This window comes from Rhodohalobacter sulfatireducens (assembly GCF_022012475.1).
Lineage (GTDB): Bacteria > Bacteroidota > Rhodothermia > Balneolales > Balneolaceae > Rhodohalobacter > Rhodohalobacter sulfatireducens.
In genome coordinates this window covers 230686-346028 of record NZ_JAKLWS010000001.1, presented here as the reverse complement: position 1 = coordinate 346028, position 115343 = coordinate 230686, and the positions used below count along the sequence as shown (strand labels likewise).

General features: G+C 42.9%; 101 protein-coding genes, 1 tRNA gene and 2 pseudogenes (2 of these 104 only partly in view). 63 read left to right on the top strand and 41 right to left on the bottom strand.

Going from position 1 to position 115343, the window contains the following annotated elements; genetic code table 11:
• The 5 genes from L6773_RS21645 to L6773_RS01450 form a co-directional block, all read left to right on the top strand.
• Positions 1–46: the 3' portion of an NUDIX hydrolase gene (locus L6773_RS21645; protein WP_237852062.1), read on the top strand. It extends 668 nt beyond the left edge of the window; the window shows 46 of its 714 coding nt (coding positions 669–714); the start codon falls outside the window, past its left edge; its stop codon occupies positions 44–46.
• A 4-nt stretch (positions 47–50) separates the two neighbouring features.
• Positions 51–1721 (top strand): ribulokinase, encoded by a 1671-nt coding sequence (locus L6773_RS01465; RefSeq protein ID WP_237852061.1) that lies wholly within the window; start codon positions 51–53, stop codon positions 1719–1721.
• A 110-nt stretch (positions 1722–1831) separates the two neighbouring features.
• Positions 1832–2530 carry an L-ribulose-5-phosphate 4-epimerase gene (locus L6773_RS01460; RefSeq protein ID WP_237852060.1) on the top strand — a complete coding sequence of 233 codons (699 nt, stop codon included), beginning with the start codon at positions 1832–1834 and terminating at the stop codon, positions 2528–2530.
• Positions 2531–2560: 30 nt separating this feature from the next.
• Entirely contained in the window at positions 2561–3967 is a 1407-nt protein-coding gene (locus tag L6773_RS01455) for an L-fucose/L-arabinose isomerase family protein (RefSeq protein WP_237852059.1), read from the top strand.
• A gap of 138 nt (positions 3968–4105) precedes the next feature.
• Positions 4106–5860, top strand: coding sequence for a sodium:solute symporter (locus L6773_RS01450; RefSeq protein WP_237852058.1), 1755 nt, complete (start codon positions 4106–4108; stop codon positions 5858–5860).
• Here L6773_RS01450 and L6773_RS01445 read toward each other — a convergent pair whose 3' ends face one another.
• Positions 5861–6325, bottom strand: coding sequence for an MBOAT family O-acyltransferase (locus L6773_RS01445; protein ID WP_237852057.1), 465 nt, complete (start codon positions 6323–6325; stop codon positions 5861–5863).
• A 574-nt stretch (positions 6326–6899) separates the two neighbouring features.
• Here L6773_RS01445 and L6773_RS01440 point away from each other — a divergent pair.
• From L6773_RS01440 to L6773_RS01415, 6 genes are all read left to right on the top strand, one after another.
• Positions 6900–7118: a cold-shock protein gene (locus L6773_RS01440; RefSeq protein WP_237852056.1), complete on the top strand. Its 219-nt coding sequence runs from the start codon at positions 6900–6902 to the stop codon at positions 7116–7118.
• A gap of 269 nt (positions 7119–7387) precedes the next feature.
• A complete protein-coding gene (locus L6773_RS01435; protein ID WP_237852055.1) occupies positions 7388–7606 on the top strand; it encodes a cold-shock protein in 219 nt (72 codons plus the stop codon).
• A gap of 160 nt (positions 7607–7766) precedes the next feature.
• A complete protein-coding gene (locus L6773_RS01430) occupies positions 7767–11513 on the top strand; it encodes a BamA/TamA family outer membrane protein (protein ID WP_237852054.1) in 3747 nt (1248 codons plus the stop codon).
• Positions 11514–11674: 161 nt separating this feature from the next.
• The gene (locus L6773_RS01425; RefSeq protein WP_237852053.1) at positions 11675–13636 is read left to right on the top strand and encodes an adenylate/guanylate cyclase domain-containing protein; all 1962 of its coding nucleotides are present in this window, start codon (positions 11675–11677) and stop codon (positions 13634–13636) included.
• 113 nt (positions 13637–13749) lie between these two features.
• Positions 13750–14382, top strand: a complete 633-nt coding sequence (locus tag L6773_RS01420) for a Pycsar system effector family protein (protein ID WP_237852052.1) — start codon at positions 13750–13752, stop codon at positions 14380–14382.
• A 15-nt stretch (positions 14383–14397) separates the two neighbouring features.
• Entirely contained in the window at positions 14398–15006 is a 609-nt protein-coding gene (locus L6773_RS01415; RefSeq protein WP_237852051.1) for an HD domain-containing protein, read from the top strand.
• A 59-nt stretch (positions 15007–15065) separates the two neighbouring features.
• Here the strand turns inward: L6773_RS01415 and L6773_RS01410 are convergent, their stop codons facing one another.
• The 9 genes and pseudogenes from L6773_RS01410 to L6773_RS01370 form a co-directional block, all read right to left on the bottom strand.
• Positions 15066–16076 (bottom strand): serine hydrolase domain-containing protein, encoded by a 1011-nt coding sequence (locus L6773_RS01410; RefSeq protein ID WP_237852050.1) that lies wholly within the window; start codon positions 16074–16076, stop codon positions 15066–15068.
• A gap of 96 nt (positions 16077–16172) precedes the next feature.
• A pseudogene (locus L6773_RS21640) lies at positions 16173–16456 on the bottom strand (HepT-like ribonuclease domain-containing protein).
• A 62-nt stretch (positions 16457–16518) separates the two neighbouring features.
• On the bottom strand, positions 16519–16809 hold the full coding sequence (locus L6773_RS01400; protein WP_237852048.1) for a nucleotidyltransferase family protein: 291 nt from the start codon (positions 16807–16809) through the stop codon (positions 16519–16521).
• A gap of 74 nt (positions 16810–16883) precedes the next feature.
• Positions 16884–19910 (bottom strand): efflux RND transporter permease subunit, encoded by a 3027-nt coding sequence (locus tag L6773_RS01395; protein WP_237852047.1) that lies wholly within the window; start codon positions 19908–19910, stop codon positions 16884–16886.
• A 289-nt stretch (positions 19911–20199) separates the two neighbouring features.
• Positions 20200–23481, bottom strand: a complete 3282-nt coding sequence (locus L6773_RS01390) for an efflux RND transporter permease subunit (RefSeq protein ID WP_237852046.1) — start codon at positions 23479–23481, stop codon at positions 20200–20202.
• Between the two features lie 12 nt (positions 23482–23493).
• On the bottom strand, positions 23494–24549 hold the full coding sequence (locus L6773_RS01385) for an efflux RND transporter periplasmic adaptor subunit (protein ID WP_237852045.1): 1056 nt from the start codon (positions 24547–24549) through the stop codon (positions 23494–23496).
• An 85-nt stretch (positions 24550–24634) separates the two neighbouring features.
• Positions 24635–25009 (bottom strand): hypothetical protein, encoded by a 375-nt coding sequence (locus L6773_RS01380; RefSeq protein ID WP_237852044.1) that lies wholly within the window; start codon positions 25007–25009, stop codon positions 24635–24637.
• Between the two features lie 179 nt (positions 25010–25188).
• Positions 25189–25995, bottom strand: coding sequence for an anti-sigma factor (locus L6773_RS01375; RefSeq protein WP_237852043.1), 807 nt, complete (start codon positions 25993–25995; stop codon positions 25189–25191).
• Positions 25992–26600 carry a sigma-70 family RNA polymerase sigma factor gene (locus L6773_RS01370; protein WP_237852042.1) on the bottom strand — a complete coding sequence of 203 codons (609 nt, stop codon included), beginning with the start codon at positions 26598–26600 and terminating at the stop codon, positions 25992–25994. The genes L6773_RS01375 and L6773_RS01370 overlap by 4 nt, the downstream gene beginning before the upstream one ends.
• A 417-nt stretch (positions 26601–27017) precedes the next feature.
• Between L6773_RS01370 and L6773_RS01365 the strand changes: the two genes are divergently transcribed.
• The 6 genes from L6773_RS01365 to L6773_RS01340 all read left to right on the top strand — a co-directional run bounded on the left by L6773_RS01365 (position 27018) and on the right by L6773_RS01340 (position 32603).
• A complete protein-coding gene (locus L6773_RS01365) occupies positions 27018–27863 on the top strand; it encodes an enoyl-ACP reductase FabI (protein ID WP_237852041.1) in 846 nt (281 codons plus the stop codon).
• Between the two features lie 90 nt (positions 27864–27953).
• Positions 27954–28529 carry a crossover junction endodeoxyribonuclease RuvC gene (ruvC, locus tag L6773_RS01360; protein WP_237852040.1) on the top strand — a complete coding sequence of 192 codons (576 nt, stop codon included), beginning with the start codon at positions 27954–27956 and terminating at the stop codon, positions 28527–28529.
• Between the two features lie 379 nt (positions 28530–28908).
• A complete protein-coding gene (gene ruvA / locus L6773_RS01355; RefSeq protein WP_237852039.1) occupies positions 28909–29499 on the top strand; it encodes a Holliday junction branch migration protein RuvA in 591 nt (196 codons plus the stop codon).
• An 84-nt stretch (positions 29500–29583) separates the two neighbouring features.
• Positions 29584–30261 (top strand): response regulator transcription factor, encoded by a 678-nt coding sequence (locus tag L6773_RS01350; protein ID WP_237852038.1) that lies wholly within the window; start codon positions 29584–29586, stop codon positions 30259–30261.
• Positions 30258–31340, top strand: coding sequence for a sensor histidine kinase (locus L6773_RS01345; protein ID WP_237852037.1), 1083 nt, complete (start codon positions 30258–30260; stop codon positions 31338–31340). Before L6773_RS01350 ends, L6773_RS01345 begins: the two co-directional genes overlap by 4 nt.
• A 156-nt stretch (positions 31341–31496) precedes the next feature.
• Positions 31497–32603: a mannose-1-phosphate guanylyltransferase gene (locus L6773_RS01340; RefSeq protein WP_237852036.1), complete on the top strand. Its 1107-nt coding sequence runs from the start codon at positions 31497–31499 to the stop codon at positions 32601–32603.
• A 203-nt stretch (positions 32604–32806) separates the two neighbouring features.
• Here the strand turns inward: L6773_RS01340 and L6773_RS01335 are convergent, their stop codons facing one another.
• The 3 genes from L6773_RS01335 to L6773_RS01325 are packed head-to-tail and all read right to left on the bottom strand — an operon-like array spanning position 32807 to position 34620.
• Positions 32807–33565 (bottom strand): MBL fold metallo-hydrolase, encoded by a 759-nt coding sequence (locus tag L6773_RS01335; RefSeq protein ID WP_237852035.1) that lies wholly within the window; start codon positions 33563–33565, stop codon positions 32807–32809.
• Positions 33566–33576: 11 nt separating this feature from the next.
• Entirely contained in the window at positions 33577–33864 is a 288-nt protein-coding gene (locus L6773_RS01330; RefSeq protein ID WP_237852034.1) for a hypothetical protein, read from the bottom strand.
• A 3-nt stretch (positions 33865–33867) separates the two neighbouring features.
• Entirely contained in the window at positions 33868–34620 is a 753-nt protein-coding gene (locus L6773_RS01325; RefSeq protein ID WP_237852033.1) for a hypothetical protein, read from the bottom strand.
• 57 nt (positions 34621–34677) lie between these two features.
• Between L6773_RS01325 and L6773_RS01320 the strand changes: the two genes are divergently transcribed.
• The 10 genes from L6773_RS01320 to L6773_RS01280 all read left to right on the top strand — a co-directional run bounded on the left by L6773_RS01320 (position 34678) and on the right by L6773_RS01280 (position 40842).
• Entirely contained in the window at positions 34678–35220 is a 543-nt protein-coding gene (locus L6773_RS01320; RefSeq protein WP_304622104.1) for a glutathione peroxidase, read from the top strand.
• Positions 35221–35471: 251 nt separating this feature from the next.
• A tRNA-Asp gene (locus L6773_RS01315) sits at positions 35472–35545 on the top strand.
• Positions 35546–35560: 15 nt separating this feature from the next.
• Entirely contained in the window at positions 35561–35836 is a 276-nt protein-coding gene (locus L6773_RS21635; protein ID WP_369430981.1) for a GIY-YIG nuclease family protein, read from the top strand.
• Between the two features lie 404 nt (positions 35837–36240).
• A complete protein-coding gene (locus L6773_RS01310; RefSeq protein WP_237852032.1) occupies positions 36241–36498 on the top strand; it encodes a transposase in 258 nt (85 codons plus the stop codon).
• Between the two features lie 986 nt (positions 36499–37484).
• A complete protein-coding gene (tnpA, locus tag L6773_RS01305) occupies positions 37485–37949 on the top strand; it encodes an IS200/IS605 family transposase (RefSeq protein WP_237852031.1) in 465 nt (154 codons plus the stop codon).
• 306 nt (positions 37950–38255) lie between these two features.
• Positions 38256–38453, top strand: a complete 198-nt coding sequence (locus L6773_RS01300) for a hypothetical protein (RefSeq protein WP_237852030.1) — start codon at positions 38256–38258, stop codon at positions 38451–38453.
• 284 nt (positions 38454–38737) lie between these two features.
• Complete coding sequence (locus L6773_RS01295; RefSeq protein WP_237852029.1) at positions 38738–38938, top strand: DUF433 domain-containing protein; 201 nt, start codon at positions 38738–38740, stop codon at positions 38936–38938.
• 44 nt (positions 38939–38982) lie between these two features.
• Positions 38983–39336, top strand: a complete 354-nt coding sequence (locus L6773_RS01290; protein ID WP_237852028.1) for a PIN-like domain-containing protein — start codon at positions 38983–38985, stop codon at positions 39334–39336.
• Between the two features lie 138 nt (positions 39337–39474).
• Positions 39475–40560 (top strand): Fic family protein, encoded by a 1086-nt coding sequence (locus L6773_RS01285; protein ID WP_237852027.1) that lies wholly within the window; start codon positions 39475–39477, stop codon positions 40558–40560.
• A gap of 6 nt (positions 40561–40566) precedes the next feature.
• Entirely contained in the window at positions 40567–40842 is a 276-nt protein-coding gene (locus tag L6773_RS01280; protein ID WP_237852026.1) for a type I restriction-modification enzyme R subunit C-terminal domain-containing protein, read from the top strand.
• 362 nt (positions 40843–41204) lie between these two features.
• On the opposite strand, the gene L6773_RS01275 is transcribed toward L6773_RS01280, so the two are convergent.
• The 4 genes from L6773_RS01275 to L6773_RS01260 form a co-directional block, all read right to left on the bottom strand.
• Positions 41205–42395, bottom strand: a complete 1191-nt coding sequence (locus L6773_RS01275) for an efflux RND transporter periplasmic adaptor subunit (protein ID WP_237852025.1) — start codon at positions 42393–42395, stop codon at positions 41205–41207.
• A 3-nt stretch (positions 42396–42398) separates the two neighbouring features.
• The gene (locus L6773_RS01270; protein ID WP_237852024.1) at positions 42399–44762 is read right to left on the bottom strand and encodes an ABC transporter permease; all 2364 of its coding nucleotides are present in this window, start codon (positions 44760–44762) and stop codon (positions 42399–42401) included.
• A gap of 4 nt (positions 44763–44766) precedes the next feature.
• Positions 44767–45426, bottom strand: coding sequence for an ABC transporter ATP-binding protein (locus L6773_RS01265; RefSeq protein WP_369431058.1), 660 nt, complete (start codon positions 45424–45426; stop codon positions 44767–44769).
• Between the two features lie 468 nt (positions 45427–45894).
• Positions 45895–48315: an Ig-like domain-containing protein gene (locus L6773_RS01260; protein WP_237852022.1), complete on the bottom strand. Its 2421-nt coding sequence runs from the start codon at positions 48313–48315 to the stop codon at positions 45895–45897.
• Positions 48316–48609: 294 nt separating this feature from the next.
• Here L6773_RS01260 and mnmG point away from each other — a divergent pair, with 294 nt between their 5' ends.
• The 4 genes and pseudogenes from mnmG to L6773_RS01245 all read left to right on the top strand — a co-directional run bounded on the left by mnmG (position 48610) and on the right by L6773_RS01245 (position 53025).
• Positions 48610–50499: a tRNA uridine-5-carboxymethylaminomethyl(34) synthesis enzyme MnmG gene (gene mnmG / locus L6773_RS01255; protein ID WP_237852021.1), complete on the top strand. Its 1890-nt coding sequence runs from the start codon at positions 48610–48612 to the stop codon at positions 50497–50499.
• Between the two features lie 6 nt (positions 50500–50505).
• A complete protein-coding gene (locus L6773_RS01250; RefSeq protein WP_237852020.1) occupies positions 50506–51144 on the top strand; it encodes a 16S rRNA (guanine(527)-N(7))-methyltransferase RsmG in 639 nt (212 codons plus the stop codon).
• 316 nt (positions 51145–51460) lie between these two features.
• Positions 51461–51729 (top strand): annotated as a pseudogene (locus tag L6773_RS21630) (endonuclease domain-containing protein); the annotation flags it as partial.
• A gap of 342 nt (positions 51730–52071) precedes the next feature.
• On the top strand, positions 52072–53025 hold the full coding sequence (locus tag L6773_RS01245) for a helix-turn-helix transcriptional regulator (RefSeq protein ID WP_237852019.1): 954 nt from the start codon (positions 52072–52074) through the stop codon (positions 53023–53025).
• A gap of 58 nt (positions 53026–53083) precedes the next feature.
• Here the strand turns inward: L6773_RS01245 and gyrA are convergent, their stop codons facing one another.
• Together gyrA and gyrB are read right to left on the bottom strand one after the other, a co-directional pair.
• Positions 53084–55549, bottom strand: a complete 2466-nt coding sequence (gyrA, locus tag L6773_RS01240; RefSeq protein WP_237852018.1) for a DNA gyrase subunit A — start codon at positions 55547–55549, stop codon at positions 53084–53086.
• A 97-nt stretch (positions 55550–55646) separates the two neighbouring features.
• Positions 55647–57584 carry a DNA topoisomerase (ATP-hydrolyzing) subunit B gene (gene gyrB / locus L6773_RS01235; protein ID WP_237852017.1) on the bottom strand — a complete coding sequence of 646 codons (1938 nt, stop codon included), beginning with the start codon at positions 57582–57584 and terminating at the stop codon, positions 55647–55649.
• 599 nt (positions 57585–58183) lie between these two features.
• Here gyrB and rpmB point away from each other — a divergent pair.
• The 11 genes from rpmB (at position 58184) to queA (ending at position 67903) form a co-directional block, all read left to right on the top strand.
• Entirely contained in the window at positions 58184–58429 is a 246-nt protein-coding gene (rpmB, locus tag L6773_RS01230; RefSeq protein WP_237852016.1) for a 50S ribosomal protein L28, read from the top strand.
• Positions 58430–58432: 3 nt separating this feature from the next.
• Positions 58433–58597: a 50S ribosomal protein L33 gene (rpmG, locus tag L6773_RS01225; RefSeq protein WP_109647408.1), complete on the top strand. Its 165-nt coding sequence runs from the start codon at positions 58433–58435 to the stop codon at positions 58595–58597.
• A 15-nt stretch (positions 58598–58612) separates the two neighbouring features.
• Positions 58613–58783, top strand: coding sequence for a DUF4295 family protein (locus tag L6773_RS01220; RefSeq protein ID WP_237852015.1), 171 nt, complete (start codon positions 58613–58615; stop codon positions 58781–58783).
• A 241-nt stretch (positions 58784–59024) separates the two neighbouring features.
• Positions 59025–59483 carry a GatB/YqeY domain-containing protein gene (locus L6773_RS01215; protein ID WP_237852014.1) on the top strand — a complete coding sequence of 153 codons (459 nt, stop codon included), beginning with the start codon at positions 59025–59027 and terminating at the stop codon, positions 59481–59483.
• Positions 59484–59490: 7 nt separating this feature from the next.
• Complete coding sequence (locus L6773_RS01210; protein WP_237852013.1) at positions 59491–60054, top strand: CvpA family protein; 564 nt, start codon at positions 59491–59493, stop codon at positions 60052–60054.
• A complete protein-coding gene (tyrS, locus tag L6773_RS01205; RefSeq protein ID WP_237852012.1) occupies positions 60051–61265 on the top strand; it encodes a tyrosine--tRNA ligase in 1215 nt (404 codons plus the stop codon). The genes L6773_RS01210 and tyrS overlap by 4 nt, the downstream gene beginning before the upstream one ends.
• Before the next feature lie 71 nt (positions 61266–61336).
• Positions 61337–61786 carry a MarR family winged helix-turn-helix transcriptional regulator gene (locus L6773_RS01200; RefSeq protein WP_237852011.1) on the top strand — a complete coding sequence of 150 codons (450 nt, stop codon included), beginning with the start codon at positions 61337–61339 and terminating at the stop codon, positions 61784–61786.
• 124 nt (positions 61787–61910) lie between these two features.
• A complete protein-coding gene (locus L6773_RS01195) occupies positions 61911–64328 on the top strand; it encodes a DNA internalization-related competence protein ComEC/Rec2 (RefSeq protein ID WP_237852010.1) in 2418 nt (805 codons plus the stop codon).
• Between the two features lie 244 nt (positions 64329–64572).
• The gene (gene xseB / locus L6773_RS01190) at positions 64573–64788 is read left to right on the top strand and encodes an exodeoxyribonuclease VII small subunit (protein ID WP_237852009.1); all 216 of its coding nucleotides are present in this window, start codon (positions 64573–64575) and stop codon (positions 64786–64788) included.
• A gap of 8 nt (positions 64789–64796) precedes the next feature.
• A complete protein-coding gene (gene dxs / locus L6773_RS01185) occupies positions 64797–66722 on the top strand; it encodes a 1-deoxy-D-xylulose-5-phosphate synthase (RefSeq protein ID WP_237852008.1) in 1926 nt (641 codons plus the stop codon).
• Positions 66723–66901: 179 nt separating this feature from the next.
• On the top strand, positions 66902–67903 hold the full coding sequence (gene queA / locus L6773_RS01180) for a tRNA preQ1(34) S-adenosylmethionine ribosyltransferase-isomerase QueA (protein WP_237852007.1): 1002 nt from the start codon (positions 66902–66904) through the stop codon (positions 67901–67903).
• Between the two features lie 112 nt (positions 67904–68015).
• Here queA and L6773_RS01175 read toward each other — a convergent pair whose 3' ends face one another.
• Positions 68016–68222 (bottom strand): hypothetical protein, encoded by a 207-nt coding sequence (locus L6773_RS01175; protein ID WP_237852006.1) that lies wholly within the window; start codon positions 68220–68222, stop codon positions 68016–68018.
• A gap of 236 nt (positions 68223–68458) precedes the next feature.
• Here L6773_RS01175 and L6773_RS01170 point away from each other — a divergent pair, with 236 nt between their 5' ends.
• Both L6773_RS01170 and L6773_RS01165 read left to right on the top strand, forming a co-directional pair.
• The gene (locus L6773_RS01170) at positions 68459–68701 is read left to right on the top strand and encodes a hypothetical protein (RefSeq protein WP_237852005.1); all 243 of its coding nucleotides are present in this window, start codon (positions 68459–68461) and stop codon (positions 68699–68701) included.
• A 77-nt stretch (positions 68702–68778) separates the two neighbouring features.
• Complete coding sequence (locus L6773_RS01165) at positions 68779–70026, top strand: serine hydrolase domain-containing protein (RefSeq protein WP_237852004.1); 1248 nt, start codon at positions 68779–68781, stop codon at positions 70024–70026.
• Positions 70027–70152: 126 nt separating this feature from the next.
• On the opposite strand, the gene L6773_RS01160 is transcribed toward L6773_RS01165, so the two are convergent.
• The 7 genes from L6773_RS01160 to L6773_RS01130 form a co-directional block, all read right to left on the bottom strand.
• Entirely contained in the window at positions 70153–70842 is a 690-nt protein-coding gene (locus tag L6773_RS01160) for a DUF2490 domain-containing protein (protein WP_237852003.1), read from the bottom strand.
• Between the two features lie 199 nt (positions 70843–71041).
• On the bottom strand, positions 71042–71728 hold the full coding sequence (locus L6773_RS01155) for a DUF2490 domain-containing protein (protein WP_237852002.1): 687 nt from the start codon (positions 71726–71728) through the stop codon (positions 71042–71044).
• 3 nt (positions 71729–71731) lie between these two features.
• A complete protein-coding gene (locus tag L6773_RS01150) occupies positions 71732–72334 on the bottom strand; it encodes a hypothetical protein (protein WP_237852001.1) in 603 nt (200 codons plus the stop codon).
• Positions 72335–72419: 85 nt separating this feature from the next.
• A complete protein-coding gene (locus tag L6773_RS01145) occupies positions 72420–72701 on the bottom strand; it encodes a PqqD family protein (RefSeq protein ID WP_237852000.1) in 282 nt (93 codons plus the stop codon).
• A gap of 18 nt (positions 72702–72719) precedes the next feature.
• Complete coding sequence (locus L6773_RS01140; RefSeq protein WP_237851999.1) at positions 72720–73166, bottom strand: lasso peptide biosynthesis B2 protein; 447 nt, start codon at positions 73164–73166, stop codon at positions 72720–72722.
• A 14-nt stretch (positions 73167–73180) separates the two neighbouring features.
• On the bottom strand, positions 73181–73825 hold the full coding sequence (locus L6773_RS01135) for an SDR family oxidoreductase (protein ID WP_237851998.1): 645 nt from the start codon (positions 73823–73825) through the stop codon (positions 73181–73183).
• Between the two features lie 36 nt (positions 73826–73861).
• The gene (locus L6773_RS01130) at positions 73862–74296 is read right to left on the bottom strand and encodes a CHRD domain-containing protein (RefSeq protein WP_237851997.1); all 435 of its coding nucleotides are present in this window, start codon (positions 74294–74296) and stop codon (positions 73862–73864) included.
• Positions 74297–74692: 396 nt separating this feature from the next.
• Between L6773_RS01130 and L6773_RS01125 the strand changes: the two genes are divergently transcribed.
• The 4 genes from L6773_RS01125 to L6773_RS01110 all read left to right on the top strand — a co-directional run bounded on the left by L6773_RS01125 (position 74693) and on the right by L6773_RS01110 (position 79355).
• Positions 74693–75982 carry an NfeD family protein gene (locus tag L6773_RS01125; RefSeq protein ID WP_237851996.1) on the top strand — a complete coding sequence of 430 codons (1290 nt, stop codon included), beginning with the start codon at positions 74693–74695 and terminating at the stop codon, positions 75980–75982.
• A 323-nt stretch (positions 75983–76305) separates the two neighbouring features.
• A complete protein-coding gene (locus L6773_RS01120; protein ID WP_237851995.1) occupies positions 76306–77508 on the top strand; it encodes an alpha/beta hydrolase family protein in 1203 nt (400 codons plus the stop codon).
• Between the two features lie 106 nt (positions 77509–77614).
• Entirely contained in the window at positions 77615–78520 is a 906-nt protein-coding gene (locus tag L6773_RS01115) for a sulfurtransferase (RefSeq protein WP_237851994.1), read from the top strand.
• Between the two features lie 172 nt (positions 78521–78692).
• Positions 78693–79355: an HD domain-containing protein gene (locus tag L6773_RS01110; protein ID WP_237851993.1), complete on the top strand. Its 663-nt coding sequence runs from the start codon at positions 78693–78695 to the stop codon at positions 79353–79355.
• Between the two features lie 106 nt (positions 79356–79461).
• On the opposite strand, the gene L6773_RS01105 is transcribed toward L6773_RS01110, so the two are convergent.
• The 3 genes from L6773_RS01105 to L6773_RS01095 form a co-directional block, all read right to left on the bottom strand.
• The gene (locus L6773_RS01105; RefSeq protein WP_237851992.1) at positions 79462–81594 is read right to left on the bottom strand and encodes a sensor histidine kinase; all 2133 of its coding nucleotides are present in this window, start codon (positions 81592–81594) and stop codon (positions 79462–79464) included.
• Between the two features lie 121 nt (positions 81595–81715).
• Complete coding sequence (mtgA, locus tag L6773_RS01100; protein ID WP_237851991.1) at positions 81716–82540, bottom strand: monofunctional biosynthetic peptidoglycan transglycosylase; 825 nt, start codon at positions 82538–82540, stop codon at positions 81716–81718.
• Positions 82541–82799: 259 nt separating this feature from the next.
• Complete coding sequence (locus L6773_RS01095) at positions 82800–84809, bottom strand: alpha/beta hydrolase family protein (RefSeq protein WP_237851990.1); 2010 nt, start codon at positions 84807–84809, stop codon at positions 82800–82802.
• A 799-nt stretch (positions 84810–85608) separates the two neighbouring features.
• On the opposite strand from L6773_RS01095, the gene L6773_RS01090 reads away from it, so the two are divergent.
• Positions 85609–86664 (top strand): hypothetical protein, encoded by a 1056-nt coding sequence (locus L6773_RS01090; protein ID WP_237851989.1) that lies wholly within the window; start codon positions 85609–85611, stop codon positions 86662–86664.
• 124 nt (positions 86665–86788) lie between these two features.
• Here L6773_RS01090 and L6773_RS01085 read toward each other — a convergent pair whose 3' ends face one another.
• Together L6773_RS01085 and L6773_RS01080 are read right to left on the bottom strand one after the other, a co-directional pair.
• Positions 86789–87271, bottom strand: a complete 483-nt coding sequence (locus tag L6773_RS01085) for a thioredoxin family protein (protein ID WP_237851988.1) — start codon at positions 87269–87271, stop codon at positions 86789–86791.
• A gap of 131 nt (positions 87272–87402) precedes the next feature.
• Entirely contained in the window at positions 87403–88425 is a 1023-nt protein-coding gene (locus L6773_RS01080; RefSeq protein WP_237851987.1) for a metal-dependent hydrolase, read from the bottom strand.
• A 169-nt stretch (positions 88426–88594) separates the two neighbouring features.
• On the opposite strand from L6773_RS01080, the gene L6773_RS01075 reads away from it, so the two are divergent.
• From L6773_RS01075 to L6773_RS01060, 4 genes are all read left to right on the top strand, one after another.
• Entirely contained in the window at positions 88595–89905 is a 1311-nt protein-coding gene (locus L6773_RS01075) for an efflux RND transporter periplasmic adaptor subunit (RefSeq protein ID WP_237851986.1), read from the top strand.
• A gap of 11 nt (positions 89906–89916) precedes the next feature.
• Positions 89917–93039 carry an efflux RND transporter permease subunit gene (locus L6773_RS01070; protein ID WP_237851985.1) on the top strand — a complete coding sequence of 1041 codons (3123 nt, stop codon included), beginning with the start codon at positions 89917–89919 and terminating at the stop codon, positions 93037–93039.
• A 328-nt stretch (positions 93040–93367) separates the two neighbouring features.
• Positions 93368–93778, top strand: a complete 411-nt coding sequence (locus L6773_RS01065; RefSeq protein WP_237851984.1) for a helix-turn-helix domain-containing protein — start codon at positions 93368–93370, stop codon at positions 93776–93778.
• Between the two features lie 285 nt (positions 93779–94063).
• The gene (locus L6773_RS01060; RefSeq protein ID WP_237851983.1) at positions 94064–94354 is read left to right on the top strand and encodes a hypothetical protein; all 291 of its coding nucleotides are present in this window, start codon (positions 94064–94066) and stop codon (positions 94352–94354) included.
• Positions 94355–94649: 295 nt separating this feature from the next.
• Here the strand turns inward: L6773_RS01060 and L6773_RS01055 are convergent, their stop codons facing one another.
• Entirely contained in the window at positions 94650–95252 is a 603-nt protein-coding gene (locus tag L6773_RS01055; RefSeq protein ID WP_237851982.1) for an NUDIX domain-containing protein, read from the bottom strand.
• A gap of 64 nt (positions 95253–95316) precedes the next feature.
• On the opposite strand from L6773_RS01055, the gene L6773_RS01050 reads away from it, so the two are divergent.
• The 5 genes from L6773_RS01050 (at position 95317) to L6773_RS01030 (ending at position 101419) form a co-directional block, all read left to right on the top strand.
• The gene (locus tag L6773_RS01050; protein WP_237851981.1) at positions 95317–95910 is read left to right on the top strand and encodes a CDP-alcohol phosphatidyltransferase family protein; all 594 of its coding nucleotides are present in this window, start codon (positions 95317–95319) and stop codon (positions 95908–95910) included.
• Between the two features lie 299 nt (positions 95911–96209).
• Positions 96210–97163: a signal recognition particle-docking protein FtsY gene (ftsY, locus tag L6773_RS01045; protein ID WP_237851980.1), complete on the top strand. Its 954-nt coding sequence runs from the start codon at positions 96210–96212 to the stop codon at positions 97161–97163.
• A gap of 279 nt (positions 97164–97442) precedes the next feature.
• Positions 97443–99143: a tetratricopeptide repeat protein gene (locus tag L6773_RS01040; protein ID WP_237851979.1), complete on the top strand. Its 1701-nt coding sequence runs from the start codon at positions 97443–97445 to the stop codon at positions 99141–99143.
• Positions 99140–100114, top strand: a complete 975-nt coding sequence (locus tag L6773_RS01035) for a DUF4292 domain-containing protein (RefSeq protein ID WP_237851978.1) — start codon at positions 99140–99142, stop codon at positions 100112–100114. The genes L6773_RS01040 and L6773_RS01035 overlap by 4 nt, the downstream gene beginning before the upstream one ends.
• 12 nt (positions 100115–100126) lie before the next feature.
• Positions 100127–101419, top strand: a complete 1293-nt coding sequence (locus L6773_RS01030; protein WP_237851977.1) for a murein hydrolase activator EnvC family protein — start codon at positions 100127–100129, stop codon at positions 101417–101419.
• 251 nt (positions 101420–101670) lie between these two features.
• On the opposite strand, the gene L6773_RS01025 is transcribed toward L6773_RS01030, so the two are convergent.
• From L6773_RS01025 to L6773_RS01015, 3 genes are all read right to left on the bottom strand, one after another.
• Positions 101671–102828 (bottom strand): lactonase family protein, encoded by a 1158-nt coding sequence (locus L6773_RS01025; protein WP_237851976.1) that lies wholly within the window; start codon positions 102826–102828, stop codon positions 101671–101673.
• A 41-nt stretch (positions 102829–102869) separates the two neighbouring features.
• Entirely contained in the window at positions 102870–104069 is a 1200-nt protein-coding gene (locus tag L6773_RS01020; RefSeq protein ID WP_237851975.1) for a 3-phosphoglycerate dehydrogenase family protein, read from the bottom strand.
• 170 nt (positions 104070–104239) lie between these two features.
• Positions 104240–105505, bottom strand: a complete 1266-nt coding sequence (locus L6773_RS01015; RefSeq protein ID WP_237851974.1) for an MFS transporter — start codon at positions 105503–105505, stop codon at positions 104240–104242.
• Positions 105506–105816: 311 nt separating this feature from the next.
• Here L6773_RS01015 and L6773_RS01010 point away from each other — a divergent pair, with 311 nt between their 5' ends.
• From L6773_RS01010 to L6773_RS01005, 3 genes are all read left to right on the top strand, one after another.
• Positions 105817–105969: a hypothetical protein gene (locus L6773_RS01010; protein WP_237851973.1), complete on the top strand. Its 153-nt coding sequence runs from the start codon at positions 105817–105819 to the stop codon at positions 105967–105969.
• Positions 105966–106097 carry a hypothetical protein gene (locus tag L6773_RS21400; RefSeq protein ID WP_255727672.1) on the top strand — a complete coding sequence of 44 codons (132 nt, stop codon included), beginning with the start codon at positions 105966–105968 and terminating at the stop codon, positions 106095–106097. Before L6773_RS01010 ends, L6773_RS21400 begins: the two co-directional genes overlap by 4 nt.
• Before the next feature lie 172 nt (positions 106098–106269).
• Positions 106270–106863 (top strand): hypothetical protein, encoded by a 594-nt coding sequence (locus L6773_RS01005; RefSeq protein ID WP_237851972.1) that lies wholly within the window; start codon positions 106270–106272, stop codon positions 106861–106863.
• Positions 106864–106972: 109 nt separating this feature from the next.
• Here L6773_RS01005 and hemL read toward each other — a convergent pair whose 3' ends face one another.
• The 5 genes from hemL to L6773_RS00980 all read right to left on the bottom strand — a co-directional run bounded on the left by hemL (position 106973) and on the right by L6773_RS00980 (position 113403).
• Positions 106973–108277, bottom strand: a complete 1305-nt coding sequence (gene hemL / locus L6773_RS01000; protein WP_237851971.1) for a glutamate-1-semialdehyde 2,1-aminomutase — start codon at positions 108275–108277, stop codon at positions 106973–106975.
• 150 nt (positions 108278–108427) lie between these two features.
• Positions 108428–109312: a protease HtpX gene (htpX, locus tag L6773_RS00995; RefSeq protein WP_237851970.1), complete on the bottom strand. Its 885-nt coding sequence runs from the start codon at positions 109310–109312 to the stop codon at positions 108428–108430.
• Positions 109313–109499: 187 nt separating this feature from the next.
• Positions 109500–110483: a porphobilinogen synthase gene (gene hemB / locus L6773_RS00990; RefSeq protein WP_237851969.1), complete on the bottom strand. Its 984-nt coding sequence runs from the start codon at positions 110481–110483 to the stop codon at positions 109500–109502.
• Positions 110484–110663: 180 nt separating this feature from the next.
• Positions 110664–111533 carry a ChaN family lipoprotein gene (locus tag L6773_RS00985; RefSeq protein ID WP_237851968.1) on the bottom strand — a complete coding sequence of 290 codons (870 nt, stop codon included), beginning with the start codon at positions 111531–111533 and terminating at the stop codon, positions 110664–110666.
• A gap of 205 nt (positions 111534–111738) precedes the next feature.
• On the bottom strand, positions 111739–113403 hold the full coding sequence (locus tag L6773_RS00980) for a M28 family peptidase (protein ID WP_237851967.1): 1665 nt from the start codon (positions 113401–113403) through the stop codon (positions 111739–111741).
• 254 nt (positions 113404–113657) lie between these two features.
• Here L6773_RS00980 and L6773_RS00975 point away from each other — a divergent pair, with 254 nt between their 5' ends.
• Together L6773_RS00975 and L6773_RS00970 are read left to right on the top strand one after the other, a co-directional pair.
• The gene (locus L6773_RS00975) at positions 113658–114473 is read left to right on the top strand and encodes an SDR family NAD(P)-dependent oxidoreductase (protein ID WP_237851966.1); all 816 of its coding nucleotides are present in this window, start codon (positions 113658–113660) and stop codon (positions 114471–114473) included.
• Between the two features lie 4 nt (positions 114474–114477).
• Positions 114478–115343: the 5' portion of an aldehyde dehydrogenase family protein gene (locus tag L6773_RS00970; protein ID WP_237851965.1), read on the top strand. The gene runs 502 nt beyond the window's last position; only the first 866 of its 1368 coding nucleotides appear in the window; the start codon lies at positions 114478–114480; its stop codon lies beyond the right edge, outside the window.

Sequence of the window (115343 nt, the reverse complement as noted above, 5' to 3'; positions counted from 1 at the left end):
TGAAGAGAATGGTGCCGGGTTAAGTTTTAAACCACCAAAAGTGTGATACAATGAGTTCATCTAAACCAAAATATGTCATTGGAGTCGATTTCGGGACCGATTCCGTTCGGTCTGTATTGATTAACACCAGCGGGGAATATATCGGGGATGCCGTCCACTACTACTCCCGATGGAAAGAGGGATTATTTTGTGATGCATCAGCGAATCAATTCCGTCAGCACCCCCTCGATTATTTGGAAGGATTGACGGAAACAATCACCCGGGTTTTGGATGAGGCAGGTGATGAGATCAGAAAAAATGTAGTCGCCGTTTCGGCCGATACAACCGGGTCGACCCCGGTAGCTGTCAACAAACAGGGAACGCCTCTGGCACTGACGGAAGGATTTGAGGAGAATCCCAATGCCATGTTTCTTCTTTGGAAAGATCACACCGCTATTAAAGAAGCCACAGAAATTAATGAGTTGGCAGCGAATTGGGAGACCGACTACACCAAATATGTGGGTGGAATATATTCCTCCGAATGGTTCTGGGCGAAGATTTTGCACACACTTCGAGTGGATGAAAAGGTGAGAAAAAATGCCTGGAGTTGGGTGGAGCACTGTGACTGGATTCCCTTTGAGCTGACCGGCGGAGATGATATCGCCAAGATGAAACGAAGCCGGTGTGCAGCCGGACATAAAGCGATGTGGCATGAAGAGTTTGATGGTCTGCCAGGGCAGGATTTTTTAAGTGAATTAGATCCGCTTTTGGATGGTATTCGTGATCGCATGTTTCAGGAAACCTATACATCCGATCAGCCGGCCGGAACTCTTTCAAAAAAGTGGGCAAAGAAACTTCGACTTAGTGAACAAGTTGTGGTGGGTGTGGGCGCATTCGACGCCCACATGGGTGCCGTAGGTGGAGAGATAGAGCCCTATTATCTGAGCAAGGTAATGGGCACCTCCACTTGCGACATGCTCGTCGCTCCTCATGAAGAGATTGAAGGAAAACTGATTAAAGGTATTTGCGGACAGGTGGATGGCTCGGTTGTTCCCGGTATGGTGGGGCTTGAGGCGGGTCAATCCGCTTTTGGGGATGTGTATGCATGGTTCAAGGAAATTCTTCTCTGGCCGGTTCAAAACAGTAAGGTGATTGACGAAGAAACCCGCCAAAGGTTGCTTGTTGAGTTAAATGATTCGTTGATCCAGGAATTGGAAAAAGCTGCTTCAAAAAATCTTTCAATTGATGATGAAAAATACCTAACAGCCCTCGACTGGTTGAACGGCCGACGAACTCCGGATGCCAATCAGAATCTAACTTCAGCGATTGAAGGAATGAATCTTGGAACCACAGCTCCGGATATGTACCGGGCGCTGGTTGAATCGACCTGTTTTGGCGCCAAAGCGATTGTGGATCGATTTATTGATGAGGGGATTCCGATCAAAGGAATTATCGGGATGGGAGGTGTCGCGAAGAAATCTCCTTATGTGATGCAGATGATGAGTGATGTTCTGAACATGCCGATTCGGATTGTGAAATCAAATCAGGCTGTTGCGTTAGGAGCTGCGATGTTTGCTGCCACAGCTACCGGGGTTTTCCCAAAAGTTGAGGAAGCGGTAGAAGCAATGGGAGCAGGATTTGAAAAGAGATATGAACCGGAACCTGAAAGGGTGAATCACTATCGCAAAAAGTATGAGAGTTATAGATCTCTCGCGAATACGGTGGAAAAAAGAATTTCATAATTATACCAGGCCTGTCAGGTTTGGATCTTCATTCTCATAAATAAAGATCCATGGGTAAAGAAACCTGTCAGGCCTCAAAGGACACTTAAAATTGACACCAGAATAGATAAATGGGCAAATACGATTCCATCAAACAGGCCGCCTACGAAGCCAATATGCAGATTGATGCATTTGGATTAGTGCTGTTTACCTTCGGCAATGTCAGTGCCGCCGATCGGAATGAAGAAGTGTTTGCCATCAAACCGAGTGGCGTGCCGTATGCGGACTTAGCGCCGGAAAAAATGGTAATTGTTGATTTTGATGCGAACGTGATTGAAGGAGAACTTCGTCCCTCATCCGATACAAAAACCCACGCCGTTCTCTACAAGCACTGGCCTGAAATCGGCGGGATTGCCCATACGCATTCCACGCATGCCACCGCCTGGGCTCAGTCCTTGAAAGATATCCCGATCCTTGGAACCACCCATGCCGATCACCTGACGGTGGATGTTCCCTGTGCCCCACCGATGGCCGATGAGATGATTGAAGGAAACTACGAGCACCAAACGGGATTCCAGATTCTGAACCTGTTTGAGGAGCGAAACCTATCCTACAAAGAGGTAGAGATGATCTTGGTGGGAAATCACGCGCCGTTTACCTGGGGCGGTTCAGCCGAAAAAGCAGTGTATAACAGTGCCGTTTTGGAGCAGTTAGCGGAAATGGCGTACCTCAGTTTACAGATCGATCCGGATGTTTCGCGCATGAAAGATTCGCTGATCAAAAAACATTATGACCGGAAGCACGGCGATGATGCCTACTACGGTCAGTAATAATTACAAACTTTTGACAAGAATAAGATTATGACGACCACCCAAAAAAGAAAGCCTAAAATTGGATTGCTGGGCATTATGCAAGAGCTGTACGATAAATCACTTCCGGGGATCACCGAGAGGCAGGAAAATTATGCCCGTGACGTTTGTGATCAGTTGTCAGATGTGGTTGATTTTGATTTTCCGAAAGCCGCCCGTAACAGGAATGATATCGAAGAGATCCTGGCTGATTTCAATCACAAAGGATTGGATGGGGTGATGATTGTGATGCTGACATACGGTCCGGCGATGCGAACGGTTCGCGCTCTTCAAAAGAATAACCTGCCCATTTTGCTGGCAAACATTCAGCCTGAACCGGAAGTAACCACCGATTGGGATATGGCTGACCTCACCTATAACCAGGGAATTCACGGTGCGCAGGATATGGCGAATGCGATCATCCGAACACATGGTGACAATTTTGAGGTGATTTCCGCCAACTGGAAAAGTGAAGAGTTCAAAAATTATGTAGGTGATTGGGCAAAAGCTGCTCAAACCGCTGCTGCATTGAAGCGAATGCGAATTGCATCGATCGGGAAGATGCATGGAATGGGCGATACACTTACCGATGAAGCTGCTTTCACGCGGATCATTGGACCGGAAGTAAACCGGGAATATATGGGGGAAGTTTATCGGTCGATGGAAGCAGTAACCGATGAAGAGATCGATGAACGCATTATGGTTGAAAAAAACCGGTTTGATGTGGATGACGACATGCCGGAGAAAAATCTGCGATATGCCGTTCGGATGTATCTGGGCTTCAAAAAGTTTTTAGAAGAGAATAATTACCAGGGATTTTCCGCGCATTTCGACACATTTAAAGGCGACGGCCGGTTTGAACAGATCAATATGCTGGCCGCTTCCAACCTGATGGCTGAAGGGTACGGATATGCCGCGGAAGGCGATACCAACACGGCGAGCATGGTAGCTGCAGGGCACGTGCTTGAAGACGATGCTCATTTCACAGAAATGTATGCGATGGATTTCAAACGCGAATCGATGCTGATGAGCCATATGGGCGAAGGAAACTGGAAAATCGCCCGAAAAGACAAACCGATTCGGCTGGCAAATCGTGTGTTGGGAATTGGTGATCTGGAGAATCCGCCTACAACCGTATTTATGGCTGAGCCGGGTCCGGCTACAATGGTTTCACTGGTCCATTTAGTGGGAGAAGAGTTCCGGCTTGTAGTGTCTTACGGAGAAATCTTGGATACCGAAGAGTATCCCACGATAGAGATGCCGTATTTCCATTTTAAACCCGCCAGCGGGCTTCGTGAATGTAATGACGGATGGTTGAAATCCGGTGGGACGCATCATCAGGTTCTGCATTTGGGCGATCAAAGAAGGAAATGGAAAATGCTCTGCAATATTTTGGGTATCGAGTATAGAGAAGTTTGACAAACCTTCAAGCGTCCGCAGGTCCTTGAAGCGTTTTTGAGAAAATGATTCGTGACGCTTGAAGGATTCCGACAAATTCGTCAACGCTTCTGGGACACTTAAATTCACTAATCACAAAAACATTTAATTCTACTCGCTATGGGTATACTCGCCGCTCTGGACTGGGTCATTATTTTCGCTTATTTCTTGCTGATTTTGGGGATTGCCTGGTGGGTCATCAAACAAAAAACCGATACTGCTTCTGATTTTTTCCTTGCCGGACGCCATTTGGGTTGGTTTGTTGTGGGGACATCCATTTTTGCATCTAACATTGGCTCTGAGCATTTGGTTGGATTGTCTGGGACGGGAGCAACGGATGGAATGGCATTAGCCCATTATGAACTGCAAGCCTGGTGTTTGCTGATTTTGGCGTGGGTGATGATTCCGTTTTACGTTCGATCGAAGGTTTATACGATGCCTGAATTTCTTGAGAGAAGATTTTCACCTCTCGCACGAACACTTCTTTCTACTGTTTCACTTATAGCGTATGTGCTCACAAAGATTGCGGTGGGCATATTTGCCGGTGGCATTGTGCTTAGCGTATTGCTGCCGGAGCTGCAATTCATGGGGATGAATAGCTTTTGGATTGGGTCAATAATTGTCATTGTACTGACGGGAATTTATACGGCTCTTGGCGGTCTTCGGGCAGTCGCCTACACAGAAGCCATTCAGGCGATAGTTCTGATTATTGGCTCGCTCTCTGTTTTGTATTACGGAATTCAGGCCATCGGAGGGTGGGGGCCATTGGTTGATACCGTAGGTTCTGAAATGTTTAATCTCTGGAAACCGATTGTGCCGGAAGGAGTCAATTCAACATGGGCGCCGATTATTACTGATAACCAGATGGCCTGGTATTTTAATGATCAATACCCTTGGGTTGGAATGCTATTTGCGGCTCCTATTGTGGGATTGTGGTACTGGACGACAGATCAATATATCGTGCAACGAGCGTTGGGGGCACCGAATGAGGAACAAGCACGCCAGGGCAGTATTTTTGCCGCTTTCCTGAAACTGTTGCCAGTGTTTCTGTTTATCATCCCCGGAATTATCGCTTTTGCGCTGGCTAAATCAGGAACCATCGCCGAGATGCAGCAACACATGATCGGAGCAAATGGCGAGGTGATTCGTGAAAATGCACAGGCGGCTTTTCCAATGATGGTTGCCTACATCCTACCCGTTGGAATTCGGGGATTGGTTGTTGCCGGTTTGCTTGCAGCGTTGATGAGTTCTCTCGCCGGGGTTTTTCATGCTTCATCTACCCTGTTCACGATGGATCTTTATAACAAGATCAAACCCCAAACCTCAGACCAGGAGTTGGTATGGGTTGGCCGTGTGGCTGTTGGAGTTATGATTGTTGTAGGCCTGCTATGGATACCGGTGATCCAGGGTAGCCGTGGCCTCTATGATTATCTGCAGGGAATTCAATCGTACCTGGCCCCGCCTATTTTTGTGGTTTTCTTCATGGGGATTTTTAACAGTCGATTAAATAAAGAAGGGTGTTTATCAGCGCTGATTGTCGGAATTGTACTTGGCCTCTTTCGTTTGGCGGTTGACACACCTGCATTCCTGATGGATGATTTTGCCTATACCGAAGGATCATTTCTGTGGATCGTAAACAACATCTTTTTCCAATACTACAGCCTGGGAATGTTCTTGATCTGTATTGCCGTGATGGTTGGAGTGAGTTATGCAACCTCTGCACCTGATCAAAGAAAGATATCGGGCCTGACTTATCAAACTCTTACTGAAGAAGACAAGCGAGAATCACGGGCAAGTTGGGGGACAAAAGAAGTCGTGTGGTCCGTTCTTCTGATGGTGATCATTTTTGTGATCTACATCTATTTCCAAGGATAATCATAAATCAGCTATCAAAACGACAACTCCATAGGCAATTAAAAAACATAAAATCAGGTAACTAAGGTTGGAAATTATTCGGGTAGATCTGCTTTTGTCTGCCCAACTGATGTTACCCATTTCAATCAAAATCAGCCCCATTCCCAAAAAGAAAAACCATGTTGTAAACAGGAATCGAGTAGTTCCTCTAACTGCAATTGTTGCCATATCGTGAACTAAGCCGCTGAATAGAAATGTCAGTAGAATAGCTAGAGGTGCCGGCAGAAACTTTTTCAAGGGAGAGTGAATGTATTTTCCTAAAAAGTAGCCAAAGATTGGATTCCAGTATTGCCAGAAAAGTTTTGGAGATTTTGCGCCCAGGGATCGCCTCAACATTTTTCGCAACGATCCAGAAGCACCCATGGGAACCCCTGTTCGGCGAATGATATACTCATCAAGGTTTAAAGTTTTTTTGGGGGATTTCAACAATTTTCAATTTGTGAAAAAATTAAGAAATAAATAGAACATGGAAATAAACCAACTGGCTTTAGATACTATTCATACCTTCGAAGGAATATTTTATCGCTTTAAATAGCACAATCAAAAAATAGGTCATATATATACTCATATTTATAATGCCAATTCGAATGAGTTCAGGTGTCAAATAAAGCCTATTGAGGATTGATCCATTTCAGTTGTTACATAATACATCGATCCTAATGCTATCAGCTGGAAAACACCCAATGTAAAACAAAGCCACATATGAGTTCTTAAATTTTTCATCATCTCTATCTTTAATTAATCAGTATCTATTTTAATAATCACGTTACTTTTTGGTTCAGAACTACTGTTTAAAGGTTACCGGGCAATTTTCTTCCCCAAATCATTTATTGGTATTCCGCTTAAATCCCCTTAATTTATGGACTCAATTTAATTCACACCTACGAGAGGGTGTACAGTAATCTTCTCTGGAAACGATTTGGTAACGCAATTCTTTTTAGTATGGATGAACACAGCACCTGACCGTACGTGTTCATAACAATACACTACTATACTATTTATGTCACAACAAGGAAAAGTAAAATTTTTTGATCCAAAAAAAGGATTTGGATTCATCAAGCCGGAAGACGGCGGAAAAGATATTTTTGTTCATAGAAACAATGTTGATGGTTTAGGTCCTAACCAAGCTCTTGAAGACGACGAAAGCGTTGAATTTGAGGTTGAAGAAACACCTAAAGGTCCAAGCGCAGTAAATGTTGTAAGTTTGGACTACGTATAGGCTCTCAAAGAGAATACGTAAAGAAAACACAAAGCCGTATCTGAGAAGATGCGGCTTTTTTTGTTGTATATATATTAAAAGAAAGTTGTTTTTAGCTATTCAAAATTATTTATAGGTATTCTCCATAAACCCTCGTATTATTATTGTTCAATTTAATTCACACCTGCAAGAGGGTGATAGTAATCTTTTCTGAAACGATTTGGTAATGCAACTCTTTTTAGCCCGGATGAACACCTGATCGTATGTGTACAAAACAATACATTATTATTATGCCACAACAAGGAAAAGTAAAATTCTTTGACAAAACAAAAGGCTTCGGTTTTATCCAGCCTGATGAAGGAGGAAAAGATATTTTTGTTCACAGAAACAATATCCCGGATCTAGGCCCCAATCAGGGTCTTGAAGATGACGAAAGAGTAGAATTTGATGTTGAGGAGACACCAAAAGGACTTAGCGCAGTAGATGTTAGGAGCCTGGATTACGAATAAACATTCGGATTCAAAATCTATTTAATCATTAAAGCCGTGTCTGAAGAGATGCGGCTTTTTTTGTTTGTGTATTGAATAAATAGATTTCAAAAACGTTTTATTAGTCTATAATTACCCTCGCGCAATTTCTTAATCTAATTAAGGGTCTCTATTTTTAAGGATGAAAAAACAATACGTAGTTATTCTCATCTTTTTGTTCCTTGCCTCGTGTTCGCAGTCCCTGCTGTATATCAACCCTGAAGAGAAAAAAACACAGGAACAGATGCCGCCGCCAGAGGAGGATTTAATTTATCAAACATTCTTAATTGGCGATGCGGGAGAGGCCACATTACAGGTACAGGAACCGGTGCTTAAGTTGTTTGAGTTGTTTCTTAAGAATGCCGGTGAGCGCAGCGCGGCTATTTTTTTAGGGGATAACATTTACAGTGCAGGACTTCCCGATTCTACCCATCCGGATCGCAAATTGTATGAAGGACGGATCATCGAATTGATGAAAACTGTAGAGAATTTTGAGGGTAGAGTTGTGATTTTGCCGGGAAATCACGATTGGGATAATGGCGGGCCTGAAGGGCTGGAGAGAGTGCTGAGGCAGGAGGAATTTGTTGAGAAAACCCTGGATCGCGGAAATGTATTTCTGCCTGATCATGGATTTCCCGGACCGGTGTCCATCAAACTTTTGGATGACGATGAGGACCCGAGACTGCGAGAAGATATCCGGTTGATTGTTCTTAATACGCAATGGTGGTTCCACAGGTATGAAAAACCTTTTGGCGATACGGGGGAGTATGAACTTTTCGATGCGGGGGATGTACTTTCACAATTGGATAATCTTTTAAAAAAACAGCGGAACGATTACCTGATGATCGCCGCCCATCATCCGCTTATCACTCACGATAATCACGGCGGATATCTGCCTCCCTCTGCTCATCTAAAGCCACCCGTTTTTGGGAGTTTTTATGTACTCTATCGAAGAGTGTTTGGTCTTAGGCAGGATGTGATTCATCATCATTACAAAAAGATGGCCGATGCAATGCAAGAGTTGTTCAGTGCAACCGAACTGGAAGATATGATCTATGTTGCCGGCCATTCACATGGTTTGCAATATCATCGGCAGGAGGTAAAGCGAGTAAATCATCACTATATAGTGAGTGGGGCGGGTAGTAAGAGAAGCTATATTTCTCATGGAAGGGGTGCAGAATTTACATACGGAAGCAGAGGTTTTATCACCGTTCAATATTACGCCGACGGTTCCGTGTGGATGGAAGCGTGGGCCCCAAAAGGAGACGGCTCAACCGGAACCCTGCTCTATAAAACCCAATTAAAGCCGCCATTTGAAGTTGCTTTTTCTGATGAAGCCATTGCCGAGTCTGTCCCCGACATCAATTATTCAGACAGCACTCGAACCGTTGCAGCAAACCCCCGGTATGATGGCAAAAGCCGACTGTTTGAATGGTTGATTGGAAAGCATAATCGAAAGTACTGGTCCGTTGAAAATGAATTTCCTCTTTTTGACGTAACTGAGCTTGAAGGGGGGTTGACCCCTGTTCGGATGGGTGGAAAGGGCCAGTCAACAACGTTACACCTTGAGAGGGAAGACGGCCGGGATTATGTGCTCCGTTCAGTTGATAAGCGTGCCGGAAGGATTTGGGATGATAATCTTAGAAAAACCTTTGCCCTGGATGTTGCCCAGGATCAGTTTTCAATCATTAATCCCTATGCCGCTTTGGTAATTCCCGATCTCGCTGATGCTGCCGGAGTGTACCATACCAATCCAACAATATACTTTGTTCCCGATGATCCTAAGCTTGGAGATTACACTAACGAGATCAGCGGGGAGCTGGCACTGTTTGAAGAGCGCCCCAACGGTGACATGAGTGATGTTGAAAGCGTAGGAAATTCAGATGAAATTTTGAGCAGTACGGAGCTATTTCGCGAGCTGGACGGGGATATCGACCATCGGGTGGATCAAAAAGAGTTTGCGCGCGCACGGCTGCTGGACATGCTTCTGGCTGATTGGGACCGCCACAGTGATCAATGGAGGTGGGCTTCTTTTGAACCCGAGGATGAAAAAGGCAAAATCTATAAACCGATTCCACGCGATCGGGATGTAGCTATGATGAGAATGACCGGCCTGCTTCCAAGTACCGCCAGAGTTTTGGGCCCATTTTTCCAGTATCAGAACTTTTCAGATAGTTATGGAAATCTCAAAGGGCTAAATTTCAATTCTTTAGCTTTAACCCGCCTGTTTACCAACCAGGTTACAAGAACAGAATGGCTGGAGATTGCTTTGGATATTGAGAAATCGCTGACGGATGCTGTGATTGAAGAAGCTGTCCAGAATTATCCCGATCCTGTATTTGAAAAGTATGGTGATGAGACGATCCGAATCCTGAAAGCTCGTCGGGATCAACTACCGGATGTTGCAGAAAGATATTACGAATTGATTTCGGGAGTTGTCTCCATTCCGGGTAGTAACAAGCGTGAGTTGTTCCGGGTGGACGTTTTGACTGAGGATGAGATTTTGGTGAGAGTTTACAAGCTATCGGGCGGGGGTGAACGAAGGGAGCAATATTTTGAACGAATATTTGCTGCCGGTGAGACTGACGAATTACGTCTTTACGGAATGGGCGGCCGCGACCAGTTCAGGATTACAGGTGTATCATCAAATCCAATAAAAATCAGGATATCCGGTGGTTCGGGTGAAGATGAGTATTTCGATGAAACTCCCAAAAAGGGAATTCGCCGCACGGTGTTTATATATGATACTGAAACCGGAAATCATATCAATCGCGGGCCGAATTCAAAAGTAAAACTGGCGAATCAGGCTGAGAATGTGAGTTATAATTATAAGTCTGATTTTCGATGGAATACCACTCTAGCAGGACTTTATTTCGATTACAACTCTAAAGACGGGCTATTTTTGGGAGGGGGGCCAGAAATTATTCGCCACGGGTTTCGAAAAAACCCGTCTTCCCGTCATTTTCTACGTGCCAATGTGTCTCCCTCAACCGGCGCAGCAAATATTCGCTATGATGGAGCATGGTACCTGCAGAGCAGTGCAACGTCGAACCGAAGAGTTGATTTCGATGCCCAATTTTTCTTTCCCAAAAGCTATAAAAACTTTTTTGGGTTGGGGAATGAAACCACTCTCGAAGACCGGTCGCTGAACTACTATCGCGCCCGTCTTTATCAATATTCTGTGGAGCCGCGGTTTGTTCTCAATAAAAACATCATGGAATTTTACACGGGTATTCATATTCGGGCAACAAATGTGGAACAGGATCCGGACAACATACTCTCCGATCCAAACCTTGAGATTCCGGCAGGCGAATTCAAAGAGCAGTTGTTCAGTGGCATTACGGCCGGTCTGAAATTTTCAGACTTGGACGACGGTCAAAATCCCCGAGAAGGGTTTCGTCTTTTAACTGAGGGGGATGTTAACCTGGGAATAGTGAATACAGATCAGAGTTTTACCCGCTTGAAATCGGAATTGGAGTTGTACTTTTCTCTTCAAACTGATCGGCAGGTTACTATTGCAAACCGATCCGGTGGGAATCATACTTTTGGGGATTTCCCATTTTACGAAGCAAATACTATAGGCGGAACAACAAATTTGAGAGGTTTCAACGGGCGGCGGTTTTCAGGACGATCCTCATTTTTCAACAATACCGAACTGAGACTCGAATTGTTTGATTTCTACAACTATTTTTTGGGCGGAAGAGTAGGCCTAAACGGCTTTTTTGATACAGGTCGAGTTTGGGTTGATAGAGAGTCGTCATCAGTCTGGCACTATGGATATGGAGGAGGGATATGGTTTAATATGTTTGATTCCCTCCTGATCAATACGGCGATTGGCTTTTCAGAGGATGGATCGCTATATACCATTAAAACCGGATTCTTGTTCTGATACAATTTAAATGGTGAACTCTATTTTGAGTTGCAACTACAGGAATTGAATATCGTTTGATAAATCTTCATATATTCAATTTTAGAAAATAATTATCTGGTAGCGTTTAGGCAGGGCATATCTTTTCGGCTTCTCGTTAAGCGCTATTGTAAAAACCTGGGATGAATCAACAAAATAATATACGATTACTTGCCGCCGTGATGTTTGCCGATATCGTCGGCTACTCAAAAATGATGCATGAGGATGAGCAAAATGCCAAATTATTGAGAGACCGGCAGCGAGCTGTAATTAAAGATCTCCTGCTGAAATATCACGGTGAGGTAATGCAGTACTATGGGGATGGCACTCTGATGATGTTTGGCAGTGCGTTGGATGCCGTGAATTGTGCCCGGGATATTCAAAGAGAATTGAATAATCAGCCGTTAGTTCCCCTGCGAATTGGCATCCATATGGGGGATGTGATGTATGATGATGAAGGAATCTATGGCGATGCGGTAAATATTGCTGCACGGGTTCAGGGGCTCGGCCTTCCCGGCTCAGTTATGCTCTCCGAGAAAGTTGTGGACGAGATTAAAAATCAACCCGGCTTCAGGTTTGAATCATTTGGGAAACATGAACTCAAGAATATTTATATGCCGATAGGTATTCATGCCGTGGCTGATGAGGGCTTTAATGTTCCTACTCAATCCTATGTGCAGAAGCTTACGGGTACAAATCACAATAGTATAGCGGTTCTCCCTTTTACCAACTACAGCCGGGAAAAAGACACCGAATATTTTAGCGATGGCATTACGGAAGAGATTATTAATGCGCTTACAACCATTAAAGATTTGAAAGTGGCATCCAGAACTTCTGTGTTTGCATATAAGAAAGAGATTAAAGATGTGCGGGAGATTGGTAAAGAGTTGAATGTAAGTACAGTTTTGGAGGGCAGTGTACGCAAGGTAGGGAATAAAATTCGGGTTACAGCCCAGTTGATCAATGCCGATGATGGCTTTCACATCTGGTCCAATAATTTTGATGGAGATATGCAGGATATTTTTGCTTTCCAGGACGAAATTGCCCGGAAAATTGTGGATAAACTTGAGGATAGTCTCTCCGATCAGGATAAGAAAAAAATCTACGAATCTTCAACGAATAGTGTAGAAGCCTATAACTACTACCTGCAGGGTTTGTACTACTGGAATAAGAGAACGCCCGAAGCTGTGTTTAAAGCGATTGATTATTTTGACCGGGCTATTGAGGAGTGCGATACGTATGTTAATGCAATGGCCTCGCTGGCAAATTGTTACACCTTCCTTGGAACCATTGGCCATATGCAGAGTAAGCTAGCTTTTATGATTGCTGAAAAACATGCTCTCATGGCGATAGAACTAAATAATACCCGGGCTGATTCTTATATAGCCCTGGGATATGTGAACCTGTTATTTAAGTGGGATTTTAACTCAGCCGAAGCCAATTTCCGTAAAGCTATTACTATGGAACCGGATAACAGTGAAGCTCGCCAGGCACTGTCTTTGTACTATCGCATTATTGGTGATTATGATAAAATGCTGGATCAGGCCGATGCGGCCGTTAAGATCGATCCTCTTTCACTCCCGGCATTGTTGGAGTCAGGGCGTGCCCATTGGGTCATGGGCAAATATGAAAAAGCCTTGAATGCTTTTAACGAAGCTTTGGAATTGGATAAAATGTTCAGGGCAGCATACGAAGGAAAGGCCGCGGTATATGCAAGCCAAAAGAAATATGACAAAGCTTTACGTATGATTAAAAAGTACGCAAAACTGATCGACTCAAAATACAGGGGAGCTTCTCAGCTCGCATATATTTACGCTGAAATGGGAGACAAGGTATTGGCTGAGGAAAATATCAACCGGCTGAAAGAAAGAGAAAAGGAGGAGCCAAATCACAATCTGTCGCTTGATTTTGCGATGGTTTACGCGGCTTTGGGAAATAATGACCTGGCTTTTGAGTATCTGCAAAAAGCTGTGGATGCAAAATTAGGAGGAGTATTGTTGATTCATTCACTCCCCTTCATCAAAGACCTGAAGGATGATCCACACTATAAAGAAATTGAAGGACAGTTAGGACTGGCAAATGAAAAAATTGGAATTAATAAGTAAACTTCTTTAAAAAAGATTCTCAAAAAATTTGCTGAGGAGATAACTCAAAATGGTTGATATCCTCCAAAGGCAAAAATTTAAAATGATTTAAACATAAATATCGGCTGATCATTATGTCAGACAAACCAGAAAAAAAAGATCCAAAAGATTCTTCAAATGAATCGGGTCAGCAGGAAGAGAACGATGACAAGAAAAACCTGGGTTCACTTAAAAGAGGAGTTTCGGACATGTTCCGAACTTCTTACAGAACTCATGTGGAGCTTAGTGCCATTGCAGACAACAAGTCTAATATTATGATTAGTATCAATGGTATTATTATTTCCATTATCATCGCTTCTATTTCATCGAAAATTGATACCAATCCCTGGTTGTTAATTCCGACCTCTCTGATGTTGATTACCTGCATGACCGCTTTGATCTATTCCATTCTTGCAGCTCGCCCTCGAGTAAGTAAGGAACCTGTAACTCTCGAAGATGTTCGAGCCAACAAATCAAACATTCTCTATTTTGGAAATTTCTATAAGCTCAGCCGCGAAGATTATGTGACTGGTATTGAAGAGCTGATGGCAGATAGTAAGCGACTTTATAATACAATGGCAAGGGATTTGCACGGACTTGGGACCGTACTTGAAACCAAATTTCGACTTCTTCGAATTGCCTATAATGTATTTATGTGGGGACTTGCTGTTTCCGTAGCCAGCTACCTGGTTGTTTACTTTCTCGTTTCAGGTGGAAGCGGGTTCTAACTTTTTTCATGGCAAATGAACAACAAAGAGATCATTAAAAAAGTGGAAACGCATGTCCGTGAACTCTACGAGGCTCACCTGGATGATATTTTTGTTTACCATGACCTGGAACATGTTGAAAAAGTTGTAGAAGCTGCTGACCAGATTTCCAATCACTATAAACTAAATAAGCTGGAAACCCAGGCAGTACATATTGCCGCATGGTTTCATGATGTGGGATACCTGTTGTATCATAGTAATGGGCATGAAGTTAAAAGTGCAGAACTGGCCGTTGAATTTTTAAAACAGGAGAATGCAAACCAGGAACTGATAAAAAACGTGAAAGAGGCAATTCTGGCAACGAAAGTATTCAGCAAACCAACTACATTGACAGCTAAAATTGTAGCTGATGCAGACCTGTTCAACCTGGGAACTTCAGATTTCAGAAAAACAAATAAGAAGATGTGGGTTGAAATGAAGCGTTACTACGGGAAAAAAATACCTGCACATGTATGGTACAAAAGCGCGCTGGATTTATTGGAAAAACACCAATATCACACAGAATACTGTCGAAACCTTCTTCAGGAAGGAAAGCAGGAGAATATTGATTTGATGAAAAAATGGTTGGAAGAGAATGGGAGCTGATGTAAGAATGGCGAAAAATTGATCCTGGAGTTTGAAATTGGCAGATCAAAAAATGGTATTCAATTCTCATTGTCACACAGGATTCTGACTATGCGATTATATACAATATTAGATACCATTAACGTGTTTTCACCTGTGGTATTTACAAACTGAACAACTACAGTATCCATCTCTTTGTGATAGCGTGCGATGCTATAGTACCCAAGCAGCCAACCTGTATGCTCATATTCATAAACAGACGAATAGATAGCTTGTTCGTCACTATTTAGTAATGAACCATCATGTAAAGCCCGAAGGAATATTCCCACATCCCGGGCTGTAGCAACCATCGATCCGCCGGGAGTTACCCAATCAAGTTCTTTTGTATCGCCTTCGTACGGATGATGATAGCCGCTGACCACATCAGTGGAATTCACCTGGCCGAGCAAATTGTACGTATGGGTGAGCCCAAGTGGATCTAATAATTGTTCTTTTATGTATTGATGGTGGCTATATCCCAAATCATTGTCAAGAATACGGCCAATGAGCAGATAATTTGTATTGGAGTATTGATAGCGAGAGTCAGATTCAAAATTCGCGTGTTTATTAAATACAAGCTGTAGATGTTCACCGATATCTGTATGTGACTTGGACCAGTCGAACTCTTCTTGGTCTACAAAATTGGGTATTCCGCTGCGATGCTGCAATAACATCCTGAGGGTAATCTGGCCTGCATTTTCTATCCTTCCCTCAAGTTCCGGCAAGTGCTCTGAAAGTGTGTCATCTAATGACAAGCTACTGTTGTGAACCAATTTTACCGTTGCAGCTGCAATATACAATTTGCTGATACTGGCAATCTTGAACAATGCCTCCGGATCGGCGGGTACTTGATTTGACCTGTCTTTCCATCCGGCATGATAAAGTGCTGACGGCTTTCCCGGTTCATCTACATACACGATAATGCCATCCAGTCCGTGATCTATCGCATCATCTACTTGTTCCTGAATGGTATCGGGTAATGGAGCCAACCATGCAAAAACTCCGTTCCAGGGTACAAATACCACTGCACTGATTATAGCAACGATTGGCATGATTATTCTAAGGAGCCAAACGATTCGTTTCTTCTTTTTAGGTTTAGTTGAATTTCTCAAGTCTTATTAAATATCTAATAGCGATGACGTCAATTCTCAACTCTCTTGCGATTCTTTAGTGACAATTTTTCTCAAATCCTGAATGTTTTTAGGCAGCTCATCTATGATAATTTTCCAGATGTTTTCAAAGTCAATACCAAAATATTCGAGGACTACGAAATTTCGTAAGCCGTACATTTCTTTCCATGGAATGGCAGGATACTTTTTTCTGGAACGTTTTTGGAAGCTTCTCCGATAATTTCCAGATTTCGAATAACTGCATCTGTGATGAGATTGCTCTCTTGAAATTCATCAAACGTTAATCCATCTGTATACTCCATGATTCGTTCCATAGAATCCAGCATGTCCTCTAAGTAAAACAAATAATCCCGGTCCTTTTTACTCATACAAACTTTGTCTCACTCAAGATAGACTCTTTGAGTTGCTTTTTTAAAGCATTCCGGGTTACCAAATCAACAGATCGATTCAGGTGAGATTCAAGGAAATCTTTAAGCTCAAAAAAAGCCCATCCCAGTGGTTCCTGAAGGTCAACCAGAATGTCTACATCACTTGCATCAGATTGTTCTCCTTTAGCGTAGGAACCAAACACACCAATATTACTCACTTTGAATTTTTCGATGAGTACAGGTTTTAATTCCAATAATTGCTTTTCTATGTCGGATGAAGTTTTCATACTTGTGTAAACTGAATAAGCTTAAGTAAATGAAGTTTACTCAAAAGATGCGGCTCTTACAACCTCTCAAATAATCACTCCCCCGCCGCACGAATCACTCGTCTCGACCAGATGCTTATATCATCCAAAATCACGTAGATCGAGGGAAGAACGATAAGTGTAACGACAGTTGAGAACGTCAGTCCGCCAACAATAGCTCGGGCCATGGGGAAGTAGGGAGGTCCTTCGCCGCCGATTTGGGTGGTTCCGAAACAGAGAGGGATCAAACCGAGAACAGTGGTGGCTGCAGTCATCAATATCGGCCGCATTCGGTCTTTGCCGCCTTGAATAACGGCATCGCGCCGGGAGAGTCCTTCAGTTCGCAGGTGGTTGATGTGGTCAATCAATACAATTCCGTTGTTCACCACAATTCCCATCAGGATGAGGATTCCGATGAAAGCCATCAGATCGAAATTGGTGCCTGTGATAAAGAAGAACCAGAAGATTCCCACCACGCCGAAGAAGATACATGAGATTACACTGGTAGGGTACAAGAGTGATTCAAACAGAGAGGCCATAATCAGGTAGATCAAAAAGAAAGCGATGCCGATGTTGAACAGCATCACGTTCATCGCTTCAATATCGTTTCCAAAGCTGCGGCCGTAACTCCAGGAATAACCGGAGGGATACACAATCTGGTTCATCACTTTCGAGATCTCCGTCCGTGCTTCTTCGGAGGTGATATCATCCAAGTTCACGCCAATCCCAAGAGAGGTTTTACGGTTCTCACGGAAAATTCGTCCGGCTCCCGGGCTCTGCTCAAAATCGGCAAGGGTAGCGAGTTTTACAGTCTGGTTATTTCCGACAGATATCGGCAGATCTCTGAGATCATCGAGCGTTTGTCGGTTTACATCCTGGAATGCAAGCACTACGTCGATTTCACTTTCGGGTCCCCGAATTCGTTGTATTGTCTGCCCGCGCATAGCCCCGGAAACCATATTGGCTACGGCACTGGAGGTCAGCCCAAAATTACGCGCCCTGTTATGATCCACTGTCAGGCGCACTTCATCACTTCCGGTTTCTGCTTCCGATCGAACATCGGCAAACCCTTCAATCTGGCCCAATCTCCACTCTACCTGTTCGGCGAGATCTTCCAAAACATCCATCGACTCACCTTGCACAAATACTCGAACCTGCTCGGAGCTGTTGCGGCTAATATATTCAAATGCAGGCTGACCAGTCGCAATTTTCGGGAGGTCTTTTTCAATCTCCTCTTTGATTTGAGTGACAGACTTTCCAGCTTCATCATCCGGCACAAGATTGATCGTGGAGTTGGCATTTTCGGGCTGGTAATAGGTGTATACCGATTCAATCTCAAACTTCTCCTGGTTATCATAAAGGTACTTCTCGATCCGCTCCACTGATTCTTTCACAGTCTCAAGCGTGTATGAAGCATTCAGGTTGTACTGAAGATTCAGTTGCCGCTCTTCAACCCGGGGGAACATATCTACGCTCATAAACGAAAGTGGAATGGCACCACTGAAAAAGAGCAGAGTAATCAAAAAGACAGAGAGTTTCCTGCGATCCAGAAGCCAGCCAAGGAATGCTGAATATCGAACCGCAAGTTTGTCAATAAAGGTTTTTTTCCTTGATTCTTCCGGTGGTTTGATTTTTGAAGCAAGCAGGGGTATCACCGTCAGGGAGATCAAAAGGGATGCAAGAAGCGAAATGATAATTGCCATCCCGATATAGTACATATGCTGCGAGATAAAACTTTCATTCACCACATTTGGCAGAAATACGATAATTGAAGTAAGCGTACCTGCGGTGACCGCAATGGCTACCTGTTTCGCCCCGAGTACGGATGCATTTTTGGGGTCACTTAATTTTCGTTGGTACCGATGGATATTCTCCGTCACAACTACGGCATTATCCACAAGCATACCGATGGCAAGCATCAATCCCATCATTGATAGAATATTCAGGGTGATATCAAGGAAGAAGAAAAAGCCGAGGGTTACAATCAGTGAGAAGGGAACGGCGGTTGCCACGATCAGCGTGGTGCTTACCTGACGAAGGAAAATGTACAGAACCACAATGGAGAGAAGAGCCCCGATCATTCCGGCGTTGAAAAGCTCCCGAAGCGAGCTCAGGATACCGTCGGCCTGGTTAAACATCTGGTAGATCTCAATCCCGTGCATCTCGGGAAGTTCACCGATTTCGTCGATCTCTGTGAGTACGTCATCCACTACTTGCACCGTATTGGCCGTGGATTCTTTGGTGATATCCAGTCCAACGGCGTATTTCTGATCGAGATGGCGAGCATAGTTTCGTTCGGGGGAGGTATATTTTACAGTGGCGATATCCTTAACGCGAATGTTATTGTCGGCGATGATGAGGTTCTCAATATCTTCCACACCGTGAAGATCGCCTACAGGCCGAACCATATATCGCATCCCCGAGTCGGTAATTTTTCCGGCTGAAATGGAGAAATTCGCTTGACGAAGCCTGTTACTGAGTTCATTTAAGTCGATATTATAGGCGGTGATCCGGTCCGGATTGATCTCAACCCGAATTTCCTTCTTTTCCACTCCATAGAGAGTCACCTGTCCAACGCCCGGAATTCGCTCAATACGCTGCTTGAGGTTTCGATTCAGAAGTTCGTAGGCGTCTGAGAGATCTCGTTCACTGGAGATTCGGAGTTGAAGGGTTGCTTCATCGCCATCCTGGAATTTGAAAATCTCGTAGTGCTCAAAATCATCCGGGAGCTGATTTCGAATGCTTTCAATTTTCTCTTTGATCTCAATTGCCTTCAGGTTGATATCCGTCCCCTGGTTGAAGATCACCACCACTCCCGCATTGTCTTCGCCGGAGTTAGAGTTGATCCGGTCGATTCCACTCAACGTGGCCAATACTTCTTCAATCGGCCGTGCAATATTTTCATTGATCTCTTTTGGAGTGGAGTTAGGATATGGAAGTTGAACAAAAGCACCGGGAAAGGTGATGTTCGGCATAAACTCAAGTGGAACCAGCCGGGTTGCAATAAAACCTACAACAACCAAACTGACGAAAATCATCAGCGTGGAAACCGGACGTCGTATGGAGAGATCGGTTATGTGCATGGCTGAGCCTCCGGTTTAAAAATCCCCCTTCGACTTTTTTCTTCCCCCTTCGAATGGGGATTAAGGGGGATGGCTGTAACCTCTACATACCGTTTCAAAGCAGAGCAGTGAAACGAGATAAGGTCTGTTACGTTTCTGAACAAATTAGTATATGGAGCATTTGCTCTGGGGGGATGTACACCCCTCCCGACTAAAGTCGGACTCCCCTCAAGCGGAGAATTACCAACCGAGGGCCTTCCTTGGGATGGAGGGGAAAATTCGTGGTTCACTGAATGATTAAAATTGGTCATCAAACACCCTCCGTTTCAGCTACATATCTCTTTCGATCCATGATGGAGTACATCACCGGGATGACGACAAGAGTCAAAAATGTGGATACTAAAAGCCCGCCGATGACGGTGATTCCCATCGGGGCACGGAGTTCGGCGCCATCCCCAAAACCGATAGCGAGTGGAAGCAGGCCGAGAGTTGTAGTCAGGGTTGTCATCAAGATAGGGCGCAACCGAGATTTACCGCCTTCCATAATCGCTTCAATTTTTTCAGTCCCTTTTTGCCTCATCTGGTTGATCAAATCAATTAAGACGATGGCATTGTTTACAACGATACCGACCAACAAAATCAACCCTATAAATACAACTACACTGATGGTGGTTCCGGTGAAATAAAGAGCCAGGATCGCCCCGACAAGCGCAAGAGGAATTGTGAATAAAATGATAAACGGGTGAAGGAGTGATTCAAACTGGGAGGCCATCACCAGGTAGACCAAAAAGACCGCAAGTGAAAGTGCAAACAGGAGAGACTGGAAAGAATCCGACATCTCCTCGTTTTGACCGCCAATTTGAGCATAAACTCCTGTAGGCATGGTTACTTCTGACAAGATCTGTTGAACCTCCTCGGCAGCTTCACCAAGGTCGCCATAATTCAGGTTTGCCGAAACGATGGCTACACGCTGTTGGGATACCCGGCGAATTTCACCCGGCCCGTTTTCAATCTGTACAGTGGCAATAGCACTCAACGGAATGGGGCGTTCGCTATCGGGATTGACAACCAACCGTTTGATTTCATCAATAGATGCACGATCAGATTTTTGCGCACGAACCAGAACATCGATCTTGCGATCTCTCCAGGAATACCGGGTGGCTACATCTCCTCGCACATTACTCACAATCCGGTCGGCTACTTCATGTACCTGTAATCCAAGTGCGGCGGCACGATCGCGATCAAACAAGATCTGCACTTCAGGGCTGCCGGTTTCCATCGTGCTTTTTACGTCGGCAAAACGATCATTGGAAGAAATGCGATTTGTAACAGCATCACTGGCTTTTTTCAGGTTCTCAAGATCAAATCCGCTGATCTCAATCTCCACCGGGGTTTTAAAACTGAACAGTTCGGGGCGTGCAAATTTGTATTGGAGGCCGGGCACTTGTTGGAGTGATGTTCTCATTCGGTCCATCGTCTGCTGTTCCTCATACGAAGATGCCCCGGAGGCGAGCGTTACATTCAGTTCACCCCAATTTTCGCCGCCCTCATCGGGATTGGCATCCATCTTGTTCCCGGTTCCGGCTACGGCAAAGGTAGTTCGAACACCTTCGTAATTCTTGGCTGTGTTCTGAACAGACCGCAGTGCCTGATCTGTTTTCTCAATTGGAGTTCCGGGGGGAAGTTTGAACTCAACGGAAAACTCTCCCTGTGATAATTGCGGTATCAGTTCTATTCCAATTCTGGGAACCAATGCGATTGATCCGGCAAAGATTAAAAAAGCAGAAACCAACACTACGGATTTGTGATTCAGTGACCAGTTCAGAAGGGAGGTGTATTTTCTTTCAGCGTATTGGTACCCCTTATCGAAGGCTTTTACGAATGGGGAAAAGACAGCTTTCGTGATTTTGGCAATCCAACTGACGATGAATTTTATACCTTTTGTGATGTATGTAGGAATCGTGTAGAAAAGGAACATTCTGATCTTTCGCAAACCGCGCCCAAATTTTGTTTTGGGTTCCTTCAATTCTAACGGTTCAATGGATTTTTTCTCGCCGCCGATGGATGAAAGCATCGGGATTAAAGTGATTGCTACAACAAGAGAGGCCAATAGTGAAAATGTAACGGTGAGGGCCTGGTCACGAAAAAGCTGACCAGCAATTCCCTGTACAAATACCAGGGGAAAGAATACGGCAATAGTGGTCAGGGTTGATGCGATCACAGCCATTCCAACTTCGCCGGCACCTTCACGGGCGGCTTCCACGATACCTTTACCCTGTTCACGATGACGGGCAATATTTTCGAGCACCACGATGGAGTTATCCACCAGCATACCGATACCAAGAGCAATGCCCCCAAGTGACATAATATTAAGTGAGATATCATTGCCGTACATCAAATTGAATGTGGCGATGACAGAGACCGGGATGGATATCGAAATAATAACGGTGGACCAAAAATTTCGAAGAAAAAAGTAGAGCACCAAGACGGCCAATATCCCCCCAATGATTCCCGCATTCTTCACCTCATTAACCGCCGATGCTATGAACACCGATTGGTCGTATACTTTCTCCAGTTTCATATTTGATGGAAGCGAGGCTCGGATTTCATCCATCCGGGCATTTACAGTTTCGGCAACGGCAACGGTATTGGCATCGCCCTCCTTATAAATGGCAATCTCTACCGCTTCGGCACCATTTAATCGAGTAATAGCTTCACGTTCTTTGTATGATTGAACCACCTCAGCTACATCTCTGAGGTAAACAACATTTCCCGAGTCACTGGCAACAACTACATCCCGAATCTGGTCGATGGTTTGAAATTCATTGAGAGTTCGGACTAAATATTGTTGGGCACCCTCCTCCAACCGGCCTCCGGAGAGATTCACATTCTCAGCACCCAAAATTTGGGTCACTGTTTCTATGGGAATATTCAGGTACGACAACCGCTGCTGATCGATATTTACCTGGATCTCCTCTTCCAGTCCACCGCTGATTTTTACCGAAGCAACTCCAAGGGATGACTCCAGGTTTTTCTTCAACTGTTCATCCGCAAGAATTCGCAGGCCTTTCAATTGCGATATCGCTTCCGGGCTGGAGAGATCCTGGTAGTTGGCAAAATCTACGGAGGCATCATTTTCTGATTCTCCAGGAACTTCATCAGTATAATAGAGGGCGTAACGAAGGATGGGGTCGAGAGTCGGATCAAAGCGAAGAGTGACCGGTTTTTCTGAATCGAGGGGAAGCTGAACGGCATCGAGTTTTGCCATCACATCGAGGTTGGCAATATTCATGTCCGTTCCCCAGGCAAACTCCAGGATTACATCCGACTGGCCGGCTCGCGAAATGGACCGAACCTGTTGGACACCTTTCACAACCCCAACAGATTCTTCAACCGGTTTTGTGATAAGATTTTCGACCTCAACCGGGGCAGCACCTTCAAATTCCGTTCGGATGGTGAGCGTTGGATAGCTGAGTTCAGGCAGCAGGTTTACATTCAGGCGGGAGAGGGAAACCATCCCAAAGAGCAGTACCCCCACCGTAAACATGGCAATTGTTACTTTCCGGCGAATCGAAACATCGATAATTTTCATAGCAGTACCGCCTTAGAGACTTTCAATAACGCTGACCTTCGAGCTGTCTTGCAGGCTTCCCTGGCCGATGGTTACCACCATTTCGCCATCTTCCAATCCATTTATGATCTCCACGTTTGAGCCGTTCGTATACCCGGTTTGAATCTCTTTCTTGAAGGCGAGCGAATCTTTAATCACATAGACACTTTCAGCGAGGTCCTCTGAAATTACGGCCGATTTTGGAATCATACGGGTGTTTTCGCGAGTATCGTACACAATTTTTACACGGCCAAACATCCCGGGACGAAGCATATCGCGAGTCTCATCCACATAGATGGTGACTTTGAATGTCCCGGTTTCGGAATCCACCACAGGACTGATTCGCTCTACATGGCCCACAAACGTTTCATTGGGAAGTGCATCCACACGAAGTTCAGCCCGCTGATCGTTTCGGATTTTTGCCATCTCGTGTTCAGGGATATGAAGAACAGCTTGTAGTGGCGAAAAATCGGTTACTCGATACATCTGTTGATCCGTGCCGATCATGTTCCCGGCCTTCACAAAGCGTTCTGAAATAACGCCGCTGATTGGAGAGCGAACGGATGTGTACTCAAGGTTGAGAGCTGCCAGATCGTAAGTGGCTTTTTGAGATTCATATTCATACTGTGAATTTTGAAATGCTTCAGCAGAAATCAACTCTCGTTCAAAAAGCTCCTTGTTTCGTTGAAAATCATTGTATAAACGGTCGAGAGTAGCTTTTGCCCGGTCAGCCTCAATTTGATACTGTTCATCTTCAATTTTGGCAATCACCTGCCCGGCCTGAACTCGGTCACCCTCCTCTACATAGAGTTCTTCAATTATTCCGCGAACTTTTGAAACAACGGTGGCTTCCTGTTCGGCTTCGAGAGTAGCTGTGTTGGAGTAGTAAGCAGAAATATCCCCCCGGCTCACATTACTCACTTCAACCGGGATGGTAGGAGTATCGTCTTCGGGATTTTCCGTCATCTCTTCGCCGCCATTACAGGCTTGGAGAGTGACCAGGATTAGGGATAGAAAAAATAGATGAAGATGAGGGCTAAAAGATTTCATAAGAGCTTTGACCGTTATTAATTAGCAACGGTTTTCTCTACGAGATGTCTACATCGATTGTTGCGGAAGGTTGTACCCAAAAAATTTATACAGATATATCTTCAATATCTAAAGAAGCCTGTTTATAATCGGTAAGCAAACTGACAACGATCATGAGAACTCCCATTGTGATGTAAAAGATACGGGCCGTTTCATAAAGCCCTACCACAAAAGGCAGTAGAAGAACGAGGGGGCCTGCAACTGTTTCAACCCAACCGTGTGTTTTAATCGGAATGAGTTTGGCAAAGCCGAGAGAGAAATCTGTAAGAAAGGTCATCAACAGGTAAATCGCCGCCAAGAGGTAGGAGATTATGGCGGATAAACCTTCAAGTCCCAATAAAAGAGGGGCTGTGAGAAAAATAACTACAGTCAGATAATCTAAATAACCGTGAAAACGGGGTGTAAGTACTTTTATATCCATAACTAACGGTATAAAACTTATTGAATCTTCTGTTTAATAGTGATCCAGAAGCGACGGCAGTTTGACAGAAGTCCTTTGCCCAAGACATCCCTTATGGGACAAGTGTCACGACTTCGTTAAATAATTTCGGATGATCCGGGGATCATGGAATCCCGGAAAACTTGGGGTTCGTAAAATTATTACTGTTGTTCGCCAAGTAAGAACATATCACCGGTGGGCTGTGGAACACCTCCTTTCGGTTCAAGAGTAACTGCAAATGTGTTTGATTCTTCCGAAGGTTCTTCATTCAGTTGTTCAACCCGGAAAAAGAGATCGGTTGAAGGCCGTTCAAAATTAAATACACCGGCACTGATAGGATTTTGTCCAGCTTTTATCAGCCACAATTGATAATCTTTATCTTGTGGCGGTGCCGGCAGATTGGCCAATTGCAGAACAGCTTCTCCCTGGTCAGGATCCCAAATTATTTTTCCATACCCTTCGGGGCTGGGGTCCAGTCCATTCATGTTTACAAGCGTAACTTCCCGCCCGGAAAGAACGGTTAAAAGCTGTTCCTGCCGATCGAGCTGACTTTGTAATTCTGTTATTTGTGATTGCTGGAAATCAACAGTTTCAGACAGGTCAAATGTCACGTATGCAAAAGTCAGTGATGCAATCAAAAAGATAGCTGCGGCCGCCTGGTATGCCCATATTGGTATAATGTTCGTTGAACCGGCCTTGAGATCAGGTTCATCAGGTTGGGACTTTTCATTTTCACCCGTAATTGCAGCCATGATGTTCTCTTCAACTTCCAGTGAAGGAGAGGTCGGCTCAGATGCGAGGGCGAGCTCATCACGAATTTCCATCATATCCTCAAACAGTTGAATCTGTTCGGGGGTGGCATCACGAAGCATCTCCTCAAACTGGCGGTTTTCTCTGTCCGTCAGTGCATCCAACACATAGCCGGCGCAAAGAGCTTCAAAATCGTTATGTTGTTCTTCATTTGTCATTTTTGATCGTCGGGTACAAGCATGTCTCGGAGTTTTATCATTCCCTGCCTCATTCGGTATTTAACCGTTCCAAGAGGAATCTCCAGTTTGTCTGAAATTTCGGATTGACTCATTCCATTAAAATAGGAGACATAAAGCACCTTTCGTTCTTTTTCACTGAGTTGATTGAGTGCATTACGCACAATTTTTGCCCGTTCGGCAAACTCCATCTCCTCATGTGGATTGTTGAACTCACCTTCAAGCGTTAACGTAAAATCGTTAATGATGTGATCCTCTTTTTCAGAATCTTTGAACGCCCGGGAGCGGGTTCTGTCAATTGCCTTGTTACGGGCCATAGTAACTAAAAAGGTATAAACCTTTCCTCTCGAGGCATCAAACTGGTCGGCATTCTCCCATGTCTGGGTAAAGACCTCCTGCAGGCAGTCTTCGGCCTCCTCCCGGTTTTTTAAAATGGATACAATCAAACCGAAAAGAAGATTTTTATACTTGTTGTATAAGAGCTTCATAGCGGTTGTATCCCCGTTTTGAATTCGCTGCATCCATTCCTCTTCCTCATCGGAATGTTTTGCAAATGCGATAAAAGTTACCAGCCAGTAGAGGATCACTTGCTATTGATATATACGTAAAGTTTAAACCAACCGGATTGGCTGGCCTAAGTTAATATGAGTTCCAAATAATAATTTTGTATAACGTTAGTTTAAGTCGAAAACACATTCAAATTCCCTGAAGGTTCGGGGCAGGATAATTCGAGGGGAATACACACGCGAAATTACGCCTGTCTACCGCAGCTTTAGGACAGGCAGGCTCAATTTGGCGTAAAGATTTAGTTTATTCATTATTATCCCAAACGGACATCAGTTTAATGAATTAAACATACATCAAGTTCTATTCTATCCCAAGCAATACGATTTTCTTTTCATCGATAACCACAAAAGAAGTAACCAAATTTTTCAATTTCGATGTGATAGCCGAAGGTGTTATTTTCAGATTAAATTAGTATTAATCTTTTAACTGCTTGATGAATGTCTGAACAACAAGGATACGGATTACTTAAAGGAAAAAAGGGGATAATTTTTGGTGCTTTGGATAAGCGGAGTATTGCCTGGAGAATAGCATTGGCCTGCAAGCGAGAAGGGGCCGATTTTGTACTCTCCAATGCACCGATTGCACTTCGTTTGGGAGCCCTTGATGAACTTTCCGAAAAAACAGACGCAAAAATATTACCCTGCGATGTGAGTAAAGAGGAGGAAGTTGAAGGTCTGATGAAGGAGACCAAAGAGGAGTTGGGTAGCGTTGATTTTATACTTCATGCAATCGGAATGTCTCCCAATGTTCGAAAGAAAATAGATTATAAAAACCTGAACTATGATTGGTACAACGATACTCTCGATATTTCCGCAATATCACTCCACAAAGTTCTGCATTTTGCTGAAAAAACAGAGCTGTTGAACAATGGTGCGAGTATTGTGGCTCTCTCATATATTGGGGCGCAGCGTATTTTCTCCAAATATTCTGATATGAACGATGCCAAAGCACTTTTAGAGAGTATCGCACGGAATTATGGAAGCCGCCTTGCCGATCGCGGAATTCGGGTCAATACCGTTTCACAAGCACCGACAAAGACCTCTGCGGGAACGGGAATTAAAGGATTTGACGGCATGTATACCTTTGCCGATAAAATTGCACCGCTTGGAAATCCCACTGCGGATGAATGCGCAGACTACTGCGTGACTCTGTTTTCCGACCTGACCCGAAAAGTGACCATGCAAAACCTCTACCATGATGGTGGTTTTGTAACCTCCGGTATCTCTGAAGAGATGATTGACGGACTTGTGAAGCTTTATGCGGAAGAAGACGACAGTGAATAATGAATAAAGAACAAGGAATTCAGAATTTCGAAGGCATTCAGTTCATCATTCGTTATTCCTTGTTCGATATTCGATGTTCAAAAGATCATTATGTCTAAAAAAATCCTCGGTGTCGATCCCGGTTCACGTGCTACAGGTTATGCTGTATTGGTTCAGGAGAATACATCCTATTCGGTAGAGGTTTGTGATGTTCTTCGAATGACAAAGATGGATAGCCACAATGACCGGCTCCAATATATTTTTGAAGAGATCACCAAATTGATCAAAAAGCATCAACCGGATGAATGTGCGGTAGAAACACCTGTTTACGGGGTTGACCCGCTGGCAATGTTAAAACTGGGTCGGGCTCAAGCAGCCGCAATTTTAGCCATAACCAACCAGGGGATTCCGGTAGCAGAGTATTATCCCAAAATGGTGAAAAAGGCAATTACCGGAAACGGAAATGCCAGCAAGCAGCAGGTTGCATTTATGTTGGATAAAATGTTGAATATGCCGGAAGGAAAGTTATCACAGGATGCAACGGATGCCCTGTCGGTGGCGTGGTGCCATTTTACACATGCGGACAGAAATCAGAACCAAACCGGGTCAAAAAAGATGCACCAAAACAACAGCAAGTCCAGCTGGGCACAGTTTGTAGAGGATAATCCGGGGCGGGTGAAAGGATAGAGAAAGACTGATAGCGCGAGCGTCTCGCTCGTTCTTTCTTTACTCGTTGCGAAGGTCCACCTTCGCAACGGTACACCGGAAGCTCTGCTTCCACTTGATGATGCGAACCCAAAAATAAATGGAAGCTGGAGCTTCACCGCAGAGAATACGAAGCAAGAGCTTCGGAATGAGTAAGAATGTAGATGCGCCCCGAAACGTCAGGGTGCCCCTATTGAGAGCACGAGCGAGTCAACTATGCTTAAGCTTCGTTGACCAAGAACGCTCGCGCTATTCTTGGATAAGTCATCGGGTGACTTATATGTTGTTAAATGAATTTTAAATATTAGGGTCGCTGAGTCATCCGATGACTCATGGCTGATTCAAATCAATCAAAAAATTTATGATCGCTTATCTCAACGGAATACTTCAACAGAAAACAGAAGATGAGTGTATCATTGATGTAAATGGTGTTGGGTATCGGGTTGAAATCTCAACCCAAACACTGGAAACGCTGCCCGAAAAAGGAGGGAAATTGAAGCTCCTGATCTATCACCACATCACCGATAATGATCAGCGATTATTTGGTTTTGCATCAAACAAAGAAAAGAATCTTTTTGAACGGTTGATTACAGTAAAAGGGATTGGACCTAAACTTGGATTAACGACTTTATCAGGTATGCCGGCTCCGGCGCTGATGGAAGCAATTGTTACGCAAGATATCAAAACACTTTCTACAATTTCCGGAATTGGAAAGAAAACTGCGGAGAGAATGGTGTTGGAATTGAAAGATAAGTTGTTTGATGAATCTCAACCATCTGTTGTATCCGGTTCAATTGAAACGAGAAGTAAACGTGAGGAAGCTGTCTCGGCCCTTGAAGCGTTAGGGTTCTCGAAGAAGCAGGCCAGTCAGGCTGTAAATCAAATTTCAGGGAAAAAACCAAAGGCTACAGTTTCAGAAATTGTGAAAGAAGCACTGACTACGCTTAAATGATAATATTGTCTTAATCTTTATTCGTTATTTTAGTAGGGTTGAGCCATTAGTTTCCAATGAATCGAAATAAAACATTGACATATTTTGTCTAAACAAACCATTCTTGTAGTTGACGACGAACAGGACCTTTTAGATCTCATAGAATACAATCTTCGTCAAGAGGGTTACAATGTTCTAAAGGCCGAAAATGGTGCAGACGGTATTCAAATGGCTAAAGAGCATATGCCCGATTTGGTATTGCTCGATATCATGATGCCCCAGATGGACGGAATTGAAGTGTGTGACCGAATGCGAGAGGATTCTACGTTGTCGCATATTCCAATCATTTTTCTTACCGCGCGAAGTGATGAAAAAACGGAGATAGAAGGTCTCAACAAGGGCGCTGATGATTTTATCACAAAACCGATTAGTACAACCAAATTGGTATCGAGGATTAAGGCTGTTCTCCGCCGGTTTGAGGAAACCGAGGAAAAAGTTCAGAAATTAAGTGTTCATGATCTCGAAATTGACAAAGACCGCTACATTGTAACACGCGGTGACGAGGAGTTTCAGCTTCCGCGGAAAGAGTTCGAACTTCTTTATTACCTGGCCAGTAAAAGAGGAAAAGTTCGCGACCGGCAAACTCTGCTCAATAAAGTTTGGGGGGATAACATCTATGTGGTAGACCGCACCGTAGATGTGCATGTTAGAAAAATCAGAGAAAAACTGGGAGATCATTATATTGAGACTGTAAAAGGTGTCGGTTACAGGTTTAAAGAATGAGCTCATCTGACTCAAAAAAAAGATTATTTTCCTCCATATCGATCAGAACAGCATTTCCCTCTGCGCTGATTCTGGCCGTGATTATTTCTGCATTTCTGTTTCTTTTTACCTCTCTGCCGGTTTTACAACTCATTGGCTTGGGAGCGGCCGTTTTCATGCTCAGTTTTTTAACGGTTTATACGATATCGGTTCGACTACATAAAAAACGGATTGAGACACTCTACAAGATTGTCAAGAATATCTCACGGAAAAAGTTCAAAGATTACAACAGCAATCCCGAAGTTGTAAAAGATGAGCTGGACCTGTTAATGCAGCGATCTGTCCGCGCGAGCGATACGGTTAGCAAGGAGCTCACCCGGCTCAATAAAATTGAAAACTACCGAAAGGAGTTTATCGGTGATATCTCTCATGAATTGAAAACACCGATTTTTGCGATCCAGGGATTTATTGAAACGCTTTTGAATGGTGCGGTACATGATGATAATGTAAATGAGGTATTTCTGAAGAAGACGATGCGGAATGTGAATCGTCTTATTTATCTAACCAACGACCTGATGGAAATTTCTCGGCTGGAAACGGGTGAGCTCAAGTCGAACATCAAGGATATGTATTTGAGAGATGTGGTTTTGGATGTGGTGGAAAGTCTTCAGTACAAGGCACAGAAAGAGAATATTGAAATCCGGGTGAAGGATTTTGATAAGAATATCCAGGTACGGGCAGATCGAAACCAGGTGAAACAGGTACTTATCAATCTCATTGAAAACGGCATGAAGTACAATAAACCGGGAGGTTTTGTGGAGATTGGAGTTACCGATTACAAAAAGAAGAAAGATAAGTTGTTACTATATGTGAAAGACACCGGCATTGGGATTGAGAAAGAAGATTTGAAGCGTGTAACAGAACGATTTTTCAGGGTTGACAAATCGCGCTCCCGGGAAAAAGGGGGAACAGGACTTGGGCTTGCAATCGTGAAACATATTGTGGAAGCTCATGGAGAGAAGCTATTTATCGAAAGCTCACCGGAAGAGGGCTCAACGTTTAGCATCACACTGACGCAGACGAGTCCCGTTTTGGTTTGATTTTGTTTTGACTACCTTTCTTTACTATGCGTGCTGAATGATTATTGAGCGAAGCACCGAATTTGTAAGGATTAACTATCGATAAGGTTTACAGTTTGCCACAGAGTTGCGGAATAGAAATGTTCTATAAAATCCTCTGTGCCTCCGTGGCAAATTATGGAAGATTTAATTATAAATTATTCAAGAATGGTATATGCAGTGATTATGGCCGGAGGAGTAGGGACGCGCTTTTGGCCGAAAAGCAGAAAATCAAATCCCAAACAATTTCTGAATCTTTTTGGAGAAACTTCCATGATTCAACAAACCGCAGAGAGACTACAGGGTTTTGTTGAAGAGAAACAAGTGGTAGTAGTTACCAATAAAGATTATGTGAGTCTCGTAGAAAAACAGCTTCCTTCCATTGAGCCGATGAATATCATTGGTGAGCCCGTTGCCAGGAATACAGCACCCTGTATTGCTTCGGCGGCGGCATTGTTAAACAAAAAAGATCCCGAGTCGGTGATGATTGTTCTCCCGGCTGATCACAGGATTGGAAGTCCCAATGAGTTCAAACGAGTTTTAGAAACCGCCGTTGAGACTGCAAAAACTCAAGAAAGTTTGGTTACAATCGGTATTAAACCGAACCGTCCGGAAACGGGGTATGGTTATATTCATCGGGAGAGCGATATAGAAATGAAAAATTTAAATCACCCGGTATACAGAGTTCAGGAATTCACTGAGAAACCAGACCAGGAGACGGCACAAGATTTTTTTGAATCAGGTGATTACTTGTGGAACAGCGGAATCTTTATTTGGAAAACAAGTACTATCCTGGACGCTTTTAAAAAGCATCTGCCTAAGATTTTTACTGAATCAGAAAAGCTTAAAAAATCAGATTTCAAAACAGAAGATGTTCGCCGGTTTTATGAAGCATGTCCACCCATCTCCATCGATTACGGAATTATGGAGAAAGCTGAGAAAGTACATGTGATTCCCGGTGATTTTGACTGGAATGATGTTGGAAGCTGGACGGCCGTTCATGAGTTGTCGGATAAAGAATCAGAGGAGAATTCCACAGTTAAGGGAAAGGCTGTATATGTAAATTCATCCGGAAATTATATCTCCACAAATGGAAAAAAACTAGTGGCTTTTGCCGGTGTGGATAATGTAGCCCTGGTAGAAACTGATGATGCCATTTTGGTCGTGAATCTCGACCAGGCACAGGATGTGAAGGAGATAGTTGAAAAGTTGAAGGAGAACGAGGATACGAAGAAGTATCTTTGATGAAAGTACAACGGGCAGCTTGCACGTTACTTCGTCCTTTTGATTCTACTGCTGCTTAGAGTGCATTGCAAAAAATATCGATCTACAACTGGTTCAAGTTTGTAACTTGGACCCATTACGCCCGCACAAGATACAAACTTGCGATAGTCGTGAGAGATAAGGAATTGAGGTTTTGAAGCCTCGGACGGGCTGTCAGGCGTACTTTAGACTTCAATTTCAAGCTGATCGTATGCGAGCCGGATATGATCGGGAAGCTTCTCATTAGTTTCTGCATGGTTCACATACGAATTCATGTGGATCAGGTAAGTTTTAGGAGCTCCAATCTCGTTGGCTATCTCAACCGCTTCGGGAATCGTCATGTGAGTGGGATGTTGCGGCCCCCATCGCAATCCGCTTAAAACAAGAACTTTACTTCCCTTAATTTTATCTTTTGTGGAATCGGGGATCTCTTTCACATCTGTCATGTAAGAAAAATCGTTAACCCGGAAACCGAGAACATCAATGTCTCCGTGATTATAGGGGAGAGGAGTAATTCTTAAATCCTGAAATGTTTCGGGAGTATCGATGACCTCCATACTGAGAGAAGTGGAGCCCGGATATTTTTTTTCACCAAACATATAGTCGAACCGTGTTCGGATGGAGTCGATTGCCCGTTGTGAAGTGAGAAGAGGGATCGGGTTTTGTTGTGCATAGTTATATGAACGGAGGTCGTCAAGACCGGCGATATGATCCATATGCTCATGCGTAATGAGCACGAGATCTATTCTTCGAATGTTTGAGCGGATCGATTGAATTCGAAATTCCGGTCCCACATCAATTACAATAGAAGACTGATCTGTTTCAAGCCAAACGGAACATCGTGTGCGCTGATTTCTTGGATCATTCCCAATCTCTTCGCGGCCAAAACCTCCCGCTACAGGAACGCCCATTGATGTCCCGGTTCCGAGAAACGTACATTTCATCTCATTCAGAGTTACGATTCATCTTCTATTTGATCAAACTTATCGAGCCGTTCCCAGATTTTTTCCAGCTCTTTTCGTACTGCCGGCTTTATATAGAGTGTATCCGGGCCAATATGATCGATCACTTTTGCCAGGATTACAGTCTGTGATTCTACCGGCCGGTTTTTATTGATTACCACCAGTTTTTCACCTTCCATAATGCATTGATCTCCCCGAAATGTTCCCCGCTCTTTGCGAATTGTAAATCCTCCCCGTTCACATAAACTTTCAAGTTCAAGAAGCAGCTTTTCAATCTTCATAAATTAAAACGCATATCCGATGGTTATGGAGTGCGAAGTATAATCATAATCGTAATCATTATTGTTTGAATTCTCATCGATTTTATAGGATCGATAGTCGAAGTGATAACCGATGGAGAGCGCGTTTGAGCCAAAAAGGTCGTCAATAAAGAGAAACCCTTTCCCATCCATCCGAAAAAGGTTTCCACCAAAAAGTTGGCCCTGGGAAAAACTGAACCCGTAATTGGGAGTGGCTTTAAGGTTAAAACTAATTTTTTCTCCCAACTTGAAAATCGTTGATAATCCGGATCCAAGGGAGAGAGAACTCTGCTGAAATTCAGCATTTGAATTATTTCTTTGAACCTGCAATAGATCTGAGCTTATTTGCAGAGGCAGTAGCAGCATGAATGACTCTGACCGCGTAATTCTAAAGTTGTTAAAAAGGCGCCCGCTTACGTTCACATAAGAGGTATTGTTCATACCTGTTATAGATCCTCCAAAACCCAGGCTCAGATCCAGTCCCTGGCTTTCAAATCTAAAACGTAGTATGCTGTCATTAAAATTGAGAAGCTCGCTTTCATCAACAATATTACCGGTATAAGAAAATTCACCAACCTCCCAACTTAAACCGATCATCGTAAACAGTTCAATTCCTCGATCTCGTTCTGGTCGGTCTTCTTCTATTGAAAACATCTGAGCTTGACTGGCAATAGGTAAAAGCATGTAAATGATAGCCAGTAGAGTGGGCAGGGAAATAAATTTTAAATAATATTTCATCTTTGGAATGATATGGTGCCTGAAAGTAGTTAACCTTAAAAATAGTTCGAACGTCTTATGAAAACAATACTTCTACTACTTACTTGGATTTCAGTTTTTATGACTACTAATGAACGTGTAGAAACCGTTTATCAATATGAATTAAATACAATTAATGGTGAAAACATTTCCTTATCTGATTATGAAGGAGAACTTTTGCTTATTGTAAATACCGCTTCAGAATGTGGATTTACACCCCAATATGAAGGACTTCAAGAGTTATACGAAACTTATTCCGACCAGGGATTAGAAATTTTAGGTTTTCCTGCGAATAACTTTGGTGGGCAGGAACCGGGATCGGATGAGGAGATTGCTCAGTTTTGTGAATTAAATTATGGGGTTACATTCCCTATGTTTTCAAAAGTTTCAGTTAAGGGTGAGGACCAACACCCACTGTTTGAGTATCTAACGACTGCAGAGAATCCTGATTTTAAAGGAGAAATTTCGTGGAATTTTGAAAAATTTTTAATTGACAGGAACGGAAATGTTGTAAGAAGATTTAAGAGTAGAGTAGAACCTATGAGTGGTGAGTTGACCAACGCTGTCACAGAATACTTATAAGAAGTTTTCCTTACATACATCCCATCCCGATAAAGGGCTCCGGCTGATCCTGGAGCCCTTATTTTTTTGTATATAAATAAAGAATCTTTGTTGACTTCGTGCGTATAAGGTCTTTATATTTGAGTCTGTCAACATTTTGACATATTGGTCCGGTAGTTTCCCGAAGAATCGGGATTAGAACGCCTGTCCCGAGGCGGCGGGAAGGTCGCGAGTTCGGCGACCGGATAACATTACAAAGAAATTGACATATTGGTCCGGTAGTTCAGCTGGTTAGAACGCCTGCCTGTCACGCAGGAGGTCGCGAGTTCGAATCTCGTCCGGATCGCTTTAAAGGCTGCTCATGCTCATCATGTGCAGCCTTTTTTATTATCTAGGTGTTTCTACTCAAAGAGAGATTATAATGCATTATCGATACATCATATACAGTGAAAAGAGAGACAACTATTATTCAGGTCAAACCAAGAATGTTGACAATAGAGTAGATAAGCATAATAAGGGGCACTCACTTGCCACCAGAGGAGGTGAACCCTGGAAGCTAAAGAAGGTCATTGAGTTTGAAATTAAGTCGGAGGCAATAAAGGCCGAGAACTGGATAAAGAGGATGAAGAGTCATTGAACAAATTATTGCTGATGAAATAAATATAAAGGAAATGATCTCTGATTAGAACGCCTCGGGATCCGGATCGCTTTTCATAAGCCCTGACTCATATAGAGCTAAGGGCTTTTTTATTTGCATTGGTACAGAAATAGGTACAGGAATAAGGCTATAATCAAGCTTGTCTATACTATTTTGGTCTTCCATTGGGAAGAATTATGCTAAATTACAGTATACATTAAATGAATTTAGGTTTCAGCAAATCCAGTTTACAGCTATAGCTCCATTAATTCTTATCGAACAAGAGAGTTGCTAAGCAATTGAATTAAACTAAAAGTTTTGGTCAAAAAATTCGCTTTGACGTAAGTGTAAGCTTATCAGAAAGTTAGCCATTTGAAAGTAGAGAAAAACTTTACTTTTGAACGATGAAAAAATCACGTTTTAGCGAATCCCAGATTATATCCATTCTCAACAAACAGGAACTGAAGGTTCGAGATATTTGTCGAGAACACCGAATCAGTGATTCGATCTTTTACAACTGGAAAGCCAGGTATGGAGGACTTAGTGTAAGTGAGCTGGCCCGGATCAAAGAACTTAAAGCAGAGAATGCCCGGCTCAAAAGCAACTATGCTGATCTAAGTTTGGTTCACCATGCCCTGAAAGATGCAGTAGAAAAAAGCTGAAAGTTCTGAGATCAAAAGAGAGATGGTAACCCTCATGCGGGATGAGCATCAGGTGAACTTTAAAAAGAGAAGTCAAATGATTGAAAGCGAAATAAGAGTAGTAAGAACCAGTCAAAAAAATATCTGGTAATTTGTTCTCATCGTAGGTGCAGGAAGCGTTTGGGTGATATGGTTTATGCCCCCTTTAGCATACTGCGCCTAACGGCGCAGCCCTTCATAAAGCTTACGTTTTTGTACAAAGATACTGCTCCGCTGGAGCAGTTTTACGTCCCTTCAGAGAAGCTATGTTTGTTGACAAAGAAAGATACCCCAAACCCTTTACCGTAGCGGGGCATTATGGTTGTTTAATGAAGAAGAAAGCACACCATCCTGTGCCCCGGAGTGGGCACCATATTTGTAAAAAACAGAGAAGCGTCCCGTCCAGCTTGCCCCGTCTGGGGCAATACAATCATAACAAAAGAGAAATACCCCAAAGTGATGCCAGGGATAAACTCGCCAAAGTGTTGGCCGGAATGAATCCCTTAGGGAGTTCGGCTTATGAGCTACTCACAACGATTGTTGTTCCCCTTCATAAAAAAAAGCGGGAGTATGGCATAGTCTTGTAAACCGTTTAACATGTCGCACCTCCGGCGCGGCGGTTGTTTTGGTTCTATTGGTTTTACAAATCTGCTGCTCCTGACGGAGCAGGTTTATTGCCAGGAACAGTGTTTGTAGTACCGGAAGAGTTTGGCAACCATGCATCCACCCGTCATGGGCGATATGGTTGTAACACAGTAGAGTTGTTTCCCTCGTCGGTGCAGGAGGTGTTTAGGAATGGGGTTGACATAAATTATGCCCCGTATGGGGCATCATGTTTGTAAAAACAGAGAAGCGCCCCGTTCGACTTGCCCCGTGAGGGGCAGTACATAGAAAGGCTCAAAAAATGTTTTGTAAGGAATCCGGTTCTAACCGCTCTTACTACTAAAAGCAACAAAAGAAAGAGCGCTATGGCTAACACTTACACACAACTTTATATCCAATTCGTTTTTGCAGTACAAAACAGAATCAGCCTCATCAGGCCGGAATGGGAAGAAATGCTATACAGATACATGACCGGTATCATCCAAAACAAATCCCACAAAATGATTGCCATTAACGGTATGCCTGATCATATTCACATGTTTATCGGGTTTGAGCCTGTAGATCACATGTCGGAACTCATCAAAGTAGTAAAAGGCGAATCATCGAAATGGATCAGAAAAAAAGGATTTGTGAAAGGACGCTTTAACTGGCAGTCTGGATACGGAGCTTTTTCATACAGCCGAAGCCATATCGACCGGGTATATCATTATATCCACAACCAAGAGGAACATCACAAAAAGAAGACCTTTCGTGAAGAATACATCGAACTGCTTGAAAAGTTTGATGTTGAGTATGATGAGCGATATATCTTTCAGCCTGTTGAGTATTGATTTTTTGCAGCAATCAAAGGCATGCATTCACATATTGCACCTAACGGCGCAATACTTCACAAGCCTCGGCTTTTTTACAAATATATTGCTCCGCTGGAGCAGAGGGAAATCTGAGTGGCAATATCGCATGGCAGCCCGTCCCATCAGGAACGATATGTTTGTAAAAAGCAGAAATCTTTTTTAAAAAGTTTACCCCGTGAGGGGCAATATGTTCAGGGTGCTAAATTTTCTACAGTAGAATAAGCATGTGCAATCCATGTTTATTTATTTCCGTTATATTCAGAAAACGTTTAGTAAAAATTCTATATGTCCACCGACTTCGAAACCATAGAGCCACAATTAGGTAAAGGGATCTATTCCATTCCGGATGCCGCGGCTATTTTAAATATGCCGATGGGTAAAGTGCGCCGGTGGTTAAACAAATATTGGGAGTTGGAATTCTTGCAAGACGTTGGTGAGGGATATACCTGGGGAGAGAAGCGGGAAAAGCTTTTCATTTCCTAACTCTAATAGAAATAATAGCTGTCGACTCTTTCCGGGAGATAGGAGTAAGCTTTCCAAAAATCAAATTGGCTCATGCGAAACTCTCGGAAATGCTGGAAACCCGATATCCATTTGCACATGCCGAATTGATGACGGATGGTAAGCGAATCTTCTATAAATTGTTAGATACCTCGTAATTAGAAGTTGACGAAAAACAGCAATTATCATTTGAAAAGCTTGTAGCTCCCTATTGCAAAAAAATAGATTTTCAGGATAAGACTCATCTTGCTGAACGCTTCTGGCCGTTGGGTAAAGATCATCAAATCTTGGTCGATCCGCATCACAGTTTTGGTCAGCCGGTTATCAAAGGGACAAATACAACAGTTGAAACCATTTACAGTATGCTGAATGCCGGAGAGTCTCCTGAATTTGTAGCTTCTATTTATGATCTGAACCTGAATGCAGTAGAGGATGTCCTATCGTTCATGAAGCGTAATGCTGCATGAAGTTTTATGTGGATGAGAATATAACGCCAAACATAGCTTAGGCTTTGGCCATTCTTCAAAATCCACGAGTTGATGAACAAATTGAAGTTTTTACTATTCGTGACGAAATTGGAAAGGGTACACCAGATGAAAAATGGATCCCGGAAGTAGCGGCTGAAGATGGTATCGTGATCACACAAGATCTAAGCATCCACAGGGTTCGCCAGCAGAGAGACTTATACAGGCAACATGGACTTGGAGTCGTGTTCTTTAAACCACCCAAAAATGGATATCAATATTGGGATTTAGTTGAATTCTATATCAAAAGGTGGAAGGCGGTTAAAGGCGAGGTTAAGAAATTGAAAAAGCCATTTGCACTTATCGTAACTCCCAGATCAGCTAAACCTGAAAGACTGTAATTAATTTTATATCCCATTTTCAGAATGTTCATATGTAAAAATGACAAACTTTTCTTTACACGTTTTATTTATATGTAAAGAAATTCGCGATTTTTTTACATATACTGTTTGATATGTAAAAATCTAAGCAAATTTTTTATGTCAGATGAACCGAAAGAGTGGGAATGGAGTCCGCTACCACCTAAAATAGAGTTAGAAACACCTGAGGTGCTCAAGAAAGCCCTGGAAGCTCAGCAGTATTTGTCAGAGTTAAAGGGTATTTCTCAAACTATTCCCAATCAGGGCATTTTATTAAATACGTTGCCTATCCAGGAAGCAAGGGATTCCTCTGAAATCGAAAATATTGTAACAACCAGTGATGCGCTTTATAAAGCGGATGTAGAAAAGGAGAAAAAAATTGATCAAACGACGAAAGAGGTACAACGGTATGCCTTTGCACTCCACGAGGGATTGAGCCGGGTATTAAAAGATGGATTGATTACGATCAAGGATATTCTCGCCATTCAGGAGCGATTGGAAGACAATGATGCCGGGCTGCGTTCTCTTCCGGGCACAACGTTAACCAATCCTTCAACGGGCGAAATTGTCTTCAAGCCGCCACAGCACAAAGAGATCATTATTGATGCGCTGAAGAACCTGGAAACCTATATAAATGATGATTCAATCTCGAATGTGCATCCACTTATAAAAATGGCGGTTATCCATTTTCAGTTTGAAAGTATTCACCCATTTTATGACGGAAACGGCAGGACAGGCCGAATTATCAATATGCTGTATCTGGTCCAAAAAAATCTGTTAGACATTCCCGTACTTTATCTGAGTCGTTATATCGTTCAAACAAAGCCACAGTACTATGAGCTTCTGCAGAAAGTCAGAACAGATCAGGATTGGGAAAGCTGGATTCTGTATATGTTGGAAGGGGTGGCTCAAACCTCAAAGGGAACCATAGCGGACATCATCAATATCCGCGAACAGATGATGCAGGCTAAGCATCAAATTCGAAAGCAGTTTTCATTTTATAGCCAGGATCTGATTAACCATATTTTCAGGCATCCCTATACAAAGATTAATCATCTAAAAGAGGATTTAAGGATCAGTCGGCCAACGGCAACGAAATACCTGGATGAACTCTCCGGCGCCGGGTTTTTAGATAAGGTTAAACAAGGTAGAGACAATTATTATATTAACAGTAAGCTATTGGTGGTATTAACGGGGGAAAAGTAGAGACGCATGTCAAATTGCAAATTTCTTGATCGCGAAGCGGTTGTAAAAGAGTTTAGTCAGTTTTTACAGGACAACCAGCTTAGCTCTAATCAGATTCAGTTTATAAACCAGATGATTGAATTCTACACCCTGAAAGGACACCTTGAGATCGCTAACCTCTATGAACCACCTTTTGATTTTATAGATCAAGAAGGTATTGACGGCGTATTCCGAGATCAAAGTAACGTGGTAGATCTGCTGATTGGGAAAGTGAAGAAGTTGAATGAGATTAAGGTTGGGTGATATTGTTCTATAGTATCTTTTAGATTTTATTCTAAGTTAGAAAGAATCGGATAAAAACTGATTAATTTCTGATTCATCTCTTATAGTAATATTGTGAATTGTCTTATTCAGGTGGGGATCTTTCTTCATAAAACCAATACAATTCAGGTGTATATCTATAGCTTGTAGTTGCGTTTTATTGCAGTATCCACAGTTAGCAATGTCAATGATTCGGGAAGGTCGCGAGTTAGAATTTCATTCGTATCGCTATCACTAAGCCCTAGATTGTTAACGAGTTAAGGGCTTTTAATTAGGATCGCGGACAGTTAAATTGTTTATATCCTTCAATTGACTCATATAACCCTCCATATCTCGTTTTGCTATTAGTTTCGAATCTTTACTTTAACTCCATCCTCAATACGTTCATCAGGATGAGTGATTACATCCTCTCCGATCTGTAGTCCATCTATAATCTGGGTTTGTAGTCCGCTTTGATGACCGGTATCCACATTTCGAAAGTGAGCCTTGCCATTTTCAACAACAAAAAGTGACCACTGATCCCCCTCTGTTCGGAAAAGAGAAGAAGAGGGTACCTGTATCACTTCATCATCCTGCCAGATGATAAATTCTGCTACGACCCGGTAGCCATCGCCAAGCTGCTTCCATTGTTCATGTTGCGATAGAATATCAACAATAACCGGTACGCGTTGCTCTTCAACACCCAAAGCAGATATTCGGGTATATCCCGATGGCTCTACAACTTGTACACTTCCATCAAGGATTTGATTAGAACCCCATCGTTTTATTCGCACACTTGAGCCACGGTTGATTTGCACAGCATCTGTCGAAAGTAGATCTATCTTTATTTCTAAGGAGTAGGGATCGCCGATCTCCAAAATCGGTGTTCCCGCCTGAACGGTCCCCTCACTTATATGATGAATTTTCAGGAGTCGACCTTGAACCGGCGAGTCTATTGAAATCTGTTCTTGTCCTCCCGATTTTTGAAAAGCCTGAAGTGCTGAGGTTGCCGCTCTCACTTCATGCTCAGCTACTCGTACAGAGAATTCTGCTGATGCGAGTTGTGTTGCTGCCCTCCGTGCCGAAATCCGGTAATTATCTAATCCCTGCTCGCTTCCTATTCCCGATTCGAAAAGGTTTTGAATGCGTTGTAGTTCTACATCGGCGAACTGCTTTTCTTCTTGTGCAAGGTTTAGGTTTTCTTTTGTCTGCTGAAGACGTGCCTTTGCTGCCTCAAGTTGAGCCTCGGCAACTTCACGCTGACGTGCACTAATAAGGTCCGGTACCGGCTGAATCTGGAATAGTTTTTGACCGACTCTGACTGAATCGCCAACCTCATGTTGTATTCGCAAAAGATAACCGGTCACCGGGGCGGAAATGGTATAACGGTCCGTGACACGTGTAATGCCTTCCTCTTCAATGGTCACTTCCAGTGGTGCATCCCGCACTTGCTCAATAGACACCGGAACAGGCGATGGCAAGAATCCCCAAACAATTATAAAAATAGTGATGACAACGAATATGGATATATAAATCTGTTTTTTCGTGATTTTCATACTCTACTCCCTTGTTTTTAGCACTCCGATTAAGTCGAGTCGATTCAGTTTTCTGCGGACGAACAAACCTGACAGCAATGCAGAAAAAATCACAATCACAGCCGCCAGGGTATACGTGGCACGGGAAATATTCATAGGGATGCGATATAATTCAGTTTGCATCGACCAGACGATAAACCATGTAAGTGCCCAACCCAGCAAAAATCCGATTGGAATTGCCAGTAACACCAATACAGCCAGCTCGCCCAGCAATATGTAGGAAATCTCACCCCTGGTGAATCCAAGAACCCGAAGGCTTGCCAGCTCGCGACTACGTTCAGAAAGAGATATTCGGGCGTTATTATAAACAACACTAAAAGCCGTAGCCCCGGCAAAAAGAGATATAAACAATGACATGATAAGCCAAGTTTGTGCCGTAGATTCGTAAAACCGATCAATTATTTTTTGTTTTGATATGATCTCTCCCACAAAAGGACTATCGGTTAATTCTTTAGTAATTTCATCTTCATAGCTTTTATTAACTAACAGGTAGGCGCCGTTTACAACATGCCGCTCTGGTAGTAATTTGCTCAGTTCCTCGATGTTCATGTATCCATTAAGACCAATAAACTGGTTGATAAAACCTGTAACTTTAATTCCAGTAGTTCGACGGCTCCCATCAAGAAATTCTACGGTTAAAGTATCGCCTGTTTCGATGTTTAAGATCTCTCCGAGTTTTTCCGTAAGCAGGAGTCCGGCTTGTGGAATTTCTACCGGCTGCTCTTGAGTGTTAAGAATTTTTCGAAGCTTCATGTTTTGAGGATATCCCTGGATAGCTGTTAGATGATTTCGGTGTTCATAAGTGAATCGAACAGGTACACCGCGATACGCCTCGCCGTAATAAACGCCGGGCATTCGAACTATCTCCATCAATGCGTGGTCTGATATGCTCTCCCGAAATGAAACACCAAGGTCGAAGGGCTGGCTTTGCCGGAAATCTACTTCGATCAGATATTTCACGGAATCGTTACTCATGCGCCCAACAATCATCAATGCAGCTGCAAACGCTACACCCAAAACGCCAAAGGCAATTTTTACGCGTTGACGGCCGATTTGCCGCAACACCATTTTTGTGGGTTGATCCAAAAATCGAGCAGCGCCCAGCTTTTCCAGTAAACTGCGGTGATAGAGTTTGGGTGGTTCGGGGCGCATCGCTTCAGCAGGGGGGAAGGTTACCGCTTCCTTAACTGAAAAAAAGACACCACTGTACGCTGCCGCTGCACTAATGACCGATGCTGCAAGCACATCCCAGGGATTGATTACAAAATTGAGATATGGAAACCGGTAGTAACTTGCATAGAGTGCAGAGAGTTCTTGCCCCAGGTAATATCCAAGAATTACGCCGCCGATCAAGCCAATAATGACGATTACCGAAACCATTAAGAGATAATGAAGTCCAATCTCTTGGTTACTGTATCCAAAAGCTTTCAGAATGCCGATCTGCTCTCGCTGGGTTCTGATCAACCTACCGACGACCACATTCAGCAAAAAAGCGGCTACAGCAATAAAAATAGTTGGAATAATCGTAGCTGTTTTACTGAGCTGATTCAGCTCTTCAGTAATAAAAAAGTGGGAGTTCTGGTCTTCCCTGGCGATACCTCCCAGTCCGCCATGAGGTTCCAGAATTTGATCTAATTGAGTGATTACATCTTGAGTATTGGCCTCCCTGGTCACGGACAATACTACATTATTAAATGCACCCTCCATATCATATGCAGCGGCAAGTGGCGCTCTTCTCATCCATAGGATCCCGAAGCGTTTTAAATCCGGTGATAAACTGCCTGGCTGCCCCTGGTAAATAAATTCCGGGGTGAGACCAATACCTACAATGATAAGCTTCTTCTCTTTTCCATTAATGACTGTTTTTAACTGATCCCCTGCTGTAAACCCGTGCTCTTCCGCAAAGCCGTCTCCTAAAATAATTTCATTATCCACATAGGGAGTGGGCAAACGTCCTTCTCGAAGATAGAGGCTGTTCAGAATGGGTTCACGTTCATCAGGAAGTGAAATAATCATTCCTGTAACTGTTTCATCAAAACCGGGTACTTCAAGGTTCAGGCCTGATTGAACACGGGTTTCAACACGGTTCACTCCCTCAATTTCACGAATTTGTATTGCCACGTGGTTGGGGGCTCGTTTCAGGGAAGCAAAAATGTTTGCAAAATAGTAATCCTGGTAATACGATTGTTGGGTTTCCTTCAGGGAATCCAGAGTACTCAAAAATGTGATATACGTTGCAGCGCCGCAGGTAATCATCAATGCGATTACAAAAACCATTCCCCACATATTGGAGATATCGCGCACTAATTTTCGATTGATTGTTCGCATATCATTACCATGTCATTTGATCCGGGGATATCTTCTTTTCATTCCTCTCAATGTTTGATATCCTGCCGTCATGCAGATTAATAATTCTATCTGCCATACCACCAATCACTACGTTGTGTGTGATCAATACCGTTGCCGTGCCTAAACTTTGGTTCACTTTCTGTAGAGCTTTAAGGACTACGATCCCTGTTTTGGAATCCAGGGCACCGGTGGGTTCATCACAGAGGAGTACATCGGGATTTTTAGCCACAGCCCGGGCGATAGCTATTCGCTGCTGCTCGCCTCCCGATAATTGTGCGGGAAAATGGTCCATTCGATCTCCCAGATCTACCAAGGTAAGAGCTTCCTCCGGAGTCATGGGGTTTTCAGCTATTTCTGTTACGATCGCTACGTTTTCTCGGGCAGTGAGGCTCGGTATCAGATTATAGAACTGAAAAACAAACCCTACACTCAAACGACGAAAGTTTGTGAGCTCTTTCTCTGATGCATGAGTGAGCTCAATATCACGGTATGTTACCCGACCTCCGCTTGCTGTATCCAATCCCCCCAAAATATTGACAAGAGTAGATTTACCACTGCCCGATGCGCCTAATAACACAACAATCTCATTGCTAAAAATTTCCAAGTCAATCCCTCGTAAGGCTTGTACTTGAACCTCTCCCATTTGATATACTTTCGTCAATCCTTTAGCTGAAAAAATCGGTACATTAGATTCTAATGAGGGCAAGATAATGGCCTTTTCTATAATATTAGCCAGCTTGTTCGCTTAATATTGTAAGATATTCCCTTAATCTATTTTCCAATTTTCCCTACAATATTTAGTGTCTTTTTCATCGGCCCATCAAATCCGCTTTTTATAATTTGTCCTTCCATAGCATCCATTCCTTGCTGTCGGGTTTCACGCGGACCTAAATCTCATTGCTATCTAAATGCATTGATTTTTAAAAATTGTGGTGTGTAACAATTAACGGGAAGGGTGAGCCAATTCTTATTTTTTTTGGAATTATTGATTCCATGTATGGCGTCATTATCATACCTTTGCCAATTTTTAATCCTCACTCTTCGTTACCGGGAGGCTTTAGCTTTGCTTGTGAAGATTTTTCTTAATTCAAATCGGATTGGAATTAGATGTTTATTTCGCCAGCAACATCTTCTCAACTTTCATTCCCTGATCCGTCACCATCCTGTAAAAATACACGCCGGATGAAAGCCCACCGGCATTAAATGGAATTTCGTAATAACCTACTGCAAACTCCTCATCAACGATAGTTTGAATCAAAGATCCAACAGAATTGAAGACATCCAACCGAACGCGTGATTGTTGAGGAATCACAATCGGGATTTGTGTTTGGTTGTTATATGGATTGGGAAAATTATTACCAAGAGTCAGTTCACCTTCAGAAAAGAGGAACTCGATTTCAATTTCGCTGCTAAGTGTGAGTCCTTCCGCTGAGACACTGTACTCAACAACTTCTTCGGTATTACTGGTGATTGAAAATTTTGCCGTTCCTGATGCATCTGTATTGGTTTGGGAAGGTGATATTGAAGAAGAACCTCCCTCGGCTTCAATGATAACATCTGCGTCGGCAACGGGATCGCCATTGCTGTCTTGTACAAAAACGGTGACAATACCTTGCTGTATCCCTGTTGCCAGGACCCGATCTCTCGATAATGTAACTTCTGAATTTGAAGCACTGATATCTGTAGTGGTGATCTCCCTGACATTAGAATTCTCACTTTGTGTGGTTTCGGCACCGGTTCGTACTCGGTAGTAATAATCGGTTCCGGGTACCAGGTCATCTACCAGGAAAGTAGTTCCGTTTCCAACATTCCAATCTTCATACTCGTTGATGAAAGAACTGAAATTCGGATCTGTGGACAGATCCAAAAAATAGCGTTCGGCTGCAGGTACCTCAGACCATCGGGCCGTAAAGGAGACAGCATTCACTGATGCGGGAAACAGTGCTTGTGGTTTCTGAAGTTCCAGTGTTGTAAACTGTTTGATATCTCCGTAACCAATTCCTGCAGCATTAGATGCATAAGCCTGCACATAATAACTGCTATTTTGATCGAGGCCCGTAAGTTCATATTCAAATGGACCTGTTCCCAAACCTGTATTTTGGCACTCTCCATTCAAAGCCGGGTTATCATCGAAACTCCAGCAAATTCCACGTTGCGAAACATTAGCACCGCCATCAGAGGTTACGTTCCCTCCAACAGTTGCAAGTGAATATGAGATATTTGATACAGCTGCCGTTGATACAACAGGCGCGTCAATGTCTACCGAAGGTGTCCTGTAGTTTTCAATTGCGTGACGAAGCTCGTTCATGCTTCTGGCATTGTCTGCGGGTGCAAATTCTCCCTCATAAGAACCTGTGGGAACTCCCTGGTAAGAAATGTCCGGATTAGAAAAGTAGTTTACGGTAGCTGCACCTTCGGCATACGTCATGACAGATACATACTCAACGGCATTTGTTCCAACCCATCGCCATCCGGTTGAGTAAGGAAATACTCCGCCACCGCTGCCTGCCGGAGAACCATTTTGGTTTCTGCTGTGCGCATTCCCAAAATTATGACCCATTTCGTGTGCATGTGTCCTGCCGGCGGCTTGCTGAACTCGCGATATTGAAAACCCATATCGTGGTAATCCATTCGGATTGTTAATGACCCATGCAATGCCTCCCACATCCGTAACATTCGTAAAAAGTGCAACAAGGTCTGCCGAGTAGTTGTTTCTTATCTGGTGTACTTCATCCAGGTAACCTTCATTTTCTTCTCCCCAGGGGTTGAATGTGGGGGAGGCCGTCAGTCTTTTTAAATCAGTATAAGAATCGCCAGATTCTTCATACTCAACCAACTGAGTATGGGCTAATTGGAATTCAACATTCACATTTGAATTGTCTGCAGCAAGTTGAGCGGTGGCCATCGACTGGTTGATGATGTTTTGGATTCCACTCGAATTTACATTTGCCCAATTCATCGCAGACGGAGTGTAAACTATTAAAACATCGATGACAGATGGACCGTGATCTTGTGAAGGTTCAACAACCTGTTTTTGAGAAGATCCGCTTTGAACATTCATATCGTGATCTTGCCCGCATTCAAGCTCATCAGTTTGATGAGGATCTTTCTCAACTAAAATGTGCTCATCCAGAGCCTGGGAATATCGAATTTCAAAATAGGAATGCTCTGTTGATACTTTGATCGATGAAATGGCTTTGCCTGTTGAGGGCGAATAGGAGAGGACAAATGAATTGAGTGAACGACCGTTGATATTACCGATAGCCGACCACCCACCGGTTTTATGATTTATTACACGCTTAATATCGACATCAAAAATACGATCCTTAGTGCCTTGAAATGAAATCAAATCTGTCTCACCGGATTGAATTGTTTGCAAAATGGACCGGTTAAACTCAATCGAAACAGATTCTAGATCCCCAACTTGCTTTGCGAATTGATTGGAATCTAACGGCTCGGCAATTTCAAAAAGGCGGGGTGATCGATCCTGTGAAAATAGTGTATGCGTAAAGGCGAAAAACCAAAATTGCAAGAGAAGAACTATGTAAATATATAATCGAAAAGGTTTGATGGTAAATCGGTCAGATTGAATGTTTAAAATTGCGCTCTCTATAGTAACGAGTATATACGAAAGCTATTGAATGTATAGTAATAATTACAAATAAAGATTTATCGGCGTTACAGTATATCTGTTATACAAGAATTCGAAATTTATGTCGTTTTGTACCATTCAAACAGCTCATTTAATATTTGCTGAGAAAGCCCTATTATAATAAGTCTCTGGAAAGTTTTAATAATTGATTAAGTATAATAATAACAAATGTTTATGGATAGTTTGTATCCCACATACGATGTGATTGTGGTGGGGGCCGGCCATGCAGGAAGTGAAGCGGCCGCTGCTTCTGCCAATATGGGAGCGAAGACATTGCTGATTACAATGAACCTGGATGCAATTGCAAAAATGTCTTGCAATCCGGCGATGGGTGGTGTTGCCAAGGGACAGTTAGTTCGTGAGATCGATGCTCTGGGTGGATTAAGTGGTATCGTTGCTGATAAGAGTGGTGTACAATTTCGAATGCTGAACAAAAGCAAGGGGCCGGCTATGTGGAGTCCCCGTTGCCAGAGTGATCGTTCTCTCTATTCAAAAACAATGAGAGAAGAACTGGAGAAAATTCCCAATCTTCATTTCAGGCAAGATAATGTAGTTGAAATTCTCACGGATAATGAGGGAAAAATAGTTACCGGCGTTGTCACTCAAACAGGCCAAAGTTTTGAGTCCAAATCAGTGATACTAACAAGTGGTACTTTTTTGAATGGTATTATCCATATAGGGGAGAGTCAGTATGGAGGCGGCCGATCAGGTGAACGAGCTTCGGTTGGCGTATCCGCATCACTGGAAAAACTTGGATTTGAAGTAGGGCGGCTGAAAACAGGAACGCCCCCGAGAATTGATGGCCGCTCTGTTGATCTCTCACAACTTGAAATTCAGTATGGTGATGAGGATCCGAGTCCGTTTTCATTTATGACTGACGTTCTTCCCGGTAAAGATGAGCAGTTAACCTGTTGGATTGGCTACACAAATAGCGAAGTTCATGAGATGTTAAAAACAGGATTTGATCGCAGTCCGATGTTCAATGGGCGGATTCAATCTGTGGGCCCTCGTTATTGTCCGAGTATTGAGGACAAAATTAATCGATTTGCTGATAAAGATCAGCATCAACTCTTCCTGGAGCCTGAAGGATGGGATACGTATGAGATGTATCTAAATGGTTTTTCAACGTCTTTGCCCGAAGATGTTCAATATCATGCACTTCGAACTATTCCGGGTTTTGAACAAGCCGTCATGCTTCGTCCCGGTTATGCCATTGAGTATGATTATTTTCAACCCTACCAGGTAAAACGGAGTCTTGAGACAAAGAGGGTGAATGGCCTTTTCTTTGCTGGACAAATTAACGGGACAACCGGTTATGAAGAAGCCGCTTGCCAGGGAATGATGGCCGGAATCAACTCCGCTTTATATGTCCAGGAGAAGGAACCCTTTATTTTGCAAAGATCTGAAGCATATATTGGTGTTTTAATTGATGACCTCATCAATAAAGGCACAGAGGAGCCATACAGAATGTTTACTTCACGGGCAGAGCACAGAATTCTACTTCGGCAAGATAATGCCGATCTACGACTGACAGAACTTGGAAAGCGTATTGGTTTAGTTCGGGATGAACGATATGAACGATTTGCTCAGAAGAAACAGGAGATTGATCAACTCTATGATTTGATTAGTGATTATACTGTGTACCCGGAAAAAATGGATCCAATGTTAGAAGTGAAGGGTACATCTATACTCACACAACCCGTAAAAGCAAAATCTCTTGTTCCAAGGCCACAGCTTCATTTGCAGGATATTTTAGATGCCGATGAAGAGCTTCAGCAAAAAGTTGATGAGATTACCAGTAATACCTATGTACTCGAACAGGTTGAAATCCAGATTAAATATGATGGATATATAAAGAGAGAGTTTGAGATGGTAGAGGAGATGAGTAAACAAGAGAATACGGAGATTCCTGAGAAGATAAATTATGATAATATTCAAAGTCTTTCTTCGGAAGGAAAGTCAAAGCTCACTAAAATTCAACCGGAAACGATTGGACAGGCATCTCGAATAAGTGGTGTTTCTGCCAGTGATGTTGCGGTTTTGATGGTTTACTTGAAAGGATAGTTTCACGTGAAACACCCTATAAAAACTATTCAGATCGACTCAGAGACCCTTTCGAAGGCGAGAGAACTCTATTCTGAACATGAAAAAGAGATGGAAGCTTATCTTGATATACTCTTAGAGTGGAATGAAAAGATAAACCTTGTCAGCCGGAATGTTTCACGTGAAACAGTGAGGGAGCATATCATTCACTCCCTTTTGCCAATTCCACTCGGTTTAATTCAATGGCACGACAAATGGATCGATTCCGGAACGGGTGGCGGACTCCCCGGGATACCATTGGCCATTTGTGAGAAAGAGAAAAGGTGGATTCTAAACGACAATGTCCGCAAAAAGATGAAGGCTGTTGATGATATCGTCAATAAAATTGAATTAAAAAATGCTGATATCATTGCGAAAAGTATCTCTCTGGTAGAGTTGGAGAAGGGGACAGGACTTGTAACGAAACACGCCTTTAAAATTAAAGATCTATTGAGATTATTAGGAAAAGCTCCCTGGCAAACCATCCTTATGTGGAAGGGGGTAGAGGATGTGGAAAAAGAAGTCCGGCGCGCCCACAAAGATATTATTGCGACCATTTACGAGTTTAATTTCGGGAAGGATGAGCCGTTTTACGAGGGGAAAGGAATTGTAAAGATCGAGAGATAATCATTGAAATCCCCCTTACTCCCCTTTTGAAAAGGGGGAGTCGCTCATTGCTTTTTGAGGTACTTTGTAGCCAGTCAGATCAATTGCTTAAAAAGCTATCTTCTATAAATTGAATTTTAAGCAAAAATTATAAATTTTATTATAATTAATTCTCTCTTAGAAAAGGGAGAGTAAGAGGGATGTAAAAAGCGCGAACTCAATTAAAGAATGAAGAGAAATGAAAATCCACTACAATCCAAAACTCAAAGAGGGGGCAAGAGAATTACACAACAATTCCACTCCTTCAGAAGTCTTATTGTAGAATCAGTTAAAGCGAAAACAGGTGCTTGGCTATCAATTCTATAGGCAAAAACCCATTGGTAACTATATTGTTGATTTTTTTAGTTATAAGCTTCGTTTAGTCATAGAAATTGACGGAGATAGCCATGATGATCATACATATAAATACGACAGTGAAAGACAAAAAAACTCGAGTCTATCGGTTTAACAGTTTTAAGATTTGATGATCATGAAGTAAAAAATGATATGGATAATGTTCTGAGAGTTATTGAGGAGTGGATTTTAGAAAATAATCGAGATGATTGAAATCTCCCCCTGTGTCCCCTTTTCCAAAAGGCGGAGTTCGATGAATGCCTTTGAACGTATTGAAATTGACTCACGAATTCTCCCCTAATAAGGGGAGAGAAAGAGGGGTGTAAAAGATCCGTTATTAATTTTTCACAAGTATATTTTCAGTTTAAATTGCTTGTCATGGAAATCCCCCTCAATCCCCCTTTTGAAAAGGGGGAATTGTATCAAGCTTTTTGGATTTTTTGCAATCGGTCATAGTTGCTTCCAAAAATTAATTTAGTCCTTCATTTAGCTTTCAAAAAGAGAGACTTTTCTTACCTTCAACAGAAGAAGTAGAATCAAAATATCACAAATAACATGTCCAGACTTAAAAGCTCCGAGCGGCGCATGAAGTTGATCTTGATGCTGCAGGAATCAAAAAAGAGATTAACCGTTGATGAACTTGCGGAAACTTTTGGAGTAAGCAGGCGCACGATCTTCAGAGATTTCAATGTTTTATCGGAAATAAATGTACCGGTTACGTGGGATAAATACAGCGGTTATGGAGTGATGGATGGTTACAAAGTTCCACCTCTTATGTTCACAGCGCAAGAGCTCGCCACAATTATGGTTGGATTGAATTTTGTTAAATCTCAGGTAGACAAACAGCTTGTTGATGATGCCAAGGGAGTGGAGTTAAAAATAAAAAATACAATTCCGGATGAATTGAAAGAGTTCATGGATTCGCTTGATGACCGTACAGTAGTTGACCCGTTTTTACATTTTGGCCATCAGAAAAAAGAAGGCGGCAACTGGTATTTAGTCAGCAGTGCAATTTCGCAATCAAAATCTTTGGGGTTCAGATACCAAAGCAAGGGTGACAATGAAGTGACACAGCGAATTGTCGATCCATATTTGTTGGTTTTTTATCGAGACCACTGGAACATTATCGGGTTTTCACACAAAAGAGATGCAATTCGAAACTTTGTGCTTGATCGAATGGATGAAGTGAAAATTTTGGACAAAAAATTTGAGCAAAAATCACAAATTGACGTAGAAGGGCTTATTTTTGGTTCTAACGAATCTGGGCAGTTAATAGAGGTGTATGTACAAGAACCGGTCGATCGTGCGTTTAGAGCCAATCTGCCGACAAAGATTTTTAAGGAAAAGGCCATTTCAAATAAAAAAATTAAGGTAAGTTTTAAATTTGAAAATTTGGACTACATCAACGAATGGCTTCTTCAATTTGGGGATAAGGTTGAAATTGTCTCCCCAAATGTTTTGAAAAAGAAGAGAGAGAAAATTTTGAACTCGATGTTAGAATCATTGTGAAATAAAAAAGGCTCCCAAAAATGAGAGCCTTTTAAGAAAAATGAATTATAGGTGAAAATTAACCGACGTTATCGGTTTCGTCGGCATCTTCATTTACAACCCGGGTGATCGCAGCGATCTTGCCGTCATCATCCAGTCTCATAATTCGAACTCCTTGAGTATTGCGTCCCATGGTTCGAATTCCTTTGCACTGCATTCGGATTACTTTTCCGCGTTCAGTAATAACCATTAGATCATCATTGTCTGAAACTTCCTTAAGCGCAATCAAGTTTCCGGTTTTTGGCGTAACCTTCAGTGTAATCACACCTTTACCGCCACGGCTTTGCTCACGGTAATCGTCAACCAGTGACCGTTTGCCGTAACCATTTTCTGAAATGGCGAGGACTGTGGCTTCGTGAGTGTTCTTGATCACTACCATGTCAACAAGTTCATTATTCTTGCCTAAATTCATGCCTCGAACACCTGATGTGTTTCGGCCCATATCTCGAGCCTCTTCTTCATGAAATCGTATCGCACGTCCTTTTTTATTGGCAAGTATGATATTACTTTCTCCATCTGTAAGAGCCGCCTCTAAAAGGCTATCGCCTTCACGAATGTTGATTGCAATTATTCCGTCTCTGCGTGGTCGACTATAGGCTTCAAGTAATGTTTTCTTAACCTGACCCTCTTTTGTGGCCATAATTATTGAGTGACTGTTGATATACTCTTCATCCTCAAGTGTTTTAACGGGCACAAATGTTTTGATACTGTCATCCTTATCAATATCGATAAGATTGACAATTGCACGGCCCCTGGCTAACCTCGACCCTTCCGGGATTTCATAGACTTTCAGCCAGTAACAATTTCCTTTTTCAGTGAAGAAAAGAATGTAGTTGTGATTGGTCGCTACGAAAAGATGTTCTACATATTCATCATCTTTAGTTGTGGTACCTTTCATTCCTTTTCCACCACGTCGTTGCCGGCGATAACCACTGACCGGCATCCGCTTGATGAAACCTTTATTTGAGATCGTTACAACAACATCTTCGTCGGCAATCATATCTTCAACGCTGAAGTCATCGGCTGAGTAGATCACCTCAGTCCGTCGTTCGTCACCGTATCGATCCTGCAGTTGAAGCAGTTCATCTTTGATAATTCCCTTCTGTTGGTCTCGATTTGAAAGGATAGATCTGAATTCAGAAATTTTATCAACAATATCCCTGTATTCCTGGTCAACTTTTTCCCTTTCGAGACCCGTCAGTTTTTGAAGCCTCATATCCAAAATGGCTTTCGCCTGGATATCTGTGAGCGCAAACTTTCTTCGAAGTTCTTTATTGGCTTCCTGCGGATTGTTGGCCGCACGAATGGTTTTAATTACTTCATCAAGATTGTCGAGCGCAATTTTCAACCCTTCCAAAATATGTGCTCGAGCTTCAGCCTGATCGAGATCATATATGGTTCGGCGGATAATAACTTCAATCCTATGCTCGATAAAACGTTCTATTAACTCTTTGAGCGGCATTACTTTAGGTCGCCCCTTAACGAGCGCAAGATTAATTACACCAAATGTCTGTTGCATCTGGGTGTACTTATAAAGCTGATTTAAAACAACACCTGCATTCGAATTTCTTTTCAGTACGATTACAACTCGAAGACCTTCACGATCAGATTCATCCCGGATTTCGGAAATTTCTGTAATCTTCTCGTCTTGCACCAGCCGAGCCATTTTTTCAATCAGGGTTGATTTGTTGACCTGGTATGGAATCTCGGTGATAACAATCTGCTCACGATTTCCACGCAGCTCTTCAACATTAGCTCGAGCCCGCATGGTAATTTTTCCACGACCGGTGTGATAAGCTTCTTTCACACCTTCGTATCCATAAATAATACCACCGGTAGGAAAATCAGGAGCCGTGATATGCTTCATTAAATCATCGGTCTCGATCTCCGGATCATCAAGAACGGCAACGGTTCCGTCGATCACCTCATTTATATTATGAGGCGCCATGTTCGTGGCCATTCCCACAGCAATTCCGGATGCTCCATTCAGAAGCAGATTTGGTAACATCGCCGGTAGAACGGTAGGCTCGGTGAGCGTGTCATCAAAGTTATCCTGGAAGTCTACTGTATCTTTGTTGATGTCGGTAAGAAGCTCTTCAGAAATTCTCTGCATCCGCACTTCAGTATAACGCATAGCCGCTGCAGAGTCTCCGTCAATAGAACCAAAATTCCCCTGGCCGTCAACCAGTGGGTATCTCAATGAGAAATCCTGAACCATACGAACAATGGAATCATAAACGGCAGAATCTCCATGTGGGTGATATTTACCCAAAACTTCACCGACAATACGCGCACTCTTCTTATAGTTACGATTGTGAAGCATCCCGAGATCGCTCATGCCGTAGAGAGCACGACGATGCACAGGTTTTAAACCATCCCGTACATCCGGAAGCGCTCTGGATACAATCACAGACATCGAGTAGTCGATGTATGAAGATTTCATTTCATCTTCAATCGTTACTGGTATAATCTTTTCACTTGCCATATATAGAAGTTAGTCTAGTGTAGTAAGTCTTGTTTATCGAATGAATATAGTTCCAGGTTAAAGTAAACTTTTTACTTTGGCCTTTTAGTTTCACTCATCAAATATCAAGTGTAGCGTATTTAGAGTTTTGTTCGATGAATTCACGCCGTGGTTCCACATCGCCTCCCATTAAAGTAGAGAACATTTTGTCGGCTGCGGCAGCATTTTCAATGGTAACCTTCTGTAAAGTTCTTGTTTCAGGGTCCATTGTGGTTTCCCAAAGCTGTTCCGGGTTCATCTCGCCAAGTCCCTTATAACGAGAAACATCAAATTTGCTTCGGCCCTTTTTAAGTTCCCTAACCAATTTATTTCGGGTATCTTCATCCCATGCATATTGGATTTCACCGCGGCTTTTAGTAATTCTGTAGAGCGGAGGTGTAGCAATATAAACATGGCCGTGTTCAATAAGCGGATGCATGTATCTATAGAAGAAGGTTAGTAGAAGTGTACGGATATGAGATCCATCCACATCGGCATCTGTCATAATTATAATTTTATGATACCGAAGTTTTTCCAATTCAAACTCCTCTTCGTGGCCTACGCCCGTTCCAAGAGCGGTAATCATCGCCTGTATCTCTTTGTTTTCAAGAATCCTATTGATTTTAGCTTTTTCCACATTCAGAATTTTACCCCGAAGTGGGAGAATTGCCTGGAAGCTTCTATTACGGCCCATTTTTGCAGAACCACCGGCAGAGTCACCCTCAACAAGGTAAACTTCACTGTGCGCCGGATCTTTGATGGAGCAATCGGCCAGTTTTCCGGGAAGTCCACCACCACTCATTACACTCTTACGTTGAATTAGCTGGCGCGCCTTTCGGGCAGCTTCACGGGCCTCGGCAGCAACAATCACTTTTTCCAGGATCTTCTTGGCAATCTTAGGATTTTGCTCGAGGTAATCATTCAGTTTTTCATAAAGAATAATCTCTACCGCACTTTGAACTTCCGAGTTACCAAGCTTTGTTTTTGTCTGACCTTCAAACTGAGGTTCAGCCACTTTTACACTTAAAACGCAAGTCATTCCCTCGCGGAAGTCCTCTCCGGAAACATTAATCTTACTGTTTGATTTAATGATGTTATTCTTGTCCGCATAGTTTTTAAAGCAACGGGTTAATGCACGCCGAAATCCTGATATATGTGTTCCACCCTCGCGCGTATTAATATTATTGACATACGAATGGACGTTTTCGGTGTAGCTGTCATTATATTGGATTGCAAGCTCTACGGGTACATTATCTTCCTCTCCTTCAATATACATGGGTTCATCCATCAAAGACTGGCGGCTTTCATCAAGATACTTTACAAAATCTTTTACGCCACCAGAATAATGGAAGGTAATCTCACCCTCTTCGTCCTCATCCGCTCGTTCATCAACAAGATCGATAGTGATTTGAGGGTTTAGAAACGCGAGTTCACGCATCCGATCTGCTATGATATCGAATTTGAACTCTGTTGTTTGAGTAAATATTTCCGGATCAGGCTTAAATTTAATAATAGTACCGGTATCGTCCGTTTCACCGGTTTTTTTCAAAGGGACTTTTGTGCCGCCCTTTGAAAATTCCATGACATAGATCTCACCATCCCTGTGAATTTCAGCATTAAATTCAGAAGAGAGTGCATTTACACAACTTACACCTACTCCATGCAATCCACCGGAAACTTTATATGATTCTTTATCAAATTTACCTCCGGCGTGAAGCTTCGTCAAAACGACCTCCACAGCAGGTAGATTTAATTTTGGGTGAGTATCTACCGGAATTCCACGACCGTTATCCTGAATTGTGATGGAGTCGTCTTTGTGAATGGTAACTTTAATATAATCGCAATAGCCGGCAAGGGCTTCATCGATAGAGTTGTCAACAACCTCATTAATCAAATGGTGGAGACCACGCTGACCGGTATCTCCAATATACATGGAGGGCCTTTTCCGAACAGCCTCAAGTCCCTCTAAAACCTGAATATTCTCTGCTTTATAATCGGATCCTTTATTCTTTGCCATAAATGGGGGTTGAGTGATATTGTAGATAGCCTCTGTAACGCCTAAAATTAGCGTTTATAAGCGCAATTTCAAAAAAAGAATGATATTTATTCAAAAAAACAGGATAGGCGATGAGGGGTAATTTATCACGTGCGGAAGTGACGGTTTTTTAATAGTTCTTAACCGAGTGAATTATACCTAATTCTGTTGAAAAAATGAAGTGATTGTTTATTGATTAGAAATGGAGTAGAAAAACTAAAAAATATTGATTGATAAAAAGAAAGCGCTACAAGTAGCATTTGAATGAGGGCGCATTCAAAAGGTCTCTGATGTCAAGTTTTAATCTGAAATGTAAGTTTTCAACAGATTAACGGTGCAAAAGGTGATATTCTATCACATGATGATGTGATATAGAAAAGATGTGTACCTATTAATAGGGAGATATAAATAGCAATAAAATTGTTGCTGAGCGTTGCTGCATCGTCTGGATTTAGAATCTTTATCAAAGTTCATTCGAAGGATCAGTAATAAGCTGAATTTTCTGTAAAATAGAGATTGAAATTATTTGGATTTAACTTTACCTTAAAAGTCTATCAAAAATTTAGATAACAAGTAGAATTATGGCACGCAAAGACGATATTACTGGTAAAGGAGCTCTGAATGGGTATCGATCGTCTAAATCGAACAACAAGACCAAGCACAAATTTCAACAGAATCTTCAGAAAAGACGATTTTATGTTCCTGAAGAAGACAGATGGGTAACGCTGAAAGTGTCAGCCAAGACGTTAAGAACCATCAACAAGAAGGGAATTTCAGCGGTTCTGAAAGACGCCAGGAAGAAAGGTACATTATTAAAAGAGGTATAAACTATGGCAAAAGGAAATCGCATACAGGTAATACTAGAATGCACGGAAAAACCCGGCAGCTCTCGATATGTTACGATGAAAAATCGTAGAAATACCACAGAGAGACTTGAATTGAAGAAGTATAACCCGGTATTAAGAAAGCATACCGTTCACAAAGAAATTAAGTAAAGTTAAGGTACTCACATGGCGAAACGACAAGTATTTGGCGAAGAAGCGAAATCGTTGAAACAAACACATCGCAAAATGGCGAAAGTGATCATTTCAACGAAGAACGAACGTGGTAAATACGCGTTTAAAGAAACGATTATAGATCAGGATGATGTGACTGATTACATTCAGAGAAACAAATCCTGAGAAACGAACAACGATTGTAGGAAAGGTTTCATCCAAACGGGTGAAACCTTTTTTTTTGCGATCTGTTTCCTATAATACATATGTGATTTGAACAGATTTTGGATGAATTTGTACCGTCATTAAAAACAAAGTAAAACAATCCCCAATCTGTTGAAGTGCTTTAGATTGCCACGCAAGCCCGTAATGACAAAATTGACAAACTCTCATTACATTAAAGGATAAATAATTACCATAATCAGACATGAGTTTAAAAAATAAAATACTAGATGATTTGAAATCTGCCATGAAAGCGAAAGAGGCAGATAAACTGAATGTTTTGCGATCACTGAAGGCAAAATTGCTGGAAAAAGAGATCAGCGAACGAAAAGGCGGCGAAGCTTCCCTAAGTGATGAACAAGTTGTGGAAGTTCTGATGAAAGCCGCCAAGCAGCGAAAAGAATCGATCGACCAATTTGAGGAAGGCGGTCGCGATGACTTAGCAGATAAAGAGAAATTTGAGCTTGAGATCATCGAAGAATACCTTCCCGAAATGATGGATGAAGATGAAATCCGCAATGCTGTGAAAAAGCAGATTGATCAGATGGGCGCCACCGATATGAGTGATATGGGTAAAGTAATGGGGGCTCTCATGGGGCAGTTAAAGGGTAAAGCAGAAGGAGCAACCATCAGCAAGATTGTAAAAGAGGAACTTTCAAAATGAGGGAACCATGAACTTTCTTGATATAATCATCTTACTGCCGATTGCATACTTTGCATATAAAGGCTTTAACAGGGGATTTATCAAGGAAATTTTTGGGATTGTTGGAATTGTACTGGCCGTTTACATCACCTTTGAATATATGGGCACCATCTCAGGAATTTTGGCTCCTTATGTTGAGAACAGGGATCACTCTACGATAATTACCGGAATTATCTCTTTTGTTCTTATTATTGCGGCTGTGCAAATAACAGGTTTTGCACTTGAGCGATTTATAGATGTTGTACAGTTGGGAATTTTGAATAAGATTGGAGGAATGATATTTGCAGGATTGAAAACCGCAATCCTCATCAGTGGTACACTTTTACTGCTTGCGGGCCTTGGGGTTCCCTCAGAAGAATCCGCCTCAAAATCTGTTTCGTACCCGGTAGTTATTTATGTAGCCCCCGCCGCTTTTGATGTAGTAGCCACCCTGGTTCCCGGTACAGAAAATTTTATTCAAACAATTGAACGAACTATACAGGAAAACAACACACTTAGAGAATTACCAATATTTGAAAATTCAGATACATGAACTTTAAACCCGTTGATGAACAGTTAGCCGTTATTAAAAGGGGAACGGTAGAAATTGTCCCCGAACAGGAATTGATTGAAAAATTAAAGAAGTCTAAAAAAGAGAATAAATCTCTCAAAATTAAACTTGGTGTAGATCCCACCCGCCCGGACTTACACCTTGGCCACTCAGTGATTCTGAGAAAACTACGCCAGTTCCAGGACCTGGGACATGAAGCCATCCTTATTATAGGTGGATTTACTGCTATGATTGGGGATCCCACTGGTCAGAATAAAACACGACCCGCGCTCTCGCTCGAAGAGGTTCAGGAAAATGCTGAAACCTATATCAGCCAAGCTCAAAAAATACTTGATGAGAGCAAAACCACGCTCGTCAATAATGTAGATTGGCTGGGTGATATGACTTTTATGGATGTGGTTCAACTATCCTCAAAGTTAACGGTTGCCCGAATGATTGAACGGGATGACTTTTCTAAACGGTTTGAAAATAATGAACCGATCTCTGTACATGAGTTCCTGTACCCACTTGCTCAGGGCCAGGATTCCGTTCACCTGAAATCGGACGTGGAGTTGGGTGGTACTGATCAGAAGTTTAATCTGTTAGTTGGCCGTGATTTACAGAAAACCGATGGCCAGGAACCACAGGTTTGTTTGATGATGCCACTGCTTGTTGGAACAGATGGATCAATGAAGATGAGTAAATCCTATGATAATTATATAGGAATTGATGAACCCGCGAATGATATGTATGGGAAAGCACTCTCCATCCCTGATGAATTGATCTATACCTATTTTGAGCTGGTAACGGATGTATCCATTGAGGAACTCGAATCACTCAAACAGAAAGCCGAAGAAGATCCGCGAAATACAAAACATGAATTGGCTCATACCATCACCCGAATGTACCACGGTGAGAAAGCGGCAGAAGCAGCCCGAAAGCATTTTGAAGAGACCGTGATCAAGAAAAATATTCCGGATGATGCCCCGGAGTTTCATTTTGAGTCGGGATCAACGGTTCGATTATTAGACATTATTTCAGACGCTGAGATGACGTCCAGTAACGGGGAAACCAAACGGATGATGAAACAAGGCGGCGTGTCTTTAAATGAAGAGAAGATTAAAGACCCGGGTTTTGAAGTTACATTTGAGAATGGAAAAGAGTATGAGCTTAAAGTAGGTAAGCGGAATTTTGCAAGGCTCATTAGTGGTTAAAGAGCACTGCTTAGGAGTTTCCGCAAAAATCCTATATTCTGTTGAAATCAATTGACTTAATTTAATCCAGCATGGGTACACACTATCCGGGAACGAAATCGGAAAAGAAAACACTGAATGCGTTCATTAAATTGATGAGGGCAACGGAGTCGATGAATAACCGGTTGAACAGGCACCTTGCTGAGGCAGATCTGACGTTAAGTCAATTTGGTACTCTGGAAGTATTGCATCATCTCGGACCGTTAAATCAACGATCAATTGGTGAAAAACTATTGAAAAGCGGCGGCAACATCACCATGGTGATTGACAACCTCGAACGATGCGGGCATGTAAAAAGAAAAAGGGATCCCGACGATCGCCGTGCAGTACTCATTCATCTTACACCACAAGGAAAAAAATTTATTGAGGACTTTTTCCCGAAACATCTCGAAAAGATCAAGGAGGAGTTTGGTGTACTTACCGAAGTGGAGAAAGATACACTCGCCGAAATTTGTAAGAAGTTAGGCTTGAAGGAGGAGTAAGATTCAGGATTCTAAGAGGGTTTAGAATTGCCACGGAAGCACTGAAAACTCAAGAATTTAAGTTTTTAAGTGGCAATGGATCTCAATTTCTGTAAGGTTTCGACAATTCCCGGTTCATACAGGTATGAGGGACAGAGACTCATACCGTTTTCCTTTTGCCGCTTATCCAGCGGTACGCATCATGCTATTGATGGGGTTTGGTATTTCCATACCCCATCTTCTATCCCTCTCTTTCAACACCGTACTTGTACTTTTAGCAATAGTTACGGCAGGATGGTTACTCTTTGAATTCATTCTGAAGAAAAAATTCATCATCATTTCCAGTCAATTCGCAACAATCTTTTATTCACTCTTGGTTGTGACGGCTTCAATGGCATTGGCCTCTCTTCAAAATGAAAAGAATTCGATTCAAATAAAGAATTCTGAGCCGATTCAGTTTTATGAGTGGGAAGATCTCAGAATCAAAGGAGAAATCATTGAGAGCGGTAAAAGTACCTCAGGAAGAGATCTGTTTACCATGAAAGTGCATGAAACGCTGCTTCCGAAAGAATTAACCTGGAAGGGAGAGTACAAAATCAGGCTATACGCTGACTCCACTTCAAGCGATGGACTATTTGTGGATGATGAAGCTGAAATGGAAATAAGTATCTATGAATTTCCAGAACAAAGAAATCCTGCAGGATTTGATTATGGTGAATGGCTGCATAGCCAGGGTATTTCAGCCCATGGTGAACTGAAAGAAGTGATAGACCTGCAACAAGGTGGATGGCTGAGTTTTGGAAAATGGCGTGGACATATTCTTCAAAATATTGATCAATTGTTCGAGCCCGAGAAAGCATCTCTTGCCAAGGCTCTTTTATTGGGTTACAAAGATGATTTAACACCCAAAGCAAAAAAAGAATTTGCCAGGGCAGGTCTGTCACATATCATGGCTGTTTCGGGTTTACACGTGGGGTTTATTGTTGCACCCTTGTGGTTGGCTATACCATTTTTATGGGGATCAAAAAGAGGGAAATGGTTAGGCCTCATTGTTTTAACGCTTTTTCTATTTTTATATGCAGGTATAACCGGGTTTAGTCCGTCAGTAAGTCGGGCTTCATTAATGGCGTGGTTGCTGACCTATGGAAGGCTGTTTCATAAAGTGAGGAATTCTATCAACTTAACAGCTGTAGCCGCAGTAATTTTACTATTGATGGATCCGAATCAACTTTTTGATGCTGGATTTCAACTTTCGTTTGGTGCTGTATTCATCATTTTATTGATAATGCCCGAAGCCCAGCGATTCATTCCTCAGAAACATCAATTCCGGTGGACAGGCGGTTTAATTTCTATCATTCTTGTATCATTTGTAGTACAGTTGGGATTATTTCCGATCCTGGCTGCCTACTTTGGTGAATTTTCTATTGTTGGACCCGTCTCAAATGCTTTGGTTATCCCGCTCTTAACGATTGTTGTACCCGTTGGCCTGGTAGTTATCGTATCATATTCACTGCTTCCCGAGATATTTGCTCTAACAGCAATACCCCTTGAATTTGTACTGGGATGGATTGAGGGAGTGGCAACAATTACAGGTGGGAACAGTTTTAGTTTTATAAGTGTAGGTGAGGTTTCAATAACTGTTTTCCTGATTTGGTTATTTGCCATTCTAACAATATCAACACTTCGAATACCAAAGCTGCGGTGGAAAATCGCAATCTGCCTGCTTCTGGCAGTCAATTTGTTACTGACTGAACAGGTGATCAAGGAATCTGAACCTAAAAAATTGAGAATTACTTCCTTGGATGTTGGCCAGGGAGATGCTATTCACATTGAAACCCCGAATGATAAGCACCTGCTTGTGGATGCGGGGCGGTGGTCCCCCGGCGGTAACAGCGGGGAGGAGGTAATTCTACCCTATTTAAAGGAAAAAGGTATTCACAGGCTGGACGGTGTTTTGTTATCACATCCGCATGCAGATCATATTGGAGGCATGGTAGAGATCATAGAGAACGTAGAGGTCGATACGATTTATCAAACTTCTATAGGTTATGAGTCTCAGCTTTTTGCTCGATATATGGAGAAAGCGAAACAGGAAAGTATCCCGATCAAGAATCCTGTAGCCGGGGATATTATTGAGATCGATCCATCTTTAAGAATTTTTGTAATTGGGCCAACTACCGGATCGGGAACTTCAAATATCAATAACCACTCGCTTGCCTTTAAACTGGTTTACGGGAATACATCAGCTCTATTTAGTGGAGATGCTGAAAAGCAGCAGGAAACTCAATTGGCTTCGGTCTATGGTGATTTTTTAGAATCCGATCTCTATAAAGTTGGTCACCATGCAAGTAATACCAGTTCTACAGCATCATTTATGGAATTTGTTGAGCCTGAAATTACGGTAGCATCTTTGGGATTTGAAAACCGGTTTCGTCATCCGGGAACTGAAACGGTCGTCAGATTGCATAAATACAGTAATGAGCAAAATTATACCAGTTTAAGTGGTGCAATTATGTATGAATCGGATGGGAAAGTATTCAGAAAAGTAAAGTGGAGGCAATAAGGGGTCTCGCAGATTATCGCAGATGCAACGCCGAGTTATAATGAGTAATTAAAGAAATCTGCGAAACACTGCGTCTAACTCCGCGCAACTCAGCGAGAAAAACAGAATATATTGATCACACCCCATCAAAAAAAACAGCATCTAACAATGAACATTTCTTTGTATTTTTGATATACTCTTTTGGTTTGATGCTATTCGATAAGAGGCTTACTTTTGATGCATCTACTTTCAATAGAAAATAATTATGACAGAAAAGGAACGACCGAGTTTCGAAGAGGCTTTAGAGAAGTTGGAAACCATTGTTGAAAAACTAAACGATGGAGAAATTACACTCGAAAAATCTGTTGAACTTTATGAAGAAGGTCTCCGGCTATCAAAAATTTGTTCGGAGACGCTAGAAAACGCCGCACTTAAAATTGAGCAGATTGATCAATCTACAAATACTGATAAGGAAGCATAAATTGCGCCATGGAAGAACCATATAAACCAGAACCGGGAAAACTTCTCAAAGATATCTACGTCCCTTCTGATCTGAAAAAATTAAAACCGGAGCAACTTCAGCAGGTTTGTGATGAGCTTCGCGAATTTATCATTGATATGGTATCCGTACATGGAGGCCATTTTGGTGCCAGCCTCGGGGTGATTGAGTTAACTGTGGCACTTCACTATACCTACAATACACCCGATGACAAAATTATTTGGGATGTTGGTCACCAGGCGTACGGCCACAAAATTTTAACGGGCCGACGTGAGGAATTTCACACCAACAGGAAATACCAAGGGCTTTCAGGATTTCCGAAACGGTCTGAGAGTGAATATGATACGTTTGGCGTAGGACACTCAAGTACATCTATATCCGCCGGTCTTGGCATGGCCATTGCCCGTGATTTAGATAAGAGTGATAAGAAAGTTGTATCTGTGATAGGTGATGGTGCAATGACAGGCGGAATGGCATTTGAGGCCTTGAATAATGCGGGTGCGTTAGAATCAGATATGCTGGTAGTGCTGAACGACAACAATATGTCGATTGATCCAAATGTCGGGGCTCTTAAGGAATATCTCGCGGAGATCACCACGAGCAAGACATTTAACAAGATGCGCGACGAAATTTACGATCTCCTCGGCCACTTTAAATCTGCCGGCGATAAGATGCGGAAAGTTGCTTCTAAACTGGAGCGTGCGATGACGGCCGCGATCACACCCGGTGCATTGTTCCAGGCGCTTGGTTTTAAATATTACGGTCCGGTTGATGGACATAATGTAGATGCACTTCGCCGTCATCTGGAAGATTTGAGAACAGTATCAGGGCCAAAACTGCTTCACATCGTAACAGTGAAGGGAAAAGGTTTTGCACCGGCAGAACGTGAGCAAACGAAATGGCATGCGCAAAGCAGCCCGTTTGATAAAATTACGGGCCAACCGCTTTCGGCTTCTCAGAGGAGTACATCTCAGCCACCAAAATACCAGGATGTTTTTGGTGATGCGTTAGTTGAACTGGCTGAAGAAAATGAAGATATCGTTGCAATTACTCCGGCCATGCCAAGCGGCTCAAGCCTCTGGCCGATGATGAACAGATTTCCCAATCGTGCGTTTGATGTGGGAATTGCCGAGCAGCATGCCGTAACCTTCGCAGCTGGATTAGCTACACAAGGCAAAAAAGCGTTTGCTGCTCTTTATTCTACATTTTTACAGCGTGGATACGATCAGGTTATTCATGATGTGGCTGTACAAAATCTGCCGGTTGTGTTTTGTATTGACAGGGCCGGACTTGTTGGAGCCGACGGACCCACTCATCACGGACTCTATGATATTTCCTACCTGCGGGCATTGCCAAATATGGTGGTTTCCTCGCCAATGAATGAGCAAGAGCTTCGCGATATGCTTTATGCTGCATCAAAATATAACAACGCGGCCTGGGCGGTCCGGTATCCGCGGGGCAGATCGACCGGAATGGACGTTCGAAAAGAGTTCCGGGATGTGGAGTTAGGTAAAGGCCGGATTATTGCTGATGGCGAAAAAGTAGCCATACTCAGTTTCGGTCCGATTGGAAACTATGTATTAGATGCCAGAACCGAACTCCAAAAAGAGGGAATCACTCCGGGCCACTTCGACATGCGTTTTGCCAAGCCGCTGGACACAGAATTGATCGACCATGTTTTGTCTAATTACGATAAGATCATCACGATTGAGGATGGTACAAAACTGGGCGGTTTCGGTTCAGCCGTGGCTGAGTATGTTGCGGAGCAAGGTGTTGCCGTTCCAGTTAAGATTATGGGTGTACCCGACAGGATTGTTGAACACGGAACCCAGCGACAGCTCCATGATGAAGTAGGTATTGGGCCTGATGGAATCATTGACGAAGTAAAAAAAGCGATGGGTGTATTGGTGGAGTAAAAAGGAAGTCCCCCTTTGAAGGGGGAAAGAATCAACTTAGTTGATTCAGGGGGGGGATGACTCCTGACGAATCGTTTTTTCTTAAACATTTTTAAAATTAATAGTAATTTTCCCCCACACTCCCTTCGAAGAGGAAACTTTCCGAACTTCAACATTAGATTTAAGTATAGAATTTACCCTTGTCACTAACTCTCGACGACTTCGATTACGACCTTCCCGAAGAACTGATTGCCCAAAAACCGGCTACTCCCCGCGATCATTCACGTCTTCTTGTTTACGACCGAACATCAAAAAAAATTACAGACGATTACTTCTATAATATCGGCGATTACCTGCCTGAGAGAACCTCTCTTGTAGTCAACAACAGCAAAGTTGAAAAGTGCCGGTTACTATTCAATGATGGTAAAATGGAGGTTTTCGTCACCAAAGCGATGGATGACAAAACGGTTGAAGCGATGGTTCGGCCCGGTAAAAAGTTTAAAACCGGGAAGAAGACAGAGCTAACAGATCAAGTCTCAGCAGAAACTTTGGAGGTCACCGAAGATGGCTTGCGGATTGTTCAATTGTCACATTCCCTGGATGATCCTCTCCTTGAATCACATAAATACACGCCGTTTCCACCCTACATCGAACGGGATGAGTCACTGTCTGATCGTTATCAAACCGTGTATGCCAAAGACCAGGGCAGCAAAGCCGCACCCACGGCAGGACTTCATTTTACGCCGGAGTTGATCGAGAAACTGGAAAATCAAGGAATCGAAAAAAAAGAGGTTACACTGCATGTTGGGCTCGGTACTTTTGCACCGGTGAAGGCAGATAAGATTGATGATCATATCATGCACAGTGAGTGGTACCAAATAACAAAAAATCAGGCCGATGCGCTGAATCAAACCAGGAGTATTACGGCGGTAGGCACGACAAGTGTTCGGGTGATAGAATCCGTTCCAAAAGAGGAAGGAAATTTCAAAGCTTGTTCAGGAGAGACGGATATTTTCATCACGCCGGGGTATGAATTCAAATCCGTAGATCACTTGATCACCAATTTTCATCTCCCGAAAAGTACGCTCCTGATGTTGGTTTCAGCCTTTTCAAGTTTGGGGGAAGTAAAACGCATCTACAATCATGCCGTTCAAGAGAAATACCGGTTCTATTCGTTTGGTGATGCGATGTTGATTTTGTAAATGGGAGGATTGTGGAGTGAGGTAAGGGTATCCGCAATCCTCACTCCGTTAATTGTAAGCCTTTGGTGGTCTTCGATCCAGTGTATGTGCTAAAATGCTATGATTGAGATTCTTACTCCTCTTCATACTGTCGATTATACGCCTTGGTGATCTTCTGATTCATATGCCGCTTGTAATTTTTAAACTCGTATCGGCTTACTTTGAATTCAGAATGGTAGTTTCCGTCGTTACAATCCACACTAAGTTTTTTTGGGTCATCCGTCTCTGTGATGGTCACCTGGACATTTCCAAGCTTATATGATTCTATTTCTTTCGGCATTCCCGCAAAGGGTTTAATGTTCAAGGTCTATAGTCTGCGCTTAAAGATATGTGAATTAGATAAGAATTATGAATAGAATAGTATCTTTATGGTTTCTAAAAATGCCGTAATTTTTTTGAAGACTCAGTTTCTCACAGGCGCTTAAACTGGGAAGACTGTAAATGGGATCAAGCGGGGATGATAAATGACAAGAACTTAATATTCGATTATATCCATAAAAATCACCAAAAAAGAACATGATCAATAAAACTAAGCCCCCAAAATGGCGCTCTTTTTTAGGCGGGGTGATATGCCTGGGTTTATCTATCGTTGGGTTTTGGGTTGCTTTCTATGGGGAAGATATTCAAGGTGGAATTCCGTTTATTGCGGAGGCTGCCAACCAGGTCATCGGCAGGGTTGTATTCGGAATCGGTGCCGTAATTACAGGCTTGTTGGCGATTGTGGCGTTTCGGGAGTTGGTTACAAGCAAATCAAAATAAATTGGCAAATTCTTCTCTAATCATATATTCTGAACCGGTACAATCTTTTATCAAATAATAATCATCCAATCAAAAAAATGAGTCGACTCATCTACATTGTGGTAAGTTTCACCCTGGCACTAACCGCCTGCTCAACAAATCAAAAAGAAAACCAAATTATTGATGAAACCGCTACGGCACGACTCGATTCAACCCTGCAAAGTTTTTTAGAAACGGGGGCTGTGGCGGGAGTTTCGGCATTGATCTATGAAGATGGTGAAGAGGTCTATTTCAATGCGGAGGGATACGCCGATCGTGAAAATGAAGTTCAGATGGCGCGAAATACCATCGTTCAGATCTTTTCCATGACCAAACCGATTACCGGAGTTGCCTTGATGCAGCTATATGAAGACGGAGCGTTTGAACTGGATGATCCGATCTCTATGTATGCCCCGGATTTGGGAGAATTAACGGTGTATGAGGGGATGGACGAAAAAGGGAACCCCATACTCGTGGAGCCCAACCGAGAATTAACCATTCGGGATTTAACCCGGCACACGGCCGGTTTTGCAAATGACCCCAATGCTGAATATGTGGGGCCGATTTTGGCGGAGAAAAATCCGATGAATCGCGAACATACGCTGGGTGAGTTTGCGGACAGGCTGTGGGATATTCCTCTTGTCTTTCACCCGGGTGAACAGTGGTATTATGGCATGTCGGTAGATATGCAGGCGTTTATGGTGGAGCTGTTTTCGGGTGTACCGTTTGATGAATATGTTTGGCGGAATATTCTGAATCCGTTGGGAATGGATCAGACAAGATATTTTGTACCGGAAAGCGATCGAGACCGGTTCGCGGCTGTCTATTCAAGCGCCGAAGGAGATTCTCTGCAACGCGTTCCAGATGAACAGGCTTTGTCTTTTAATACAAATACCTGGGCGCTCACTCCCGGAGGTTGGGGTTATACTTCTACACTGGACGACTATATGAAATTTACCCAAATGCTGGTGAATGAAGGTGAGTTGAATGGAACCAGGATCCTGGAACCTGAAACGGTTGAACTGATGGCAACGAATCAGCTGTCTGAAGAAGTTACGGAACGCCATTTTCTACCCAGCAAAGGACAGGTTGGTTTCGGGATCGACTTTGCCGTTCGGGTGCGTCCGCCGCAGTCGCCAGAAGAAAATAACGGTGTAGTCGGGGAGTTTTTCTGGGATGGTTTAGCAAGCACACTCTTCTGGGTCGATCCCGAAAACGAACTTACAGCTGTCTTTTTTACCCAAAAACTCCCGTTTGATGGCAGTTTACACAAAGAGTTCCGCGATGCGGTTTATGGGCCATTGTGAATTCCTTATCGCGAGGAGTAGTTCACTTGTTTAGGAATTATGCCAAAGCATCCCTCAATTATCAGAGATTGCAAGAATTGATTCACTCCGTTTGCAATGCCGGTAAGTGACGTTGTTCAACCGGGTTTACCGAATTGTAAATAATGATGTTTTCATCATAAAAAGGTGAACAACTCCATCATTATTGAGAATGTCTCGGGTTCTGTATTCGAGTGTTAATTCAAATTTACGATATCGATTATAGAACCAACCCATACCGGTAGAAAGTCGATTTTCTGCATTTGTATCATTTTTATTAAAAACAGACATTAATTCGTTGGAAAAGATCAGGTAGTGGTCTCCCGGTTTCAGTATCTGCCCCTCCAGGGGAAGGTTATACCTGATACGGTATCGCATTCTGTTAATATAGGATGAGGAACGGAAGCGTTGCTCGGCTCTCAGGCGATGGATAATTCGGCGGACAGCAGAATAACGAATTGATCCTACTTCCTGGGTTGTTCTAAACTCGTAATAAGGTCCATTCACATCATCGGGTGTTGACCAACGGTAAACAATACCACCCCCAATTCTTATGTGGGGAATGAATCGATAAGAAAGTAAAGCTTGAGGCTGTATATTCAGAACAGCGGAACGATCATTAAAATGATCAACTGAATTAAAGAGAGAAAGTTTAGCCGAATATGTAAGGCGGTCGGATACACTCCCTAAATATGTGTATTCGGGTCTCCAGACCCATTCCGTATTGGGCTGCGCCATTCCAGATTGAGCCATTAAAAATGAGACAATTCCCAAAAGGGTAATTTTAAAAAAGCACATATAGTGTAAATCATTATCGATCAATCGTAAGATAATAACACTTTTTCAGTTTGCTTTTTCTATGCCCGTCAAATAATATTGAAATTATTTTTACTTCTCATTTTCCTTTTGGGCAATTTACTATGAGTTGTATCTCTTTTAGGAGTTATTTAAATAGGTAAAAGGGTGTGGTATTGGCCCAGGTATTGATATGCAACTATTACCGGTTCATATAAAACGACGTGCTCACCAAAAAGAGGTGCGAAATTCCATCACCGCTCAAAATATCCTGGGTTCGGTATTGAAGGCCCAATTCAAATTTTTGTTGACGGTTAAAGAACCAACCCATGCCTGCCGAGAACCGGTTTTCAGCATCGGCTTCATCTGCATTAAAGGCCGACATCATCTCATTTGAAAAGATCAGGTATCGTTCTCCGGGATCGAGTCGATCCCCTTCAAGAGGGAAATCATAACTGATTCGATACCTCACCCGGTTCTGGTAAGATGAAGATCGAATCCGCTGCTCGGTTCGCAATCGATGCGCGATTCGCCGGTCTCCGATAAAATTGATAAATCCGACCTGTTGCAACAAGCGATGCTCATATTGGTATCCATCCATGAGTGGTGATGACCAGCGATAGTAATAACCGCCGCCAATTTTTGTCCGCGGGGTAAGCCCGTAGGCAAATGAAAGCTGAGGTTCTATATTTTGAATGAAGGAACGTTTGTCAATATTTTCAACAGAATTGAACATGGAGACCTTTGCCGAATAAGCCATCCGGTCGGATGTTTTCCAGGAGTAGGAGTATTCGGGGCTCCAGATCCAATCCGTATTTGATTGAGCTGTCCCCGATTTAGCAAGAAAAAGTGCCGTCAATAAAAGAAAGGTGATTCTAATAAAACTCATAAACTACCAGATATTATCGATCGAACGCCTTACAATTCTTCTTCTTTGGATGAGCTCTCCTTCAGAATCAAAGAGCATTTCAAAGGATCCCATCTCACTTCGGTTTTGACCTTCCACCTCAATTTCGTAGCGAACGACCAGGTCGTCCATATCATTTTCAAGAAAATCTTCAATCACATCTTCGCCCTCTTCATCTTCTTCATCGGCTATGAATTGCCGTTGAACACGTGTCATTCTGAATTTGGAAAACTGTTCCTCCATTATTTCAGTAATACGATCTTGAATCTTTTCAGGAATTTCTGAGAATTCGATGAGTTGTTCGATGTCCAGTAACAAACCTTCATCCGTAAATTCAATGCTGTATTGATATCCCTGCCAGTTCAGCTTGGCTTCGAATGTAATTGTTTCACCGTCTGTTTCACGGTAATAGTCGGTATCGGTAACAATTTGGTCTTCAAGGAAATCTTCCAACGCATCCAGTGCAGATGCTGGCATCTCATCTTTGTCGATTGAGTTTTCAACCTCTTCTTTAAGATCCTGGGCAAACGATACCTGGGATAAAAAGAGGAGGGACAATAGAGCTGTAAAGAGATATTTAAGGGTCATACCCGTCCGATTTTATTGAAATAGAAATTGAAAACGGAGAATGGTTAAAAATAGTTTCTATAGGATTGAATTTTTGAGCTTGTGGTTAATCTTCCTCCACAACCTCGATCAGGCCTTTTTCTTCAAGTTCCGGTAAAAACTCAAGAAGCTCATTTCGGCAATTGTCCATTGAGATATCGAACTCCCCGGTGAGTGATTGGCAAAGTTCATCGACCGTTTTTTGGGTTTCAAGATGATTCCAAACGGCGGTGGCTACATTATTTAACCCGTAGTATTGGCCGGCATTTACATCAAACATCACCAGTTCATCCTCGATGGATGAGACCAGTGCTTTGTTGGTTCGAACGATAATTGTATCCCGTGTCATGAATAGTTTGATTAATGCTCACGAATATGTTGATACTACATTATACTGATCGGCAACCTCTTCGCCAAGTACAATTTTTGGTCCAACTCGAAGCCAGGCATGAGCTTTCAGGTTATGCGATTCATCCTTCTTTACACCAAAATAGATTGTGCTGTCAATTCTTTCCCGGGCTACAAAATATTTCCCGACTGTTGCCTGCACCAAACATTTAAATTCAATAGGACTCACTTTGCTTATATTTTTAACAGATTTTGAAACCTGCTCTACGTATGTCCAGTCAATATTTTTGGGGTTTTGTGTTGACTCGGAATTGATCTGTCCTAAAAACCGCGAATATACCTTGAACGGCAACAGCAAATTGGCTACTCCTGTAAGATTCAGCATCAAAAAAATTCGAAACAGGAATAATTTTTGGCTAAGAGTTTTATTCCAAAAGATGATAAGCGATGAGGATTCTTTATTCATTATCCCGCCTAAGTTCACTTATTTATAATCTTAGAAATAGCTTCAGATATGGATTGGTCGCCTGATACCAAATCAAACTCCATTTCAATTGTTTGCGGATTATCAAAAACCTCCGCCAAAACTTCAGCCACATCTTCCCGGGGAATTTCACCACGTTCTAAATTTTTCCCTATGGATACTTTTCCGTTCCCCGGTTCATCTGTAAGCCTTCCCGGTTTCACAATCGTATAATCCAATCCACTATGTCGAAGAGCTTCATCCGCTTCGGCTTTCGCTTTCTGGTAGACCCGGAACACTTCACTGCCGCGGGGTTTATCAAGTCCCATAGCGCTGATAATCACGTAGCGATCAATTCCGTTTTTGTGACATGCTTCCATCAGTTTGATCGCTCCATCACGATCTACCGTCCATTTCCGTACTGCCCCGCTACCGGGTCCTGCACCTGCGGCAAAAAGAACCGCATCTACATTTCCAACCGCTCCTGAAATATCATCCAGCTTTTCTATATCGGCAATGACAGGTTCCACTCCAAAATCACGCAGATGGTCTGCTTGTTCATCTTTTCGAATGATGCCTCGTACGTTGTGTCCTCTTTCAATTAATATCGGGTGAAGCAGCATGGCGATTTGACCATGTGCACCAACAATGGTGATCTTCATTTTCTTAAATGTTTTTGAAATCCGAATTTCTATTTCTTAATAGGAATTAATCTGCCCGCGAATCTCACCACGGCGATTGTCATAAGATGCAACAGTTACGTACAAGTTACCGTTGTTAAATGCTTCATGCATGGCATCACTCAGCTTAAATTTGTTCTTCTCGGGGTCAAATGTGCCGCTTGTATGGTCTTCTGAAATATCCGGCTTTAGTTTGAAGATGGGATTCCCGGTTTCTCCTTTTTCTCCATAGTGGATGTTGCTGCTAAAGTAGTAATTCTGAAGATTCGAAAATTCACCTCTAACGTAGAGTGTATCCGACTCAACCCATACGGTAATCGTTCCAGAAGCGCCGGTTCGAATCTCCGGCACCATATTCACACCATTTAAAACTACTTCTGTGCGGTTATTTTGTGCGTATACAGTTGCAAAAAAAAGTGTGAAAAATGTCAGAAATAATAGTTTTTTCTTCATCACAATCGTCGATTTTTCTAATGTAATAACTGGAACTTAGAAAAATTTTGTATCCATGTACATTAATGATAACGATATTAAATGCTCAGATCGTTTGAAACTGATTGTATTACTCTAAAATAAGTCGATGTAGGGATTCTCTGTTCTCTAATCTGTATGAGTTTGAAAAAACGATCAAAATGAAGCCGTATAATTTTTGATTGCAGTGTTAGTATTGGACCCAGTTTAAATTCTGAAAGTAGTCCGTATTAATCCATAGCATTTCTCGCCATTCCGCCTTTTTAGATTTGAACGATATTAAAATAAAATAATGCTCTGTTGAATTTCATTGGCGAAATGAGTTGCTTAGTTATACATTGTCGCAATCAATGTCTCAAAAATAAACAGGGAGAAGATATGGGATTATTTAAAAGTGCAAGCTGCACAGGAAACTTGAATCGTTTTGTAGCATTCTTTTTGGCAGGAATTGTTATAACAACTTTCTGCAATCAACTGTTATCAGCACAAGATCGTAATCGCGCGATTAATCCTCGAGTTCTCGATGTTATTAACCGGAATCAAATAGAGTTAAATGTTCTTCAACAGGATACGAGCAACCTTGAACTCTTAAATAATGTTGATTTTCGCAACCTGCAGCTTCAGCCGCGCCAAAAAACGGTTCTAAATTTAGACAGAAATATTTCCCGGGTTGATTCAGGGACATTTACACAAGTGAATCCCGAGATTCTCGCAAGTTTTAACACACAAGAGATATTCAGCTTTCCGGAACTTCATGTTGAAAACAGGGGAGCGGCAGAAGACGCTTCAGGAAATATTGTCTATCAACCGGTGATTACATCTTTAAGCCCCCTAGTTTATGATCATGTGGAGAACTTGTTCACTTCAACTCTTAATTTTCTTCTGTTGAGCCAGGATCAATCAGCAGGTGATATTTCTAACCCGATGCAACTAGAGCTTCACTCCGATAATATTGAAAGTATTGATCCCAGCCGGCTGCAAATTGGTCATCTGAATTTACCATCCACCAGTGTTCAGATCTCTGCAAGCAGTGTTCGCGATTCGGTCCAAATCAGGATCGTTACCGAGGCCAATGCAGAAGGTTACGAAACATATTTAAAAGTTGAACCGGCGCTCGACTTATTTACAGAAAGGAAACGCCTTCAGGGATTGGGAATTCAGGAGATTCCAATCCAGGTTAATTGGAAAGGATCGAGCTCAACAGACTCGCAAGTTGTAAATATCAGCTCCAGTCAGGGGACCGTCACACCTACTTCTGTAGAACTTACATATAATCAGCCCGCCATCGTTCAACTGAGATCAGAAGGATTAGGAAACGCTACAATTACCGCCACATCCTCCGATGCCCAATCCAACACTTTACAAATCAATTTTATTTTTCCATGGCTATTTATCCTGTTTTCCTTAGCCGGAGGATTTCTCGGAGGAACTGCTAAATACTTTACCCTGAAAGATAAACCAAAGACATTTCTGGCCACTACTATCGGCAGTCTGTCCATTGGTTTGATCGGGGCCCTGGCATATTTCGTGTTGGGCATCAACTTGTTGAGTATTGAATTCAGCAGCACGTTTAATGAGTTTGCTGTATTTGGAATCAGTGCTTTGATTGCATTTTTCGGAATTCGAAAATTAAAATCTGATGTTGCCGATCCCGCACCTGAGAATTAGAATATCAAAGGACTTTATCATTACGTTAGATGAAGATGCAATTTGCAAGTGAATTACAGGACAGTGGTTTAACCCTGAGAACTGTGATCTGTGAGTCATTAAACACGAAAAATCTGCATTCAACTACAATTTTGGAAAGTTAATACTGAAGGTGTCGAGAAAAATTGACAAATTACATAGATATATCTGCTCAAGGTTCTGAAACTGTTATTTTCAGCATAAAGGTAAATGCGTAATCGGCGATGCATCGGAATTTGGCGACTGGATTTATCTCAAGCAGGTAATATTTGGGCCGGACGATTCATATAATCAATAGTTACTCTATGAAACATATCATTCTTACATCTCTGTTTTTCACTTTAATAACATTTACAGGATTAGCACAGGACTACGAACTCAATTACGATGAATCCAAAGTTCCTGATTACACACTTCCGTCTATCCTGGAAACCCAAGAAGGTGAACAGGTTACCACGGTTCGGGACTGGAGGAACACCCGTCGCCCTGAAATTATGGGACTTTACGAGGAGCTAGTGTACGGACAGATTCCTAGTCATTTCGATGCCATCGAATTTGATCTGATAAATGAAAATCCATCTGCAATTGAAGGTACAGCAACATTAAAGGAGGTGGATATAACAATTACAAGGAATGGCAATAGCGTTACAATCAGAATGAACCTGTTTATTCCAAATGCTGTAGAAGGGGCGGCACCCGCTTTTCTTTTGATCAATCATCGGCCCGCAGAAAACATTGATCCCACCCGTGAAGTACAAACCGATTTTTGGCCTGTAGAAAGAGTTATTCCGAAAGGCTATGCGATGGCTTCATTTCATGTGGGAGATGTAGCTGATGATGACAAAGAGACCTGGCATCACGATATCGTTGACGAGCTTTACCCAGAGCAACTCAATCAACCCGATGGAATGAAAGCACTCGGTGGCTGGGGATGGGGTGCGATGCGCTTGATGGATTACTTTGAAAGAGATTCAGATATCAATGAAGACCAGGTAGTTCTGATCGGTCACTCGCGGGGAGGGAAATCCGCACTCTGGACGGCCGCCAATGATGAACGTTTTGCGATTGTGGTTTCGAATGAGTCAGGTTGCGGTGGCGCGGCTCTTTACAAACGGGAGTTTAGCGAAACCATAAAACTTCTGAACGATGTACGCCCCCACTGGTTTTGTGACAATCTCGAGCAGTATAATGATCGTGAAGCGGATCTGCCCGTCGATCAGCATATGTTAATCGCATCCATCGCGCCGCGCCCGGTTTATGTTGGCAGTGCGGAAGAGGATCTGGGGGCCGACCCCAAAGGAGAATTTTTAGCACTGAAACACGGATCGGAAGTGTACGAAAAAATTTATCACCTTTCTGTAAACGTTCCTGAGGATATGCCAGCTGTGAATCAGCCGATTATTGAATCATACACCGGATATCATATTCGTAGTGGGGAGCATGATCTGGATCTTTATGATTGGGATCAGTATATAAAATTTGCCGATTACCATTTCGGGCGGAACTGATTATTGTCAGATCTAATTGTGACTGATAATGATTCTGTTGGCAATACGAGATGTTTCTTAAATTTTCGAAAATTAAATCAATCAAATTCAACCAATTTTACTCGCCATGAAAACACGAATATTATTTATTTCAATGATTATCGGGCTGATATTTTCGGCCTGTTCGGCGCCTCAAGAGGAAACCTCAACTCTTGAAACCTATCCCAATGAAGATCTGCTGGTTTCCGTAGATGATTTGAATTCCATGCTAAACGACGAAAACCTGTTGTTGATTGATGCTCGGGCTGACTCAACCGGTCCCTATGTAGAAGGCGCAGTACATTTTGCTGCAGTTCCGGAATTGGGAGATCCCGATCATCCAATAGCTAATTATATGATCGGTCCGGATCTGTTCCAGGAAAAAATGAGGGAAATCGGGTTAGATAATGATGATCGCGTGGTGATTATGGACGAAGGTAATCACCTGGCGGCAGCCCGACTGTTTTATGCATTGGAATACTACGGATTTTCAAACGCCTCACTCGTAAATGGCGGATACGCTGCCTGGATGGAAAATGACTATCCTACCGTGGATGAACCCGCTGAAATTTCCGGTGAGGGTAATTTTTCATCGAATGTTCAAGAATCTCGTTTTTGTGATTTTGAGACAGTTTTAGCTGCCTCATCCGATCCCGATAAAATTATATTTGATGTTCGCTCGGAAGGGGAGTACACAGGAGAGGTTGAACGAGCTGAGAAAAGCGGGCATATTCCCAATGCTATCAATTTGGAATGGAATAACGTGATTGAGTCCGATGGAGTACCCTATTTTAAATCGGCCAGTGAAATACAGGAACTATATACAGCGGCAGGTTTGACTCCCGACAAAGAGATCATTCCACACTGCCAGACAAACGTCCGCGGATCTCATGCCTATTTTACCCTTCGTTTGATGGGATACGATTCCGTTCGTCCGTATGAAGCTTCATGGGCGGAGTATGGAAATAGAGAAGATTCCGTGGTTGAGCAGTAAGAATCTCTTTTTAAAGGGAGATAAAAATTTTCAAAGGTTCTTGAAAATCCGAAAGGATGTTATCTCGATTTACTGCCAAAGCACCGAGACGATAGTTAGATTCTATGGTTGAATAAGATTATTAATATATAGGGGTAGTTCATGAATCACCCCTACTTTGATTCATAGATCCATGCCAAAAACAGAAAAATTGTCTCTGGAAGAAATCGAAGAGCGTTGCGAAGAATTCATCAAACAAGAACTAAACAATGAGAGCGATTCCGCTCACGATATCCATCACATACTGCGGGTTGTAAAGAGTGCCAAAGAGATTCTCGCAGAAGAATCTGCCGACTGTGAGATTGTGATCCCCGCCGCTTGGTTACATGACTGTGTAATTCTGCCGAAAGATCATCCCGATCGAAAGAGGGCATCGGCTTATGCAGCTAAAAAAGCTGGGGACTTTTTATCGGACATCGATTTTCCATCGCATAAAATTGAAGAGGTAAAGCATGCTGTGGAAGCTCACAGTTTTTCGGCCGGAATCACTCCCGAGACAATGGAAGCTAAAATTGTACAAGATGCCGACCGATTGGATGCTATTGGCGCGATTGGAATTGCACGCTGTTTAATGGTTGGCGGAAAACTTGATCGGGCGTTGTATAATCCTGATGATCCATTATCTGAGAACAGGGCGCCGGATGACAGCACCTGGACGATTGATCACTTCTACGAAAAGTTGTTCAAACTCCCCGAAAAGATGCATACAAATGCAGCAAAAAGAGAGGCAAAGCGGCGCGTGAAGTTTATGGAAGAATATCTCAGGGAGCTAAAGAGGGAGGTGCAAAAAGAATAGATCAGTCACCGGATGAGTAACCAAGGCAAGAGCTACAATTTCAGTTGAATTACTCATCCGTTGACTTCAGTGCACAGAGAATATGGAATATGGGGTCAGAGGAAACCTACTTAGCGCCGGATTTTTCAGCAACCTGTTCCGGGCCTTCTGCTGTTTCAGATTTTTGCAGCACCACTGTAAATGTAGTCCCTTTCCCGACTTCACTTTCGCATCGAATAGATCCACCCTGCTTCTCAATAAACTCTTTACAAAGTGATAAACCGAGTCCTGTTCCAATCTCTCCCTTGGTGCCGCGTGTTACCCGATTAAAAGGTTTGAACAAGTTTTTTAGCTTATTATCCGGAATACCCTTCCCGGTGTCTTTAACTGAAAGTTCAACAGTATTATTAGTTTCATTTGTGTTAACGGTAATGATATCCCCGGTATCCACATACTTAATGGCATTGGAAAGTAAATTGCGCAGAATTACGTTCATCATGTGTTTATCTGCAAGTGCCGAAATTTGTGGGTTAACCATGTTGTTTATCTCAACATTTTTGTTTTCGGCACTTTTCTTAATTTCATGAATAGCCGTATTAACAATTTCAAGGAGCCTGATATCTTCCATATCGGCAGAAATACCCCCACGGTGATCCTGAGCCCATTCCAGGTAATTGGTCAGAGTATTGATACCCTGTTGCAATTGAAAATCAATATGATTTAATGCCGTATCGATATCCTCTGTATCAAGCATGTTTTCACGGATCATATAAACCACACCTTGAATATTAGAGATCGGCGTACGCAGGTCGTGAGCAAGAACCGATAATAACTTGTCTTTTACATTATTCGCCTCTTCCAGTTCTTTGGTTTTATTTTTCAGCAGATCATTGGCATTCTTCTTTTTTCGATAAAGTACAACCAGCCAGATCGATGCAATCAACATAACACCGCCTAAAACAGAAATCATGATTGTATTGCTCCGCTGAGTTGCAACAGTTTCTTCAAGCAGTTCAGACCGTTCACGTTCAGACCGAAGTTGAAGCATCGCTTCCTGTCGCGCTAAAGCATCTTCACGTTCCGTTTGAGCGAGACTATCCGTAAGCGCTGAGTACCGTTTCAAATAGGTAAAGGCCAGTGCTGTGTCGCCCGATTCTTCAGCAGTTTCGTATAGATTCAAAAGTCCGGTCTTAACCATGTCGGTTGCCTGTACCTTCTCGGCAATTTCAAGGGCCTGCTGGTAATTTTCAATGGCCCGATCATAATCCTCCAGCTCAACATAGAGATCTCCCATTCCGGCATGATTGTAGAAAAATCCTATAGGGATATTATTCTCCTGGCTGAGCCGGAGTGATTCCTGGTATGACTCAAGTGCGCGGTCGGTATCCCCCGTTTCCGTGTAAAGTACACCGAGATTGTAGATCGCCTGGATTTTGCTGAGAACATTTCCAAGCTGATCGGCAATTTCAAGAACTCGTTCATAATTTTGGCGGGCCAGATCATATTTATCCCACTCCTTGTAAAGAAAACCGAGACTAATGTGATTGGTTATCTGGTTTCTCAGGTTATCAATCTCTTTATTCAGCTCTAAAGCCCTGAACAGGTATTCTTCGGCAAGCTCGTAATTTTCCTGGTCCACATTTACCGAAGCCAGGTTGTCAAGGACCACTGCGGTGACCAATGTATCATCCCGTTCTTCCGCCATCTCTAGGCTGGAGAGATAACTATCTATAGCCGAGGGCATGTCCCCAAGAGAACTGTAACTATTTCCCATATTCTGGGTGATTCCCATCTGCATCCTGATATCGTTATCCTGCTTGGCTGCATCAAACATCTTTTTATAAAGATCCAGGGATTGCTGAAAATTACCCACCTCGTGATGTGAGGTAGCGACCAGGTTTCCGATACGTGTATATTTTTCCGTTCCTTCGTATCTGTCCAATAGCGGGGCAACTGATGTCAACAAAGAATCCGGAAGGCCTTTTGTATCGTAGTAACTGGCTAAATTTAAGATAGCAAATGCTTCTCCTTCAATATCATTCAAGAATTCAGCCAGTGACAGGGCTTCATCAATAACAGCTGAAGCAGAATCCAGCTTCCCTTCCTCTATCAGTCTTTGGCTTTTTTCATTTAACTCTCTTACATAGCTGGTGTCCCTGTTTGTCATCTCAACTTGATCCGTTAAAGGGACGATAGGACTTATGCAGAAAGCATCTTGCACCCAAAAACCAACAATTAAAATGATAATGAGCAAACGCATGATGAAATAGATTTATCTTTCTCCAAACAGGTAAAGCATTAAGATATTCTAAAGATTTGAAAAACTCTATTGTTTAGATGAATGCAAGAGTGAAAATATTAAAACATCTAAATTATTGTATTTATTTAAGTTCAAAGATGCCAGTAGAATCTATAACTGAATTCATAGTATCCGGCAGTGATTGGAAAAGAGTATCCGGTTCAGTGGCATAACCAATTGTATCAGGGAGATTCTCAGTAGCATTATCAGTGATGGAATCTTCAAATCGGTGAAATGTTTTGCCGGTTAGCTGATTCATTTGCCGTAAAATCCAAAGGCTGCGTTCCTGCGTATAGGGTGAGGGTGGATTCACACGCATACGGTTTGGGCTTGGGAGAACAGCTGCCAAGCGGGCGGCCATTTCCGGTGTAATTTGAGAGGCTGGCCTGTTAAAGTAAGCGCTTGAGGCTTCTCCTATTCCAAAAACGCCGGGCCCAAATTCTGCAATGTTCAGGTATACTTCAATGATCCGGTCCTTTGGCCAAAGTAGTTCAATGCATAGAGTCAGCGCAGCTTCCACTCCCTTTCTGATGAAAGATTGAACCGGCGACAGAAACAGGTTTTTTGCCACTTGCTGAGTGATTGTGCTGGCACCGCGTGTTCGCTCTCCCTCCCGGTGTTCTTCCCATGCCTCTTGGATCGATTCAAGATCAAACCCGTGATGTTGAAAGAAAAGTTGATCTTCTGAAGCGACAACAGACCAGATCATATGTTCAGGAATCTCATCGTATGGAACCCAACTAATTCGCAGGTCATATCTTTCGCGATCCAGCTGTTGCCAATCGGCCTGCAGGGTAAATGCAGTAAATGGAGGGTTGACCCATCGTAAGGCTAAAATGGTGAGAATAACCATAAACACCATTACCAGAACTGCAATAAGAATATTTTTTATAAAATCATAGAGCATCTATGAATAGATACTATAGGTTAAAGACAGACTTAAATCATTGGTATATAAGGTTTTTCAAATTTGAAACAAAGAAAACTCCGGGCCAGGAAAGAGTTAATTCAGGTTAAGAACAAACATGCTGCCGGTTTATTTTAAACTTTCGAAGTTTGCCAACATGTTAAGAAAGTAAAATCCTTGCTCGTCTAAATAGGGTTTTAAATTAATCTTGAAAACTTCGAAAGTTTTATACGCCGGGCTTTCTGTTTTTGGCAAAATTCTATTCTTTATCAGGTATGGGTGCATCCCAATGAGGTTTCTCTGCAGATGCATCTCCCGTCATCAGGTAGGTATCAAACCAACGGAGCATTCGGTAATTGTAGTCGAGTTTTGAAGCGGCACGGCTGTTGCCATGACCTTCTCCCGGATAGTATACAAGACGAAGGGGAAGATTTGGTTTTCGAACTTTAAGATGTCGATACAGCTCCAAAGATTGTGATGGATGAACCCGTGTATCCTCAGCGCCGTGCATGATCAGGAGAGGTGTTTGGGCGTTGGCAACGTGGTAAATGGGACTTCTGTCAAGGAACCAATTCCAGTTATTCCATACCTGTTTTCGGGTATGCACCAGATACATCTCTTTCGGGATGTCACTTTCGCCCCATAAAGAAATATTATTACTGATCCCTACAAACATCACAGAAGCGGCAAAGCGATCGGAATAATAGGTACTCATCCAGGCGGATGCATAGCCACCGTAGGATCCACCGGTTACACCAATTCTGTCGGGATCCGCAATTCCGTTCTCAATCAGGAAATCTACGCCATCTACGATATCATCAAATTCAGCCCCTGCTAGGTCGGCCTGGCTGCTGAAAATGAAATCGATTCCGCGACCTGTACTCCCTCTGTAGTTCGGATAGAAAACCGCATAGCCTTTCCCGGCGGCCATCTGTCCGGGTGTTGAATAACTTGTGAGCCAGCCATTGTCGTAATGTGATTCAGGACCGCCGTGAACTTGGGTGATAACAGGGACAGTTGTTCCATTTTCATAACCGACGGGGTAAATTAATACTCCATCGATCTCAAATTGTCCGTCTCTGGATTGGTAGCTGACAACCACTTGCTCACCCAGTTCAACACTGTTCAGCCACTCATTATGATAAGTCATTCGTTCGTGAATACCATCTACCTGGCTGGAAAAATAGAATACCTCGTTTGGATGAGACGGAGCACTGGCCACAAACGAATATGTTGTGGAATCAGACAACGAAAAGGAGGAGATATCATGCTCATCAGAATAGAAAAGAGTCTGAGTTTCAGCACCGTCAAACCGAAGCCGTCCCAGCCGCGAAGCCGTACTTTCACTGGAAAGAAAATGAATATAGTTTTCATCTGTCCATTCTATCTGATGGTATGTGCCTTCATAATCACGGTTTACAATCTGTGGTATCCCTCCCCTGGCGGATGCAATTAAAATTCGTCCGGCTGTTGGGTCATTGATGTTAGATCCTGCCACGATTGCCAACCTTTGGCCATTTGGACTCCACTCAATCTGATCCAGTTTTCCACTATTATTGATTTCAGCAGAAACTTCACCATCATCGGTATCTAAAACAAATATCTGTTGGTTCATCAGTTGATCATCTACAAAAGGTGTTGGAGCAACAGAAACGGCAATACGTTCACCGTCCGGACTCCATTCCATGTTGTAAACCGAACCCTCAACCTGTAGTTGTCTTGCCATTTGAGAATTCATCGCTACATTAGCGATATATCCGCGTCGCTGCGGTACATTTTCTTCGTACACATCGGCCTGGTAAGGTAGCGGTGAATTGGATCTCTCTGCTTCTTCACTTGCCATAAATGCAATCTGATTTCCGTCGTTGTGCCAGGAGTAACTAATAAGGTCTTGCCTGAAACTAAACAGTTTTACAGCTTCTCCACCCTCAATCGGAATTTGATAGAGAGACCGGGTGTCGTCACCTGCCATTTCAGACAAAAAAGTAATTGCATTTTGCCCCGGACGAAATTGTACGGAACTCACAGAATTGGTTGTATGATATGGAGTAGTCGTACCCTCCGTAACGTCGAGAAGGTAGAGGTGTGTGCTGTTGGATCTATTTTCCTCGTATGGATCTGCAGGAGTGCTAATCGTGTAAGCGATATACTGCCCATCGGGAGCAATCTGGGAGCTTGTAACGGTTTCAATCTCGGCGATATGCTTCGGAGTTACAACATTTTGAGCCAAGGTTTCGGAGTAAACAAATGCCCCCAGGAATAAAATCAAAGAATATAACTGTATCTTTTCGAAAAGGTGTGTGGATGGTAAGATCATAAAAAATGGTAGCCTGTGAATGATTTAAATGTCGTATCGGTATTCAGTTTGGATATAATTTTACAAAATTACTGATTTCTAAAGGAATTTCTTATTGAAACTAGTAATTGTAAGTAGTTATTGTAACCTCTAAAAAAGAAATTCAAGTTTGCGTTCAATGGATTTAATTTTAGCTGAAAATTCCATGAGCAGGCAGTACCGGTGTTGTTAGAATAGATTTTAAATACTCTTCTAATATGTTCGATACTCGAATTTAGATCTGAAATTTTATCTTACTGTCTGCAAAATGATGAAGAACTACATATTTCAGAGATTAATTTTACTATAGTTCATTACGATGTACCCGCTTCCGGCCAACATTTAACACCTGAAGAAATTATTAATTGAACTCCCGAGTGGGAAGGAGAATGATCTCCAGGCGATCATCCCATAGCTTTTGATAATAAGTTGGTTGGAAAGATGAAAAAAGTGATGCTTGAGGAAACCCGGACTGTTTAGCGTGGAACCAATTTTGAGCACCGGTATGCAGTAGATTGGGAACTTCTGAATTCTGGCAGTATACTGGTAAGACGGGTTCTGTAGGGCAGTTTTATGAAAAAGCTTGAACTCATCCGATGATTTATGTTTAGAAATAAATGAGCTCTGTGAAAAGGAAAAAATGGGTTTAAAATAAACTGGGCCAGTCAATTAAAAGCTTGAACCTGATATTGGATTTTTTATATAATAGGATTCATTTATGAAAGGGTAGATCATGTATAAAAAAGGTGACCGCATTCAACACGCTGAATTTGGCAGCGGATCGGTTCTCTCTGTAACCGAAGAGGGAAAAATTAAAATAATGTTTGATGACAATGAGGTCAAACAGTTAGCTCTCTCTCATTTCAGGGTGAATGAAGATGGCGGGTACAAAAGCCAGGATTCGTTTCCGGATTTTATTCAAAAAACGGATGACACAAAAGATTTTACTCATGGACTGGGTTGGGCCATTTTTTATGATGACCTGGACGATCTGAGTACAAAAATTGTCCCAAAAGCGATTCGTGAAACAACCCGCTCCATTACATGGTCGAGCACGCACAGGCCGCTGTATAAACTGCCAAAAAATACACCGAAAAGAGTCCTGTTAAATTGGCCGCGTCCTAGAAACGGAATAAAATTAGTTTTTGGCGGAAAGGAAGAGGAGGATAATCCTCAGTTATATTCAATCTATCCTTTTGCAAGTGATGGTATTCAACATGAAATAGCCATTCAAAAAATTGTTGAATTGGAAAAACATGGAGAGGCGCATTTGGAAGTGCTCATTGAGGATCAGGTACAGCTTACACTTTTTGATTCCTGTTATGTTGATAACAGGGGAGCCTACGGTCCAGAAATTCCCTACCAGTTTATTCTCTACGGATTTGCATACAACTGCAAAATTATTGAAAATCCATCGGATATCAATTCGGCCTATATAGAGAAAATAAAAGGAGAGAGTGCCAAAAAAGGAATGGATGTGGATCAGTCAAAATTTGAGGATCTGCCGGGAGCAACTGCACTATGCAGCGCGGAGGATGGCCATCCGGACGACTACTATTTTATCGGCACTGTGGGTGAGGTTGAAAAAAGTACAATACTGGACCGGAATTTTTTAAAAGCGCGTACGAACGTTGCTGGAGTTTCTGTTGAAGACAATTGGTTTGATTTCGACTTAGATATCTATGTCTCAGAAACCGATTTGAACGGGAGGGAGCTGATTGAGGGGGATACGATTGAGGGTGAGTTATGGCTCCAGGGATATTTATGGCAACCCGGCACCTCAGAATAAAATTGAGGAGTTGAGTCACATTGTATGAGTAATCTTACGGAGAAACTTTGAATTGCTTGATACACGCATTCTAAAGTTTACAAACTGTAAGATTCTGCGAAGATTCGATTAGCAGTACCTATGTTTAGGTCTGCGCTTTCTTCTCTACCGTACTCCTCAAAAAACTCGAAAAGTTCACAATATTCATATACCCGCGGCGGCTGTCTATCACGTTGCCTTCGCTGTCCATAATCACTGTAAACGGGTAGGCGGTAACTCCCATCTCACTGGCAAATTGCTGTTCGGTCATCTGTTCACCGTTGTAAGTAATCATATTTTCAGAATGGCCGTTGATTTTAACGGGGACGAAATCACGATCCAGGACAGCACGAACACTTGGGGAGGGATAAACCTCTCTCTCCATCGCTCGGCAAAACTGGCATCCGACTTCAAAGATATCGATCATGATCAGTTTATTTTCATTGGCTGCTTGTGCTTGAGCGGTTTCAAGAGGTATCCATTCCGGAGCGTTTTCAATTTCTTGTGGTGTAATTTGTTGAAATGAATAGAAAGCATACACTCCGATGAATGCAGCGACCAATAATCCTATAATTACTTTTCTGTTCATAATGGTGTCGTAGTTTATAAACAATCTTTCAGAGTGTCTTTTGCTGAAAGAGTTGCAAAGTGAAAATCTGTATCGAACTCTGCGAGGACCTGCCGGACTCTCACAAGGGGGAAAGTAAAATATAAAAAGATTTACTCACCTTTTATACGGTCAATAAAACGTGAAAAGATGGAAGATCTTGTCTCAAATGAGGGGGTCTGTTGTTTAATGTTGGTTGCATTTCCACTTTCATCAAAAAGGATCTGGTTTTGCCAAACAAAGGGCACCTCTTCATTCCTGGTTAACCAAAGGTCACTTCGGCCAAATCGTAAATCATAAAACATTAATGAATCCCGATTGTCCTCTACGGTATAATATCCGCGCGAAAACCAAAGCAGGGTTTCAACGGCGCGGTCGTCTTTAATCTCACCAATCAACTCTGTATTTCTTGGAATGGACCGAAACTGAAGGTCGGTATCCTCATCGAAAATAGAATAGATCGATTGATAAACGGTATCCTCACGAATCACGTAACCAGTCCAAAGAAATGTGGATGGCCCGTTGGGTGTGGTTTTTATCTTTTCGTAAAAACCGTATTGATTTTCGAAAGAGGCATCAAATACGCTGTGGACGTGCGCTTTAATTCCCAATGCCCAAACCAGGTAGAGCGTACTGATTAGCAGGCCGCCCTTATTTAAAAGAGATCGGGTGTTTGATTGGCGGTTCAAAAAAAGTGCCGGAATCAGCCCAAACAACAGTGTAAATGTGTAGACCGGATCAATAATAAAGATAGTATCAGTAGTAACGGGCCGGTCACTAAAAAAGTAGAAAACCTGTGTGCCGTAGGTGGTTTGAACATCCAGGATGATATGTGTAAAGAAAACAAGGAAAGCGAATTGGGTCCATTTTTTCCAACCCACCTCCCATTTTTTCTGAAGGTAGTTGATGGTGAAGCCGAATATGGGGGAGGCCAAAAGGCAAAATAAAACAGAATGTGTAAAGCCGCGATGGAAACTGATTTCAGCTACGTTATCTAAAAATGGATTGGCAAGCACATCCAGGTCTGGCGTTGTGCCAAGCAATGCACCCCAGGCCGCCGCACGATAACCTATTTTCTTTCCCAGAAGGGCCTCGCCCACAGCGGCTCCGAGTGTTATTTGAGTAATTGAATCCATAGATATTATTTGTTCTGTAGATAATAAACGGTTGACAAAAGGTTACCAGGAGGAGAGAATGAATACAATTCTAACCAATCTTTACAACATTTTTAAACCTTTTAACAATCGCTATGGAATGATATATCAGAATAAGTGGTAATGTCTGTACTAATTTAACATTAAAGGAATGATGAAAAACAAATGTTTACTAGCGCTTGTAGTTATTGGAGTAATAATACTGCAAGGCTGTGGTTCTGAAGAAAATAATAGCGGAGAGTTTAATGAAGTTTTGCCTGCCGTTGAAGCAGTAGAAGCCCAATTCGGCTCACTGCCTCTCGAAGAACGGTTAAATGGAATTGTTCGTGCTGCCAATCAGGTAGATATCTACCCGGAGATTTCTGCTCCAATCGAACAGGTTTATGTGCAAAACGGGGATCAAGTGGAGGCAGGAGATATTCTCATACAGTTACGCGATAATGAATACCGAGAACGGCTACGCCAGGCTGAAGCTAATCTTCGAATAAGCGTTGCACAAGAAAAACAGGCTCTTGCGGCATTGGGAGAAGTTGAGGCAGAGATTAAACGAACGCGGGTTTTGGCTGAGAGAGATGTAGCCAGCGACCTGGAATTGGAACAGTTGGAGGCTCAATTCGAATCGGCGGAGGCAAATTACGAATTGGCACAAGCTCGGGTTGAACAAGCAGAAGCAAACGTTGAGGAGCAAAGAGACGCACTCAATCAAACACAAATTGCAGCTCCGGTGGATGGAACGGTTGGACAGCGAAATGCCGAAATAGGGATGCAGGTTAGTTCAGCTACTAGACTTTTTACGATTGGTGATCTGAGCCAATCAAAAATTACGATTAATCTAACCGAACGAATGCTGAGTTATGTCAACACGGGGCAGACGGTTCAGATCTTCTCAGAAAATTTAGCAGATACGGTTTTGACGGCTGGTATTTCAAGAATATCACCCTTTTTGGGGGCGGGTAATTTTAGTACCGAGGCCGAGATCGATATTGAAAATCCCGAGGGTTTATTAATGCCGGGTATGTTCGTAACGGTTGACATACTCTATGGTGAGAGTGAACAAGCAACGATAATACCGCTCAGTTCCATATACAGAAATCAACAAACGGGCGTGACAGGCGTCTATGTGGCTCCAAGTTTTGGATTAGAATCTGAATTTATTCAGGACTCAGGCGAGGAACAGGCATCTCTCAGCAATCCAACGGATGTTGAATTTGTTCCGATCGATGTAATAGCACGGGGACGTGATGCGGCCGGTGTTTCGGGGATAAGAAGTGGGCAGTGGGTTGTTACAATTGGTCACAATTTATTACAGCGAAATAACAGTGGACAGGCTCGAATTCGTCCCTCTAGCTGGAATAATATCATGGAGATGCAGGATCTGCGCCCGGAGGATCTCTTAGATGAAATTATGAGTGGCGATAATGTAGTGGAAAACACTCCAAATTCAACAGCTAACCAATTGTAGGGGAATAAAAGATGCCAATCACAAAAACATCTATAAACAGGCCCATTGCGGTCACGATGGTATACCTGATCGTGATTGTTTTAGGAATTGCCGGATTTCGTTATCTCCCGATCGATCTGCTTCCTCCGATCGAGTATCCTCGTCTCTCTGTAAATGTTGATTACCCAAATGTGGGGCCAGAAGAGATTGAGACGATTATTACAGACCGTATTGAAAATGCACTGGCAGGAGTTTCAAATGTTGAAGAGATTACATCGCAATCCGAAGAGGGAGAAAGCCGGGTTACGTTGAATTTTACACGGGGTGTAAATCTTGATGAAGCTGCAAATGATGTTCGTGCGGCGTTAGACAGGGTCCGCCGTGATCTGCCGGAGGAAGCCGAAGCACCAAGAGTTTGGAAGTATGATCCGAATGATTTTCCGATTGTAATACTTGGTGCTCAATCCACGCGTCCACTGGATGAACTGACGTTGATTCTCGAACGTGATATTTCAAAACGCCTTGAGCAGATACCCGGGGTCGGTACTATTGATGTATGGGGTGGGGTTCATCGTGAAATTCGGGTAAACCTGAAGCGGGATCGGCTGATGGCAAGCGGGCTGACTGCCATTGACGTTCAAAACGCTATCGTGGCTGAGAACACTACGCTTCCGGGCGGAAATGTGAAAAGTGGAATTACCGATATTTATGTAAGAACCCTTGGCGAATACACCTCCATCAATCAAATTTCCGGGACAATTATCACCCGAATTGACGGTAAGCCGGTTCGTGTTCGGGATGTAGCAACTGTAGAAGATGGCTACGAAGACCTCGGTCGGGTTGTAAATGTGAATGACAAACCGATGATCCGAATGGGTATCCGGAAACAGACCGGATCAAATACGGTTCAGGTTGCCGCCGATATTCGAAGTGAAATTGAACAGATCAACAGCGAAAGAGAAGATATTGAACTGTTGATGGTGATTGACCAGAGTGACTTCATTCAAAATTCTATCGATAATGTGCAGCAAGCCGCCATGTGGGGAGCTGTACTGGCGATCTTCATCCTCTATATTTTCCTCAGAAACGGCTCAACCACGTTTATTATCTCGCTTGCAATACCGGTTTCTATCATCGCAACATTTGGTCTGCTTTATTTTACCGGACTAACTCTAAACCAGATGAGTTTCGGAGGATTGGCGCTTGGCGTCGGTCTCATTGTAGATAACGCCATAGTGGTGCTGGAAAATATTGTCCGGCTCAGGTCGAGTGGAAAATCACTGGGGGAGAGTGCACTTGTAGGTACTCAGGAAGTTTCCGGCGCAATTGTGGCATCGACTATTACCACGTCTGTGATTTTTCTGCCGGTTGTATTTATGCAGACTATTACCGGAACCCTGTTCCAGGAATTAGCGCTTGTTGTGGTGTTCGCGCTGTTCTGCTCACTCCTTGTGGCATTGACTTTGGTACCGATGCTTGCAAGTAAATTCATGAGTATAAAACCTGATTTAGAAACGGATATTTCAGACAAGGGACGCTTCCAGATCTTTTTTGAGAAAGTTGAAAACAAGTACAGCAAGATTCTCAGCAAGGCGATTGAGAGAAAGTATACGGTGTTTGGCGTGACAATTGTATTGATTGCAGGATCAATTTATGGGGCAGGATTTGTAGATACGGAACTGGCACCACAAACAGAAGCCGATGAGATCAGCATTGATTTCTACATGGAAGATGGTATGAACATCGCCGTGGCCAATCGATATATGCTGGAATTGAAAGAAAAAGTATTGGCCATTGCCCCGATGGACCAGGTTAAGTTTATGTCGACCGAGGTGCGAAATGGAAATGCCGAAGTTGAACTGGCGCTGGTTGATGAGTCGGAGCGAACGGTGAGCTCATATGAACTGGCTGATGAGATTCGTAACCAGATTGAGGGAAGCATTCCGGGTGGATTTTTCAGGGTTCGGGCTCAATCCGGCCTCTGGATTTTGCGTCGAATTTTTGGGTCCGGGGGCGAGGAAGCCGTCCAACTGGAACTGCGAGGATATGACCTGGATGTTTCAGCAGAACTGGCCGATGAGATTCGGCAGCGAATGGAGCGAATCCCTGAGGTACGAGGCGTGCGATCTGACCGTGAGGAAGGACGGCCGGAGCAAAACATTATTTTTGACCGCGAGAAAATTTCCGAATTGGGTCTCACGGGCCGGGAAGTGGCTCAAGCCGTGCAGGCCAATGTAGGCGGCGTTCAGGCCGGGGTGTTCCGCGAGGGCGGCGATGAATTCCCGATTCGGGTACGTTTACAGGAGTCTGACCGAATGAGCACGATCGACATCGAAAATATTTCGGTTCGATCGGCTGAGGGAGAAACCATCCCGATCTCAACAGTGATTGATCAGCGTGCGTCTGAGGGCCCGGTCAGTATTAATCGAATTAACGGGCAACGAGTGACGTATATCACAGCAAACCTTGAAAGCGGAACACCTTTGGGTGAAGCTGTCCAAAAAATTCAGGCAGAACTTTCTGACCTGACCCTTCCAGCAGGATTTTCGGTTGTGTATAGCGGTGAATATGAAGAGCAGCAGAAAGCGCAACAAGATTTCTTGATATCCATTATTATGGCTTTCATTCTGATTTACATGGTAATGGCAGCACAATTTGAGCGCTTCCTCGATCCGTTGATTGTAATGTTTGCTGTTCCGGTAGCGATTGTTGGAGTGATCCCGACCATGCTTTTGACAGGCACTACATTCAACATGCAGAGCATTATGGGGATCATCATGCTCGTTGGTATTGTGGTAAACAATGCTATTGTCCTTGTGGATTACATTAACCTGATGAGGCGCGATCGAAACCTTGGTGTCCTGGAAGCTGTCATTGAATCCGGAAGACTTCGATTGAGACCTATTCTGATGACTACACTTACCACCATTCTCGGACTCCTTCCATTATCGTTTGGTTGGGGTGCCGGCGGAGAAATTCAAGCATCACTTGCACGGGTTGTAATTGGGGGCTTAACCGCATCAACTCTCATTACCTTAGTATTGATTCCAGTGGTTTATATCTCAGCAAACCGTGTGAAAGAACTGGTGGATGAAAAACGAGCAGAATGGGCAGAGAAACGATCACAGAAAGTAGTTACGCAGCCAACTACATAATATTTATTCGCTATTAACCCTCAAAAGCGTTGTTTAGATACGATCAGGTCGCTATCTCTTCAGCGCTTTTTTGTTAGAAATTTGTGAGAGAGAACTGTTCTGAAAAGAAGAATGAACAATAAAAAAATGAGGGCATGTTGATAGGAAATTATCGCAGCGTTTGATCAGTGGAAGGCTTTTTGTTTTGATCAATTACTATCAATATAAAGGGTTTAAGCTATTCACTCCAAATGAAATTTCCGTTGTCTTGATAAAGAGCGATAATATCGGTTTATTTGTGTTCTTTATACAACTAATGATAAGTAATAATAGGTAATCAAAGATTGTAATGCCGAGAAAAATTGGTTCATTAACGCTCTATTCTATCGATGATCTGCACGAAAGCCTGGGTATCAGCAAGATGACGCTTCGTGCCTACCTTCGTGAAGGCCGAATCCGCGGACGCAAATTAGGTGTACAATGGTTTGTCACCGAAGAAGCAATTCGTGAATATTTTAATCCACCTGAAGATGAAACCCCAAAAGAAAAAAAGAAACAACAAAACCTGAAATATGTGGTTCAGGGCGTGAACGACCTGGTTAGTGAAACCGAGGAGTGCGCGACGATTTCTGAAACGCTTGAATGCTTAAATAACCAGGCGATTATCAGTTTGTTCCAGGTGCAAATTACAAATGCCGAAAGTGGTGAAATTATGGAGATTGTTAAGGCACGGGACTTTATTGAGCGATATTCTGAATGATCAATATCCTCAAACCCCTTTCCTATGCTCCCGGAAAAAGCTGAGATTAAATGGAAGGGGTAGTTTAAGTCCCTCCTTGTGAAGTGCTTTTCTTCATAGGGAGGGATTTAGGGTGGGTCAAAGAACCCAATATTGTGATGGCGCAAACATCCTTGTTTGTGCCCTTATGCAGGGCACGAGCGAGACGCTCGCGCTATCCTAAAATAATTAACTTGAGTTTTTCCATCCGACGCTGTCAGGACCTTCGGACGCTGACGGCTCTATTCACAAAAGATTTAATCATTTATGAAATTCAAAAACACAAAGCTACAACGCATCGATTTTGGGGATGAACCGGCGGATCAATACTACTGCCTGGTGAATCTGAAAGTTAGCCCCAATGGATTGGACCTTGGTAAAATGAGATTAACAAACCCAAGAAATATTGACCAGGAATTTCGACAGCAGGGAATGTTGATGATGTTTACCGGAGAAGAGATCGAATCCCTCATCAACCGCGGGGACCTGGACCGGGAGAATTTGCATGAGTCGCTCTATCAACTGGCATTGGATGAGGGTGTGATTAAAGAAGAATAATCTCACCTTCAGGGGAGTCCTCCGTCAGCCGACGGAGGGAGGGGTGTACATCCCCCGAGCTTCATATACGATTGGAGATCCCGGGACAACTCCATAGCCGTCAGAACGCTTAAAGCGGCCAGACGGCTTTATGTTGAAACGTTATGTGTCATACCCCGAGCTCACATGGCATTTGTTTCATGCTACTCATCGGATGAGTGTTGAGACGAATTCATAAAGATCTTGCCAAATCACTCATCCGATGAATTATAGGATCTTGTTTTAGTGTGCCGGGCAAGCTGTCCGGCGTACATTATCATTCCAAATCCAACTCAAAGGGAGCATTTTCCCTCCACCACATAGAGGCCTGGATCAACGAACAGATCGTTTTTCCATCGGTGATATCGCCGGTTTTAATCATCTCCAGGGCTTTAGAAAACGGAATACGGTATTTTAGCAAAAACTCATCGTCATCTACTGATTGTGTCTCTTCAGTTAATCCCCAGGCTACATACACGTAAATAATTTCATCTGCATAACCAATCGCGGGATAAAAAGAGCCAACTTCTTTAAGTTGCTCGCATTTAATTCCGCTCTCTTCAAAGAGCTCCCGTTTGGCTGTATTTTTTTTACTCTCACCCGGATCAATCTTTCCGGCCGGCACTTCGATAAACGTCTTTTTGGGCGGATAACGAAATTGCTGAAGAAGCATAACAGTTCCATCCTCGAAAACCGGAACAACTGCGCTTGCCCCGGGATGTTTAATCCATTCACGCGTGGAAGTAGAGTTATCCGGGAGTTCAGCTTCATCGGAGTAAACGTGAAGCAGTTTTCCGTTAAATACTTTCTTTGATGTTAGCTTTTTTTCCCTGAGTTTGGCATCGGCCTGTTCGGTGGTCCTTAAATCTTTATATTTCATTTGTATTTATCTGTTTTATAAACTGTATTATTAAAACTCAATCGGATTAGAAGCAACTGCGTGAATGAGAGAAGCTGCATCAAATATTGATGGTAAGAAGGTATTGGTTACAAAGGAGATTTACACATGGTCTAATTTTATATCCTTAACAAGGGTATTGGTAGCCGCACCAATTATATACCTTCATATTCATAATGGTTATGAAACGAATTTAGCTATCGTTGCACTGATCGTTTACGGTGGAATTTCGGACTATTTTGACGGACTTGTAGCAAGACTTAGAAACGAAAGATCTGAGCTTGGAAAAATGCTTGATCCCGTTGCTGATAAGCTGATGGCTTTTTTCCTGTTTCTCTACACTGTTTTTTTGGGCTGGATTCCACTTTGGTATTTCTTTCTGGGCGTGAGCCGGGACCTGCTGATTATGTGGGGATCAGCGCGTATCAGGAAAAAACGCGGTAAAGTGGCCATGTCTATCATGTCCGGCAAGATTTCTGTCAATGGTATGGCACTCTACTGGATGAGTGAATTTTTCTTTCCCGAGGCTACCCAGGTTCATCTTTTGCTGATCATTCTCTCCGTGTTATTAATGGTTTATTCCTTCATCGAGTACACCATTCGTTATAACAAGATTATGGCCGGGGCGGATTTTAACTGAGGAAGTGAAAAGGCCCCAATGGATCGAAACTACTGAAAGCAAGTAGCAAAGGGTAAGAGAGAGACGAATTCGGCTGAAGATTTTCTTTATCGTCTGCCGAGTAAAAAGTCATCCAATGAGTAAATTAGATCAAATCTGTGGACTTCTACTCGAATTACTCATCGGATGACTCCAGGCATATAAAACTCGAGCTAAAAGATTCGGCAGTTTAGTATACTTACGGTTTTACGTTTCACGTCTGTCATTAATCATCGTATATTCCATCTAACGAAATTTGATACCCGAAACGAGACAAACGAATGGGCTGGTTAGACAAACTTGGACTAAAAAAAGAAGAGAAACTCGACAAAGGGGTCGAGAAGAGCCGCGAAGGACTGCTCAACAAGATCGGTAAAAGTATTGCCGGTAAAGATAAAATTGATGACGCAACTCTTGATGACCTCGAAGACGCACTGATTTCATCAGATGTTGGTGTAAAGACAACGATTGAAATTATTGATCGCTTAGAAAAGCGTGTGGCTCGCGATAAGTTTATCACGCAAAATGAGCTTCAACAGATCATGAGGGAAGAGATTACGGCACTGTTGAAAGAAAACAGGCCTGATCAGCCCGCAGAATTTGATGCCGATTTCCCCGCTAAACCGCATGTGATTATGATTGTGGGTGTGAATGGTGTGGGGAAAACCACAACCATTGGGAAACTGGCTCACCTCTACAAAAAAGCCGGCAAAAACGTAATGCTCGGAGCGGCCGATACATTTCGTGCAGCAGCGGTCGACCAGCTAAAAATTTGGAGCGAACGTGCCGATGTACCCATAATTCAGCAGGGTCAAAACGCCGATCCGTCAGCCGTGGCGTATGATACGGTTGCTTCAGCCAAATCAAGAAATGCGGATGTTGTATTGGTGGACACTGCCGGCCGGCTTCACAACAAGAAATCGCTCATGGAAGAGCTTGCCAAAATTAAGAGGGTGATGGGCAAAGTGGTGGACGGAGCTCCACACGAAATTCTGCTTGTACTGGATGCCTCCACGGGACAAAACGCCATGCAACAGGCTAATGCATTTACCGATGTGGTAGATGTTACCGGCCTTGTACTCACCAAACTGGACGGAACGGCTAAAGGGGGAATTGTAATCGGCGTATCCAATGAACTGAATGTACCGGTTAAATATATCGGTGTCGGCGAGCAGATTGAAGACCTCCAGGTTTTTGAGAGAGATGGTTTTGTGAAGGCTCTGTTTGGCGAATAATTGTATAAAGGCTTACTAATACGGAACAACAGATAGTAACCTGTCAGTGTCCGAACAGCGTGAGCTCCTGACAGCGTTGCCGGTACGTATTTATACTTTCCTTACAATTCGAGCGCTGAAAGGTCCGTCAGTTGACGAACACTGTCAGGTTCTCTGCTTAAAACTTCCCTAACATCCATTTGCAAAGAATGGTACATTTGGTGAACATTCAGATCACAATTTATAATTACCGTTCCGCTTGTTCGTTCTATGAACTCCGGAGAACGAATTCATTATTTGATGATTAAACGATCACTACAGTTTCTGCTTGCAATATTTTTCCTGATCCCTGTGGCTATTGATGCCCAGGATACCACTTCCATCGATGATGAGATGGCGGAGGCGCTTGAGTACTACATCCAGGGGATAAACGACTTTGAAAACCAGGATTATGAACTCGCACTTGATAAACTTACCGCAGCTCACCTCAAATTGTCGGATCACGCCGGTGTAAATTATGCACTTTCGGATGTATACCTGGAAATCGATGACTACACGAATGCCGCCTACTACGGACAGATTGCGGCCGAATTGGAACCGGAGAATAAGTGGTATCATCTGCATTTGGCACGAGTGTATACCGAATCGGGACGAAATGAGCAGGCTATCAATTCTTTGAACAAAATTCTCGAATACCATCCGAATGATATAGATGTACTGTATCGGCTGGCTGAAAACTATACGGAGATTGGTCAGCTTGAAAAATCCAACGATATGCTGGATAATATTCTTGACCTCAGAGGCAGTGCATTTGAAATTCACCTGAGCAAATTCCAGAACTACAATGCTCTCAACCAATATGAGAATGCATTGACTGAGCTGGAAAAGATGCGTGAGCTTAATCCGGGAAACCTGGGTACTCTTCAAACAATCAGTCAGTTTTACCTGGAGTTGGGGAAAGAGGAAGAAGCGAAAGAAGTACTAATGGAAGCCAGGGATCGAAATCCCAATGACACAAATACGCTGATTCTGCTGGCGGAGATCTACATCGAAAATAATAACTGGGAGGAACTGGGCAACACCTTTGTGATGATGGTACAAAACCCAATGATCAATCCGCCTCAAAAAATGGAACTTGTGCGCTTTTTGATGGTGAAATACCAAAATGAACCTGAACAGGAAATTCTTGAGGAGCAAACCCGTAAAGTGATTGAGGCATTGAGTGAAGAGGAACCTGATTATGCGCCTGCACAGTTGGTTTCAGCTGATTATTATCTGCAAAACAACCAGATGGAACAGGCACTGGTAAACCTGGAGCGGGCAACGGAGATCAATCCAAACCAGGCAGAAGCATGGGCACAGCGAATACAGGTGTTGTTTAGTTTAGGTCGGTATGAGGAGGTGGTTGATCTGTCGGACCAGGCCAATGAAAATGCCCCTGATAATGCTTTCATACAGTTTTTTACGGGTGCTTCTTACATGTTTGAGGGTGAGTATGAGCAGGCTGAAACCTGGCTGGAAAATGCAACGATGGCTCCATCCCGACGAAATTTTCGATCGGCTATTTACGGTACGTTAGGAGATGTAAAACAGGAGCTTGATAAATGGGAGGAAACTGTAGATGCCTATGAAAGAGCACTCCGTCTCGATCCCGAAAATACCACGGCGATGAATAATTACGCCTACTATCTGTCGATTAGGGAAGAGAATTTAGAGAAAGCATTAGAGATGGCAACAGAGGCGGTAGAATCCAATCCCGGAAACTCATCATTTCTCGATACACTGGGTTGGGTCTATTTCAAAATGGAGGATTACGATCAAGCCCGGAATTATATTCAGCAATCGATCGAGACAGGGGAGGCGAGTGCCGAAGTGTTCGAACATATGGGCGATGTTTTTGAAGCCCTCGGAGATTTGCAAAAGGCCCGGGAGTGGTGGCAAAAAGCACTAGATGAAGATTCCGAACGCACGTACCTCAATGAAAAACTCGAACAGATTTGATTCTATTTAAAAAGGTGTTGAATATCAATTCTGTCATTGTGAAGGTGTTGGCCAAAAAGGATGTCATTCTGAACATGATTCAGAATCTCCATTCGTTGATCAAGTATGGTGATACCGGATCGGGGTCCGGCATGACCAAACTAAGCTTATACCCTTCTTGCACATTCTTTTTGGCCAACATCAAAAAAGCTGATTCTTATGCGGTCAGCTTCTTCAAGCGTATATTATCCCCAGTAATCTTTTTGATTCTCCTCTTCTTGATCTCCTGTAGCTCATCTGTAGAACTGACTGAAAATGAGGAGGAGCTTGCTGAGGCGTCTATCTCTGTTGATCAGTTGCTTGAAACTATCCCGAATTACCGTGAATCTCTTCAAACTATATCCGGTAGAGGAAGAGCAATTGTCAGTGAACCGGGGAATAGTGAGCGTGTGACACTCCAGTTTTTGTCGAACCGGGACGAGAGCCTGATTACCGTCCGTAACAGTGTGGGTATTGAAGGTGGACAGATATTCGTGAATTCTGATTCGCTTCTTGTATATAACCGCGTGGATAAAATTGCAGAAAAAGTACCGCTGAACCAGGGGAAGCTTACCAGCGTTGGTTCGATTGCATCTATTAATATGCTGGACCTGTTTAATTATACGGTTACAAAACCGGATGTGGATAAGTTGTTTGAGACAGATAATCTGTATGTAGCCCTTCTGGTAAATGAGGTGAGAGTACAGGTATCAAAGGAATCCGGCAGAGTTTTAGAAGTAAATGTGCCTGATGGAAATCAAACAGTACCTTACAGTCGGATCATTTATGAAGGTTATGGCGAGATTGAAGGGTTTCAACTACCGAGAAAAATCACGATTTTTAGCCAGGACGGAGAATCAAGAGCCACTCTGCTGGTTCGAAGTTTAGAAATAAACGAAGAGTTACCCCAGCTCGGAATCGAGCTTCCGGATGACATTCCCATTTACAGATGACAAGTACCAGGTATGATGAACCTCAATTCATTTTTGATGATTGGCTTCATTGCGTTGATTGCAACGGTGGGCCTGACTGCCGAAGCCTTGGCACAGGCAGAAGAGTCGCAGGCTCAGTCATCTTATGAGAGAATGCGTGCCGAAATACTGGAACGGCAGCAATCTACTCGCTCGCAGATAGAAACCCTGGATGAGCAGATTGCATCTTACACCCAAAGGCTGAATGAAAGATCAGAAGAGTATGATGAGGTTTATCAGCGATACGAAGAACTAAACCGATTGATTTCACTGCAGCGAGAACGACTCCGCCAAATGAATCGTGAGCAGCGGCAAATCCAGGAAGAAATTACATTGATTCAGAATAATCAGGCTGAGCTCAGGCAGAGGTTAAATACGTTGATGAATGAATATAAAGAGAGCCTCACCTATCTTTATAAACATGGACGAACTACAGAACTCGCACTTCTTCTGACCTCAACATCCATCAATCAATTGATGGTTCGAACGTTTTACCTTGCCAGGTTCAATGATTATTTGCAAGAACAACTCAATGAAATTGAAGAGACCCGACTGCGTTTGGAGCAATCGCGGCAAGATTTGGAAGCGTCAAGCGAACGGAATCGCATTGCGCTCGGGGAGATTGAAACCGAGACCGAAAACTTGCAGCAGCAACAGAACCGGCAGCAGCAGTTGGTGGACTCCTTGAAGCAGGATATTGCAAACCTGGAGGAAGAGAAACAGAACCGGGAACAACAGAAGCAGAACCTGGAAAATACAATGGAAAACCTGATTCGTGAGGAGGAGCAATTGCGTCGCGCCGAGGCATCAGGGGAAACGGTAGTTAGGAGAGAAGTATCGGTCAGTGATGAGGAGTTAAACATGTACGAAGCAGAATTTCGGGATCAGCGGGGTCAACTGCCATGGCCGGTGGATAACGGCACCATTACAGAGAAATTTGGCGAGCGTGTTCACCCGGTATTTGGTACAAGAACAAGAAATTTGGGGGTTGATATTGCAGCCTTACCGCGTTCATCCGTTCAGGTTGTAAACGACGGATATGTCTATGGAATACAACCGCTTCAGGGCTATGGGGATGTGGTGTTTGTAAGCCACGGGGATTATAAAACCGCCTATGGAAATCTGAGCGAAATATATGTGAGAAAAAACCAGGTTTTGAGAAGAGGTGACACAATTGGTCTGTCAGGAGATGAAAACTCAATCCGCGGTGAAGTGATTTTCTTTTTGATCCGCGACGGAAGCCAGATGGTAGACCCGGAATTGTGGCTCGAAGAAGCGCGACTTTGAGAAATTCCCCCTTCGAAGGGGGCAGAATCAACAAAGTTGATTCCGGGGGATGACCCATGGCAAGTAATTGAGGTCGTTCTGAAACGTCGAGGTGCCCTAATTCCAAGCTCGAGAGAGACCCCGACATTTCTGTGTAGGCTGCTCGCGCAATCTGGTTTAGGAACATCGAATAATGAAGAGTTTAATCACTTCGACATTCGAAATTGGATATTCAGTGTCTGTCTGCCGAAGCCTTAGCGCAGGCAGGTTCGTTATTCATTATCCGGTACCATCTGCAAGCTAACCGGCTGTGATACATTAATTTCGATATCGGCCGGTGTAATCAAACCGGATTCCCGGTCTCGTTCAAACACAACGATGTTATCTGTATTTCGATTGGCAACGAGAAGATAATTGCCGGTTGGATCAATCATAAAATTCCTCGGATGGGCACCGCCTGATGATTGCTCTCCAACTTTTTCAAGCAGACCTGAATCTTGATCTATCGAATATATCACAATGTTGTTGAGATCTTCCCGGTTGGAGGCGTAGAGAAAGCTTCCATCTGCAGAGACATGAATATCGGCTCCCGAAAACCTTCCCTCATAATTTTCAGGCAGCGTGCTGATGGTTTGCAGTTCCTCAAGCGATTCTCCATCGTACGAAAAAGTAACAACCGTCCCACTCAGCTCATTCACCAAATATGCATACTCGCCGTTTGGGTGAAACGTGAGATGTCTCGGGCCAGCACCGGGTTCAGTTTCAAAAACGATGGACGGTTCGTTCTGAAGTGTCATTGATTCACTGTCAAAAGCATAACCGGTAACCGTATCTGTGCCGAGATCTGTTACAAAAAGCATATTGTTATCGGGAGAGATGATGGTACAGTGAACATGAGGAGAGTTCTGTCGCCTTTCATTTACACTGCTTCCTTCGTGTACAATTGCCGATGTGGATTCAGCAAGACTGCCATCATCCCGGATGGGAAATGCAGCCAGTGAACCGCCCAGGTAATTCCCTACGAAAACTGCATTTCCGGTCTGATCGGTACTGACGTAGCAGGGCGCTCCGCCCCGGCTCGATTGTTTATTCAAAAATGAGATCTCGCCATTTTCTTTATCAAATGAAAAAGCACTGACCGATGCATCAGCAGAATCAGCCTCCTCATTTACAGCATATAGGAATGAATGATCCGGCGATAGCGCTAAGTATGACGGGTTCGAAGAGGAAACCGTATCCACAGGAGTTGATGTACCATCTTCAGCGTTAAATTTGTAGAGATAGATTCCCTCACTTCCTTCACCTGTATAGGTGCCTACAAAGAGGTAATAATCGTTATTGGTTTCAGGCTGGTTTCCATTCACCTGATTACAACCTGTTATGAATAGTAAAGATGCAGCAAGTAGCGAAAGTGAGAGTAGAAATTTCATAGAAATTGTTAAGTTTGAATCTCACAAAGTATACAGCTTTTTTATAATTGAATCAGTGTTGCGCTGATCACTTCATCTTGTCGGGTTCGAATACTTTTCATGATTTCTGATGATGGTTCCGCATCCAACTGGATAGTACAGCAAGCGGTTTGTTTCCCTTCAAAGATCACATTTGTGAGTTCCTGCGCATTGATGTCTGCTTGCTTCAACTCATTCATAACATTCGCGATGACACCCGGTTTATCATAATGGCGAACCACCAGTTGCCATGGTGCATCCGTATGCTCACAGCGGTTCAGCCAGTTTCTCACTTGACCCTCCTGAACGTACCCGCGGACGATATCGACAGCGTCAGATGCCACCGCTAGTTGAGCCTGTTTGGTACTGGCCCCGATATGATGGCTCACATATACATTATCCAACTCCTGGAATCGGCTTGTAAACTCTCCCTGTTTGAACTCGGGCTCGTCACTGATGACATCCAACCCTGCTTTGATCCGCCCGGATTTCAATTCTTCAAATAATGCGTCTTCATCTACAATTCCTGCCCGTGAGGTGTTAATGAAATACGCACCGTCTTTCAGTTTGGAAAGGACCTCTTTTGATATAATTCCTTTTGTCTGATTATTGATGGCAAGGTGCACGCTGAGGATATCACACTTGGAAGCAACTTCCTCAATGCTTTCAGCATGGATGATATCGAGTTCTTCAGCTTTTTGGGGGGTCAAAGAACGCGACCATGCAATAACCGGCATTCCAAACGCTTTCGCCCGGGTAATTACTTCCGAGCCTATCTGTCCGACACCGATTACACCAAGAACTTTTCCATAAAGTCCATCCGCCTTGCTGTAAGTCGCCTTATTCCATTTCCCGGCTTTGAAGTCAACCACATTATCACCTAAGTAGCGGTCGAGGCTGACGATCAGACCCATTGTTAACTCAGCTACGGCAATCGCATTCTTTCCGGGGCAGTTGGCTACATAAATACCCAAATTGCTGGCTGCTTCAATGTCGATATTGTTGACGCCCGCTCCGGCGCGGACGATCAAGCTAAGGTTGGGACTATTCTCAATGCAGCTTTTGCTTACAACCGTTGATCGTACAATCAGAACATTTGCGTCACTCAATCCGCTGTCAAGATCTGAGGCTGTCGCGGTTGGATGATTAATTACATTTTGGCCGAGGTTCTCAAGTTCAGAAATAGCTTCATCAGGTAGTTTATCAGCAACAAAAACAGTCATGTGACTCCTCTTTATTTTAGGTTTATCTCTTTACTATAAAGGTACCAAACGAATGATACTTCCTGAAATATATAGTTTGGGAAATGACTTATTCTTGGTGGAATTCTTAGTCATCGGATGAGTGTATTCAGCAAATACTTTGAATAAGTTGAATACTTATCCGATCACTCTTAGCGAGAGTTATCTTTTGAAATCAACCCGACTGCAATCCAAATAGTCGCACCCACAATTACAGCGGTGGCAACAAATGGCAATCCAAAGTAGGCTGCAAACAGAGCCCCTCCCCATGTCGGGCCAATCATTCGTCCCAGCCCGGAAAGCCCCTGCGAAGCTCCCATTACCGCACCGTAGTTATTCTCACTTGCCTCCTGGGAGATCAGGCTGGTGATGGTTGGAGTGTTAAGACTTTTGCCAAGGGCCATTAAACACAGGAAAAGTGCGAGGGTGAGCATGTTGTGAGCGAGGGGAATCAGGCCGAGTCCTATGACCATCAAAATATTTCCAACCAGGAAAATCTTCTCTTCGGCAAAAATATTTGTGAGAGGTTTGATCAAAAATCCCTGCACAATCACAGCGATGATACCGATGTAGAAAAACTGAATTCCCACATCCTCGGCACTCATATTTAGTTGTGATTCTGCAAATAATGGAAAGGCACTGTAGAGACTTGATTCGCCGAAGGAGAGCAGGAAGAATCCGATAATCAGAGGGATGAGAAATCCACGGGCGGACGAACCTTTCTGCTCTTTAAGTAATTGCCAAAATCGGGGTGAAAAAACACTCGGCCTGCGATAGGTATCCTCTTTTTCTTTGGGTGCTGATTTGTCCACTGTTTCGGGAAGCTTGAAGAGCACCATCAGGAAACTGCAGAAGGATAGAAAAGCCGCAAAAAATCCGGGAAGAGCAAAACGATTGGCTTCCATCCATGCGGCGAAATCCGGAAATCCAAAACTGGCAATGAATTCGTGAAAGGCGGGATGAATCAATCCGGTAGCCGTAGCAGGACCAATCACAAAACCAATTCCGAACGCCGCTCCGATCAACCCCATACCGCGGGCACGGTTTTCACTATCGGTGATATCAGCGATGTATGCCTGTGCCGTAGAGATATTTCCGCCCATGGTTCCTGCTACAATGCGAGAGAGAAACAGGATACTGAGAGAACCCGCAAACCCAAAAATGATGTAGGCTATGACTGCTCCAAAGGTGCTCATTAGCATGATGGGGCGTCGGCCAACACGGTCTGACCAACTTCCCCAGATCGGAGAAAAAATGAGCTGCATGAACGAATAAACACTGTAAAGAAGGCCGATTGTTACGGCTGATGCAGAAAACTCTTGTGCATAAAAGGGAAGCAGGGGTAATACGATTCCAAAACCAAGGAGATCGATTACCACAACAAGAAAGACAGTAGCAAGAGCAGATTTATTCTTCATAAAAAATTTTCACACAGACTCATAAAGATAGGCTGATTGAATGTTCTTTTCATGAAGAGATTTGGATTACTTAAGGGCGGGGTAGACATGGTATTTTTCATTATGGCAAACCATTCTTGAATGGTTGTTAGATGATTTGTTTGAATGAAATGTTGAACAATTTCTAAAAAATACCATGTCTCTTGCTTTAAAAACACTTAACAATTGAAGGATCATCTAAGAAGTATACATATTTGACAAAATTGACCTCTCTTTGTTATTTGCTTCTTTGCTTAGGATAAATCTTAAAACAATTATTCAACAGGAGTAAAATGAGTTGGAAAATTCAGTTATTCGAGATAATTGTATACTTCATAAAATTCGGTATCGGTTCCGTTATCGGCTATGCTGTTTTAAAAGAAGCGATCATTGCTGCACTGAAGGAGTATGATTTAAGTAATGAACAAAATCTAGAAAAATCATGACTATTGGAGGCATAACGGCAATTCTATTTACAATGTTGAAATATGTTGGATCGGCAGTGATCGGTTATTTCGTGGTGAAAAATGCGATCAGGGATGCGCTGAAAGAGTATGGCAATAAAGAGCAGTGAGAGACGAAGAATTTAGATATTGTTCAATGTTAAGACATTGTATTTTTTTATTGGCAAGGAGAAGTTTTCAAAAGACATGGTATTTTTCCTTAATGGCAAAACATTTTGAATTTTTGTAAGATGTGATTCCCTCAACAAATTTCATTCAGTTTCTAAAAATACCATGTCTCACATGGAAAGAGACTATTCTAAATACGGAGCACCTTTTAAACCAAGAGAGTTCTATCATATTTACAACAAGGCTGTTAGATACGATCAGTTGTTTTATAATGAAGAAAACTATAGATACTTCTTAAATAAATTTCATCTCTACACCAGAGAAGTATTCTCAGCCTATTCCTACTGTTTATTAGAAAATCATTTTCATTTTTTGATCAAGATTGATGAGAATCTTAAACCAGAAACAGTATCAGAACAGCTAAGAAAGTTCTTTATTTCATACTCTAAATCTTTCAATAAGCAACAAAATAGAAAAGGAACTCTTTTTGAAAAGCATTTAAAGAGAGTCAGGATTAATAGTGAAGAGCAATTGTTGTGGACGATCTATTATATTCATCGAAATCCAGTCCACCATCGAATTACTCCGAACTATGAAAGATTTAGATGGAGTTCCTATCCAATCATTCTCTCTGAAAAAGAAACAAATTTGAAGAGAAAAGAGATCTTAAGTCTGTTTTCTGGAAAAGAGGAATTTATTGAATTTCATCAGAGGAATATTCGTGAAGATGTGTTAAGAAAGAAAATTTCATTTCAAGAAATAGAATGAGCCGGAACAGACATGGTATTTTTTCTTAATGACAATGAATTCATCAACTTGCAAAACTTTATAGTGGTTTAAAATACTTTGCCAGTAATGAAAAATACCATGTCTACAATTACTCCCCACCAACCTTCGACTTCGCGACCGCAAGAGACTCATCCGCAGCCGAGATGGTTTTATCGAGCATCTCATTCGTAAGGGTTGTCGCCAAAAACCAGCTTTCGAATGGTGAAGGTGGCAGATAAATTCCACGTTTAAGCATTTCGTGGAAAAAGATTTTGAACAGTTCCTGGTCAGTCGTGTTGGCCGTTTTGAACCCGGTTACTTCTTGATCAGTAAAATAGACGCTCGCCATTGAACCAACTTGGTTCATGTGATAATCTATTTCATGCTGATTTAAAACAACTCTCAACCGCTTGGCCAAATATTCTGCTTTTTCTTCCAGTTCCACATACAGTTCCGGATGTTTTTCCAATGTGCTGAGCTGAGCATAGCCGGCGCTCATCGCCAGTGGATTTCCGGATAAAGTTCCGGCTTGGTACACAGGTCCGACCGGTGCCACGACATCCATGATCTCTTTCTTTCCGCCAAACGCTCCAACGGGCAATCCACCGCCAATGATTTTTCCAAAGGTCACAAGATCCGCCCACACATCAAACCGTTCCTGGGCGCCGCCGCGAGCCAACCGGAATCCGGTCATCACCTCATCAAAAATGAGTACCGTTTTGTGCTCGTCACAGAGTTCTCTCAATCCTTCGAGAAATCCCGGTTGAGGCGGGATGCATCCCATATTTCCGGCTACGGGTTCAACAATGATTGCCGCTACATTATCTTTATTCTTTTTGAGGAGTTTTTCAACGCTGTCGAGGTCATTGTAGTCGGCGTTTAGAGTGTCTTTAGCTGTTCCCTTTGTGACACCCGGGCTGCTTGGTTTACCGAGAGTCAACGCACCACTACCGGCTTTAATCAAGAATGAATCCCCATGGCCGTGATAGTTTCCTTCAAACTTTATGATTTTATCCTTACCTGTGTATCCGCGCGCAACCCGAATGGCACTCATACATGCTTCCGTTCCGGAATTTACCATCCGGACCTTCTCCACATTCGGTACCATGGCTTGAACCAGCTCAGCCATTTTGATCTCAATTTCAGTCGGTGCACCAAATGAGGTGGAGTTAAACGAAGCATCCTGAACCGCTTTGATGACGGTGGGATGAGCATGACCTAAAATCATCGGCCCCCACGAACCCACATAATCGATGTATTCATTTCCATCTTCATCGGTGATGATCGATCCCTTCGCCTTTTTGAAAAACACAGGAACGCCTCCAACGGATTTAAATGCTCGCGCCGGAGAGTTAACACCGCCCGGGATGAATTTCTGTGCTCGCTTATAGAGGTACTCGCTTTTTAGAAGCATGCTTGAGAGTATTGAGTATTAAGTAGTGAGTATTGAGAATGTTGTAAATAAAGTTCTGATTAGTATATCAGTGTATCCTAGTCTGACTATAACTTAGGAAAGCTGAGTAGCGGATCTCAATACTTGATACCCGCTACTCGATACTATCCCTTAATCTGTCATATTCTGCAATGCCGCAATTCGGTCTTCCAGTGGCGGATGGGTCATAAACAACGCTTTCAAACCACTTCGTTTTCCGCCGGTAATTCCAAATGCCTGCATCGATTCCGGTAGTTGATTTGGAACTTCACTTTCTTTTCTGAGCCGTTGCAATGCGTTGATCATACCATTGCGGCTGCCAAATCGTGCACCGGCCTCATCCGCTCGGAATTCCCGTCGCCTTGAAAACCAGAAGACAATCGTTGAAGCGAGAATCGCTAAAACAATTTCGGCAGCAATCGTCGTCAGGAAATAACCAATTCCAAAGCCTCTTTCATTTTTAAGTACAACACGGTCTACAACAAAACCGATCACCCGGGCGAGGAACATCACAAAGGTGTTGACAACTCCCTGGATCAGTGCGAGTGTGATCATATCGCCATTGGCAACGTGGCCGATTTCATGACCCAGTACCGCTTCAATTTCATCCTGATCAAATCGCTGAAGCATCCCGCTGCTGACTGCAACCAATGCTTTATTTCTATTTGAACCGGTAGCAAAAGCGTTCGCTTGTTGAGCATCAAAAATTCCGACTTCAGGCATGCCGATTCCGGCATCTCTTGCCTGGCGTTCAATGGTTCGAACCAACCACTCTTCCCTGGAGTTTTGTGGACTTTCAACCATCTTAACTCCCATCGACCATTTTGCCATTTTCTTAGACAAAAGCAGGGAGACAAATGAACCGCCCATTCCGAAGATAAAACAGAATATCAAGAGCGCCTGGAGGTTCAGCCCGGTTCCATCCAGATAGGAACCAACTCCCAAAAGGGAAAGGGTAACACTCGCAACAATGATAATTGCCAGGTTGGTGGCAAGAAATAAGAGAACTCGTTTCATAGTCAATTTCTTAATTAAATAGGGTTTAAAAGCTCCCCTCTTGAGAGGGGAAAAGTTTAACTGCGTTTAGCAGTTAGGCGAGGGGTGTGTTTTCGTGGGTTCAAGCATGTTCACGGGAACACACCCCTGATTGCTCCGCAAAAGCTTCGCAATCTGTCCCCTCTCAAGAGGGGAGGTACAATTAAATCTACAACAATCGTGCCGCATCTTTGGCGAAGTAGGTGGCGATCAGGTCGGCGCCGGCTCGTTTAAAGCCGATCAATGCTTCCAGCATCGCTTCTTCTTCGTTCAGCCATCCATTAGCCGCAGCCGCTTTGATCATTGCATACTCACCGGAAACGTTATACACGGATACCGGAATCTGTACCGCTTCTTTTACGGCGCGAAGCACATCAAGATACGGTAGTCCCGGTTTTACCATCACAATGTCGGCACCTTCTTGTTGATCGATAATCGCTTCTTTTACAGCTTCTTTAACGTTTGCCGGGTCCATTTGATATGTTTTTTTATCGCCAAATCCGGGAGCTGAATCGAGCGCATCCCGAAACGGGCCATAATAACTGGATGCATATTTCGCACTATATGCCATGATCCCCGTGTTGGGAAATCCGGCTTCTTCGAGCGCTTCACGCATCAACAAAATTCGTCCGTCCATCATATCGGAGGGAGCTACAAAATCGGCGCCCGCCTCTGCATGGCTCACCGCCATTTTGGCAAGCAGTTCCGCGCTTTCGTCATTGATGATCTCCCCCTCTTTAACAACTCCGTCATGTCCATAACTGCTATACGGGTCGAGAGCCACATCCGTCATCACCACCAAATTCGGAAAATTCTTTTTGATGGCTCGGACAGTTTGCTGCATTAGCCCATCGGGATTCAGCGCTTCTGTTCCCTCATTGTCTTTCTTCTCATCCGGAACCTTCGCAAAAAGAAGCACGGATTGAATTCCGAGTGATTGGATCTCCTCAACTTCTTCCATCAAAAGATCAAGAGTAAACCGGTAGTAATCCGGCATGGATGCAATCTCCTCTTTCTTACCATCGCCCTCCATCACAAAAAGAGGGGCGATGAAATCATCCGCTGACAAATGGCTTTCAGCCACCATTTTTCGAACAGCATCGGATGACCGAAGTCTCCGGGGGCGTGAATATGGATGTTTGAAGTCACTCATGTTATTTGATTTAATGTAGTTTTTAAATATCAATCGCTTTTTCGGTCATCCTGAGCTTGACTCAGGATCTCCTTACTTCGCTTGGAGATTCTGAAACAAGCCTGCCTGCGCTAAAGCTTTGGCAGACAGGTTCAGAATGACGGTTATTTAATATTTTTTTCTATTTCAAAATTAAGCTATTTAATAGGTTGAAGTCATATTTGATGGAACAGCCAATGTGATATCTGCGGATTGAAGCTGATCGGAATCTATATCACGAATGTCATTCACAGAAATCGTATTAATGGTCAAAACATTGATGGATTCATCTGCCTGCTGAATGTACCATACAATTCCCTCATAATCATTAGAGTGATAGGATCCGTTAAGGTGGATCATCCGGCTGTTTTCATTCAGGTTAGATAGTATAAAATGAGCCATCGTCGCATCTTTGATTGCCTGGGAATAGATCAAATTCGTGCCGCCATGCCCATGCGCCATTTGCGACATGTTTTGATAGCTTTGTAATGTCGTATCTACCTCAACCGGTAGTGGGGCGATCCACTCTTTAGCAGAACTGCTAAGCGAATCCAACGTGTTTAACCCGTCGCGATAAACCGATGACGCGTAACGTCGTGGAATGTTTGTGGCGATCAAACGAATTTCATTTCCCTTAGCAAACTCGAGGACCGGTTTATAATCTGTAGAGTAGTTATCCCAAAGCCGAGCTTCACGTTCAAAACTACTTTGGCTAATGCGATCTCCAAAGTACTCATCAATCAGAATCTGCTGATCTGCTTCAAACATCTCCATTCCAATCAGAAGTGATGTAGTGCTGTCTGATGAAAGAGTCTGAATCAGCTCAAGCTGAAGCCAATGTGCGATGGCGTTGTCATGTTGCTCGCCAAAGAAAATCAGGTCATTCTCTTCTGATTCATTCACAAGCTCCTCGTATGAAATAACCTCTCCATTTTTATCGTAGAGAAGGTAAGCGGGTTTGTCTGGTTGAGCCTGTATAGTGGCACAAAAGACAAATGCCAGCAGGAAAAATGTGAGTATTGTTTTGCTCATTATTGAATATTGTTAAACTTCTTCTCATTCCGAAGCTCCTGCTTCGGAATGCCAAACGGAAGCTCCGCTTCCTATCAAAAAATAGAAGCAGAGCTTCAGACACTATGATCCGAAGGAGGTCAACTACGCCAAGGCTTCGATGACCAGGGACCTTCGGATCAAGCAAAACCAAAAATACATTTACTAAATGAAGGCACCGTTAAGTTTAAGGAGCCTCTTCAAGCATCTCTTCACGAACGGCCTCAAATTCATCACCGGAATACCATTCCATCATTTCGTTTCGATTGAGGATGTCGAAACTTGTTCGGAAAAAAAGCCTTACGTCCTGCTCCATTCCGGACAGGTCCCAAAGCTCATTGATCTCATCATTCACCGAGTGATAGTTGGCGGTGTCTAAACTGTCGACCGTCTCACTCCAATCGTCCGGTTTGTTGATATATTCCTGTCCCGGATTCGGAAAGACGGCTGGAATGCCGATCTGAGCTAAAGCAAAATGATCAGACCGGTAAAAATATCCCTGTTCAGGGTACGGATCGGGCGCAATGGTCCGATCCCCCATCTGGGCGTAATCTTCAAAGACATCGGTAATTGTATTTCGTCCATATCCAACCAAAACCACGTCTTCAGTCTGGCCATATACCTGCATACCGTCCAGGTTAAAATTAGCAGTCACATTCCCGGGATGAACTGTGGGATTTGCCGCCCAGTATTTAGATCCCAAAAGCCCCATCTCTTCGGCTCCAACGAATAGAAATAATGCACTTCTTTGCATTTCAGGCTGAACCATTTTGTATGCTTCTGCAAGATTCAATAATGAACTCACCCCGGCAGCATTGTCAAGCGCGCCATTGTTGATCGAATCACCCTCAACAGGATTCGTAATTCCAAGATGATCGTAATGGGCGGTAAAGATGAGGTATTGATCCATTAAATCCGGATCATTCCCCTTGATCTCTCCCAGTACGTTTCGGGAAGACATATTGCTGTAATTGGCCTCCAGGTCTACATCAACCGTAATCCCGTCAAGCGGTACCGGCTGAAATTCAGGATCATCGGCCGCTTCGAGCATCTCATTCAAATTCAGTCCGGCTGCTTCAAATAGTTCGGCACTGACAGGCTCAGTCAGCCAGCTATTAAAATCGGGCATGGTTTCAGCTTCGCCCTCTTCGCTCTTCAGGTAAAACTGTTCACCGCTCCAGCTGTTGGATACTACATTCCATCCATATCCTGCAGTGGGTGTGGTGTGGATGATGATAGCCCCAAGTGCTCCCATGTCGGCCGCTTTTTCAAATTTATAACTCCAGCGGCCGTAGTAAAGTCGTCCTTCTCCTCCAAAGATGTTCTCATCGTAAGAAGGATCGCTGTTTTTAAAGACCAATACTTTGCCTTCAATATCGGCATCTTTATAATCGTCCCAATCAAATTCCGGTGCCTGTATTCCATATCCTACATAAAGGAGTTCGGCGTCATTCACATCGACCTGTTCCGCCTCGTTGGCAGGCCAGGCTACAAAATCAGCCCGAAACTCCAGGTCATTCAGAACCTGTCCGTTTTGTTTGAGAGTGTATGAAGCAGAAGAGGGTTCAACCGTTTGGCCCAAAAGTGGAAACTCCTGGACGTAGGAACCATTATCCATTCCGGGAGAAACGCCTAAACTTTCGAGCTCATTAACAAGATAGTTGACCGTTTTTTCCTCTCCTTCGGAAGCGGTTGCCCGCCCTTCGAATTCATCAGAAGAGATTACTTCGATATGACTCAGCAATTTTTCTTCTGTAATTGATTGGGCAGCTTCTTCGGTTTCCGGGGAGGATTGACATCCGCTGATCAGGAGTGCCGGGAAAATGATAAAGCAATAAAACAGTTTGTTCATAGGAAGTAGTTTGTTTCAATTTTATGAAAAATAAGGTTTTCGCCCACAACGTGACAATTAAAAGGACTAAAGTAAATCAACTAGCTTGGAGGCATTATATTTTTTTATAAGTTGGAATGAATGGTAATATCATTCTGTACTTTTAGACATATCACCAGAGATTTAATGGTAAGAAAAAGGCAATCTCATTAAACCGAGATCATTCATAAAAACATTTTTCACAGGCCATTATATTTTGTAAGCTTTTAGAAGAGATGATGGACTACTATCAACATAAAACTATTCTGATAACCGGTGCTGCAAGTGGAATCGGTAAACGATTTGCAGAAAGGGTGAGCGGTGTACCGGGTGTTACTCTTATTTTGTGGGATTTGAACGCTGATTCGCTGAATGAAACGGCCGACGATTTAATGGAAAACTGTAAAGTTGATAGATCTATTATCGACATCACGGATGCCAATCGAGTTGAATTGGAGGCAGAACGATTAATCAAACAAAATCTGACCCCCGATATCATTTTAAACTGTGCCGGTATAGTTACAGGTAAACTGTTTCAGGAATACAGGTACCACGAAATTGATAAAACACTTCGCGTAAATGTGAGTGGCAGTATGTTTGTGGTTCGGGCTTTTATAAACAGAATGATTGAGCGAGGCTCAGGCCACATCGTGAACCTGGCATCAGCTTCAGGTTATATCGGGAACCCAAGAATGAGTGTGTATGCCGCAAGTAAATGGGCTGTTTTGGGATGGTCGGATTCTCTCTATTTGGAGATGAAACAAAATCACACCGGTATTGATATTACCACTGTCATTCCCAGCTACATTGATACGGGAATGTTTGAAGGAGTGAAGGCGCCGCTGCTGACACCAATCCTGAAAACCGAGGATATCGTGAACCGAATGCTGAAGGGAATTGCAAAACGAAAACGCTCGATTAAAGCTCCGTTTATGGTGCGATTGACACCCGTTTTAAAAGGAATACTGCCTGCTTCTTTTTTCGATTGGATAGCTGGACGCATTTTTGGCGTATATCAAACAATGGATTCCTTTAAAGGACGAAATAATTAAGAGTATGAATATTGAGCAGGTTTTTGAAAATCAAAAGAACTTTTTTCGTAAAGGAAATACTCGCAATTTTGAAGTTCGAAAAGCCAACCTTGAAAAGCTTCGGGATCTTATAGCTAATAACGAAAAGGAGTTTTGTGAGGCTGTAAAGGCTGATTTTGGAAAGCCCTATTTCGAGTCATTCTCCACGGAGATTTATACAGTTCTTCACGAAATAGACTACCATCTAAAAAATCTGAAAAAGTGGATGGAGCCGGAAACCGTGGGTAGTTCAATAGTTACGTTTCCAAGCAGAAATAAAATCTATAAGCAACCGCTCGGAACGGTTCTAATTATTGGGGCATGGAACTATCCAATTCATTTGACACTTATGCCGTTGGTCGGCGCAATTTCTGCCGGGAATACAGCCATACTTAAACCATCTGAAATAGCACCGGAAACATCATCTGCTCTTAAGTCATTGATATCTGAATCTTTTGATACAGGTATGATAGCTGTTGTTGAAGGTGCTGTTGATACAACGACCGAACTTCTGAATCAACCCTTCGACAAAATCTTTTTTACGGGAAGTTCACGGGTTGGAAAAATTGTAATGAAAGCTGCAGCGGAGCAACTCATACCGGTAACATTGGAATTGGGTGGAAAGAGTCCGGCAATTGTCCATGAAGACGCCGATATCGAGGTATGCGCCAGGAGAATCTGGTGGGGGAAAACCATCAATGCAGGCCAGACGTGTGTGGCACCGGATTTTGTAGCAGTTCATAAATCGGTTCGAAATGAATTCATAGATCAATCCAAAAATGTACTGTCTCAATTTTTCAGGGATGATTATCACCCGGGCGGGAACTACACAAAAATCGTCAATGAATCTCA

Coding starts and splice junctions, on each gene's coding strand:
- L6773_RS01465 (WP_237852061.1), top strand. CDS start 51: ATGAGTTCATCTAAACCAAAATATGTCATTGGAGTCGATTTCGGGACC.
- L6773_RS01460 (WP_237852060.1), top strand. CDS start 1,832: ATGGGCAAATACGATTCCATCAAACAGGCCGCCTACGAAGCCAATATG.
- L6773_RS01455 (WP_237852059.1), top strand. CDS start 2,561: ATGACGACCACCCAAAAAAGAAAGCCTAAAATTGGATTGCTGGGCATT.
- L6773_RS01450 (WP_237852058.1), top strand. CDS start 4,106: ATGGGTATACTCGCCGCTCTGGACTGGGTCATTATTTTCGCTTATTTC.
- L6773_RS01440 (WP_237852056.1), top strand. CDS start 6,900: ATGTCACAACAAGGAAAAGTAAAATTTTTTGATCCAAAAAAAGGATTT.
- L6773_RS01435 (WP_237852055.1), top strand. CDS start 7,388: ATGCCACAACAAGGAAAAGTAAAATTCTTTGACAAAACAAAAGGCTTC.
- L6773_RS01430 (WP_237852054.1), top strand. CDS start 7,767: ATGAAAAAACAATACGTAGTTATTCTCATCTTTTTGTTCCTTGCCTCG.
- L6773_RS01425 (WP_237852053.1), top strand. CDS start 11,675: ATGAATCAACAAAATAATATACGATTACTTGCCGCCGTGATGTTTGCC.
- L6773_RS01420 (WP_237852052.1), top strand. CDS start 13,750: ATGTCAGACAAACCAGAAAAAAAAGATCCAAAAGATTCTTCAAATGAA.
- L6773_RS01415 (WP_237852051.1), top strand. CDS start 14,398: ATGAACAACAAAGAGATCATTAAAAAAGTGGAAACGCATGTCCGTGAA.
- L6773_RS01410 (WP_237852050.1), bottom strand. CDS start 16,076: ATGCCAATCGTTGCTATAATCAGTGCAGTGGTATTTGTACCCTGGAAC.
- L6773_RS01400 (WP_237852048.1), bottom strand. CDS start 16,809: ATGAAAACTTCATCCGACATAGAAAAGCAATTATTGGAATTAAAACCT.
- L6773_RS01395 (WP_237852047.1), bottom strand. CDS start 19,910: ATGCACATAACCGATCTCTCCATACGACGTCCGGTTTCCACGCTGATG.
- L6773_RS01390 (WP_237852046.1), bottom strand. CDS start 23,481: ATGAAAATTATCGATGTTTCGATTCGCCGGAAAGTAACAATTGCCATG.
- L6773_RS01385 (WP_237852045.1), bottom strand. CDS start 24,549: ATGAAATCTTTTAGCCCTCATCTTCATCTATTTTTTCTATCCCTAATC.
- L6773_RS01380 (WP_237852044.1), bottom strand. CDS start 25,009: ATGGATATAAAAGTACTTACACCCCGTTTTCACGGTTATTTAGATTAT.
- L6773_RS01375 (WP_237852043.1), bottom strand. CDS start 25,995: ATGACAAATGAAGAACAACATAACGATTTTGAAGCTCTTTGCGCCGGC.
- L6773_RS01365 (WP_237852041.1), top strand. CDS start 27,018: ATGTCTGAACAACAAGGATACGGATTACTTAAAGGAAAAAAGGGGATA.
- ruvC (WP_237852040.1), top strand. CDS start 27,954: ATGTCTAAAAAAATCCTCGGTGTCGATCCCGGTTCACGTGCTACAGGT.
- ruvA (WP_237852039.1), top strand. CDS start 28,909: ATGATCGCTTATCTCAACGGAATACTTCAACAGAAAACAGAAGATGAG.
- L6773_RS01345 (WP_237852037.1), top strand. CDS start 30,258: ATGAGCTCATCTGACTCAAAAAAAAGATTATTTTCCTCCATATCGATC.
- L6773_RS01340 (WP_237852036.1), top strand. CDS start 31,497: ATGGAAGATTTAATTATAAATTATTCAAGAATGGTATATGCAGTGATT.
- L6773_RS01335 (WP_237852035.1), bottom strand. CDS start 33,565: ATGAAATGTACGTTTCTCGGAACCGGGACATCAATGGGCGTTCCTGTA.
- L6773_RS01330 (WP_237852034.1), bottom strand. CDS start 33,864: ATGAAGATTGAAAAGCTGCTTCTTGAACTTGAAAGTTTATGTGAACGG.
- L6773_RS01325 (WP_237852033.1), bottom strand. CDS start 34,620: ATGAAATATTATTTAAAATTTATTTCCCTGCCCACTCTACTGGCTATC.
- L6773_RS01320 (WP_304622104.1), top strand. CDS start 34,678: ATGAAAACAATACTTCTACTACTTACTTGGATTTCAGTTTTTATGACT.
- L6773_RS21635 (WP_369430981.1), top strand. CDS start 35,561: ATGCTCATCATGTGCAGCCTTTTTTATTATCTAGGTGTTTCTACTCAA.
- L6773_RS01310 (WP_237852032.1), top strand. CDS start 36,241: ATGAAAAAATCACGTTTTAGCGAATCCCAGATTATATCCATTCTCAAC.
- tnpA (WP_237852031.1), top strand. CDS start 37,485: ATGGCTAACACTTACACACAACTTTATATCCAATTCGTTTTTGCAGTA.
- L6773_RS01300 (WP_237852030.1), top strand. CDS start 38,256: ATGTCCACCGACTTCGAAACCATAGAGCCACAATTAGGTAAAGGGATC.
- L6773_RS01285 (WP_237852027.1), top strand. CDS start 39,475: ATGTCAGATGAACCGAAAGAGTGGGAATGGAGTCCGCTACCACCTAAA.
- L6773_RS01280 (WP_237852026.1), top strand. CDS start 40,567: ATGTCAAATTGCAAATTTCTTGATCGCGAAGCGGTTGTAAAAGAGTTT.
- L6773_RS01275 (WP_237852025.1), bottom strand. CDS start 42,395: ATGAAAATCACGAAAAAACAGATTTATATATCCATATTCGTTGTCATC.
- L6773_RS01270 (WP_237852024.1), bottom strand. CDS start 44,762: ATGCGAACAATCAATCGAAAATTAGTGCGCGATATCTCCAATATGTGG.
- L6773_RS01265 (WP_369431058.1), bottom strand. CDS start 45,426: ATGGGAGAGGTTCAAGTACAAGCCTTACGAGGGATTGACTTGGAAATT.
- mnmG (WP_237852021.1), top strand. CDS start 48,610: ATGGATAGTTTGTATCCCACATACGATGTGATTGTGGTGGGGGCCGGC.
- L6773_RS01245 (WP_237852019.1), top strand. CDS start 52,072: ATGTCCAGACTTAAAAGCTCCGAGCGGCGCATGAAGTTGATCTTGATG.
- gyrA (WP_237852018.1), bottom strand. CDS start 55,549: ATGGCAAGTGAAAAGATTATACCAGTAACGATTGAAGATGAAATGAAA.
- gyrB (WP_237852017.1), bottom strand. CDS start 57,584: ATGGCAAAGAATAAAGGATCCGATTATAAAGCAGAGAATATTCAGGTT.
- rpmB (WP_237852016.1), top strand. CDS start 58,184: ATGGCACGCAAAGACGATATTACTGGTAAAGGAGCTCTGAATGGGTAT.
- rpmG (WP_109647408.1), top strand. CDS start 58,433: ATGGCAAAAGGAAATCGCATACAGGTAATACTAGAATGCACGGAAAAA.
- L6773_RS01220 (WP_237852015.1), top strand. CDS start 58,613: ATGGCGAAACGACAAGTATTTGGCGAAGAAGCGAAATCGTTGAAACAA.
- L6773_RS01215 (WP_237852014.1), top strand. CDS start 59,025: ATGAGTTTAAAAAATAAAATACTAGATGATTTGAAATCTGCCATGAAA.
- L6773_RS01210 (WP_237852013.1), top strand. CDS start 59,491: ATGAACTTTCTTGATATAATCATCTTACTGCCGATTGCATACTTTGCA.
- tyrS (WP_237852012.1), top strand. CDS start 60,051: ATGAACTTTAAACCCGTTGATGAACAGTTAGCCGTTATTAAAAGGGGA.
- L6773_RS01200 (WP_237852011.1), top strand. CDS start 61,337: ATGGGTACACACTATCCGGGAACGAAATCGGAAAAGAAAACACTGAAT.
- L6773_RS01195 (WP_237852010.1), top strand. CDS start 61,911: ATGAGGGACAGAGACTCATACCGTTTTCCTTTTGCCGCTTATCCAGCG.
- xseB (WP_237852009.1), top strand. CDS start 64,573: ATGACAGAAAAGGAACGACCGAGTTTCGAAGAGGCTTTAGAGAAGTTG.
- dxs (WP_237852008.1), top strand. CDS start 64,797: ATGGAAGAACCATATAAACCAGAACCGGGAAAACTTCTCAAAGATATC.
- L6773_RS01175 (WP_237852006.1), bottom strand. CDS start 68,222: ATGCCGAAAGAAATAGAATCATATAAGCTTGGAAATGTCCAGGTGACC.
- L6773_RS01170 (WP_237852005.1), top strand. CDS start 68,459: ATGATCAATAAAACTAAGCCCCCAAAATGGCGCTCTTTTTTAGGCGGG.
- L6773_RS01165 (WP_237852004.1), top strand. CDS start 68,779: ATGAGTCGACTCATCTACATTGTGGTAAGTTTCACCCTGGCACTAACC.
- L6773_RS01160 (WP_237852003.1), bottom strand. CDS start 70,842: ATGTGCTTTTTTAAAATTACCCTTTTGGGAATTGTCTCATTTTTAATG.
- L6773_RS01155 (WP_237852002.1), bottom strand. CDS start 71,728: ATGAGTTTTATTAGAATCACCTTTCTTTTATTGACGGCACTTTTTCTT.
- L6773_RS01150 (WP_237852001.1), bottom strand. CDS start 72,334: ATGACCCTTAAATATCTCTTTACAGCTCTATTGTCCCTCCTCTTTTTA.
- L6773_RS01145 (WP_237852000.1), bottom strand. CDS start 72,701: ATGACACGGGATACAATTATCGTTCGAACCAACAAAGCACTGGTCTCA.
- L6773_RS01140 (WP_237851999.1), bottom strand. CDS start 73,166: ATGAATAAAGAATCCTCATCGCTTATCATCTTTTGGAATAAAACTCTT.
- L6773_RS01135 (WP_237851998.1), bottom strand. CDS start 73,825: ATGAAGATCACCATTGTTGGTGCACATGGTCAAATCGCCATGCTGCTT.
- L6773_RS01130 (WP_237851997.1), bottom strand. CDS start 74,296: ATGAAGAAAAAACTATTATTTCTGACATTTTTCACACTTTTTTTTGCA.
- L6773_RS01125 (WP_237851996.1), top strand. CDS start 74,693: ATGGGATTATTTAAAAGTGCAAGCTGCACAGGAAACTTGAATCGTTTT.
- L6773_RS01120 (WP_237851995.1), top strand. CDS start 76,306: ATGAAACATATCATTCTTACATCTCTGTTTTTCACTTTAATAACATTT.
- L6773_RS01115 (WP_237851994.1), top strand. CDS start 77,615: ATGAAAACACGAATATTATTTATTTCAATGATTATCGGGCTGATATTT.
- L6773_RS01110 (WP_237851993.1), top strand. CDS start 78,693: ATGCCAAAAACAGAAAAATTGTCTCTGGAAGAAATCGAAGAGCGTTGC.
- L6773_RS01105 (WP_237851992.1), bottom strand. CDS start 81,594: ATGCGTTTGCTCATTATCATTTTAATTGTTGGTTTTTGGGTGCAAGAT.
- mtgA (WP_237851991.1), bottom strand. CDS start 82,540: ATGCTCTATGATTTTATAAAAAATATTCTTATTGCAGTTCTGGTAATG.
- L6773_RS01090 (WP_237851989.1), top strand. CDS start 85,609: ATGTATAAAAAAGGTGACCGCATTCAACACGCTGAATTTGGCAGCGGA.
- L6773_RS01085 (WP_237851988.1), bottom strand. CDS start 87,271: ATGAACAGAAAAGTAATTATAGGATTATTGGTCGCTGCATTCATCGGA.
- L6773_RS01080 (WP_237851987.1), bottom strand. CDS start 88,425: ATGGATTCAATTACTCAAATAACACTCGGAGCCGCTGTGGGCGAGGCC.
- L6773_RS01075 (WP_237851986.1), top strand. CDS start 88,595: ATGATGAAAAACAAATGTTTACTAGCGCTTGTAGTTATTGGAGTAATA.
- L6773_RS01070 (WP_237851985.1), top strand. CDS start 89,917: ATGCCAATCACAAAAACATCTATAAACAGGCCCATTGCGGTCACGATG.
- L6773_RS01065 (WP_237851984.1), top strand. CDS start 93,368: ATGCCGAGAAAAATTGGTTCATTAACGCTCTATTCTATCGATGATCTG.
- L6773_RS01060 (WP_237851983.1), top strand. CDS start 94,064: ATGAAATTCAAAAACACAAAGCTACAACGCATCGATTTTGGGGATGAA.
- L6773_RS01055 (WP_237851982.1), bottom strand. CDS start 95,252: ATGAAATATAAAGATTTAAGGACCACCGAACAGGCCGATGCCAAACTC.
- L6773_RS01050 (WP_237851981.1), top strand. CDS start 95,317: ATGAGAGAAGCTGCATCAAATATTGATGGTAAGAAGGTATTGGTTACA.
- ftsY (WP_237851980.1), top strand. CDS start 96,210: ATGGGCTGGTTAGACAAACTTGGACTAAAAAAAGAAGAGAAACTCGAC.
- L6773_RS01040 (WP_237851979.1), top strand. CDS start 97,443: ATGATTAAACGATCACTACAGTTTCTGCTTGCAATATTTTTCCTGATC.
- L6773_RS01030 (WP_237851977.1), top strand. CDS start 100,127: ATGATGAACCTCAATTCATTTTTGATGATTGGCTTCATTGCGTTGATT.
- L6773_RS01025 (WP_237851976.1), bottom strand. CDS start 102,828: ATGAAATTTCTACTCTCACTTTCGCTACTTGCTGCATCTTTACTATTC.
- L6773_RS01020 (WP_237851975.1), bottom strand. CDS start 104,069: ATGACTGTTTTTGTTGCTGATAAACTACCTGATGAAGCTATTTCTGAA.
- L6773_RS01015 (WP_237851974.1), bottom strand. CDS start 105,505: ATGAAGAATAAATCTGCTCTTGCTACTGTCTTTCTTGTTGTGGTAATC.
- L6773_RS01010 (WP_237851973.1), top strand. CDS start 105,817: ATGAGTTGGAAAATTCAGTTATTCGAGATAATTGTATACTTCATAAAA.
- L6773_RS21400 (WP_255727672.1), top strand. CDS start 105,966: ATGACTATTGGAGGCATAACGGCAATTCTATTTACAATGTTGAAATAT.
- L6773_RS01005 (WP_237851972.1), top strand. CDS start 106,270: ATGGAAAGAGACTATTCTAAATACGGAGCACCTTTTAAACCAAGAGAG.
- hemL (WP_237851971.1), bottom strand. CDS start 108,277: ATGCTTCTAAAAAGCGAGTACCTCTATAAGCGAGCACAGAAATTCATC.
- htpX (WP_237851970.1), bottom strand. CDS start 109,312: ATGAAACGAGTTCTCTTATTTCTTGCCACCAACCTGGCAATTATCATT.
- hemB (WP_237851969.1), bottom strand. CDS start 110,483: ATGAGTGACTTCAAACATCCATATTCACGCCCCCGGAGACTTCGGTCA.
- L6773_RS00985 (WP_237851968.1), bottom strand. CDS start 111,533: ATGAGCAAAACAATACTCACATTTTTCCTGCTGGCATTTGTCTTTTGT.
- L6773_RS00980 (WP_237851967.1), bottom strand. CDS start 113,403: ATGAACAAACTGTTTTATTGCTTTATCATTTTCCCGGCACTCCTGATC.
- L6773_RS00975 (WP_237851966.1), top strand. CDS start 113,658: ATGATGGACTACTATCAACATAAAACTATTCTGATAACCGGTGCTGCA.